96 protein-coding genes and 4 tRNA genes (2 of these 100 only partly in view) are annotated in these 112,931 nt (G+C 72.9%); 40 read left to right on the top strand and 60 right to left on the bottom strand.

Annotated elements, in window-relative coordinates:
- The 3 genes from ACZ3UD_RS09355 to ACZ3UD_RS09345 form a co-directional block, all read right to left on the bottom strand.
- Nucleotides 1–1,040: the 5' portion of a protein kinase domain-containing protein gene (locus tag ACZ3UD_RS09355; protein WP_465584300.1), read on the bottom strand. It extends 616 nt beyond the left edge of the window; only the first 1,040 of its 1,656 coding nucleotides appear in the window; it begins with the start codon at nt 1,038–1,040; the stop codon falls past the left edge of the window.
- Nucleotides 1,037–1,549 carry a hypothetical protein gene (locus tag ACZ3UD_RS09350; protein ID WP_465584298.1) on the bottom strand — a complete coding sequence of 171 codons (513 nt, stop codon included), beginning with the start codon at nt 1,547–1,549 and terminating at the stop codon, nt 1,037–1,039. Before ACZ3UD_RS09350 ends, ACZ3UD_RS09355 begins: the two co-directional genes overlap by 4 nt.
- Nucleotides 1,550–1,843: 294 nt before the next feature.
- Nucleotides 1,844–4,021, bottom strand: a complete 2,178-nt coding sequence (locus ACZ3UD_RS09345; RefSeq protein ID WP_465584295.1) for an N-6 DNA methylase — start codon at nt 4,019–4,021, stop codon at nt 1,844–1,846.
- Nucleotides 4,022–4,227: 206 nt separating this feature from the next.
- Between ACZ3UD_RS09345 and ACZ3UD_RS09340 the strand changes: the two genes are divergently transcribed.
- Complete coding sequence (locus ACZ3UD_RS09340; protein ID WP_465584292.1) at nt 4,228–4,878, top strand: DUF4352 domain-containing protein; 651 nt, start codon at nt 4,228–4,230, stop codon at nt 4,876–4,878.
- 113 nt (nt 4,879–4,991) lie between these two features.
- Here ACZ3UD_RS09340 and mfd read toward each other — a convergent pair whose 3' ends face one another.
- The 4 genes from mfd to ACZ3UD_RS09320 all read right to left on the bottom strand — a co-directional run bounded on the left by mfd (nt 4,992) and on the right by ACZ3UD_RS09320 (nt 14,786).
- Nucleotides 4,992–8,621: a transcription-repair coupling factor gene (mfd, locus tag ACZ3UD_RS09335; RefSeq protein ID WP_465584289.1), complete on the bottom strand. Its 3,630-nt coding sequence runs from the start codon at nt 8,619–8,621 to the stop codon at nt 4,992–4,994.
- A 732-nt stretch (nt 8,622–9,353) separates the two neighbouring features.
- Nucleotides 9,354–10,733, bottom strand: coding sequence for a hypothetical protein (locus ACZ3UD_RS09330; RefSeq protein ID WP_465584286.1), 1,380 nt, complete (start codon nt 10,731–10,733; stop codon nt 9,354–9,356).
- Between the two features lie 266 nt (nt 10,734–10,999).
- Nucleotides 11,000–13,717 carry an SUKH-4 family immunity protein gene (locus tag ACZ3UD_RS09325; protein ID WP_465584283.1) on the bottom strand — a complete coding sequence of 906 codons (2,718 nt, stop codon included), beginning with the start codon at nt 13,715–13,717 and terminating at the stop codon, nt 11,000–11,002.
- Nucleotides 13,718–13,784: 67 nt separating this feature from the next.
- On the bottom strand, nt 13,785–14,786 hold the full coding sequence (locus ACZ3UD_RS09320) for an HNH endonuclease (protein WP_465584281.1): 1,002 nt from the start codon (nt 14,784–14,786) through the stop codon (nt 13,785–13,787).
- A gap of 738 nt (nt 14,787–15,524) precedes the next feature.
- On the opposite strand from ACZ3UD_RS09320, the gene ACZ3UD_RS09315 reads away from it, so the two are divergent.
- Nucleotides 15,525–15,986 carry a YwqJ-related putative deaminase gene (locus ACZ3UD_RS09315; protein WP_465584278.1) on the top strand — a complete coding sequence of 154 codons (462 nt, stop codon included), beginning with the start codon at nt 15,525–15,527 and terminating at the stop codon, nt 15,984–15,986.
- A 97-nt stretch (nt 15,987–16,083) separates the two neighbouring features.
- Entirely contained in the window at nt 16,084–16,599 is a 516-nt protein-coding gene (locus ACZ3UD_RS09310) for an SUKH-3 domain-containing protein (RefSeq protein WP_465584362.1), read from the top strand.
- A gap of 53 nt (nt 16,600–16,652) precedes the next feature.
- On the opposite strand, the gene ACZ3UD_RS09305 is transcribed toward ACZ3UD_RS09310, so the two are convergent.
- Nucleotides 16,653–17,921, bottom strand: coding sequence for a sensor histidine kinase (locus ACZ3UD_RS09305; RefSeq protein WP_465584275.1), 1,269 nt, complete (start codon nt 17,919–17,921; stop codon nt 16,653–16,655).
- Between the two features lie 260 nt (nt 17,922–18,181).
- Between ACZ3UD_RS09305 and ppc the strand changes: the two genes are divergently transcribed.
- Nucleotides 18,182–20,977, top strand: coding sequence for a phosphoenolpyruvate carboxylase (gene ppc / locus ACZ3UD_RS09300; RefSeq protein WP_465584272.1), 2,796 nt, complete (start codon nt 18,182–18,184; stop codon nt 20,975–20,977).
- A gap of 73 nt (nt 20,978–21,050) precedes the next feature.
- On the opposite strand, the gene ACZ3UD_RS09295 is transcribed toward ppc, so the two are convergent.
- From ACZ3UD_RS09295 to ACZ3UD_RS09270, 6 genes are all read right to left on the bottom strand, one after another.
- A complete protein-coding gene (locus ACZ3UD_RS09295; RefSeq protein WP_465584269.1) occupies nt 21,051–21,374 on the bottom strand; it encodes a hypothetical protein in 324 nt (107 codons plus the stop codon).
- A gap of 139 nt (nt 21,375–21,513) precedes the next feature.
- Complete coding sequence (pth, locus tag ACZ3UD_RS09290; protein ID WP_393027172.1) at nt 21,514–22,092, bottom strand: aminoacyl-tRNA hydrolase; 579 nt, start codon at nt 22,090–22,092, stop codon at nt 21,514–21,516.
- Between the two features lie 112 nt (nt 22,093–22,204).
- The gene (locus tag ACZ3UD_RS09285) at nt 22,205–22,795 is read right to left on the bottom strand and encodes a 50S ribosomal protein L25/general stress protein Ctc (RefSeq protein ID WP_465584267.1); all 591 of its coding nucleotides are present in this window, start codon (nt 22,793–22,795) and stop codon (nt 22,205–22,207) included.
- Between the two features lie 328 nt (nt 22,796–23,123).
- Nucleotides 23,124–24,101, bottom strand: coding sequence for a ribose-phosphate diphosphokinase (locus tag ACZ3UD_RS09280; RefSeq protein WP_465584264.1), 978 nt, complete (start codon nt 24,099–24,101; stop codon nt 23,124–23,126).
- 202 nt (nt 24,102–24,303) lie between these two features.
- Nucleotides 24,304–25,758 carry a bifunctional UDP-N-acetylglucosamine diphosphorylase/glucosamine-1-phosphate N-acetyltransferase GlmU gene (gene glmU / locus ACZ3UD_RS09275; protein ID WP_465584261.1) on the bottom strand — a complete coding sequence of 485 codons (1,455 nt, stop codon included), beginning with the start codon at nt 25,756–25,758 and terminating at the stop codon, nt 24,304–24,306.
- Nucleotides 25,759–25,899: 141 nt separating this feature from the next.
- Nucleotides 25,900–25,972: transfer RNA gene (locus ACZ3UD_RS09270), tRNA-Gln, on the bottom strand.
- A 758-nt stretch (nt 25,973–26,730) separates the two neighbouring features.
- On the opposite strand from ACZ3UD_RS09270, the gene ACZ3UD_RS09265 reads away from it, so the two are divergent.
- Nucleotides 26,731–27,747, top strand: coding sequence for an acyl-CoA desaturase (locus ACZ3UD_RS09265; protein ID WP_465584258.1), 1,017 nt, complete (start codon nt 26,731–26,733; stop codon nt 27,745–27,747).
- Between the two features lie 215 nt (nt 27,748–27,962).
- Complete coding sequence (locus ACZ3UD_RS09260; RefSeq protein ID WP_350629600.1) at nt 27,963–28,565, top strand: TetR/AcrR family transcriptional regulator; 603 nt, start codon at nt 27,963–27,965, stop codon at nt 28,563–28,565.
- A 62-nt stretch (nt 28,566–28,627) separates the two neighbouring features.
- Here the strand turns inward: ACZ3UD_RS09260 and ACZ3UD_RS09255 are convergent, their stop codons facing one another.
- The gene (locus ACZ3UD_RS09255; protein ID WP_465584255.1) at nt 28,628–29,425 is read right to left on the bottom strand and encodes a methyltransferase domain-containing protein; all 798 of its coding nucleotides are present in this window, start codon (nt 29,423–29,425) and stop codon (nt 28,628–28,630) included.
- Nucleotides 29,426–29,536: 111 nt separating this feature from the next.
- Between ACZ3UD_RS09255 and ACZ3UD_RS09250 the strand changes: the two genes are divergently transcribed.
- Nucleotides 29,537–30,034, top strand: a complete 498-nt coding sequence (locus ACZ3UD_RS09250) for a MarR family winged helix-turn-helix transcriptional regulator (RefSeq protein WP_380411794.1) — start codon at nt 29,537–29,539, stop codon at nt 30,032–30,034.
- Nucleotides 30,035–30,051: 17 nt separating this feature from the next.
- Here ACZ3UD_RS09250 and ACZ3UD_RS09245 read toward each other — a convergent pair whose 3' ends face one another.
- The 5 genes from ACZ3UD_RS09245 to ACZ3UD_RS09225 form a co-directional block, all read right to left on the bottom strand.
- Nucleotides 30,052–30,960 carry a LuxR C-terminal-related transcriptional regulator gene (locus tag ACZ3UD_RS09245; RefSeq protein WP_465584252.1) on the bottom strand — a complete coding sequence of 303 codons (909 nt, stop codon included), beginning with the start codon at nt 30,958–30,960 and terminating at the stop codon, nt 30,052–30,054.
- 276 nt (nt 30,961–31,236) lie between these two features.
- On the bottom strand, nt 31,237–32,199 hold the full coding sequence (gene galE, locus ACZ3UD_RS09240) for a UDP-glucose 4-epimerase GalE (protein WP_465584249.1): 963 nt from the start codon (nt 32,197–32,199) through the stop codon (nt 31,237–31,239).
- Nucleotides 32,200–32,390: 191 nt separating this feature from the next.
- Complete coding sequence (locus ACZ3UD_RS09235; RefSeq protein ID WP_465584246.1) at nt 32,391–33,059, bottom strand: helix-turn-helix transcriptional regulator; 669 nt, start codon at nt 33,057–33,059, stop codon at nt 32,391–32,393.
- A 218-nt stretch (nt 33,060–33,277) separates the two neighbouring features.
- Nucleotides 33,278–33,353 (bottom strand) — tRNA-Thr (locus ACZ3UD_RS09230).
- A gap of 121 nt (nt 33,354–33,474) precedes the next feature.
- Entirely contained in the window at nt 33,475–33,894 is a 420-nt protein-coding gene (locus ACZ3UD_RS09225) for a winged helix-turn-helix transcriptional regulator (RefSeq protein ID WP_465584244.1), read from the bottom strand.
- A gap of 170 nt (nt 33,895–34,064) precedes the next feature.
- On the opposite strand from ACZ3UD_RS09225, the gene ACZ3UD_RS09220 reads away from it, so the two are divergent.
- Complete coding sequence (locus tag ACZ3UD_RS09220) at nt 34,065–34,661, top strand: flavodoxin family protein (protein WP_465584241.1); 597 nt, start codon at nt 34,065–34,067, stop codon at nt 34,659–34,661.
- A 19-nt stretch (nt 34,662–34,680) separates the two neighbouring features.
- Here the strand turns inward: ACZ3UD_RS09220 and ACZ3UD_RS09215 are convergent, their stop codons facing one another.
- Nucleotides 34,681–35,958, bottom strand: a complete 1,278-nt coding sequence (locus ACZ3UD_RS09215) for an MFS transporter (protein WP_465584238.1) — start codon at nt 35,956–35,958, stop codon at nt 34,681–34,683.
- A 519-nt stretch (nt 35,959–36,477) separates the two neighbouring features.
- Between ACZ3UD_RS09215 and ACZ3UD_RS09210 the strand changes: the two genes are divergently transcribed.
- The 3 genes from ACZ3UD_RS09210 to ACZ3UD_RS09200 are packed head-to-tail and all read left to right on the top strand — an operon-like array spanning nt 36,478 to nt 37,061.
- Nucleotides 36,478–36,726, top strand: a complete 249-nt coding sequence (locus ACZ3UD_RS09210; RefSeq protein ID WP_465584235.1) for a hypothetical protein — start codon at nt 36,478–36,480, stop codon at nt 36,724–36,726.
- Nucleotides 36,723–36,854 (top strand): hypothetical protein, encoded by a 132-nt coding sequence (locus ACZ3UD_RS09205; protein ID WP_465584232.1) that lies wholly within the window; start codon nt 36,723–36,725, stop codon nt 36,852–36,854. The genes ACZ3UD_RS09210 and ACZ3UD_RS09205 overlap by 4 nt, the downstream gene beginning before the upstream one ends.
- 51 nt (nt 36,855–36,905) lie before the next feature.
- Nucleotides 36,906–37,061 carry a hypothetical protein gene (locus ACZ3UD_RS09200; RefSeq protein ID WP_465584230.1) on the top strand — a complete coding sequence of 52 codons (156 nt, stop codon included), beginning with the start codon at nt 36,906–36,908 and terminating at the stop codon, nt 37,059–37,061.
- 108 nt (nt 37,062–37,169) lie between these two features.
- On the opposite strand, the gene ACZ3UD_RS09195 is transcribed toward ACZ3UD_RS09200, so the two are convergent.
- The 3 genes from ACZ3UD_RS09195 to ACZ3UD_RS09185 all read right to left on the bottom strand — a co-directional run bounded on the left by ACZ3UD_RS09195 (nt 37,170) and on the right by ACZ3UD_RS09185 (nt 40,951).
- The gene (locus ACZ3UD_RS09195; protein WP_465584227.1) at nt 37,170–38,564 is read right to left on the bottom strand and encodes a S8 family serine peptidase; all 1,395 of its coding nucleotides are present in this window, start codon (nt 38,562–38,564) and stop codon (nt 37,170–37,172) included.
- Nucleotides 38,565–38,663: 99 nt separating this feature from the next.
- Entirely contained in the window at nt 38,664–40,289 is a 1,626-nt protein-coding gene (locus tag ACZ3UD_RS09190) for a WXG100 family type VII secretion target (RefSeq protein WP_465584224.1), read from the bottom strand.
- A 95-nt stretch (nt 40,290–40,384) separates the two neighbouring features.
- Nucleotides 40,385–40,951 (bottom strand): hypothetical protein, encoded by a 567-nt coding sequence (locus ACZ3UD_RS09185; protein WP_465584221.1) that lies wholly within the window; start codon nt 40,949–40,951, stop codon nt 40,385–40,387.
- 316 nt (nt 40,952–41,267) lie between these two features.
- On the opposite strand from ACZ3UD_RS09185, the gene ACZ3UD_RS09180 reads away from it, so the two are divergent.
- The gene (locus tag ACZ3UD_RS09180) at nt 41,268–43,154 is read left to right on the top strand and encodes an FUSC family protein (RefSeq protein WP_465584219.1); all 1,887 of its coding nucleotides are present in this window, start codon (nt 41,268–41,270) and stop codon (nt 43,152–43,154) included.
- A gap of 1 nt (nt 43,155) precedes the next feature.
- On the opposite strand, the gene ACZ3UD_RS09175 is transcribed toward ACZ3UD_RS09180, so the two are convergent.
- From ACZ3UD_RS09175 to rsmI, 7 genes are all read right to left on the bottom strand, one after another.
- Nucleotides 43,156–44,970: an ABC-F family ATP-binding cassette domain-containing protein gene (locus ACZ3UD_RS09175; protein ID WP_465584216.1), complete on the bottom strand. Its 1,815-nt coding sequence runs from the start codon at nt 44,968–44,970 to the stop codon at nt 43,156–43,158.
- 144 nt (nt 44,971–45,114) lie between these two features.
- Nucleotides 45,115–46,035, bottom strand: coding sequence for a 4-(cytidine 5'-diphospho)-2-C-methyl-D-erythritol kinase (locus ACZ3UD_RS09170; protein ID WP_465584213.1), 921 nt, complete (start codon nt 46,033–46,035; stop codon nt 45,115–45,117).
- Complete coding sequence (rsmA, locus tag ACZ3UD_RS09165) at nt 46,032–46,931, bottom strand: 16S rRNA (adenine(1518)-N(6)/adenine(1519)-N(6))-dimethyltransferase RsmA (protein WP_465584210.1); 900 nt, start codon at nt 46,929–46,931, stop codon at nt 46,032–46,034. The genes ACZ3UD_RS09170 and rsmA overlap by 4 nt, the downstream gene beginning before the upstream one ends.
- 171 nt (nt 46,932–47,102) lie before the next feature.
- The gene (locus tag ACZ3UD_RS09160) at nt 47,103–47,981 is read right to left on the bottom strand and encodes a TatD family hydrolase (RefSeq protein WP_465584207.1); all 879 of its coding nucleotides are present in this window, start codon (nt 47,979–47,981) and stop codon (nt 47,103–47,105) included.
- Nucleotides 47,981–49,600, bottom strand: coding sequence for a methionine--tRNA ligase (metG, locus tag ACZ3UD_RS09155; protein ID WP_465584204.1), 1,620 nt, complete (start codon nt 49,598–49,600; stop codon nt 47,981–47,983). The genes ACZ3UD_RS09160 and metG overlap by 1 nt, the downstream gene beginning before the upstream one ends.
- A gap of 178 nt (nt 49,601–49,778) precedes the next feature.
- The gene (locus ACZ3UD_RS09150; RefSeq protein ID WP_465584202.1) at nt 49,779–50,204 is read right to left on the bottom strand and encodes a hypothetical protein; all 426 of its coding nucleotides are present in this window, start codon (nt 50,202–50,204) and stop codon (nt 49,779–49,781) included.
- A 235-nt stretch (nt 50,205–50,439) separates the two neighbouring features.
- Nucleotides 50,440–51,309: a 16S rRNA (cytidine(1402)-2'-O)-methyltransferase gene (gene rsmI / locus ACZ3UD_RS09145; protein WP_465584199.1), complete on the bottom strand. Its 870-nt coding sequence runs from the start codon at nt 51,307–51,309 to the stop codon at nt 50,440–50,442.
- Nucleotides 51,310–51,414: 105 nt separating this feature from the next.
- Here rsmI and ACZ3UD_RS09140 point away from each other — a divergent pair, with 105 nt between their 5' ends.
- Together ACZ3UD_RS09140 and ACZ3UD_RS09135 are read left to right on the top strand one after the other, a co-directional pair.
- Nucleotides 51,415–53,187, top strand: a complete 1,773-nt coding sequence (locus ACZ3UD_RS09140; protein WP_465584196.1) for a dolichyl-phosphate-mannose--protein mannosyltransferase — start codon at nt 51,415–51,417, stop codon at nt 53,185–53,187.
- Between the two features lie 205 nt (nt 53,188–53,392).
- Nucleotides 53,393–55,162: a penicillin-binding transpeptidase domain-containing protein gene (locus tag ACZ3UD_RS09135; RefSeq protein WP_465584194.1), complete on the top strand. Its 1,770-nt coding sequence runs from the start codon at nt 53,393–53,395 to the stop codon at nt 55,160–55,162.
- Nucleotides 55,163–55,224: 62 nt separating this feature from the next.
- On the opposite strand, the gene ACZ3UD_RS09130 is transcribed toward ACZ3UD_RS09135, so the two are convergent.
- The 4 genes from ACZ3UD_RS09130 to ACZ3UD_RS09115 form a co-directional block, all read right to left on the bottom strand.
- The gene (locus ACZ3UD_RS09130) at nt 55,225–56,649 is read right to left on the bottom strand and encodes a glycosyltransferase family 87 protein (protein WP_465584192.1); all 1,425 of its coding nucleotides are present in this window, start codon (nt 56,647–56,649) and stop codon (nt 55,225–55,227) included.
- Nucleotides 56,650–56,777: 128 nt separating this feature from the next.
- A complete protein-coding gene (locus ACZ3UD_RS09125) occupies nt 56,778–58,334 on the bottom strand; it encodes an amino acid permease (RefSeq protein WP_465584359.1) in 1,557 nt (518 codons plus the stop codon).
- Between the two features lie 177 nt (nt 58,335–58,511).
- Complete coding sequence (locus ACZ3UD_RS09120) at nt 58,512–60,020, bottom strand: penicillin-binding transpeptidase domain-containing protein (protein WP_465584190.1); 1,509 nt, start codon at nt 60,018–60,020, stop codon at nt 58,512–58,514.
- Nucleotides 60,020–61,351 carry an FtsW/RodA/SpoVE family cell cycle protein gene (locus ACZ3UD_RS09115; protein WP_465584188.1) on the bottom strand — a complete coding sequence of 444 codons (1,332 nt, stop codon included), beginning with the start codon at nt 61,349–61,351 and terminating at the stop codon, nt 60,020–60,022. The genes ACZ3UD_RS09120 and ACZ3UD_RS09115 overlap by 1 nt, the downstream gene beginning before the upstream one ends.
- A 308-nt stretch (nt 61,352–61,659) precedes the next feature.
- Here ACZ3UD_RS09115 and ACZ3UD_RS09110 point away from each other — a divergent pair, with 308 nt between their 5' ends.
- From ACZ3UD_RS09110 to ACZ3UD_RS09100, 3 genes are all read left to right on the top strand, one after another.
- Nucleotides 61,660–62,982 carry a VWA domain-containing protein gene (locus ACZ3UD_RS09110; protein ID WP_465584185.1) on the top strand — a complete coding sequence of 441 codons (1,323 nt, stop codon included), beginning with the start codon at nt 61,660–61,662 and terminating at the stop codon, nt 62,980–62,982.
- Between the two features lie 2 nt (nt 62,983–62,984).
- The gene (locus ACZ3UD_RS09105; protein ID WP_465584182.1) at nt 62,985–63,848 is read left to right on the top strand and encodes a peptidase; all 864 of its coding nucleotides are present in this window, start codon (nt 62,985–62,987) and stop codon (nt 63,846–63,848) included.
- Between the two features lie 77 nt (nt 63,849–63,925).
- Nucleotides 63,926–64,366, top strand: a complete 441-nt coding sequence (locus tag ACZ3UD_RS09100) for a universal stress protein (RefSeq protein WP_465584178.1) — start codon at nt 63,926–63,928, stop codon at nt 64,364–64,366.
- A 9-nt stretch (nt 64,367–64,375) separates the two neighbouring features.
- On the opposite strand, the gene ACZ3UD_RS09095 is transcribed toward ACZ3UD_RS09100, so the two are convergent.
- The 10 genes from ACZ3UD_RS09095 to ACZ3UD_RS09050 form a co-directional block, all read right to left on the bottom strand.
- The gene (locus tag ACZ3UD_RS09095; RefSeq protein WP_465584175.1) at nt 64,376–65,995 is read right to left on the bottom strand and encodes a DUF2079 domain-containing protein; all 1,620 of its coding nucleotides are present in this window, start codon (nt 65,993–65,995) and stop codon (nt 64,376–64,378) included.
- 15 nt (nt 65,996–66,010) lie between these two features.
- Nucleotides 66,011–67,243: a glycosyltransferase 87 family protein gene (locus tag ACZ3UD_RS09090; RefSeq protein ID WP_465584173.1), complete on the bottom strand. Its 1,233-nt coding sequence runs from the start codon at nt 67,241–67,243 to the stop codon at nt 66,011–66,013.
- Nucleotides 67,244–67,599: 356 nt separating this feature from the next.
- Nucleotides 67,600–67,673: transfer RNA gene (locus tag ACZ3UD_RS09085), tRNA-Ala, on the bottom strand.
- Between the two features lie 70 nt (nt 67,674–67,743).
- Nucleotides 67,744–68,757 carry a divisome protein SepX/GlpR gene (gene sepX / locus ACZ3UD_RS09080; RefSeq protein ID WP_465584170.1) on the bottom strand — a complete coding sequence of 338 codons (1,014 nt, stop codon included), beginning with the start codon at nt 68,755–68,757 and terminating at the stop codon, nt 67,744–67,746.
- Nucleotides 68,758–68,907: 150 nt separating this feature from the next.
- On the bottom strand, nt 68,908–69,534 hold the full coding sequence (locus ACZ3UD_RS09075) for a GNAT family N-acetyltransferase (RefSeq protein WP_465584356.1): 627 nt from the start codon (nt 69,532–69,534) through the stop codon (nt 68,908–68,910).
- Nucleotides 69,531–70,049 (bottom strand): MogA/MoaB family molybdenum cofactor biosynthesis protein, encoded by a 519-nt coding sequence (locus ACZ3UD_RS09070; protein WP_465584168.1) that lies wholly within the window; start codon nt 70,047–70,049, stop codon nt 69,531–69,533. The genes ACZ3UD_RS09075 and ACZ3UD_RS09070 overlap by 4 nt, the downstream gene beginning before the upstream one ends.
- Entirely contained in the window at nt 70,046–70,486 is a 441-nt protein-coding gene (gene moaC / locus ACZ3UD_RS09065; protein ID WP_387615223.1) for a cyclic pyranopterin monophosphate synthase MoaC, read from the bottom strand. The genes ACZ3UD_RS09070 and moaC overlap by 4 nt, the downstream gene beginning before the upstream one ends.
- A 280-nt stretch (nt 70,487–70,766) precedes the next feature.
- Entirely contained in the window at nt 70,767–72,104 is a 1,338-nt protein-coding gene (glp, locus tag ACZ3UD_RS09060; protein WP_465584165.1) for a molybdotransferase-like divisome protein Glp, read from the bottom strand.
- A gap of 26 nt (nt 72,105–72,130) precedes the next feature.
- The gene (gene galU / locus ACZ3UD_RS09055) at nt 72,131–73,051 is read right to left on the bottom strand and encodes a UTP--glucose-1-phosphate uridylyltransferase GalU (RefSeq protein WP_380611870.1); all 921 of its coding nucleotides are present in this window, start codon (nt 73,049–73,051) and stop codon (nt 72,131–72,133) included.
- Between the two features lie 51 nt (nt 73,052–73,102).
- Nucleotides 73,103–74,011 (bottom strand): GGDEF domain-containing protein, encoded by a 909-nt coding sequence (locus ACZ3UD_RS09050; protein ID WP_465584162.1) that lies wholly within the window; start codon nt 74,009–74,011, stop codon nt 73,103–73,105.
- Nucleotides 74,012–74,073: 62 nt separating this feature from the next.
- Between ACZ3UD_RS09050 and ACZ3UD_RS09045 the strand changes: the two genes are divergently transcribed.
- Entirely contained in the window at nt 74,074–74,649 is a 576-nt protein-coding gene (locus ACZ3UD_RS09045) for a 5-formyltetrahydrofolate cyclo-ligase (protein WP_465584158.1), read from the top strand.
- A gap of 78 nt (nt 74,650–74,727) precedes the next feature.
- Here the strand turns inward: ACZ3UD_RS09045 and ACZ3UD_RS09040 are convergent, their stop codons facing one another.
- The gene (locus ACZ3UD_RS09040) at nt 74,728–77,454 is read right to left on the bottom strand and encodes a penicillin acylase family protein (RefSeq protein WP_465584155.1); all 2,727 of its coding nucleotides are present in this window, start codon (nt 77,452–77,454) and stop codon (nt 74,728–74,730) included.
- Nucleotides 77,455–77,825: 371 nt separating this feature from the next.
- Between ACZ3UD_RS09040 and ACZ3UD_RS09035 the strand changes: the two genes are divergently transcribed.
- The 4 genes from ACZ3UD_RS09035 (at nt 77,826) to mscL (ending at nt 82,497) form a co-directional block, all read left to right on the top strand.
- Nucleotides 77,826–79,310, top strand: a complete 1,485-nt coding sequence (locus ACZ3UD_RS09035) for a potassium/proton antiporter (protein ID WP_465584152.1) — start codon at nt 77,826–77,828, stop codon at nt 79,308–79,310.
- Nucleotides 79,311–79,703: 393 nt separating this feature from the next.
- The gene (locus tag ACZ3UD_RS09030) at nt 79,704–81,008 is read left to right on the top strand and encodes an MFS transporter (RefSeq protein ID WP_465584353.1); all 1,305 of its coding nucleotides are present in this window, start codon (nt 79,704–79,706) and stop codon (nt 81,006–81,008) included.
- Nucleotides 81,009–81,134: 126 nt separating this feature from the next.
- Entirely contained in the window at nt 81,135–81,461 is a 327-nt protein-coding gene (locus ACZ3UD_RS09025; protein ID WP_465584150.1) for an FmdB family zinc ribbon protein, read from the top strand.
- Between the two features lie 619 nt (nt 81,462–82,080).
- Entirely contained in the window at nt 82,081–82,497 is a 417-nt protein-coding gene (gene mscL / locus ACZ3UD_RS09020) for a large conductance mechanosensitive channel protein MscL (protein WP_465584147.1), read from the top strand.
- Here mscL and ACZ3UD_RS09015 read toward each other — a convergent pair.
- Both ACZ3UD_RS09015 and ACZ3UD_RS09010 read right to left on the bottom strand, forming a co-directional pair.
- Entirely contained in the window at nt 82,494–82,775 is a 282-nt protein-coding gene (locus tag ACZ3UD_RS09015; protein ID WP_465584144.1) for a hypothetical protein, read from the bottom strand. The genes mscL and ACZ3UD_RS09015 overlap by 4 nt on opposite strands.
- A gap of 170 nt (nt 82,776–82,945) precedes the next feature.
- The gene (locus ACZ3UD_RS09010) at nt 82,946–83,917 is read right to left on the bottom strand and encodes a sigma-70 family RNA polymerase sigma factor (protein WP_380611861.1); all 972 of its coding nucleotides are present in this window, start codon (nt 83,915–83,917) and stop codon (nt 82,946–82,948) included.
- A gap of 401 nt (nt 83,918–84,318) precedes the next feature.
- On the opposite strand from ACZ3UD_RS09010, the gene ACZ3UD_RS09005 reads away from it, so the two are divergent.
- A complete protein-coding gene (locus tag ACZ3UD_RS09005; RefSeq protein ID WP_465584140.1) occupies nt 84,319–85,131 on the top strand; it encodes a phosphatase PAP2 family protein in 813 nt (270 codons plus the stop codon).
- A 74-nt stretch (nt 85,132–85,205) separates the two neighbouring features.
- On the opposite strand, the gene ACZ3UD_RS09000 is transcribed toward ACZ3UD_RS09005, so the two are convergent.
- A tRNA-Arg gene (locus ACZ3UD_RS09000) sits at nt 85,206–85,278 on the bottom strand.
- Nucleotides 85,279–85,456: 178 nt separating this feature from the next.
- On the opposite strand from ACZ3UD_RS09000, the gene ACZ3UD_RS08995 reads away from it, so the two are divergent.
- The gene (locus ACZ3UD_RS08995) at nt 85,457–87,007 is read left to right on the top strand and encodes a glycosyltransferase family 39 protein (RefSeq protein ID WP_465584138.1); all 1,551 of its coding nucleotides are present in this window, start codon (nt 85,457–85,459) and stop codon (nt 87,005–87,007) included.
- A gap of 113 nt (nt 87,008–87,120) precedes the next feature.
- On the opposite strand, the gene ACZ3UD_RS08990 is transcribed toward ACZ3UD_RS08995, so the two are convergent.
- On the bottom strand, nt 87,121–89,595 hold the full coding sequence (locus ACZ3UD_RS08990; RefSeq protein WP_465584135.1) for a hypothetical protein: 2,475 nt from the start codon (nt 89,593–89,595) through the stop codon (nt 87,121–87,123).
- Between the two features lie 298 nt (nt 89,596–89,893).
- Between ACZ3UD_RS08990 and ACZ3UD_RS08985 the strand changes: the two genes are divergently transcribed.
- From ACZ3UD_RS08985 to ACZ3UD_RS08975, 3 genes are all read left to right on the top strand, one after another.
- Entirely contained in the window at nt 89,894–90,634 is a 741-nt protein-coding gene (locus tag ACZ3UD_RS08985) for a GOLPH3/VPS74 family protein (RefSeq protein ID WP_465584132.1), read from the top strand.
- Nucleotides 90,635–91,176: 542 nt separating this feature from the next.
- Nucleotides 91,177–92,040, top strand: a complete 864-nt coding sequence (locus ACZ3UD_RS08980) for a helix-turn-helix domain-containing protein (protein WP_380611856.1) — start codon at nt 91,177–91,179, stop codon at nt 92,038–92,040.
- Entirely contained in the window at nt 92,037–92,246 is a 210-nt protein-coding gene (locus ACZ3UD_RS08975) for a DUF397 domain-containing protein (RefSeq protein ID WP_380611855.1), read from the top strand. The genes ACZ3UD_RS08980 and ACZ3UD_RS08975 overlap by 4 nt, the downstream gene beginning before the upstream one ends.
- Before the next feature lie 95 nt (nt 92,247–92,341).
- On the opposite strand, the gene ACZ3UD_RS08970 is transcribed toward ACZ3UD_RS08975, so the two are convergent.
- Both ACZ3UD_RS08970 and ACZ3UD_RS08965 read right to left on the bottom strand, forming a co-directional pair.
- Entirely contained in the window at nt 92,342–93,457 is a 1,116-nt protein-coding gene (locus ACZ3UD_RS08970; protein WP_465584128.1) for an ADP-ribosylglycohydrolase family protein, read from the bottom strand.
- A gap of 198 nt (nt 93,458–93,655) precedes the next feature.
- A complete protein-coding gene (locus ACZ3UD_RS08965; protein ID WP_465584350.1) occupies nt 93,656–96,229 on the bottom strand; it encodes a bifunctional FO biosynthesis protein CofGH in 2,574 nt (857 codons plus the stop codon).
- 230 nt (nt 96,230–96,459) lie between these two features.
- Here ACZ3UD_RS08965 and ACZ3UD_RS08960 point away from each other — a divergent pair, with 230 nt between their 5' ends.
- Genes ACZ3UD_RS08960 through ACZ3UD_RS08950 form a run of 3 tightly spaced genes read left to right on the top strand, consistent with a single transcriptional unit; the run spans nt 96,460 to nt 99,625 of the window.
- Nucleotides 96,460–97,707, top strand: a complete 1,248-nt coding sequence (locus ACZ3UD_RS08960; protein WP_465584126.1) for a LolA family protein — start codon at nt 96,460–96,462, stop codon at nt 97,705–97,707.
- A 3-nt stretch (nt 97,708–97,710) separates the two neighbouring features.
- On the top strand, nt 97,711–98,766 hold the full coding sequence (locus ACZ3UD_RS08955; RefSeq protein ID WP_465584123.1) for an ABC transporter ATP-binding protein: 1,056 nt from the start codon (nt 97,711–97,713) through the stop codon (nt 98,764–98,766).
- Entirely contained in the window at nt 98,753–99,625 is an 873-nt protein-coding gene (locus ACZ3UD_RS08950; RefSeq protein ID WP_465584120.1) for an ABC transporter permease, read from the top strand. The genes ACZ3UD_RS08955 and ACZ3UD_RS08950 overlap by 14 nt, the downstream gene beginning before the upstream one ends.
- Before the next feature lie 57 nt (nt 99,626–99,682).
- Here the strand turns inward: ACZ3UD_RS08950 and rarD are convergent, their stop codons facing one another.
- On the bottom strand, nt 99,683–100,660 hold the full coding sequence (rarD, locus tag ACZ3UD_RS08945; protein WP_465584116.1) for an EamA family transporter RarD: 978 nt from the start codon (nt 100,658–100,660) through the stop codon (nt 99,683–99,685).
- 140 nt (nt 100,661–100,800) lie between these two features.
- Between rarD and ACZ3UD_RS08940 the strand changes: the two genes are divergently transcribed.
- Nucleotides 100,801–100,956, top strand: a complete 156-nt coding sequence (locus ACZ3UD_RS08940; RefSeq protein ID WP_465584113.1) for a hypothetical protein — start codon at nt 100,801–100,803, stop codon at nt 100,954–100,956.
- On the opposite strand, the gene ACZ3UD_RS08935 is transcribed toward ACZ3UD_RS08940, so the two are convergent.
- Nucleotides 100,957–101,727, bottom strand: coding sequence for a TetR/AcrR family transcriptional regulator (locus ACZ3UD_RS08935; RefSeq protein WP_465584110.1), 771 nt, complete (start codon nt 101,725–101,727; stop codon nt 100,957–100,959).
- Between the two features lie 57 nt (nt 101,728–101,784).
- Between ACZ3UD_RS08935 and ACZ3UD_RS08930 the strand changes: the two genes are divergently transcribed.
- Nucleotides 101,785–101,979 carry a DUF6011 domain-containing protein gene (locus ACZ3UD_RS08930; protein ID WP_465584107.1) on the top strand — a complete coding sequence of 65 codons (195 nt, stop codon included), beginning with the start codon at nt 101,785–101,787 and terminating at the stop codon, nt 101,977–101,979.
- A gap of 2 nt (nt 101,980–101,981) precedes the next feature.
- Here the strand turns inward: ACZ3UD_RS08930 and ACZ3UD_RS08925 are convergent, their stop codons facing one another.
- Complete coding sequence (locus ACZ3UD_RS08925; protein WP_465584105.1) at nt 101,982–103,925, bottom strand: tetratricopeptide repeat protein; 1,944 nt, start codon at nt 103,923–103,925, stop codon at nt 101,982–101,984.
- A 128-nt stretch (nt 103,926–104,053) separates the two neighbouring features.
- Nucleotides 104,054–105,259 carry a serine hydrolase domain-containing protein gene (locus ACZ3UD_RS08920; protein WP_465584103.1) on the bottom strand — a complete coding sequence of 402 codons (1,206 nt, stop codon included), beginning with the start codon at nt 105,257–105,259 and terminating at the stop codon, nt 104,054–104,056.
- Between the two features lie 189 nt (nt 105,260–105,448).
- Here ACZ3UD_RS08920 and ACZ3UD_RS08915 point away from each other — a divergent pair, with 189 nt between their 5' ends.
- Nucleotides 105,449–106,363 carry a phosphotransferase gene (locus ACZ3UD_RS08915; RefSeq protein ID WP_465584100.1) on the top strand — a complete coding sequence of 305 codons (915 nt, stop codon included), beginning with the start codon at nt 105,449–105,451 and terminating at the stop codon, nt 106,361–106,363.
- A 90-nt stretch (nt 106,364–106,453) separates the two neighbouring features.
- On the top strand, nt 106,454–106,849 hold the full coding sequence (gcvH, locus tag ACZ3UD_RS08910; protein ID WP_465584097.1) for a glycine cleavage system protein GcvH: 396 nt from the start codon (nt 106,454–106,456) through the stop codon (nt 106,847–106,849).
- A gap of 64 nt (nt 106,850–106,913) precedes the next feature.
- Here gcvH and ACZ3UD_RS08905 read toward each other — a convergent pair whose 3' ends face one another.
- Nucleotides 106,914–107,195 (bottom strand): hypothetical protein, encoded by a 282-nt coding sequence (locus ACZ3UD_RS08905; protein ID WP_465584094.1) that lies wholly within the window; start codon nt 107,193–107,195, stop codon nt 106,914–106,916.
- A gap of 173 nt (nt 107,196–107,368) precedes the next feature.
- Between ACZ3UD_RS08905 and ACZ3UD_RS08900 the strand changes: the two genes are divergently transcribed.
- A complete protein-coding gene (locus tag ACZ3UD_RS08900; protein ID WP_465584091.1) occupies nt 107,369–108,040 on the top strand; it encodes a DsbA family oxidoreductase in 672 nt (223 codons plus the stop codon).
- Between the two features lie 55 nt (nt 108,041–108,095).
- Here ACZ3UD_RS08900 and ACZ3UD_RS08895 read toward each other — a convergent pair whose 3' ends face one another.
- Complete coding sequence (locus ACZ3UD_RS08895; protein ID WP_465584088.1) at nt 108,096–108,551, bottom strand: hypothetical protein; 456 nt, start codon at nt 108,549–108,551, stop codon at nt 108,096–108,098.
- 65 nt (nt 108,552–108,616) lie between these two features.
- Here ACZ3UD_RS08895 and ACZ3UD_RS08890 point away from each other — a divergent pair, with 65 nt between their 5' ends.
- The 3 genes from ACZ3UD_RS08890 to ACZ3UD_RS08880 all read left to right on the top strand — a co-directional run bounded on the left by ACZ3UD_RS08890 (nt 108,617) and on the right by ACZ3UD_RS08880 (nt 110,106).
- Nucleotides 108,617–109,216 carry a DUF5753 domain-containing protein gene (locus ACZ3UD_RS08890; protein ID WP_465584085.1) on the top strand — a complete coding sequence of 200 codons (600 nt, stop codon included), beginning with the start codon at nt 108,617–108,619 and terminating at the stop codon, nt 109,214–109,216.
- Between the two features lie 12 nt (nt 109,217–109,228).
- Nucleotides 109,229–109,429 carry a DUF397 domain-containing protein gene (locus ACZ3UD_RS08885; protein WP_465584083.1) on the top strand — a complete coding sequence of 67 codons (201 nt, stop codon included), beginning with the start codon at nt 109,229–109,231 and terminating at the stop codon, nt 109,427–109,429.
- A 191-nt stretch (nt 109,430–109,620) separates the two neighbouring features.
- Entirely contained in the window at nt 109,621–110,106 is a 486-nt protein-coding gene (locus tag ACZ3UD_RS08880; protein WP_465584080.1) for a hypothetical protein, read from the top strand.
- On the opposite strand, the gene ACZ3UD_RS08875 is transcribed toward ACZ3UD_RS08880, so the two are convergent.
- Nucleotides 110,103–110,462 carry a transposase gene (locus ACZ3UD_RS08875; RefSeq protein ID WP_465584077.1) on the bottom strand — a complete coding sequence of 120 codons (360 nt, stop codon included), beginning with the start codon at nt 110,460–110,462 and terminating at the stop codon, nt 110,103–110,105. The genes ACZ3UD_RS08880 and ACZ3UD_RS08875 overlap by 4 nt on opposite strands.
- 266 nt (nt 110,463–110,728) lie before the next feature.
- Here ACZ3UD_RS08875 and ACZ3UD_RS08870 point away from each other — a divergent pair, with 266 nt between their 5' ends.
- Nucleotides 110,729–111,196, top strand: coding sequence for a MarR family transcriptional regulator (locus ACZ3UD_RS08870; RefSeq protein ID WP_465584074.1), 468 nt, complete (start codon nt 110,729–110,731; stop codon nt 111,194–111,196).
- Between the two features lie 64 nt (nt 111,197–111,260).
- On the opposite strand, the gene ACZ3UD_RS08865 is transcribed toward ACZ3UD_RS08870, so the two are convergent.
- Nucleotides 111,261–112,703: an AfsR/SARP family transcriptional regulator gene (locus ACZ3UD_RS08865; protein ID WP_465584071.1), complete on the bottom strand. Its 1,443-nt coding sequence runs from the start codon at nt 112,701–112,703 to the stop codon at nt 111,261–111,263.
- Nucleotides 112,704–112,833: 130 nt separating this feature from the next.
- Here ACZ3UD_RS08865 and ACZ3UD_RS08860 point away from each other — a divergent pair, with 130 nt between their 5' ends.
- Nucleotides 112,834–112,931, top strand: the start of a protein-coding gene (locus tag ACZ3UD_RS08860) for an AfsR/SARP family transcriptional regulator (protein ID WP_465584068.1). 2,824 nt of this gene lie beyond the right edge of the window; 98 of the gene's 2,922 nt are visible here — the first part of the coding sequence; it begins with the start codon at nt 112,834–112,836; the stop codon falls past the right edge of the window.

Raw genomic sequence — 112,931 nt, 5'->3', positions numbered from 1 at the left:
GCGGGAGGTACGAGGAACGGCCTCGGCTCCGAGCGGACCACCGGGGCGGCGGCGGCCGCCACGGCCGACGGCTGCGGCTGCGGCTGGTGCGGGTAGCGGAAGGGGCGCGCGGGGTCTGGCAGCGGCGTGAGACGCGGCTGCGGCGCGCTCTCGGCCGGAGGCAGCAGTGGGAGCAGCTGCGCGTACACCGTCTGGGCGTCGGCGGGGCGGTCGGCGGGCAGCTTGGCGAGGAGGTCGAGGACCAGCTGTTCCAGCGGCTGCGGCACCTCTGGGCGCAACTCGCGCAGCGGGACGGGCGGTTCGTCGACGTGTCGGCGCAGGACGCCGAGGGCGGTGGGCGCCCGGAAGGGCTCCTCGCCGGAGAGCATCTCGTGCAGCAGACAGCCCAGGGAGTAGAGGTCGCTGCGCGGGTCGGTGGTGGCGGCGAGGGCCTGCTCGGGGGCCATGTAGGCGGGGCTGCCGATGGGCACGCCGGTGAGGGTGAGGCGGGTGGTCTCGGTGTCGAGGGCAGTGGCGATGCCGAGGTCGAGCAGGACGGTGCGGCCGTCCGCGCGGACCATGACGTTGCTCGGCTTGAGGTCGCGGTGGACCACCGGGATGGCGTGGACGGCCGCCAGCGCCCCGCAGAGCTGGGCGGCGACGGCCACCGCGCGCTCGACCGGGAAGGGCGCGTCCTCCGCGATGAGGTCGGCGAGGCTGACACCGGGGATGCGCTGCATGACGAGGTAGAGCTCGCCTTCGTCCTCGCCCGCGTCGAAGACGGTGACCAGGCCGGGGTGGTCGAGCGCGGCCGTCACTCGGCACTCGCGCAGGAAGCGGCGACTCAACTCGTCGCCGTGGCGGCGGCGTTCGGTGCTCGTGGCGCCGGTGCCGAACCCGCTGCCGGAGCCGCCGGGCAGCAGGTGTTCGGGGCGGAGCAGTTTGACGGCGACCGGGCGGTGCAGCCGTTCGTCCTGCCCGGCCCAGACCTGGCCCATGCCGCCGTGGCCGATCTTCTCGGTGAGTCGGTACCGTCCGGCGATCAGCCTGGCGCCGGTCACGAGCCGCCCTCGCTGGCCTGACGTCGCAGCAGTTCGCCGAGTTCACGCAGGTCGTGGGCCGTTTCGACGGCTGGGGCGGGGGCCGCGGCCGGGACGCCGTACCCGGGCACGGTGGCCGCGTACGGCGGGACGGCCCGCGGTGCGTACGGCGAGCCGGCCGGCGGCCCGTACGACGGAGCGGTCGGCGGAGCGGTCGGCGAGGCCAGGGACTTGGACGCGAGGCGGCTGGCCTCCCAGACCGCGCGGCTGTCCATCGCCAGGAAGTGCGCGGTCGGCGTCAACCACAGCACGCCGAGGGTGATCTCGCCGGTGAGGTCCGCGGTCGGGTCCTTGAGGCTGCCCGCGATCCCGGCGGAGACGAAGAGCGTCAGCAGCAGCGCGCAGAACACCACCGCGCCGACGATGTCGTACGCCCGCCTGCGCCGGACCGCCAGCAGCAGCGCCGGGACCGCACCGAGCAGGCCGAAGGACAGCAGCGGGGCGAGCGCGCACAGCACCCGGAGGGTCACCCCGAACCGGCCCGGGACCGGGGCCCGCCCGGCAGCCGGGGCGGACCCCGGAGCTGGCCCCGGAGCTGACCCCGGAACCGCGCCCTGAACCGGCCCCGGGCCGTACGGCGGGCCGCCGGGCGTCGGTCCGTACGGCCCGGGTTGCTGCCCTGACATGTGTGCTCCTGAGCTGGAGGGAACCGGCGCCGACCGCGACGCGGACGGCCCAGCACACCGTACCGCCCGGCCCGGCGGCCCCGGAGTCCTTCGATCCGGTCGATGCCGAGCCGACGCCTGGCCGGTACTGAACCGACGTCAGTTCTCCGGCGGTGCCAGGACACCCGTCGCCAGCGCGTCCGTCGCGGCCCGGGCCAGGGTGTGGCCGAGGGCGGCGGCCTGGGTGAGGGCGGTGTCGAAGGCGGCGAGGCGGGCGAAGGCGACGCCGAGGCGCCGTTGGGCGGGGAGCGGGAGGCGGGGCAGTTCGACGCGGCGGATGTCGAGGCGGGCGGTGGTGGTGGCGTGGCTGGCGGCGCGCCGGGTGCCGGCGGTGGAGCGGAACTGACCGGCCAGGAACTCCGGGTCGAGCGCGGCGGGGTCGGGCCGCAGCAGGTGGAGTTGGCGGCCGAGGGCGGCGCCGACCAGCGGGCCCTCGGCGGGGACGACGAGGGCGGCGCCGCCACCGAGCGCGGGGACCAGGACGTCGCCCGGGCGGGTGCGGACGTCCCCGGTGGTGCCGGTGGCGCCGGCGACGTCCGTGGCGGCGAGGACGGCGCTGGGCGGGGCGCCGGCGGCGAGGTCCTGGTCGGTGATCACGGGGGTGCCGCCCGGGGCGGCGCCCGCCGGACGGGTGGCGGCGCCGGTGCCGGAGGAGTGCACCTCCAGCGCGCCGCTGCGGACCAGCTCGCCCACGGTGACCACGCCGGCCGGGGCCGCGCCGGCGGCTGGTTCCGCACCGGGCCGCGGGAGCAGCCCGACCGGGTCGGCCAGGCCGGCCAGCAGCTCGGTCAACCGGGCACCGAGGTGCGAGAGTTCGGCCGCCCCGCCGAGTCGGGCGGCGGGCGGGACGTGTCGGGCCGGGGAGAGATCGGTCTCGTCGTCCAGCAGGTCGATGGCGGCCATGGCCCGGTGGACCCCGGGGCGGTCGGCGGGGACCGGCAGGCCCTCACGGGCGGCGAGGTCGAACCCGCGCCAGGAGTCCAGGACGACCCGGCGCAGTTCGGGCCAGTCCACCTTGTCCCGACCGCCCTCCGCAACCGCCGGGCCCGCGGTCCGGGCCGGACTGGCCGGACTGGCCGGCGCCGCCCCGGCGTCGACCAGCAGGACCTGCCGGAAGTCGTCGCCCGGCTTGGGGGCGCGGAGCACCCAGAGGTGCAGCGGGACGCCGTACGGCGGGGCGGCCCCGGCGGGCAGGGCGATGACGGCGCGCAGTGCGCCGGTGCGGAGCAGCTCGGCCCGGATGCGGCGGCCGGCCCGGCGGGCGGCGACGGTCGGCGGGAGGAGCAGGGCGGCGAGGCCGCCGGGGCGGGTGTGGGCGAGGCAGTGCAGCACCCAGGCGAGTTCGGACTCGCCGCGCGGCGGGACCAGGCCGCCGAGCCAGCGGGTGTCGAACTGCAACTCGTCGTGGCCCCAGTCGCGCTCGTTGTACGGGGGCTGGCAGAGCACCGCGTCGAAGGTGTCCCCGGGGTAGCCGTCGGCGCGCAGGGCGTCGCCGGTGCGCAGGTCGAGCGGGAGCGGGCCGGGTTCGTCGGCGGGGGTGTGCAGGGCGAGCCGGAGCCGGGTGAGGGCGGCCACGACCGGGTCGGCGTCCTGGCCGTAGCGGCCGGTGGTCGGCGGGTGGGCGAGCAGGACGGCGCCGAGGCCGACGGCCGGGTCCAGCACGGTGGCGGGGACGCCGGCGACGGCGGCGAGCAGCTCGGCGGCCTCCGGCGGAGTCGGGCTGAGCTGACGGGTGTTGGCCTCGGCGTGGCGGGTGAGCAGTTGCTCGTACGCGCCCGCCGGACCGGCCTCGGCCGCGAGGGCGGCGAGCAGCCGGGCGAGGTCCAGCTGGGTGCTCCCGAGCAGGTTGGGCAGGCGCAGGTCGCGCGGGCCGTCCGGACCGAAGGCGTGAACGGCGGTGTCGGCGACGGCGCGGGGCAGCCCGGTGGCGAGCCGGGTGTCGGGCTGGTCGGCGAGTTCGGTCCAGCGCCCGGGGGCGCGGTGCAGCAACAGGAGCACGGCGCCGGCGTCGACCAGCGGGGCGGCGGGGTGGCCGGCCGGGTCGCGCAGGGTGTCGATCAGCTGCCAGACCCGTTCCAGCAGCGGGAGTTCGGCGATCTTGCCCTGGGCGCGCAACCAGGACTCGACCTCGTCGAGTGCGAAGGTCGGGCTGGTGTCGGTGCCGCCGACCGGACGGGGGAAGTCGGGGTGGCGGCGGCGCCAGTTGCTGACCGCGGCGCGGCCGACGCCGGCCAGCCGGGCGATCTCGACGGCGGTCACTTCGGGGCGGTCCGGCACGGGAGGCTCCTTCGATCGGGGTGACCGCGCGACGCGGCGCGCTGTGACCGCACAGCATAGCGACACCACCCTCCGACTCCGTTCACGTGTGAACAGAGCTCTTTCATGAAAGGCCATTGACATGGTTCACGGCCGATGGTGTGATTTCCCCGTCGCCCCGAGCAGGAGCGACAGCCACCAGCACATCGACCACCGGGAGAACAGCCATGTCCGCCACCGCCCGCCGCACCACCAGCGCCCGCCGCATCACCAGCGCCCGCCGCACCGCCACCCTGCTGCTCGGCGCCGCGCTGGTCTCCCTCACCGCGACCGCCTGCAACTCCACCGGCGGCGCCTCCGTCTCGACCGAGGCGAAGCAGACCGCGGCCGCCTCCGCCGCCCCCGGCTCCGCCCAGCCCGCCGCGGGCGCGGCCGGCAAGTCCGCCGACACCCCCAAGGCCCCCGCCAAGGTCGCCGACACCATCGCGCTCAAGAGCACCGACACCGGGAACACCGCCGACGTCACCGCGGTGAAGGTGGTCGACCCGGCCGAGAGCGCCAACGAGTACCTCAAGCCCGCCGACGGCAAGCGCTACGTCGCGGTGCAGTTCCAGATCAAGGCCACCGGCGCCCAGGCCTACTCCGAGGCCCCGTTCAGCAGCGCCAAGGTCGTGGACACCCAGGGCCAGGCCTACGGCGCGAGCCTCGCGGAGACCAAGGCCGGCCCGGCCTTCCAGACCCCCACCACCATCGCCCCCGGTGACACCGGCAAGGGCTTCGTCACCTTCGAGGTCCCGAACGACGCCAAGCTCGACAAGGTCCAGTTCGCCCTGGACAACGGCTTCGCCGGCCAGGTCGGCCAGTGGAAGATCGGCTGACGCCTCCGTTCACAGCGCGCACCACCGCGCGCCGGACAGGACCGGCCCCGGACAGACGGAACGGCGGCCCCGGGCAGAGCCCGAGACCGCCGTGAACCACCGACCGGCCGGTGCTACTTCTTCGCCCCCGCCAGGTCGTCGAACATGGCCGACAGGAACTCCGTGCACCAGCCCAGCAGTTCCCGCCCGACCAGCGGCTTGCCGCCGATCCGGCCGGTGCTCGGCCGGGGCACCAGCAGCTGCTGGGCCGCCGCCTTGACCTGGCTGCGCGGGTAGAGCCGGTTCAGCCGCAACTGCTGGGACTCCCGCAGCTCCACCGGCCCGAAGCGGATGTTCGAGCCCTGCAGGGTGATGTCCGAGATCCCGCACCGCCGGGCGTACAGCCGCAGCGCCGCGACCAGCAGCAGGTTCTCCACCGGCTCGGGCAGCTTGCCGTAGCGGTCCACGAGTTCGTCCCGGACCTGCTGGATGTCCGCCTCCGAGTTGACCGCCGCGATCGAGCGGTAGGCCTGCAGCCGCAGCCGCTCGCCGGGCGCGTAGTCGTGCGGCACGTGGGCGTCGACCGGCAGCTCGATCTTCACCTCCAGCGGCTCCTCCTCCGGCTCGCCGCCGTTCGCCAGCGACTCGCGGAACTCGGCCACCGCCTCGCCGACCATCCGCATGTAGAGGTCGAAGCCGACCCCCGCGATGTGCCCGGACTGCTCGCCGCCGAGCAGATTGCCCGCGCCGCGGATCTCCAGGTCCTTCATCGCGACGTACATGCCGGCGCCCATCTCGGTGTGCTGGGCGATGGTGGCCAGCCGCTCGTGCGCGGTCTCGGTGAGCGGCTTCTCCGGCGGGTACAGCATGTACGCGTAGCCGCGCTCGCGACCGCGCCCGACCCGGCCGCGCAGCTGGTGCAGCTGCGAGAGGCCGAAGGTGTCGCCGCGCTCGACGATCAGGGTGTTGGCGTTGGAGATGTCGATGCCGGACTCCACGATCGTGGTCGACACCAGGACGTCGAACTCCTTCTCCCAGAAGTCGACGACGACCTTCTCCAGGTGGGTCTCCCCCATCTGCCCGTGCGCGGTGGCGATCCGCGCCTCGGGCACCAGGTCCTTCAGCCGGGCGGCGGCCTTGTCGATCGACTCCACCCGGTTGTGGATGTAGAACACCTGGCCCTCGCGCAGGAGTTCACGCCGGATCGCGGCCGAGATCTGCTTCTCGTCATACGGCCCGACGAAGGTCAGCACCGGGTGCCGCTCCTCCGGCGGGGTGGTGATGGTGGACATCTCGCGGATGCCGGTGACCGCCATCTCCAGGGTGCGCGGGATCGGGGTCGCGGACATGGTGAGCACGTCCACGTTGGCGCGCAGCTTCTTCAGCTGCTCCTTGTGCTCGACGCCGAAGCGCTGCTCCTCGTCGACGATGACCAGGCCGAGGTCCTTGAACCTGGTCTCGGAGGAGAACAGCCGGTGGGTGCCGATGACGACGTCCACCGAGCCCTCGAACAGCCCTTCCAGGACCGCCTTGGCCTCGCTGTCGGTCTGGAAGCGGGAGAGCGCCTTCACGCTGACCGGGAAGTTGGCGTACCGCTCGGCGAAGGTGGAGAAGTGCTGCTGCACCAGCAGGGTGGTCGGCACCAGCACCGCCACCTGCTTGCCGTCCTGCACCGCCTTGAACGCGGCCCGCACCGCGATCTCGGTCTTGCCGTAGCCGACGTCACCGCAGATCAGCCGGTCCATCGGGACGGACTTCTCCATGTCCGACTTGACCTCGGCGATGGTGGTCAGCTGGTCCGGCGTCTCCGCGTACGGGAAGGCGTCCTCCAGCTCGCGCTGCCACGGGGTGTCCGACCCGAAGGCGTGCCCGGGCGCGGCCATCCGCGCCGAGTACAGCTTGATCAGGTCGGCGGCGATCTCCTTGACCGCCTTCTTGGCCCGCTGCTTGGTCTTCGCCCAGTCCGCGCCGCCGAGCCGGTGCAGCGTCGGGGCCTCGCCGCCGACGTACTTGGTGACCTGGTCCAGCTGGTCGGTCGGCACGAACAGCCGGTCGCCGGGGTGGCCGCGCTTGGCGGGGGCGTACTCCAGCACCAGGTACTCGCGGGTGGCGCCCTGGACGGTGCGCTGCACCATCTCGACGTACCGGCCGACGCCGTGCGCCTCGTGGACGACGTAGTCGCCGGCCACCAGGGCCAGCGGGTCGATCGCGTTGCGGCGCCGGGACGGCATCCGGCGCATGTCCTTGGTGGAGGACTTCTGGCCGGACAGGTCGGTCTCGGTGACGACGGTGAGCTTCAGGTTCTCGTCCACGAAGCCGTGCTCGATCGAGCCGCAGGAGACGTGGACGACGTCCCGGGTGGGCGCCTCGGCGAGGTCGGCGACCAGCCGGGCCGGGATGCCCTCGCTGCCCAGCACCTCCGCGAGCCGGGCGGCGGGCCCGTGGCCCTCCGTCACCATGACGACCCGCCAGTCAGCGGCCAGCCGCTCCTTGGCGTCGGCGATCGCCCGGGCGGTGTCGCCCCGGTAGGCCTCGACGGCGTGCATGCCGAGGGTCAGCGTGTTGGCATCGAACTCCAAGATGCCGTCGACGGAGGACTCGCTGGTCGCGAACGGGCTGACGGACCACCAGGGCAGCCCGATCTCGTCGGCGTGCTCGCGCACCTCGGCGAGCGAGCGCAGCGAGGCGGCGGAGACGTCGATGGCCTCCAGGTCGATCGGCCGGTCCCCGCCTGCCGCCGCCGCGACCCAGGAGGCGTGCAGGAACTCCTGGCTGGTCGCCACCAGGTCGCCGGCCCGGGTGCGGACCCGCTCCGGGTCGCAGACCACCGTGACCGAGCCGAGCGGCAGCACGTCGAGCAGCAGCTCCATGTCGTCCACCAGCACCGGCGCCAGCGACTCCATGCCCTCGACCGCGATGCCCTCGGCGATCTTGTCCAGGATCTCGGCCAGCCCGGGGTGTGCGGCGGACAGTTCGGCGGCCCGCGCCCGCACCTCGTCGGTCAGCAGCAGCTCGCGGCAGGGCGGCGCCCACAGGCCGTGCTCGGCGATCTCCAGCGAGCGCTGGTCGGCGACCTTGAAATAGCGGATCTCCTCGACCTCGTCGCCCCAGAACTCCACCCGCAGCGGGTGCTCCTCGGTCGGCGGGAAGACGTCCAGGATGCCGCCGCGGACGGCGAACTCGCCGCGCTTCTCGACCAGTTCGACCCGCGCGTAGGCGGCCGCGGCGAGCCGGCGGGCCACCTCCTCCAGGTCGTGCGACTCACCGCGCCGGACGGCCACCGGCTCCAGCTCGGCCAGCCCCTTGACCTGCGGCTGCAGCACCGAGCGGACCGGGGCGACGATCACCTGCACCGGCCCGGCCGCCGGGTCGTCCGCCCGCGGGTGCACGATCCGTCGCAGCACGGCCAACCGGCGGCCGACGGTGTCCGAACGGGGTGACAGCCGCTCGTGCGGCAGGGTCTCCCAGGCCGGGTACTCGGCGACGGCGTCGGCGGGCAGCAGCGAGCGCAGCGAGGCGGCGAGGTCCTCGGCCTCCCGGCCGGTCGCGGTGACGGCGAGCACCGGGCGGCCCCGGTCGCCGGCGGCCTGCCCGGCCAGCGCGCGGGCCAGCGCGGCGATGGCGAACGGCCGGGCGGCGGGCGGTCCGACCAGGTCCAGGTGGCGGCGGCCGCCGGCCGCGGCTCCGGTGGCGGTGGCCGCGTCGATCGCCTCGGCGAGCGCCGCGTCGCGCGCCACGACATCGAGCAGTCCGGTCAGGCTCATCTGGGGTCTCTTCTTCGTCCCGTGGCTGGTGCTGCCTCCGAGCGGCGAAGGCCCGCCGGGGCAACGCGAACGGCCCGGCGCGCCGAGCGGCCGGGGGTCTCCAGCCTACGCCGCGGCACGGACGGGCACGCGGTGTACGACCCCGGCGGGGCCGGGCGGGGACGAACCGGCGGCCGCGACCCCGCAGCTGTCAGGGACACGACCGCAGACGAACCACTGGACGGAACACCGGGCGGCCGGTGGACGAACCAGCCGGGCGCCGACCGACATCCGGCTCCGCCATCCGCCACGAACTGGACATACTCCGGTCACTGTCCGTCCATGGAGATCGCGCACCATGGTGAACGTGCCCGCCGCACCCAACCGTGGGGGATGGCTGTGGCGGCACTGTCGCACCCCCGATGGGGGTCGGAGGTGCGAGGCCGGGCGGCCCTGGGTGGGGGCGCCCGCCCAAGCGCCGGGAACCGTGGCGCCCTTTCCTGGAGGGCGCCACGGGTCTCGGCAGCGGCGCTTCGTCCACCCGTTCACCGCTCGGTCCGCCCGCAGGTCTGCCCGGACCTCCACGCCCGCCCGGCCGGCGAAGGCCGGGCCGCCGCGGCGGGAGCCCGCTCGAAGGGCGGCTACCGGCGCCGGCTGATCGACCGCGACGCGTAGGCCCTGACCGCCCGCGAGGAGGCGGTCAGGACCCAGGGCGCCCAGCTCACCCGGCTGACTCACGGGTGGGGTTGCGGGTCAGCGACGGCGGTAGGCCACCGTGTTGGGGGCCTCGTAGCCGCTGCCGTCGTCCACGATGATGATCTTCGGGACGATCCGGGTCTCGTCCTCGGACTCCCCGGCGCCCTCGCCGCCCTGCGCGCCGTCCCGGTCGGCCACCGCCTCGGGCGACGCTGCCGGCTTCGGCGGCGCCGCGGCCGGGGCGACCGGGCCGGTCACCACCGGCCCGGCGGCATCGGCCCTGGCCCCCTCCGCCGTGGCCACGTCGGCCCTGGCACCGGCGGCGGGCCCGCCGACCACCGGCTGCCGCAGCACCGCCGTCGACTTCTCCGGGGCCTGCGCCGGCGCCGGCACGGGAGCGGGGGCGGGCGCCGGAGCATTCGCCGAGGCCTTCCGCAGGTCCGGCAGCGGGACCTCCCCGGTGTCCGCCTCCGAGTCCACCGCCACCGCATGCGCCACCGCGTCCGCCGGGGCGTCCGCCGGGGCGCCGTCCTCGACGGCCTCCTCCACGGGCTCGATCTGCCCGACCGCCGCGCCCGTGAGCGAGGCCAGCGTCGCCTTGATGTGGTCCAGGTGCTGCTGGACGGTCTCCAGCCGGGTGTCGAACTCCCGCTGCTCGCGCTCGCTCGCCGCGTTGATCTTCTCGGCCTCCCGGCGGGCCTGCTCGATCAGCTGGTCGGCCTTGGCCTGGGCGTCGGTCTCCAGCTGCTTGATCTGGTTGAGCACGGTCTCCCGGTGCTGCTCGGCCTCTTTGACCCGGCGCTCGGCGGTCTCGGAGACCTCGGCTTCCTCGGCGTCGGCCTTGGCCTGGGCCTCGGCGAAGGTCTCGTCGGCCTTGCGGCGTTTGGCGGCCAGCTCGGCCTCAGCGTGCTCGCCGGTCTCGGCGGCGGCCACCCGGACCTTGGCGGCGTAGGCGGTGGCACCGTCCCGGGCGGAGCGGCTCTCCCGGTCGGCCTCGGCCCGGATGCTCTCGGCCTCGGCGCGGGTGCGCTCCTCGGTGCGGCGGGCGGCCGCGTCGGCCTCCGCGCGGATGGCGGCGGAGTACTCCTTGGCCGCCTTGTCGAGCGCCTGCCCGGCCTCGTAGACCTCGTCGCGCAGGTCCTCGGCGAAGCGCTCGGCCTTCTCCTTCACGGCGCGGGCCTCGTTCTGCGCCATCTCGGCCAGTCCCGCGGCCTGCTCGCTGAGCACCTGGTAGTCCGGCTCCGGGGCCTCGTCGGCGGCGCGGCGGATGTCCGCCAGCCGGGCCTCCATCTGCCGGATCCCGGCACCCAGGACGCTCAGCCGCTCCCACGCCTCGTCGCGCTGGGCGGTCAGGGCGGCGAGCGCCCGGTCGACCTGCTCGGGCGCGTAACCGCGCCGGGCCTGGGTGAAGCCGTACTGGGGGACGGCGTCGCTCATGGGCTCTTCCCCTCGTTTCGCGGGCTGCGGAGCCCATGATCGGACGGAACGGTCGGATCCGGAACCGGTTCGGAAGCCGGGGCCGGATACGGTCGTCGTGCGGACCGGAATACGTCGAGGACCGGACCAATAGCCCCAATCCTCTTGACCTATTTTGCGCGGATCCGGACGAAACCCAACGAGGCAGGGCTGCCACGGCATGCCGGAGGGGTCGTTCCGGACACCGGAACGACCCCTCCCCACCTGCGAGGATCCGCGACGGTCCGCTACAGCAGACCGTCCCAGAACTGCTCCAGCAGCACGGCCCACCAAGTGTCGGCGTTCTGCAGGGCCGCCGGGTCGATCGCGGCGAGCTGCGCCTGGAAGTCGGTCGTCCAGCGACCGGCCTGCTCGGGCGTCAGCCCGTACCGCAGCCGCCACATCCGGCCCAGCAGGGCCAGCGCGCGGACGAACTCCGGTACACCGCTGTTGACGAAGCGCGGCGGCTGGCCGGTTCCGTCGATGTCCACGGCGACCACGTTCGCGGTGCCGTACTGGACGCACAGCTGACGGCCGTAGTCGTTGCCGAGCACCAGGTAGCCACCGAAGTCCGGGGCCACCGGCAGGCCGCGCTCGGCGGCCAGCTCGGCGAGGGTCGGGATCGGCCGGCCCTCCTGCGCCTGGGCCCAGAAGAACGGCCCGAAGTCGCGCGGCAGCCCGGCCCACATCAGGCTCTGCGACACCGGCTCCGGCACGCCCTGGCGGGAGACCGCGCGCTGCTCGTAGCGGAACAGGTTCTGCCCGAAGGCCTGGCCGACCTCCTGGGCGAGCTGCTGCGGCGGCACCGGGGGCAGCGGCTGGACCGTCCCCGGCGCGGGCAGCGGCACCCGGAACGGCCGGACCCGCTGGGCGCCGGAGGCCAGCTGGTGCAGCTCGTCCAGGTGGTCGAGCAGCTCGGCCATCCCGGCCTGCCGGGAGGCGTGGTCGCGGCCGTACGGGGCGGTGTGGGTGAGCCGCACGTTCGGCCAGGAGGCGGCGATCATGCGGTTGCAGTAGCCGCCGGGCAGATCACACGACTCCAGCTCGGTGTAGAGCTCCAGCACCTGCTCCGGGGGCACGTTCAGCCTGCGCAGGTCCTGCAGGATCTTCCACTCCGGGTGCGGGGTGCCGGGCTCGCTGCGGTGCAGCAGCTTCTGCTCCGAGCCGTCCGGGCCGCGGTAGCTGAGCGCGGCGAAGTAGCCCGGGCCGACCGCGGGGACCCCGGGCGGTACGGGCGCGCCCTGCGGCGGGCCGGTGACCGGGGTCGGCGGGACGACCCCGGGCGCGGCGCCCGCGTTCGGGTAGCCGTACCCGGCCGCGCCCGCGGCCGGGGCGGCCGGACCGCCGGGCGGCGGCGGGACGGCGGGGCCGCCGGACGGCGGGGTGCCCGGGTCCGCCGGGCCGCCGAGCAGCGCCGGGTCGATCGCGCTGGCCAGCTGGGTCGCCTCGTACGCGATCCCGGCCGCGGGCGCGGCCGGCGCGCCCTGCGGGGCCGGGGCCGGTGCCGGGGCGACACCGCCGCGCAGGCCCGCCGGGGGCGGGGGCGGCGGGGTGGAACCGGCCGCCCGGCCGCCGGCACCGCCGACGGGCGCGCCGGAGCCCGGGGTGTGCCGCAGCTCGGCGGGCGGGGGCGGCGGCGGGGCGGAACCCTGGCCGCGGCCCAGCCCGCCCGAACCGGAGGACCCGGACGGACCGCCGGCCGGCCCGCCGCGCAGCGCGGCCGGCGGGGGCGGCGGCGGGGCCGAGCCCGGGGCACGGCCGAGCCCGCCCGGCGCCGCCGCACCCGCGGGCGGGGCGGTGGGCGTGCCGGGGCCGCCGGGCAGGCCGGCCAGCCCGCCGGGCGAGGCCAGCATGGTCGGCGCCTGCTCGACCGGGGCGCCGCCCGCGGGCGGGGCGGCCGGGGCACCGGGTAGGCCCATCAGGCCGGGCATCGCGTCCGGCGGCGCGAGCAGCGTCGGCGCCGGCTCGGCCGCCGCGGCGGGCACCGGGGCCGGCGGGGCGGCGGGCGGCGCTGCCGGGGGCTGGGCGGCGGACGGCGGGACCGGAGGCATGCCGTAGCCGCTGTTGCCCGGGGGCATGAGCATGGTCGCGGCCTCGGCCCCGGCCGGGGCGGGCGTGTCGGGCAGGTCGGAGCCGGAGGTGCGCAGGCCCTCGGGCATCAGGACGGTCGCCGCCTCGGCGCCGAGCGGAGCGTTCGGCACCACCGGCGCGACCGGCGCGACCTGCGCGACCGGCTCGGCCTGCGGCGGCACGGGCGCGACGGCCGGGGGCTGCGGCACGAAGGCCGGCTCGTCGCCGGGCGGCGGGGCGAGCATGGTCGGCGCGTCCCCGGCGGGCCGGTCGGAGACCGGCGGCTCGGTCAGCACGGCGGGCGCGGGCGGCACCGGCGAGGGTGCGGGCGGCACCGGCACCGGTGGCTCCCCGGCGGAGACCGGAGCAGCAGCCGGTGCGACGGCCGGAGCCGGGACCGGAGCCGGGACCGGAGCGGCAACCGGGGCCGGAGCCGGAGCGGCGGCAGCAGCCGGAGCGGCCGCGCCGCCCAGCTTCTCCGCCTCCGCCGCGATCGCCGCGGCCCCCGCCTCCTGCAGCCACTGCGGCGGGCTGAGCAGGAAGGAGGTGGCCTCCACCGGCCCCGGTGCGGGCTTCGCCGCCCCTGCCGGGTTGGCCGCGACCGGCCGCCCGTAGATCTCCTCGTACTGCCGGACCACCTCGTTGACCGGCAGCGCCGGCCACAGCGTGCTGGCGCCCGAGTCCCGGGCGATCACCAGCCGCGCCTCACCCGAGCCGGCCTGGTCCGCACCGGCCGCGCCGCCGTCCGGACCGGCGGCCGCGTCCGCGGGCGCGACCGCCCAGCAGACGAAGCCCAGGTCGAACTCCCGGACCCGCACCTCGCGCTGCTGCGAGCGCGGCACGCCGCCGTTGATCCACTCCTCGGCGAGCTCCTGCGCCTGCGCGTACGTCACCACGCCCGGTTCACCCCTGTCCGCATCCTCTTCGTCCCCCGTTCCACCTGCACCCCGGCGCCCACGCGCGTCAGCCCACCGGGACGGCGCGGGCGAACCCGCCGTCCACCATCAGCTCCGCGACCGTCTCCAGCTCCGGCGGGCTGCCGGCCAGCCGCAGCAGGAAGGCGTCGAAGTCGTCCCCGCAGGGCAGCAGCAGCCGGGCGCAGCGGTCCTCGGGGGCCTCCGAGGCGCCGGTGTCGCGGGCGTCGTCGTACAGGTGGAACCAGACCGAGCCGATCCGGTCGCCGCGCACCTTGAGCGCGACGATGCCGCCCTGCACGTAGGCGATGCCCAGGTAGTCCTTGGTGAGGTGGTCGCGCAGGCACTTGTTGGCGTACACGACGTCCTCGACGCCGTACTCCTCGCTGAGGGTCAGGAACGGCTGGTCGAGCAGCATGCCGAGCTCGGTGTCCAGCGCCACGCCGACCGGGCCGCGGCCGCCGCCCAGCTTGAGGAAGGTGCGGTAGGCGCCGGGCAGCCGGTAGCCGAGGCGCTCCTCGGCGCGCTGCACCAGGTCCTCGGGGACGCCGATCGGGTCGCCGCCGTCCTTGGCCAGCGAGAAGTGGACGGGCCGGCGCTCCTGCAGCGGGCGGGTGCCGCGGCGGGAGTGGTCGGCGGGCGAGGTGGCCAGGCCGCCGTGGTGCCGCAGCAGGGCCTTGACCTCGACCGGGACGAGCTCCATCCGCCGCCAGCCGGGGGCGGCCCGGCCGACCGCGTGGTGCCAGGTCCAGCCGGGCGGGGTGGCCACCGCGGTCTCCAGGTCGGCCCAGAGCGGGTGACCCTGGGTGAACAGCGCGGCGTTGGCCGAGACGTAGTCGGTCAGCCGCAGTTCGTCCACGCCGAAGCCCTCCGGCGGGTCGGCGACCTCGGCCGCCGCGGCGGCGTACGGACCGAAGTCCGGGTAGCCGGACTCGTCCACCCGGACCCCGGCCGGGTGCCGCTCCGCGCGGACCGGATCCGGGAACTGCACCACCTGACCTGCGTACGCCGCGTTCGGTGCGGCGGTGACGCCGGGCCGACCTGTCGTCATCTGGGAGCCCCCACTGGCTGCTGCAAATTCTCGGTGCGCTTGCTGGGCACCAGCCTATTGGGTCACCCCGCCGGCCGAGCCCCCGCACCCGGCGCCCGTCCCAAGACCTCCGCCACCCGCGTCTGCCGGGTCCACGTGAGGTGTGGCGGCCGTAGGCGGACCGGGACGGGGTGGTGCACCCGGCGTCGATCCCGGCGGCCCGCGGGAGGCCGGCCTGCGGGGCGTCCGTCCGGGAGTTGAGGCCGAACCGCTCGTGTCGGCACTTCTCCCGCGCGCCGCTCGCTCTCCGATCATCCGTACGGCATCGGCGAGTTCACCGCCGCCGGTGAACACCACCGGCCCCGCCCGTGCCGCCGGGCGCCCCGGGACCGCTCCGCGACGTCCACCGCCGGACGGCCGTCGGCCACCCGCAACGGTTCCCTCATCGGCGGGAGTTGACCGAACGGCGGTCGGGGCGCGCCCCCTTCGGCCCGCTGCCGGAACCGTAGCGGCCCCGGCTGCGGCCCGGGGACGGTTTCGGTAAATCAACGGACAAGTCGTGACGGCGGTGTGCGGATCCGGTCGAGGCCGGGTCAGGATGCCAACGGGCGTCCGGGCCGGTCCGCCAACGGCCGTACGGGCGTTCGACCGTGCCCGCACCCCGGTTGTGCGCTTGTCGGTGTCAAGTGACAGGCTTGCTCCGGCACCAACAGGAACCAACAGGGACCGGACCGCCGGGAACGAGGAGGAGGACACCGCATGACCACCGGTGAGCCGGCGGGCCCGCCCGTGCTGCGCCACCACCGCGACAGCCTGCTGCCCGCCGTCGCCGCCGCGCTGTCGCTCAAGGGCGGCGAGGTGCACACCCTGGCGGGCGACAAGGCCGAGCGGCGCCCGGTCCTGCACCCGCTGGTCGGCGAGTTCCTGGACACCCTGCCGGTCGAGGCCCGCGAGCGGTTCACCGGCCGCTGCCCGGAGGCCGTCCTGCTCTCCCAGTACCTGACCGCGGTCGACGGCAGGCGCTCCAAGCGCGCGGCCCGCAAGCCGATGAGCCTGCACGAGGCCCGCAAGGCGCTCAAGGGCGCCCGGATGACGACCGTCCGGATCCGCGAGGAGGGCGACCCGGCACACGGCACGCACGCCCCGCCGTGCCGCTCCTGCGCGCCGATGCTGGAGCACTTCACGGTGCAGAGCGTCGCCATCGGACCACCCGCGCGCTGACCGGTCGCGCGCCGGCCGCCGCCCTTCGTACGTCCCCCGTCCCCGAGCCCCGGAGTCCGCTCTGAATCCGCCCAGCCCGCCCCCGCCCCCGGCCCCCCTGTCCGCGGCCGGCACCCTCGGGCGGACCCGCCCGCGCTTCCCCGCCGACGTCGCCGCCGAGCTCAAGGCGGCCGGCTGGCACCCCGGCCGCTGGCAGATCCGGCAGGCCGAGGAGTGGGCCGACACCCTGACGGGGTACGGCGGGTCCGGCGGCGTCCAGCACGCGGTGTTCCCTGCGGCGGTCGAGGCCTGGGCCGAGTTCGGCGCCCTCGCCTTCGACCTGTCAGGCCCGGGCCGCCAGCTGGCCCGCACCCCGTTCCTGATCGACCCGCTGTGCGGACTGCACCAGCCGCGCACCCTGTTCGACCTCGGCCGGGCGCTGGGCACCCGGCTCGCCCCGCTCGGCGAGGAGGCGTACGGGCAGGCGCTGCTGGCCGTCGACGAGGAGGGCCGGGTCTACAGCCTGGACCACACCGGCGAGTGGTTCCTCGGCCACGGCATCGACCAGGCGATCAGCGCCCTGGTCCTGGGCACCGCCCCGGAACGGCTGCGCACCGCGGAGGGGTACTCCTAGCCCGAGCGGTGCGCCCCACCCCGAGCGGTCCGTGTCGGTCCCGGCGGTCCGCCCTAGCGCAGCCGGTCCGTCCGGACCGCCAGCCGGGACGGCAGCACCGCCTCGACCCGGAACCCGCCGTCCGCCTCCGGCCCGGCCGAGAAGGTGCCGCCCAGCGCGACCACCCGCTCCCGCATCCCGACCAGCCCGTTGCCGCCGCTGGGCAGCTGCGCCGCACCCCGCTCACCGCCGGGGCAGGCGTTCACCACGCTCACCCGCACCCCGTTCGGCGCGTACGCGAGCAGCACGGACACCTGCGCCCCGCCCGCGTGCTTGTGCGCGTTGGTCAGCCCCTCCTGGACGACCCGGTACGCGGTCCGCTCGGCCTCGCCGGTGAACTCCTGCCGGCTGCCGCTGACCGTCAGGGTCACCGTCATCCCGGCCGCCCGGGACTGGTCGACCAGCCGGGGCAGCCCGGCCAGCGAGTCCGGCTCCGGCTGCCGCTCGTCGTCCATCCGCAGGACGCCGAGGATCTCGCGCAGCTCGTTCAGCGCCTGCCGGCCCACCTCGCCCATCAACTTGGCGCTCTGCGCGGCCTTCTCCGGGTCCTTGACGACGATCCGCTCCAGCGCCCCGGCGTGCACCACCATCAGCGACACCCGGTGCGCCACCACGTCGTGCATCTCCCGGGCGATCCGGGTGCGCTCCTCCAGCCGGGCCCGGCGGGCGCGTTCCTGCGCCTGCTCGGCGAGCAGGTCCAGTTCGGTCTCCAGGCCGTGCGCGCGGTCCTTGAGCGACTCGATCAGCCGCCGCCGCGCCCCCATGTACAGTCCGGTGACCACCGGGGGGACGGTCAGCCCGACCGCCACCAGCACCGCTATCAGCACCTGGACCCAGAGCGCCGGCTGCTCCACCGCCGAGTCGCCCGGCGTCAGCATCGACACCATCATCACCGCGACCGCCTCGGCGAAGGCCAGCACCGACAGCGCCACCACCCGCCAGCGCCGCGAGGGCCATTCCCAGGTCTCCGCCAGCGTGTAGAGGGACACCACCAGCAGCAGCACCCCGAGCATCCCGGGCATCAGCACCAGGGTCACCAGCACCGGTACGGCCGGCCACCGCCGGCGCAGCACCAGCGAGCCGCCCGCCAGCGTGCCGAGCACCGCGACCGCGACCGTGCCCGCGCCCGACAAGTCCACCCGGGCGCCCAGGAAGGCGATCGTGCTGGCCGAGCACTCCAGCGCGGCCAGCAGCGCCAGCGCGATGTCCAGGAAGGCGCTGCGCGGCCGCTTCCACCACCAGAACGACCGGACCGGCGCGCGCTCCCCAGGCGACTTGCTCATGCGTGACAGCCTAAGCCGCAACCCCTTCCCTTCCCCACCGGGATGATCCGGCACACCTCGCGGACCGCTCAAGTGGTCCAGACCACAGGGGCTTCTCGGCGGGCCTGTCCGCCATCCGGCCACCTCTCGGACAGCGACCGCCCCGACACCTATGCTGGTCGCGTCGGACAGCGCGGTCCGCACGCGTCACACCCGCCACACTGCGCGTGGACCTGTGACGATGAGCCGTTGCCGAACCCCACCACCACAGGGAGCCAGCCGTGACCGCTCCGGTCCCCACCCCGGCGGACAGTCCCACCGCCATCGCCGACAATGCCGCCCTGCGCGCGGACATCCGGCGCCTCGGCGACCTGCTCGGCGAGACGCTGGTCCGCCAGGAGGGCCCCCAGCTGCTGGGCCTGGTCGAACAGGTCCGACTGCTCAGCCGCACCGACGGCGAGGCCACCGCCGAACTCCTCTCCGACATCGACCTGGACACCGCCGCCAAGCTGGTCCGCGCGTTCTCCACCTACTTCCACCTCGCCAACGTCACCGAGCAGGTGCACCGCGGCCGCGAGTTCGCCACCCGCCGCGCCCGCGAGGGCTCGCTGCTCGCCCAGACCGCCGACCAGCTCTCCGAGGCCGACCCCAAGCATCTTGAGGACACCCTGGCCCACCTCGCGGTCCGCCCGGTCTTCACCGCCCACCCCACCGAGGCCGCCCGCCGCAGCGTACTCAACAAGCTGCGCCGGATCGGCGAACTCCTCGACCGCATCCACCGCGAGGAGCTCGCCTCCGGCCTGGCCGCCGCCGACCCGGCCCGCACCAGCAGCGCCAAGCGCTCCGCCGACCGCCGCCTCGCCGAGGTCATCGACCTGCTCTGGCAGACCGACGAGCTGCGCATCGCCCGCCCCGAACCGACCGACGAGGCCCGCAACGCCGTCTACTACCTGGACGAGCTCTACCGCGAGGCCGTCCCCGAGGTGCTGGAGGAGCTGCACGAGGAACTCGCCCGGGTCGGCCTGAGCCTGCCCGAGGGCGTGCGCCCGCTCACCTTCGGCACCTGGATCGGCGGCGACCGCGACGGCAACCCCAACGTCACCCCCCAGGTCACCTGGGACGTCCTCAACCTCCAGCACGAGTACGGGATCAAGGACGCCCTCGCCGCCATCGACGAGCTGCGCAACACCCTCTCCACCTCCGAGCGGCTGGCCGGCGCCTCGATCGAACTGCTCGCCTCGCTCAACACCGACCTGCACCGGCTCCCCGAACTCAGCCCCCGCTACAAGCGGATGAACGCCGAGGAGCCCTACCGCCTCAAGGCCACCTGCATCCGGCTCAAGCTGGAGAACACCCGCGAGCGCCTGGCCGGCGGCACCCCGCACGTCGAGGGCCGCGACTACCTCGGCACCCGCGAGCTGATCGCCGACCTGCGGCTGATCCAGGACTCGCTGCGCGCCCACCGCGGCGAGCTGATCGCCGACGGCCGGCTGGCCCGCGCCATCAACACCATCGAGGCCTTCGGCCTCCAGCTCGCCACCATGGACGTGCGCGAGCACGCCGAGGCCCACCACCACGCCCTCGGCCAGCTCTTCGACCGCCTCGGCGAGGAAGCCTGGCGCTACGCCGACATGCCCCGCGAGTACCGGCAGCGGCTGCTCGCCAAGGAACTGCGCTCGCGCCGCCCGCTCGCCCCCACCCCGGCCCCGCTGGACGACGCCGGCACCAAGACCCTCGGCGTCTTCAACACCATCCGCGAGGGCTTCGAGCGCTTCGGTGACGAGATCGTCGAGAGCTACATCATCTCGATGTGCCAGGGCGCCGACGACGTCTTCGCCGCCACCGTGCTGGCCCGCGAGGCCGGTCTGATCGACCTGCACGCCGGCATCGCCAAGATCGGCATCGTGCCGCTGCTGGAGACCACCGACGAACTCCAGCAGGCCGACCGCATCCTGGACGAGATGCTCTCCGACCCCTCCTACCGGCTGCTCGTCTCACTGCGCGGCGACGTCCAGGAGGTCATGCTCGGCTACTCCGACTCCTCCAAGTTCGGAGGCATCACCACCTCCCAGTGGGAGATCCACCGCGCCCAGCGCCGACTGCGCGACGTCGCCCACCGCTACGGCATCCGGCTGCGCCTCTTCCACGGCCGCGGCGGCACCGTCGGCCGCGGCGGCGGCCCCTCGCACGAGGCGATCCTCGCCCAGCCGTGGGGCACGCTGGAGGGCGAGATCAAGGTCACCGAGCAGGGCGAGGTCATCTCCGACAAGTACCTGCTCCCCTCCCTCGCCCGGGAGAACCTGGAGCTGACCCTCTCCGCCACCCTCGCCGCCTCCGCGCTGCACACCTCCCCGCGCCAGGCCCCCGAGGAACTGGCCCGCTGGGACGCCGCGATGGACCAGGTCTCCGAGGCCGCCCACACCGCCTACCGCGCCCTGGTCGAGCAGGACGACCTGCCGAAGTACTTCTTCGCCGCCACCCCGGTCGACCAGCTCGCCTCGCTGCACCTGGGCTCCCGCCCGTCCCGCCGCCCCGACTCCGGCGCCGGCCTGGACGGCCTGCGGGCCATCCCGTGGGTCTTCGGCTGGACCCAGTCCCGCCAGATCGTCCCCGGCTGGTACGGCGTCGGCTCCGGCCTCGCCGCCGCCCGCGAGGCCGGCCTCGGCGACGTGCTGGACGAGATGTACGGCCAGTGGCACTTCTTCCGCAACTTCCTGTCCAACGTCGCCATGACGCTGGCCAAGACCGACCTGCGGATCGCCCGCCACTACGTCGAGCAGCTGGTGCCCACCGAGCTGCACCACGTCTTCGACCAGATCGTCGCCGAGCACGAGCTCACCCTGCGCGAGGTGCTCCGGCTCACCGGCGAGAGCGAACTGCTGGAGCACAACCCGGTGCTGAAGCAGACCTTCACCGTCCGCGACGCCTACCTCGACCCGATCTCCTACCTCCAGGTCGCGCTGCTGCGCCGCCAGCGCGAGGAGGTCTCGGCCGGCCGCCACGAGAACCCGCTGCGCGCCCGCGCGCTGCTGCTCACCGTCAACGGCATCGCCGCCGGCCTGCGCAACACCGGCTGACGGCCGGGCGAACGCACCGAAGGGGCCGCTGTCCATCCCCCCGGATGGGCAACGGCCCCTTCGCGTCACGTTCCTACTCGCCCGGCTCGCCCGCGCGCCGCCGCTTCAGCCACAGCGCCGCACCGCCGGCCACGACCACCAGGCCGCCGCCGACCGCCAGCAGCCCGGCGTCCGGCCCGACCGAATCGCCGAGCACCGGGGCGAGCTGCGCCGCCGCGGGCTCCGGCGAGACCACCGCATCCGGCTCTGCCACCGGATCGGCGTGCGCCACCGCACCGCTCGACAACAACACCCCGGCCGCCCCCAGCGCACCGGCGGCACCGACCCGCCGTCCGAGCTGCTTCAGCCGGACCACCCGGAGCCGCCGAAGTCGGCGGACCGGACGCAATCTCCGCATCGAGAACTCCCCAGGACCCGTTCGCGTACCAGGCCGACGCTATCCGATCCCGCACAGGGTTCTCACACGGATTCAGGTTTGGCGCGGCAAGCGTTGTACGACTGTTGCGTACCCCGCACAGCACGTCCATGACGGCGTGTCAGGAGTTGTACGTGCCCTGCGCCCGCTCCAGCCCCTCGGACAGCAGCGCCTCCACCGCGTCCGCCGAGCGGTCCACGAACCACTCCAGCTCCTTGCGCTCGGTCGAGGAGAAGTCCTTCAGCACGAAGTCCGCGACCTCCATCCGGCCCGGCGGACGGCCGATCCCGCAACGCACCCGGTGGTAGTCCGGGCCCAGTGACTTGGTGATCGACTTCAGCCCGTTGTGGCCGTTGTCCCCGCCGCCCAGCTTCAGCCGCAGCGCCGCGTAGTCGATGTCCAGCTCGTCGTGGACGGCGATCAGCGCCGAGGCCGGCACCTTGTAGAAGTCCCGCAGCGCCGTCACCGGCCCGCCGGACAGGTTCATGAAGGACATCGGCTTGGCCAGCACCACCCGCCTGCCCGCCAGCCGCCCCTCGGCCACCTGTGCCCGGCTCTTGTGCGCCTTGAACTTGGCGCCCATCCGCTGCGCCAGCAGGTCCACCACCATGAAGCCGATGTTGTGGCGGTTCCGGGCGTACTGCTCCCCCGGGTTGCCCAGCCCCACCACCAGCCAGGGGCCGTCGTACTCCTCAGCCATTCCCACTCTCCTCGTCGCCCTCGCACTCGACGTCATCATCCCGGACACACCGCTGCCCCGGCCGCTCCAGCGGGAGCGACCGGGGCAGCGGTCTCAGCGACTAGCGCGAGGCTCAGGCCTCGGCGCCCTCGGCGGCCTCCTCGGCCTCCTCCTCGGCCGGGGCGGCCTGGGCGGCGATGACCTGCAGCACGACGGCGTCGGCCTCGACGGCCAGCGAGACGTTGGCCGGCAGGACGATGTCCTTGGCGTGGATGGAGGCACCGGCCTCCAGGCCCTCGACCGAGACGGTGACGGCCTCGGGCAGGTGGGTGGCCTCGGCCTCGATCGGCAGGGCCTGCAGGACGTGCTCCAGCAGGTTGCCGCCCGGGGCCAGCTCGCCCTCGGTGTGGACCGGCACCTCGACGGTGACCTTCTCGCCACGCTTGACCAGCAGCAGGTCGACGTGCTCGATGGTGCGCTTGATGGCCTCGCGCTGGACGGCCTTCGGCAGCACGTACTCGTCCTTGCCGTCGATCGGCACGACCAGCAGGGCGTTCGGGGTCTTGAGGGCCATCATCAGGTCGTGGCCGGGCAGGTTCAGGTGAACCGGGGCGTGGCCGTGGCCGTAGACGACACCGGGGACGAAGCCGGCGCGGCGGGCGCGGCGGGCGGCACCCTTGCCGAACTCGGAACGGGTCTCAGCGGCAAGACGGATCTCGGACACGACTGCACTCCTCGTGAAGACTGGCGCGGGGGTGCAGGCAACGCGAAAAACCGCCGGGACCACACCCTCAGTACGTTCGGGGGTCACTCGGCGGCAACGGCCTCTGCCGGCGGACGGAATCCGCTACCGGCAGCGCGTCGATCACGGTGTCGGCACCCGTCCAGCGGGCACACGGCATCCCTCGCCGAGCAGTTTCACGAGTCTAACCGCACCGGTGCCCTCCCGTGAAATCGGCGGCGGCCCCGGCCCGCCGGGGACCGGGGCCGCCGCACGGGGCCTTCGTCAGTGCACGCCCGTCAACGCGGGCGCGCAGTCGTCAGCGCACGCGTCAGTGCACGCCCTCGAAGAGGCTCGTGACCGAGCCCTCCTCGAACACCTCGCGGATCGCGGCCGCGATCGACGGGGCGATGGACAGCGTGGTGATCTTGTCCAGCTGGAGCTGCGCCGGGGTGGGCAGCGTGTTGGTGAACACGAACTCGCTCACCCGCGAGTTCTTCAGCCGGTCCGCGGCCGGGCCGGAGAGCACGCCGTGGGTGGCGGCCACCAGGACGTCCGCGGCGCCGTTCTCGAACAGCGCGTCGGCGGCGGCGCAGATGGTGCCGGCGGTGTCGATCATGTCGTCCACCAGGACGCAGACCCGGCCCTTGACGTCACCGACGACGTCGGCCGACAGGATGGTGTTGGCCTGGGTGATGTCGCGGCGCTTGTGGATGATCGCCAGCGGCGCGTCCAGGCGGTCGCACCACTGGTCGGCCACCTTCACCCGGCCGGCGTCCGGCGAGACGACGGTCAGCTTGGAGCGGTCCACCTTCTCGCCGATGTAGTCGGCCAGCAGCGGCAGCGCGAACAGGTGGTCCACCGGGCCGTCGAAGAAGCCCTGGATCTGCGCGGTGTGCAGGTCCACCGCCATCAGGCGGTCGGCACCGGCCTGGCGCAGCAGATCGGCGACCAGGCGGGCCGAGATCGGCTCGCGGCCCAGGTGCTTCTTGTCCTGGCGGGCGTACCCGTAGAACGGCAGGATCGCGGTGATGCTCTTGGCGGAAGCCCGCTTCAGCGCATCGATCATGATCAGCTGTTCCATGATCCACTGGTTGATGGGAGCCGTGTGACTCTGCATCACGAAGCAGTCCGCGCCTCGCGCCGACTCCAGGAAGCGGACGTAGATCTCGCCGTTGGCGAAGTCGAGGGCCTTGGTCGGGACCAGCTCGGTCCCCAGCGCCTCGGCAACCTCCTTCGCCAGCTCCGGGTGGGCACGGCCGGAGAAGAGCTTCAGCTTCTTCTCACCCGACGTCGTGATCCCGCTCACTGCACCGTCTCCTCGCGTTGCGGACGCTGAACCCCTTCCCCGCGGAGGGCAGGCGCAGCCCGCACTCACGGAGGATCGGGGAATTGTCGGTACGCCTGGACACGGGCGGTAAGCCCAGTGGCGCACGTATGTCCTCAAGGTTACGCGCCCGCGTAGAAACCGTCCGCCCCGGGACCGCCCCGCGGGCGCACCGCCCGCCCCGTCAGGCCTCGGCGGCCCCGTCCGTCGCGGTCTTCGCGGCCTGCGCGGACGCGGTCCCGGGGCGCTTGCGCTCGACCCAGCCCTCGATGTTGCGCTGCTGCGCCCGGCCCACGCCCAGCGCGCCGGGCGGGACGTCGCTGGTGATCACCGAGCCGGCCGCGGTGTAAGCGCCGTCACCGACGGTGACCGGGGCGATGAACATGTTGTCCGAGCCGGTGCGGCAGTGCGCGCCGACGACCGTGCGGTGCTTGTTGATCCCGTCGTAGTTCACGGTGACCGAGGCCGCGCCGATGTTGGTGCCCTCCCCGATGGTGGCGTCGCCGATGTAGGAGAGGTGCGGCACCTTGGCGCCCTCGCCCAGCTCGGAGTTCTTCACCTCGACGTAGGTGCCGACCTTCGCCTTGCGGGCCAGCTTCGCACCCGGCCGCAGGTAGGCGTACGGGCCGACGGCGGCCAGCTCGCCGACCTCCGCGCGGTCGGCCGTGGTGTTGCTCACACGGGCGCCGGCGCCGATCAGGGTGTCCTTCAGGGTGGAGTTCGGGCCGACCTCGCAGCCCTCGCCCAGGTGGGTGCCGCCCTGCAGCTGGGTGTTCGGCAGCACCACGGCGTCCGGCTCGTACGAGACCTGCACGTCGAACCAGGTGGTCGCCGGGTCCACCACGGTGACGCCCGCGCGCATCGCCTGCTCCAGCAGGCGGTCGTTCAGCAGCCGGCGGGCCTGCGCCAGCTGGACCCGGTCGTTGATGCCCAGGATGTCCCGGTGGTCCTCGGCGACCACGGCGCCGACCCGGTGCCCGGCCTTGCGCAGGATCTCCAGGGTGTCGGTCAGGTACTCCTCGCCCTGCGAGTTGTCCGTGGTGAGCTCCGCCAGCGCCTCGACCAGCAGCTTGGCGTCGAAGGCGAAGACGCCCGAGTTGATCTCGGTGATCGCGCGCTGGGTGTCGCTGGCGTCCCGCTCCTCGACGATCGCGGCGACGGTGCCGTCCTCGTCGCGCAGGATGCGGCCGTAGCCGAAGGGCTCGGGGACGACGGCGGTCAGTACGGTGACCCCGTTCTGCTGCGCGGTGTGCGCGTCCGCCAGTCGGCTCAGGGTCCGCCCGGTCAGCAGCGGCGAGTCCCCGGCGGTGACGATCACGGTGCCGTCCAGCACCACACCGTCCGCGGTCAGCGCCTCCAGCGCCGTGCGCACCGCGTGCCCGGTCCCCTTCTGCTCCTCCTGCACCACCGGCCGCACCGCCGGGTAGTGCGCCGCCAGGTGCTCCTCCACCTGCTCGCGCTGGTGGCCGACCACCACCACGAGCTGCGCCGGCGTCAGTTCCGCGGCCGCCGACACCGCGTGACCCACCAGCGAGCGCCCGCACACCTCGTGCAGCACCTTGGGCAGCTTGTTCGACTTCATCCGGGTCCCGCCACCGGCGGCGAGCACGACAACGGCGGCAAGCGAATTGGCACCCATGCGGGGAGGCTCCTCAGTAGGTTCACAGAGAGGGCAGAGCAGGCCAGAACGCGGATCCGCACATATGCCCTGGCGCTACGAGGATAGCTTCGGAAGAAAACCCGCCCACTGGCCAGATCGGGCCACCGGACACGTACACGGCTCCGCCGGATGGACTCGAACCATCACTGCAAGGCTCCAAAGGCCTGCGGGCTGCCAATTACCCCACGGCGGATAGCTGGTCAGACCCTACCCGAGTCAGCCCCGCCCTGGGTATCAGCTATGCCCATCCACCACCCCTCGATTCGGCGGTGCAGGTCCGCGCTCCCCGACACGCTGATCGAGAGGCAGCCGCGGTAGCCACTCCCGATGTTCTTCCGCGCTGTCTTCGGATCGTGCCGCTTGAGCGTCGCTCGTCGCAGAAACTCCGCCGTCACCCCCGCGATCCGGGCCCAGTGCCGTTCAGCCTCATCCGCCGACTCGTGGATCGACACCCGCAGGCGCCATCGATCCTGCCCGACGCCCGACTCGGAAGAGCTCCCGATCGCTGAGGCCACCGATCTCGGCACGGGCCGCCGCCTTGTCGCCCGGCGTTCCTCTTCACGCTGGCGGCGACCCGGCCCCCAGCGGGTCTCGGCGGCCTTCCGAGACTGTTCCCGGCGAGTGATCGGTCTCGGCGGATCCCGAACCCGGATGGAGATCGAGCTCCTCGACACCCCCGGCTCGGCCTGGATCCCGTCGTAGGCGGGCCCCTCGCGGCGGAGACGACGGGCGGCTTCGCGCCGTTCGATCTTCGGTCGCATGCGACGGGTACGTGTGCGGCTCGTCCCGTCACGGGCTGGTTCCAGGGTTCATCCATCCAGTCGGGTGAATTCACTCAAGCGCCGCGCGGCAGCGTGTTCCCCTGGACATGAAGCACAACCTACGATGCCGTAGGTTACGCCAACGTAGGCTCCGCTCTGTCCCGTTCCGGGACGCCGCGAAGGGACGCCCATGACCATCCAGGCCGGCCAGGCGCATGCGGGGGGCGCCGCGCTCCCCGATCCCTCGCCCGATTCCTCGCCCGATTCCTCCCCCGATCCCTCCGCCGACGCCGCGACCCGGCTGTCCGCCACCCGTGGCGGGGAGAAGCAGGGCTTCGCCGAGCGCCTCGCGCTCGCCCTGTTCATCCTCGTGCCGTTCACCGCGCTGGTCGCCGCCGTGCCGGTGGCCTGGGGGTGGGGGCTGGGGTGGACGGACGTGGCGGTCGCCGTCGCCATGTACTTCCTCACCTGTCACGGCATCACCGTCGGCTACCACCGTTACTTCACCCACAACGCCTTCAAGGCCAACCGCCCGATGCGCCTGGTGCTGGCGATCGCCGGCAGCCTGGCCGTCGAGGGCCCGCTGGTGCGCTGGGTGGCCGACCACCGCAAGCACCACCGTTTCAGCGACAAGGACGGCGACCCGCACTCGCCCTGGCGCTACGGGGAGAGCGTCCCGGCGCTCGTCAAGGGCCTCTGGTGGGCGCACATGGGCTGGATGTTCGACGAGGAGCAGACCCCTCAGCTCAAGTACGCCCCGGACCTGGTCCGCGACCCGGCCATAAGGCGGATCTCCCGGCTGTTCTGGCTCTGGACCACGATCTCGCTGCTGCTGCCCGCACTGGTCGGCGGCCTGGTGAGCCTGTCCTGGGAGGGCGCGCTGTCCGCCTTCTTCTGGGGCTCGCTGGTCCGCGTGGCGCTGCTGCACCACGTCACCTGGTCGATCAACTCGATCTGCCACGCGGTCGGCCGGCGCCCGTTCCGCTCCCGGGACCGCTCCGGCAACGTCTGGTGGCTCGCGGTTCTCTCCTGCGGCGAGTCCTGGCACAACCTGCACCACGCGGACCCGACCGCGGCCCGGCACGGGGTGCTCCGCGGACAGATCGACTCCTCGGCCCGACTGATCCGCTGGTTCGAGCTGGCCGGCTGGGTCCGGGACGTCCGCTGGCCGGACGCGCAGCGGATCGCCGCCCGCCGCGCCGCATGAGGCGGCGCTTCCAGCATGATGTAGGGGTGAACGGGAGCAGCGCAGACAGCACAGGCGGTCACCACAGCACGCGGACGGACGCGGCGCCCGGAACGGCGCCGGTCCGTCCGCGGGCTGCTGCACCGGCGGGCGCGCCCGCCAACGGGGGCACGGAACGGGGTACGGACGGGGGCGCGGCCGCCTCGGCCCCGCGCCGCCGGGGCGGCCGGGTCCGGATGACCGGCAAGCAGCGCCGGGAGCAGCTGCTGGAGATCGGCCGGACGGTCTTCGCGGAGCGCGGCTACGACGGCACCTCGGTGGAGGAGATCGCCGAGCGCGCCGGGGTCTCCAAGCCCGTGGTGTACGAGCACTTCGGCGGCAAGGAGGGGCTGTACGCGGTGGTCGTGGACCGCGAGATGCAGCTGCTGCTGGACATGGTGACGGGGGCGCTCACCGGCGGGCACTCGCGCGAGCTGCTGGAGCAGGCCGCGTTCGCGCTGATGGACTACATCGACACCTCGACGGACGGCTTCCGGATCCTGGTCCGGGACTCGCCGGTGGCCCAGTCGACCGGCACCTTCGCCTCGCTGATCAGCGACATCGCGACCCAGGTCGAGGACATCCTGGGCCTGGAGTTCAAGTCCCGCGGCTTCGACGCCCGGCTGGCCCCGATGTACTCGCAGATGCTGGTCGGGATGGTCGCGCTGACCGGCCAGTGGTGGCTGGAGGTCCGCAAGCCGGACAAGGCGACGGTGGCGGCGCACCTGGTGAACCTGGCCTGGCACGGGCTGGAGGGCCTGGAGCGGCACCCGAAGCTGGTCGGCGACCGCAGGGGCTGAGCCCGTACCGGGCCCGGTCGCTACCGCCTCACCCGGACTGTTCCACCCGGGCTGTCACCCCACTACCGCTTCACCCCCACCGCGAAGATCCGCCGGAACGGGAACACCGTCCCGTACGGCCCGGCCGGGTAGGCCTCGCGCAGCAGCCGCCCGTACTCGGCAAGGAAGGCGGCCCGGTCGGCCGGGTCGGCGAGCCTGGTGAGGACGGGCCGCAGGGCGCTGCCCTTGACCCACTCCAGCACCGGGTCCGGCCCCGGCAGCAGGGTGCGGTAGGTGGTCTCCCAGACGTCGGGGAGGCAGTCGGCGCCGGCCAGGGCGTCGAGGTAGCGCTCGGGCGGGTGGACGCCGGAGCGGACGGCGTCGGCGCCGAGGGCGTCGCGCCAGCGGGGGCTGCGGCGCAGGTCGGCGAGCAGGGTGTGGCTGGGGGCGTCGAAGTTGCCGGGGACCTGGAAGGCGACCGCTGCGCCCGGGCGCAGCGCGGCGGCCCAGCGCGGGATCAGGTCGAGGTGGCCGTCGATCCACTGCAGGGTCGCGTTGGAGACGATCAGGTCGGGCCGGGCCGGGGCGGGGTCGTACGCGCGGGCGTCGGCGAGCAGGTAGTCGGCGGTGGGTTCGCCCTCGGTGCGGGCGGTGGCGAGCATCGGGGCGGAGTTGTCGATACCGGTGATCCGGGCCTGCGGCCAGCGTTCGCGCAGGACGGCGGTGGAGTTGCCCGGGCCGCAGCCGATGTCGAGGATCACGGCGTCGTGCGGATCCGGATCCGGGAGGGCGGGGACGCGGGCGATCAGTTCACGCAGCGGGCGGGTGCGTTCGTCGGCGAAGCGCAGGTACTGCGCCGGGTCCCAGACGGGGGTGGTCATGGCTCACCTCGCAGGTATCTCGACATCAAGATATCTCGATGTAGCCTCGCTGGCACATTTCTCGATGTCAAGAGACTTCACATCGACACATCCACCGATACACTGATCGTCATGGAGGACGAGGTCGACAGGCTGGTCGCAGCATGGCGCCGAGAGCGCCCCGACCTCGACGTGGAGCCGCTTGAGGTGCTCAGCCGGGTCAGCCGGCTCGCCCGGCACCTGGACCGTGCCCGCCGCACCGCCTTCGCCGAGCACGGCCTGGAGCCCTGGGAGTTCGACGTCCTGACCGCCCTGCGGCGGGCCGGCTCCCCCTACCAGCTCTCCCCCGGCCAACTGCTCACCCAGACCCTGGTCACCTCCGGCACCATGACCAACCGGATCGACCGGCTCACCGGCAAGGGCCTGGTCAAGCGCCTGCCCGACCCGGACGACCGGCGCGGTGTCCTGGTCCGGCTGACCGACGACGGCCGGGACCGCGCCGACCAGGCGCTGGCCGGGCTGCTCGCGCACGAGCGCGAACTCCTCGCGCAGCTCAGCTCCGGACAGCAGGGCGAACTCGCCGCACTGCTACGGCTGCTGGTCGCGCCGTTCGACAACATCCCCGGCTGAGCCCTGTCCGCCGCCGTTCAGGGGGCGGAGGCGATGGACGGCGGCACCGCCGGCTCGGAGGGGCTGACCCCGGCCCGGCGGGCGACCGCGACGGCGGCCAGGGTGGAGTGCACCCCGAGCTTGCCGAGCACGTTCTGCATGTGGGTACGGACGGTGTGCGGCGACAGGTAGAGCCGCTCGGCGACGGCCTGCCGGCCCAGGCCCGCCACCATGCAGCGCAGGATCTGCTTCTCCCGCGGGGTGAGGGTGTCCACCAGCCGCTCGCTCTCGGTGCGGTCCCGCCGGGCGGTGGTGAGCTCGCGGATCACCCCGGTGAGCAGCGCGGGCGGCAGATGCGTCTCATCCCGCAGCACGCCCCGGACCACGGCCAGCAGCCGGGCCAGCGAACTCTCCTTCGCCACCCAGCCGGTGGCACCCGCGTGCAGCGCCCGGGCGGCGCGGTGCGGGTCGTCGGCGGTGGCCAGGACGACGGCGCGCAGCCCGGGGTGGGCACGGCGCAGCCGGCCGAGCAGGGTGATGCCGTCGGGGGGCGGGGAGACGGCCCTGAGCTGGTCGGCACGCGACTGCTCGGGGCGCAACTGCTCCGGGCGCAGCTGGTCCGCCGGACGGGCGACGGTCGTCGGCGCCGCGGACCGGCGGGGCGGCGGGGCGATCGGGACGGTCGGGGCCTGGCGGCGCCGGGCCTCCTCGGCCGGTTCGCCCCCCGACCTGGCCCGGGCGCCCGCGGCCTCGGCCCCCAGGTCGGCGTCGATCAGCACCACGTCGTAGGCCCGCCCCTCGGCGGCGGCGCGCTCCAACGCCCGCTCGGCGGCGGCCGCGCTGCCCGCCGCGCCCACCTCCACGTCGGGCTCGGCGGCAAGGGCCGCGGCCAGTGCCTCGGCGAAGATCCGGTGGTCGTCGACCACCAGGACCCGGATACGCCCCATCGTCACTACCCCCTGCTCAGAGCGCCCGAGCCCGGGAGCGGGGACCGGTCCGGCGGCCGTGCTCCGAACCCGTCGCTCCGCCCGCCCACCGGTTGGCCGGTGAGGCCGAATCGGCGCCGGCCCCCACCGGTACCGCACTCAGCGTACGGGCCGGGAAACCCTCCCGTGGTGGATTGGTGAACTTTCGTCAGGAGCTGTGTGAGTGGCCGGACTTGTTCGGCCCGGACGGCCCCGGGCGCCTTCCGCGCCCCCGGGACCGTCCCGACTCGCCCGTGGTCAGCCGGCGTTCTTCTCCAGGGTGAACTTCCAGGCGTCGGCCACGATGTCGTCCAGGTTCGGGCGCCGGGGCGTCCAGCCCAGCGCCTGGTGGGCGCGCTCGGCGGAGGCCACCAGCACCGCCGGGTCGCCGGCCCGGCGACCGGCCACCTGCACCGGGATCTCCCGGCCGGTGACGCGCTTGACCGACTCGATCACCTCGTGCACCGAGAAGCCGCTGCCGTTGCCCAGGTTGCAGATCAGGTGCTCGCCCGGCTTGGCGGCGTCCAGCGCCAGCAGGTGCGCCTCGGCCAGGTCCGCGACGTGGATGTAGTCGCGGATGCAGGTGCCGTCCGGGGTCGGGTAGTCGTCGCCGTACACCGCGATGTGCGGGCGCCGGCCCAGCGCGGCCTGGAAGACCAGCGGGATCAGGTGCGACTCGGGGTCGTGGCGCTCACCGTAGGCGCCGTACGCGCCGGCCACGTTGAAGTAGCGCAGCGAGACGGCGGCCAGGCCGTGCGCGACGGCCTCGCTGGTGATCAGGTGGTCCACCGCGAGCTTGGTGGCGCCGTAGGTGTTGGTCGGCGCGGTGCGGGCGGTCTCGGCGATCGGCACCGCCTCCGGCTCGCCGTAGGTGGCGGCGGTGGAGGAGAACACCAGCTTGCGCACGCCCGCCGCGCGCATCGCGCTGATCAGCTCCAGCGAGCCGGCCACGTTGTTGCGCCAGTACTTCTCCGGGTCCACGACCGACTCGCCGACCTGCGACGAGGCGGCGAAGTGCAGCACGCCGTCGAAGGAGCCGTCCAGCACCGTGCCGGCCTCCTGGATCCGCCCCTCGACGAACTCGGCACCGGCCGGGACGCCCTCGCGGAAGCCGGTCGACAGGTCGTCCAGGACGGTCACCTGGTGCCCCGCCTCCAGCAGGTGGGCGGCCACCACGCTGCCGACGTAGCCGGCGCCACCCGTGACCAGGTACTTACTCATGATGAGACCTCCAGCGGGCGATGGGTCCGCCCGGTCGGCGGCCATCGACGGAATGCGTACGACTGCCGTCAATTGTCCCTGCCCGGCGGGGTGCTCCCGACCACCGGGGCGCTCGCTCCCGGGCTTTCTCACCCAGTCCTCAGCCGCTCTCCACAGCCACCGTCCTCAGCCGCCGTCCTCAGCCGCCATCCTCAGCCGCCGGACATCCGCTCCAGCAGGCCGGTGCGCGCGGCCACCGCGGCCGCCTCCAGCCGGGTGCGCGCGCCCAGCTTCATCAGCACCCGCTGGACGTGGGTACGGGCGGTGCTCGCGGCGATCCGCATCCCGGCGGCGATCGCCGCGGTGTCCTCGCCGTCCGCGATCCGGGCCAGCACCTGCACCTCACGGCGGGTCAGCAGTCGCAGCAGCCGGACCGCCTCGTCGTCCGGTTCGGCCACCGGGCGCAGCAGTTGGTCGAAGGCCCCGCGCAGGACGTCCACCGCCACCGCGGCCTCGCCCGCCCGGGCCCGCCCGATCGCCCGCTCGACCACCTCGATCCGCTCGTCGCTGGGCACATACCCGGCCGCGCCGGCCGCGAACGCCCCTGCCACGCCCCGCAGTTCACCGACCGGTCCGAGCACGATCACGGCCACCTCGGGGCGCTCCCGGTGGATCCGGCGCAGTCCGTCGAAGGCGCCCGGCTCTCCTGGCGCGGCCACGCCCAGCAGGCACACCTCCGGCCGCCGTCCGGCCACCAGGTCGGCGGCGACGCCGGCCGGCGCGCCGACCGCGAGCACCCGGTGGCCGCGCAACTGGAGCGCGGTGGCCAGCGCCTCGGCCAGCAGCCGATGGTCGTCGACCACCACGAGTCGAACACCCATGACGCCCTCCCGGTCGGGGTCCGGCTCGCGCCCGCACCCCTCGGGCGGGCGGCCGATGACGCACCATCACAGCGCATTCCGCACCCGACCCGCTAGGCCACCGCGTGTCGGCGGCTCGGCCGGGCCCGGGCCTCGCTGGCGCCGGGCTGGATCAACGGGCTGGATCAATGGGCTCGGGGAACGCGAAAGACCCCCGCCGCGAGGCGAGGGTCTTTCAGTGGAGCCCCCATGCGGAATCGAACCGCAGACCTTCTCCTTACCATGGAGACGCTCTACCGACTGAGCTATAGGGGCTTGCCGGGTTTGTTTTCCCGGGCCGGTCGAACAAGGAAGACATTACACGGCCGTCGACCCGAAAGGGAAATCGACCCCACCCGGGCCCACCTCGGGCTCCGCCCGGCCCGCCTCCGGCCCCTCAGTCCTCGGAGTGCGCCGCATCGAACTCCTCACGGGCCGCGAGCATCCGCCGGGCGCGCCGCTCCGTCCAGCGGCCGAGCGGGGAGACCAGCTCCGCCAGCTCCCGACCGAGCGGCAGCAGGTCGTAGACCACCCGCGGCGGCGTCTCCGGGAAAACCGTCCGGAGCACCAGGCCGTCGCGCTCCAGGGTGCGCAGCGACTGGGTGAGCATCTTGCGGCTGACCCCGCCGATCCCGCGCTGGAGTTCGGAGAAGCGCTGCGGCCCGCAGGCGGCGAGGCTCATCAGGATCAGCAGCGACCACTTGTCGGCCAGCTCGGCGAACATCTCGCGACTGGGGCAGAGCTGGGCGAAGACGTTGAGCTCCAGCGCCTGCCCGTGTGGCTGACTCTGCTCCCGGGCCGTTTCCTCCGTCGTCATACCGACCAGGGTAGCCCGGCGGTCTCCGATCCACCCCTGGTAACCGATAGAGACTTGGTTTATATTGGAGACCGTTCGACGGGCCGGGCGTCCGCAAGCTTCGCCCTGCCCTGGCCCGTCCCCGCCACTTCCCCACCGGCCCACCGCCGTCCCGTACAGGAGCGCCCCGCATGACCGCCATCCGCCCGACCGTCGCGATCGCCTACCACTCCGGCTACGGCCACACCGCCGTGATAGCCGAGGCCGTCGCCCGCGGTGCCGCCACCGCAGGTGCCGAGGTCGTCTCGATCGCCGTCGACACCATCACCGACGAGCAGTGGGCCCAGCTGGACGCCGCCGACGCGATCGTCTTCGGCTCCCCCACCTACATGGGCACCGCCTCCGGCGCCTTCCACGTCTTCGCCGAGGCCACCAGCAAGCGCTGGTTCACCGACGCCTGGAAGGACAAGGTCGCGGCCGGCTTCACCAACTCCGCCTCCAAGAGCGGCGACAAGGCCAGCACCCTCGGCTTCTTCCAGACCCTCGCCGCCCAGCACGGCATGAACTGGGTCAACCTCGGCCTCAAGCCCGGCTGGAACGCCACCACCGCCAGCGAGAACGACCTCAACCGCCTCGGCTTCTTCAGCGGCGCCGCCGCCTCCTCGCCCTCCGACGCCGGCGTCGAGGCCGTCCACAAGGCCGACATCGCGACCGCCGAACACCTCGGCGAGCGCGTCGCCCGGCACACCGCGATCGTGCTGGCCGGCCGGGCCGCCCTGGCCGGCTGACCCCTCCCCGCGCCTGCGCCTACGCCGCCGGGTCCGTCCCCAGGACGGGCGCCCGGCGGCGTCCGCCGTCCACCGCCGCCAACTCCGCTCCCGTGGTCTCCGGCAACAGCCGCAGGCACCCCAGGGCCAGCAGGCCCAGTCCCGCCACGTACCAACCCACCGGCTGCGCCGTCCCGTACGCCGCGGTCAGCCTGGTCGCCGCCAGCGGCGTCGTCGCACCGCCGATCACCCCGCCCAGGTTGTACGTCAGCGCGGCCCCGGTGTACCGCACCCGGGTCGGGAACAGCTCCGGCAGGAACGCCGCCACCGGCCCGAACATGCAGCCCAGCACCACCATCGCCCCCGCCAGCCCGACGAACATCAGCGGCCGCCGCACCGTCTCCAACAGCGGGAACACCACCAGCGACCAGCCCGCGGCGAGCCCCGTCGCCCACTGCAACGTCCGCCGCCGCCCCCACCGGTCACTGCGCGAGGCACTCAGCCACACCATCACGGCCATCCCCGCCGCCCCGACCAGCAGCATCGACAGCACCAGCGTGCTCGCCACCCCGAGGCCGGACGTCGCGTACGCCAGCGCGTACGTCGTGGTCAGGTAGAACAGCGCGTACCCCACGGTGATCGCCCCGCCGCCCGCCAGCACCGGACGCCAGTGCTCGCGCAACACCTCCACCACCGGCGGCCGCTCCCTGCGCTCGTCCGTCCGGAACAGCGGGGACTCCTCGATCCGCAACCGCACGAACAGCCCCACCGCCACCAGCAACGTCGAGGCCAGGAACGGCACCCGCCAGCCCCACTGCCGGAACGACCCCTCGCCCATGCCGAGTTGGAGCGCCAGGAACACCCCGTTGGCCAGCACGAACCCACCCGTCGGCCCCAACTGCAGGAACCCCCCGTACCGCCCCCGCCGCCCGGCCGGCGCGTTCTCCGCGATCAGCAGCGCCGCCCCGCCCCACTCCCCGCCCAACCCGACGCCCTGACACACCCGCAACACCACCAGCAGCACCGGCGACCACCACCCCCACACCGCGAACCCCGGCAACACCCCCACCGCCGCCGTCGCCAACCCCATCAACAGCAGCGACACCACCAGCGTGGTCTTCCGCCCCACCCGGTCCCCGAAGTGCCCGAACACCACCGCCCCCAACGGCCGGGCCAGGAACGCCACCGCATACACCGAGAACGCCGCCAACAGCGCCCCCACCCTGCCCAGTGCGGGAAAGAACACCGGCCCGAACACCAACGCGGCCGCCGTCCCGTACAGAAAGAAGTCGTAGAACTCGATCGCCGTTCCGATCAACGCCGCAGCCGCCGCCCGCCGCAACTGCCCTACCCGCCAAGCACCCTCCGCATCCATACCACCAACCCTCACCACCCCCCAGACACCCCACCAGCCGCCACCCGGGTGACCCCAGCGCACGCCCACAGCCCTCACGCCGGGGCACGTCGGTGGCCTCCACCCCGGTCTTGGGGTGGAGGCCACCGGGTGATCGTGGGACTCAGCGGCGACGGCCGCGAGGCGGCTCCGGCTGTGCGGGCGGTTCCCAGCCTTCGCGAGCCTTCTCGCGGAGCGCTTCAACGCTCGTTGCGGTAGCTCGCGAGCCAGGCACAACCCTCCCGGACCAACCGCCCTCAGTGTCTGCGGACAGTACGTCCAGGGCCTGCGACGGAAGCAGTCCTCGAGCCTTGGCCTCTCGGAGCTTGCCGAACCAGTATGTACTGCCATTCATCGCAATGGCACCAACGGAAAGCCGCCCCTCGCCGGAGCGATGGGCCGGGGTCGGGGTCGGGTTGGCGCGTGGTGGCATGACGCCGTCGCGTGAACCACATCCGACGCCACCCGATGAAGCCCACGGATCCCCGCGTCCGGCACTACACCGAGGCCCAGATCAAGACCCTCATCACCGAAGTCCACGAGCACGGAAGGAAGTTCGGCCTCGCCTGGCCCTTCGCGACCACCGACACGACCCTCGACGGACGCGTCCTCGTCCGCTTCAACACCGCTCCGATCACGACCCTGTTCAACCTCCTCCTCGACGCCGAGCGAGGTGACCCGTGCGAGCCGTGACCGAGCGCACCACCGTCCACTACCTCACCGCCGAGTCCGCCCCCGACGCGGCTCTCCAACTCCGGCTCGCCGTCGACTTCGGCACCCACGCCCCCCGGCGACCACCTCGCCTTCCCCCTCACCCGTAGCCAGGCGGAAGAGCTCCTCTTCTTCCTCTCCGCCCACTTCGGGGCCCACCGGTGAGACTCGATACCGCCAACTTCCTGATCGGCACCGCGTTCGCGATCCTCATCGCCCTCGCCACCGTCGCCCTCGGCGTCCTCACGGCCCTCAGGACGCCACCCCGCGAAGACCAGACCGCCGACCACGCGGCCACGAACCCGCCCGAGGCCTAACCGTCGGCCCACGCCGCACGCTGAACCGCTTCGCCTCAGCCGAAGAGGTTCAGGCACTGCCCGACGGCCAGGGGCACACCTGCGGCAGGGCAGCCAACCGACTTCCGGCTACCGCGCGTAGGGGTTGTCGTCCGGCGACACCCGAGGCTCGTGCGCCGGCGGAGGAGGCGGAAGCACCAACCCCGGCTGCTGCTGTGGCACCGGCGACACACGAGCCTCAGGCTGCACAGCCGGCTTCCGCCGCCGTACTACGGCGAACACCACCCCGGCCACCAGCACCAACCCGGCCACCACGGCGCCCACGATCGGCAGCGCGCTGCCACCCGACCCGGACGACGCATCAGCCTTCGGCTGCGAACTCGGCGCACCCACCGCCACCTCGGTCGGGCTCACGACGGGAGTCGGCGCCGACGACGTAGGGGCCGCCGAACTCGCAGACGCGGACGGGCTCGGCGACGGGGAAGGATCCGCCGCCGGAACCGGAGACACATCCGCCGGGCCAGGATCCCCCGGATCCGTCAAAGCAACCCGGGGCCGCACGGCGCCGTAACCGCTAACGTTGTTGCGCACGGAACCGTCATGCGGCTTGCCCGCCGTATTGATGAGAACCCGCAATACCTGATTCGCAGTCCAGTCCTTGTGCACTGACCAAACCAGTGCTGCCGAGGCAGACACCAGTGCGGCAGCATCAGACGTGCCATGGCTCTTGCAGTACTCGGTATCAGCCGTACAAGCAGCGACGATATCCATTCCAGGCGCTACAAGGACCACCTGTGGACCTTGCTCGGATTCTGCGGTCACTACAACATCGTGATCAACAGCTCCAACGCCAACCACATTGGGCAGGCCGCCCGGGTAAGAGACCGGGTTCCCGGACTGCGCTTCATTCCCGACGCTGGCCACAACCAGGGCTCCCTTGGTCCGCGCCCCCGCAAGGATGCCGTTCAGCTTTCTCACATCCTCCGATGAGAAGAGCGCCGCATCCATACCCTGTGAGATATTGATGACCTTTGCTCCCTGGTCAACCGCATAGTTGACCGCCTGTCCGATCTGGTCGAGAAAGTCAGACGGGAGAGCCGCCGATACGGAACCGTTATTGATCTTGAGTGGAAGAATCTTGGCCCCCGGTGCCAGGCCATAAGCACCTGTCCCTCCGACACTCTTACCAGTTCCGGCAATCAGGCTCGCCATCTCTGTACCGTGCCCGTCGGCGTAGGACCCCACGCCCCCGGAGCCACCGCTGAAGTCCTTGCCCGGCAGAAATTGCCCCGCCAGATCAGGATGGTCCAGCTTGAATCCACCGTCGATGATCGCAACCGTGATCCCCTGGCCCTTGGAGACCTTCCACATCTCCGACGCATGCATGGCGTCCAGATGCCATTGCTTCTCACGAATCGATCCATCCGCGGCCGCCGGCCCTGCAATCGGGCCGACTACGACTCCCGCCGCCAGAAGCGCCGCAGCAGCAGCCCGCCAACGCACTCGTGCGTTCGTCCGCCCCATCACAACTCCTCGTCGATCTCTCGCTGGCCGGGAAAACCTGCCCCGAACAGGTCTGCCCGGCCGCCGGGCGAGCCCAGTGGCCGGGCAGTCGTTGCCGCCCTACTCAACCACGTCCGGATTGCTGTGCGGCGTACCGCTGGTCCAGGTCTCCTCGTCCTCGTGCAAGTAGTCGGCACGCTTGCGGCGGTCGCGCTCGTTCCGCCCACCGTGGCCCCCCGTACCCGGGGCCATCATGCCGTTCTGCCCGGACCGGCCGCCGCCTTCGGCCGCTTCCGCTGCGGCCGCACGGTTGCGCAGACCCGTACCGCCCGGTGTGAACTCCCCACCGACGGCCGGGCCCTTGCGGCCGCCGACCGTACCGCCGGGGGTCGAGGTGAGGCCCCGGCCGCGCGAGCCGCCACCCCCGCCGACGACACCGTGGCCGCCGCCCATTCCGGGGTGCATGCCCATTCCTCCACCCATGGGCGATCCGGCCCGGCCACCGCCGACCGGTCCGGCCTCACGGCCGAAGACCGTTCCGCTGGGCAGGCCCGGGGTGCCGGACTTGCCGGGAACCTGGCCACCGCCGAAGGGGACCGTGCGGGCGGGAATCGAGCCGCCACCCTTGCCCGGGATGTAACCGCCACCAGTGCCCTTGGCCGGGATCGAGCCACCGCCGGTCCCGATCGGGAAGCCGGTGATCGGCCCACCACCCGGCAGGCCCGGCGTACCGCCAGGGCCGCCACCGGGACCGCCCGGGTAGATGGGAGTGCCACCCGGGCCGTCCGGCAGCAGGGGACCAGTGCCGGGGCCAGTCGGCCCGGTCTGACCAGGCAGGGTCGGCAGGCTGTCGAGGCCAGTGCCCGGGCGGTTGACCGGGTCCGACGGGTAGGACGGCGGGTTCGAGGAGCCCGGGTCCTGCGGCGCGGGCGGCAGTTGTCCGCCGCCGTGCGGCGGAGTGGAGCCGGTGTGGCCCGGGTTGGCCGGGTCCTGCCAGCTCGTTCCCGGGTCTCGGGGCCTCACCGAACCGCCACCGTAGTTGCCTACGGACGAACTGCGGCTTTCGCTAACGCTGCCGCCACCTGCGCGAGGAGCGCGCGGGGAACCACCGTAGTTGCCGCCGCTTCCCCCGTCTCGGGCGATCGCTGTGGAGTCGTTCTGGTTCGACGGTGCGGGCGTCCCCGGCAACACCACGTCGCCGAGCCCGTTCAGCGTCGTCGTAGCCGCCGCATACGCCTGCCCCAGCTTCTCCATCTGGTGGATGGCTTCCTGGTGCGCCTGGTAAACCCGCTGCGACGCGGCCTGGAACTCGGCTCCGGAGACCCAGCCTTCGGGTCCGGGCCTACGCTTCTTCATGATCGCGTCGAGGTTCGCGGGGGTCGGACCCTCCGGCGTGAGGTTGGCCGACGTGTAGGCCTCCTTGTCGGGCGCACCCTGGCGCCCGTACCTACTGACCGCATCTACGTCAGTCGTCGGCACCTCCGGCACGGCAGCCTTTGCAGTGCTGAGTGCTTCACCGGCCTGGTGCATGGCGTCGCCCGCGCCCGAGGAGTAGGCGCCCAGCTTCTCGGCGGACTGTTGCAGGTTCCCGGCCCACGTCTTGAAGTTCTCCGCAGCCTGACCTTCCCAAGTGACCTGGCTGAGGTGGGACTTAAGCGCAGCGCTCAGCTCGTTCAGCACACGGCCGGCCGCCTGCAGCTTGGTGCCGCGACTCAGGACCAAGTCGGGCTTGGTGTCGTCGACCATGCCCTTGAGTACGGCGTGGTCCATGCGTTCGAATTGTGATTCGTCTGCCATTACTTACTCCCCCGTTCCCCGTGGTTCCTCTCCACCGACCGCCATCACAGGTCGTTCTTGCCCGCGGGTCCGTTCGTCCCCGCCACACCCGCGCTCTTCGCGACCGAGTTCTGAGCAGCAGTCGCGTTGTCCTCGTTGGTCCTGTAGTTGCCCGCCGTGCCCGTCACCGCCTTCTTCATCGCATCGATCTGCGACACGAAATCCTTGTGCAGCTTGACGAGCTGGGTGTGGACCTTTTCATAGGTGCTGGACAGGGTCACCGCTTCCAGGAACTGACCGGCGGAACCCCCACTGACGAAGCTCCCCTGGGTCAGATTCTGCGCCTCAAGCTTGTACGGCGCCGCCTCTGAGCCCTCCATCGCCTGGAGCAGGGCATCAACCTTCTTCGCGAACGCCGTGAGCGTGTCGATCTCGACCTGGACGTTCTGCCCGCCGAAGGCGGTCACCAGGTCTTGAGCGCTCGAATACGTCTGCGACTCGCTGATGGTGGGGCCGTACATCTTCGGATTGGCGGGCAATACGTAGGTATCGCCTGCCGCCGACGGGCTGGCGCCCGCAGGGTTCGTCCCTCCGGGACTCGTAGCCGTGCCTGGCGTATCCGGATCTGCCACAGCAGTCCACCTCTCCCCCGTACGGCCGGGCACCCCGGGCAACCCCGTGCGCTCCGCCGCAACACACCGTCAACTTCTCGGCCTTGCCGTCCTGGTCGGTTCAACCGCCCACCCCGTGGGCGGTTTCCGCCTCCGTTATCGTAGCCACCACCTCTGTCGGCCCGGCAGGGCCCTTGGCCGCCCGTGCACGATCGGTACGAACTTGACACGTACAGCCGGCCACCGGGCCCCTGGGTAGACTGACCCGGTAACGCCCATCTGCCGCGCAATGTCGCACAGCAGCGACCCGTAGGCCGCAGAACGGACGTGACCCCGTATGCCTCCGAGCAAGCCGACGCCCTGGTGGGCCCGCGCCGTGCGACCGGCCCGGCCGCCGCTGCCGTGGGCGCTGATGGCCCGGGCCGCCGTCGGCATGGCGGTACCGCTGACGGTCGGCCTCCTGGCCCACCGCCTGGACCTCGGCGTGTTCGCCGGGCTGGGCGCGATGCACGCGACGATGAACGACCGTGCGGAGCCGGCGAACCAGCGCGCCACCCGCATCGCCACCGCCGTGCTCGCCTCCGCTCTCGGCATGCTGATCGGCACGGCCTTGCAGCACGCCCACGTGAGCGCCACCGTCCTCGGCGGCGCGCTGACGCTCACCGCCTTCGCCTCCGGGGCGTTGAGCGCGACCGGCCCGCGGGGTTCGGCGGCCGGGATGCTGTTGCTGGTGTCGGCCGCCTTGGGCAGTGGGATGCCGCTGCCGCATCCGTGGTGGGCGGCGGCGACGATGATGCTGGCGGGCGCGGCCCTGGTGGTCCTGCTGGGTCTACCGGTGAGGGCCGATCACCGGTCCGGCTCCGATCCCCGTAACCGCGCGCTCGCCGCCGTCTACGAGGCGCTCGGCCGCACCCTCGCCGATCTGGGCACTCCGCAGGGCGCCGCCTCGCGCCAGGTGCTGACCGCTCGCCTCAACCAACTACAGGATCTGCTCCCGAACTCGAGTCGGAAACAGGTCGGCCGCGAAGCCCTGCACCGCATGTACGAGGCCGCCCTCGCCGCCACCGAGGCCGCGACCGGCCTGCTGTGGGCCTGGCGTCCGGTCCCGGCGGAGGTCGCCGAGGTCCCGAACCACCTGGCGCGGGCCGTACGGCGGGGCGGCGGCGAGGTCGCGGTGCCGGACTGGGGGCCGGACACCCCGGCGCGGCAGGCGCTGGACGTGGCGCTGCGCGCCGCGGCCGACACCGTCGCCGGCCGCACGACGCGGATCGGCACCGCCCCCGCGTCGCCGCCCGACCCGTGGCGGCTGCGCGCTCGGCTGTTGTCCCGTCCCTCCGTCCGGTACGGGCTGCGCGTCGCGCTGTGCATCGCCGTCGGCGCGGCGGTGACCGCCAACTACCCGCTCAGCAAGAGCTACTGGGTGCCGATGACGATCGCCTTCGTGCTGAAGCCGGACCTGGGTTCGGTGTTCCTGCGCGCGGTGAGCCGTGCGATCGGCACGGTGCTGGGCGTGGTGGTCACGGCGGCGCTGCTGTCGCTGACCACCGAGAAGTGGGCACTGACCGCGATGGCCGCGCTGTGCGTCGCGCTGCTGCCGTACGCCACCGCCGCGCACTACGGGCTGAACACGGTGGTGATGACCCCGATGGCGCTGGTCCTGCTGCAACTCGGCGGCCGGAGCGGCGTGGCGGAGTTCTGGCCGCGGGTGCTGGACACCGTGCTCGCCAGCGCGGTCGTGCTGCTCTTCGGCTACCTGTTGTGGCCCGAGCGCCCGCGCCACCGCATCGAGCCCCGGCTGGTGGCCGCGACCACGGCCCTGCGCGCCTACCTCGACGCCACCACCCAGGACAGCCGGTCCCAGGTCTGGCTGCGCCGCACCGCCTACCGTTCGCTGGCGGACGCCCGTCAGGAGGTGCGGCAGGGCCTGGCCGAACCGCCGCCCACGGGCCGGCTGGCCGAGCAGTGGCTGCCGGCCACCGCCGCGTTGGAGCGGCTGGGCGGCGCGGTGGCGGCCTTCGCCGCGCAGATCCGGTACGGCGGCCGGGTGCCCGATCCCGCGGAGACCGAGCGGGTCCGCCGGGCGTTGGACGAACTGACCGCCGCCGCCCGGGAGCACCGCCCGCCGACGCGGCCGGCGGTGCGTCCGACGGCGCCGCACGACCCCGCGCTCAGCGCGCTGGGCCGTGCGGCGGACGAGCTCGAAATCCTGCTCAAGAAGCAGTAGTTCAGACCTGCTCGGCCAGCTCCAGCCAGCTCATCTCCAGCTCCTCCTTCTCCTCCCGGACGGCGCGCAGCTGCCCGTCCAGCTCCGCGACCTTGGAGAAGTCGGCGGCGTGCTCGGCGAGTTGGGCGTGCAGCTTGGACTCCTTCTCGTCCAGCTTGGCGATCTGCCGCTCCAGCTTCTGCATCTCCTTCTTCGCCGCCCGCAGGTCCCCGCCGGACAGCCCGGCAGCGGCGGCGGCCTCAACGGCCGGAGCAGCGGGAGCGGCAGCCGCCGCAAGAGCCGCCATCCGGGCCCGCCGCTCCAGGTACTCGTCGACGCCCCCCGGCAGCATCCGCATCTTCTTGTCGCCGAGCAGCGAGTACACGACGTCCGTGGTGCGCTCGATGAAGAAGCGGTCGTGACTGATGACGATCATCGAGCCGGGCCAGCCGTCGAGCAGGTCCTCCAGCTGGTTGAGCGTCTCGATGTCCAGGTCGTTGGTCGGCTCGTCCAGGAACAGCACGTTGGGCTCGTCCATCAGCAGCCGCAGCAGCTGCAGCCGCCGCCGCTCGCCGCCGGAGAGGTCGCCGACCGGCGTCCACTGCTTGTCCTTGCCGAAGCCGAACTGCTCGCACAGCTGCCCGGCGCTCATCTCCCGGCCCTTGCCGAGGTCGACCCGGGAGCGGATCTGCTCGACGGCCTGCAGCACCCGGGTCTCCGGCTCCAGTTCGGCGACCTCCTGGGAGAGGTAGGCCAGTCGCACGGTCTTGCCGACCTTGACCACCCCGGAGGTCGGCTGCACGTCGCCCTCGGAGGCGTACGCGTCTCGCATGGCGCGCAGCAGCGAGGTCTTGCCGGCGCCGTTGACGCCGAGCAGGCCGATCCGGTCGCCGGGGCCGAGCTGCCAGGTGAGGTTCTCCAGCAGCAGCTTGGGGCCGGCCGTCACGGTGACGTTCTCCAGGTCGAAGACCGTCTTCCCGAGCCGCGCGTTGGCGAACTTCATCAGCTCGCTCTTGTCCCGCGGCTCCGGCACGTCCGCGATCAGGGCGTTGGCCGCCTCGATCCGGTAGCGCGGCTTGGAGGTGCGGGCGGGTGCGCCGCGGCGCAGCCAGGCGAGCTCCTTGCGGGCCAGGTTCTGGCGCTTCTGCTCCTCGACGGCCTCGATCCGGGAGCGCTCGGCGCGGGCGAAGACGTAGTCGGAGTAGCCGCCCTCGTACTCGTGCACGTCGCCGTGCTGGACGTCCCACATCCGGGTGCAGACCTGGTCGAGGAACCAGCGGTCGTGGGTGACGCAGACCAGCGCGGAGCGGCGCTTCTGCAGGTGCTGGGCGAGCCAGTTGATGCCCTCGACGTCGAGGTGGTTGGTGGGCTCGTCCAGGATGATCAGCTCGGGCGAGCCGAGCAGCAGCTTGGCGAGGGCGATCCGGCGGCGCTCGCCGCCGGAGAGCGGGCCGATGACGGTGTCCAGGCCGTCGGCGAAGCCGGGCAGGTCGAGGCCGCCGAAGAGGCCCTCGATGATGTCGCGGATGCGGGCGTCGCCGAGCCACTCGTGGTCGGCGCGGTCGGCGATGACCTCGTGCCGGATGGTGGCCTTCGGGTCGAGCGAGTCGTGCTGGGTGAGGACGGCCGGTTCGAGGCCGCCGTTCCAGGTGATCCGGCCGCCGTCGGGCTCCTCCAGCTTGGCGAGCATCCGGATCAGGGTGGTCTTGCCATCGCCGTTGCGGCCGACGACGCCGATCCGGTCGCCCTCGCTCACGCCCAGGCTCACCGCGTCCAGCAGGGTGCGGGTGCCGTAGACCTTCGTGACGGACTCGATGGTGGCGAGGTTGACGGCCACGTGTGCTGCGCTCCTGGGTTCGGCGGTCGCGGGGCGGCCCGCCGTCAGCGGCGGGGGCGCTCCTCTCGGGGACTCCCCGATCACCCCAGCCTAACGGGCTGGCCGACACCCCACGGACGGGCCGAGGCCGCGGCGACCACGGCGTTACGGCGCCACCGAGGCCCCCGGCACCGGCCCGTACGTGGCGTGCGCGGTCCGGCAGGTGCCGGAGGCCCGCAGCGCCTCGGCGACGGCGGTGGCCGCGTCCGCGTCCTTGGCCAGGAAGGCGCAGGTCGGCCCGGAGCCGGAGACCAGGGCGCCGAGCGCGCCGGCCTCGGTGCCGGCCCGCAGGGTGGCGGCCAGCGCGGGGCGCAGCGAGAGCGCGGCGGGCTGGAGGTCGTTGGCGAGCGCGGCGGCCAGGGCGACGGCGTCGCCTTCGGCGAGGGCGGTGAGCAGGGCCGGGTCGGCGTCGGGGGTGGGGACGTCGGTGTCGCTGGAGCCGGTGCCGGCCTCCTCGCGCAGCCGGTCGCACTCGCGGAAGACGGCGGGGGTGGACAGGCCGCCCTCGGCGACCGCGAAGACCCAGTGGAAGGTGCCGGAGACGGCGAGCGGTTCCAGGAGCTCGCCCCGGCCGCGGCCCAGCGCGACACCGCCGACCAGGGCGAAGGGCACGTCGGAGCCCAGTTCGGCGGCCAGTTCCAGCAGCGTCTCGACGGGGGTGTCCAGCTTCCACAGCGCGTCGCAGGCGACCAGCGCGGCGGCGCAGTCGGCGCTCCCGCCGGCCATGCCGCCGGCGACCGGGATGGCCTTGGCGATGTGCAGGTGCACTCCGGGGTCGGCGATCCCGTGGTGGGCGGCGAGCAGCCGGGCGGCGCGGGCGGCGAGGTTGCTGTCGTCCAGCGGGACGGCCTCGGCGTCCGGCCCGGAGCAGGACAGCGTGACGCCCTCGGAGGACTCGGTGGCGGTGACCTCGTCGCCGAGCGCGACCGCGAAGAAGACGTTGGCCAGGTCGTGGAAGCCGTCGGCGCGCAGTCCGCCGACCCCGAGCTGGACGTTGACCTTGGCCGGCACCCGTACGGTGATCACACGCTGTCCTCAGCAGACTCGGCAGACTCGGCAGGCTTGTGCTCGGCGATCGCGGCGAACTGTTCCACCGTCAGCATCTCGCCGCGCAGCTTGTGGTCGATCCCGGCGGCCGCGAGCGCCTGCTCGGCCCCGGCGGCGGAGCCGGCCCAGCCGGCCAGCGCGGCGCGCAGGGTCTTGCGCCGCTGGGCGAACGCGGCGTCGACCACCGCGAACACCTCCTCGCGGCTGGCGCTGGTCTTGGGCGGCTCGCGGCGGATCAGCGAGACGAGGCCGGAGTCGACGTTGGGGGCGGGCCAGAACACGTTGCGCCCGATGGCGCCGGCCCGCTTCACGTCGGCGTACCAGTTGGCCTTGACCGACGGGACGCCGTACACCTTGTTGCCGGGCTTGGCGGCGAGCCGGTCGGCGACCTCGCTCTGCACCATCACCAGGGTCCGCTCGATGCTGGGGAAGGTCGCCAGCATGTGCAGCAGGACGGGCACGGCCACGTTGTACGGCAGGTTGGCGACCAGCGCGGTGGGCGCCGGCCCGGGCAGCTCGGTGACCTCCATGGCGTCGCTGAACACCAGGTCGAAGGAGTCCACCCGACCGGGCATCCGGGCGGCGACGGTGTCCGGCAGGTGCTGCGCGAGCACCGGGTCGATCTCGACCGCCGTGACGTGCCGCGCGACCTCCAGCAGCGCCAGCGTCAGCGATCCGAGCCCCGGCCCGACCTCCACCACCGCGTCCTGCTCCGTCACGTCAGCGGCCCGGACGATCCGCCGCACGGTGTTGCCGTCGATGACGAAGTTCTGCCCGCGCTGCTTGGTCGGCTTCACGCCGAACGCGGCCGCCAGCTCCCGGATGTCGGCGGCGCCCAGCAGGTGGCTGTCAGGGGTGGGGTCGGTGGTGCTCACGCGCCAAGGATACGGGCGCGGGAGGGGCTCAGAGTTCGAGGACCTCGGCGAGGCCGATCTCCACGGGGTACGGCACCGAGGTCCGGAGCACCCCTTCGTGCTGGGCGACGGGCAGGCAGACGCCCTTCTCCTCGAACCGTTTCCTCGGACCCAGAGTTCCGTTCGCTCGGCTCAGTACCCGAAGGCCCGCGCGGTGTTCTCCGCGATCGCCGCCGACAGCTCGTCCTCGTGCAGCCCCAGGGTGGCGGCCATCGACCGCACCGTGACCGGGATGAGGTACGGAGCGTTCGGCCGCCCCCGGTACGGGTGCGGGGTGAGGAAGGGGGCGTCGGTCTCGACCAGGATCCGGTCCAGCGGGGTGGCGAGCAGGGCGTCGCGCAGCGGCTGGTTGGCCTTGAAGGTGACGGGGCCGGCGAAGGAGAGGTACCAGCCGTGCTCGGCGCAGACCTTGGCCATCTCGGCGTCGCCGGAGTAGCAGTGGAAGATCGTCCGTTCGGGGGCGCCCTCGGCCAGCAGGACGGCGATGACGTCCTCGTGGGCGTCCCGGTCGTGGATGACCAGGGCCTTGCCGTGCCGCTTGGCCATCTCGATGTGGCGGCGGAACGACTCCTTCTGGATCTCCACGCCCTCCGGCCCGGTGCGGAAGTAGTCCAGCCCGGTCTCGCCCACGGCGAGCACCTGCGGCAGCGCCGCGAGGGCGTCTATCTCGGCGAGCGCCTCGTCCAGCGCCGCCTGGCCGCCCGCGGGGCGCTGCTGCCCGGACCAGCCGTCCGGGTCGCCGAGGAAGATCCGCGGCGCCTCGTTGGGGTGCAGGGCGACGGCCGCGTGCACCTGCCCGTACTGGGCCGCCAGCTCGGCGGCCCAGCGCGAGCCGGGCACGTCGCAGCCCACCTGGACCACCGTGGTGACCCCGACCGAGGCGGCCCGGGCCAGTCCCTCGGCCGGGGTGCCGGCCTGCATGTCGAGGTGGGTGTGCGAGTCGGCCACCGCCACGGCCAGGGGTTCCGGCAGCGGCGGCGGGGTCGACCGGTCGTCGTCCTTGGCGGCCATCAGGAGGCCGGCTTCTCTTCCAGGCGCGGGAACAGGATCTCGCCCTTGGTGACGGTGGCACCGGCGGGCAGCCGGCCCCAGTCACCGGCGGTGGCGACGGTCTGCGCGGCGAGCGCGCCGAGGCCCTCGGCGGCGCCCAGCGAGTCCCACAGCTTCTCGGCGGTGGACGGCATCACCGGGTTGAGCAGGACGGCGGTGCCGCGCAGCGCCTCGGCGGCGGTGTAGAGGATGGTGGCCAGGCGGGCCTGCCCCTCCTCCGACTCGTCCTTGGCGACCTTCCAGGGCTCCTGCTCGGTGAGGTAGCCGTTGACCTGCTTGACGAACTCGAAGATCGCCGCGAGGCCGCCGGCGAAGTCCAGCTCCTCGCCGATCTTCTGGTCGGCCGTCTCGACGGCCGTGCGGAGCCCGTCCGCGATCGCCTGCTCGGCGTCACCGTGCGCGGCCGAGGCCGGCAGCGCCCCGCCGAAGTACTTGCCGACCATCGCGGCGACCCGGGAGGCCAGGTTGCCGAAGTCGTTGGCCAGCTCGGAGGTGTACCGGGCGGTGAAGTCCTCCCAGGAGAACGAGCCGTCGGTGCCGAACGGGATCGCCCGCAGGAAGTAGTAGCGGTACGCGTCCACGCCGAAGTGCGACGTGAGGTCGGTGGGCGCGATGCCGGTCAGGTTGGACTTGGACATCTTCTCGCCGCCGACCATCAGCCAGCCGTTGGCGACGACCCGCTTGGGCAGCGGCAGCCCGGCGGCCATCAGCATGGCGGGCCAGATGACCGCGTGGAAGCGGAGGATGTCCTTGCCGACCAGGTGGACGGAGGCGGGCCACAGCTCGGCGAAGCGCTCCGGGTCGCTGCCGTAACCGGCCGCGGTGATGTAGTTCTGCAGCGCGTCCACCCACACGTAGAGGACGTGCTTCTCGTCCCAGGGCAGCGGCACGCCCCAGTTGAAGGTGGAGCGGGAGATGGAGAGGTCCTGCAGGCCCTGCTCGACGAAGCGCAGCACCTCGTTGCGGGCGGACTCGGGAGCGATGAAGCCGGGGTTCTCGGCGTAGAACTCCAGCAGCTTCTCGCCGTACGCGGAGAGGCGGAAGAAGTAGTTCTCCTCCTCCAGCCACTCGACCGGCTTCTTGTGGATCGGGCAGAGCTTCTCGCCCTCGGTGGCACCGTCCAGCAGCTCGTTGGGGAGCTTGTACTCCTCGCAGCCGACGCAGTACGGGCCGGAGTAGCCGCCCTTGTAGATCTCGCCCTTGTCGTGCAGGTCCTGGACGAACTCCTGCACCCGGGCGGTGTGCCGCTCCTGGGTGGTGCGGATGAAGTCGTCGTTGGCGATCTCCAGGTGCTCCCAGAGCGGCTTCCAGGCCTCCTCGACCAGCTTGTCGCACCACTCCTGCGGGCTGACGCCGTTGGCCTCGGCGGTCCGCATGATCTTCTGACCGTGCTCGTCGGTACCGGTCAGGTACCACACCTTCTCGCCGCGCTGGCGGTGCCAGCGGGTGAGGACGTCGCCCGCCACCGTGGTGTACGCGTGGCCCAGGTGGGGTCGGTCGTTGACGTAGTAGATCGGGGTGGAGACGTAGTACGCCGGGGCGCTCGTCCCGGTGGTGCTGTGTTCTGCAGTGGCCGCCATGGTCGGAAAGCTTAGTCGGGCCCGAACGCCCGCCTCGACCGCATTACCCGCGCACCCGCCCGACCACCCCGCGCACCCGACCGGACCGCCCGACCACCCCGCGCACCCGGAGGGGCCGCCCGCCGCACTGCTCGCGGCGGGCGGCCCCGGTCGCGCTCCCCGTGCCCGCGGTCAGGCCCTAGCCCAGCAGCCGCGACCAGAACCGGGCCCAGCGTCCGCGCGGCTTCTCGGGCCCGGACACCGGGGGCGCCCCGGCCGGCTCGGCGTGCGCCGGGTAGCCGGGAGCGTGCTGCCAGGGCTGGTCTGCGACGGCCACCCGGCCCTCGCGCATGATCCGGACGGTGTGTCCACCGCATCCCGGGCAGGTCGGCTTGAGCAGCGGGGACGGTACCCGGACACCGTTGGCGTGGTACTCGAACACGGTGTGGCCGTCCTTGGCGACGTGGTGCTCGATGTCGTACGCCTGCTCCCAGCCGTACCCGCAGCGCAGGCAGACGAAGGAGTAGGCCTCCCGTACGGTCTCGACGGGAGTGTGCGGCCGCCCGGCCAGGCCGGGTGCGCTCAGTGCGTTGCCGCCAAGGGGGCTACCGACGATCTCGCTCATAGCCAACTCCCAGCGCCCGCCGGGCGCTCGCCCGGCTGGGTCTTTCCATTCCAGGAAATGCCCGGACCGCCCCGGCCGACGCCCTTCTTGTGAAGACTTGGATGCGGGTTGGGAAGTCCTATACGAAGGGCCTCCCGAAGCCTGCGAACCACGACCGAAACTTCAGCTCAGCGGGCGTTTACCGGGGCCTTCCCTCCAAGGTACGACTCCCCGCCCGCCACGCAACCCCCGGAATTCACCCCTTTTTCAGTGCCTCTTCCGAGGCCTCCTTCTTCGCCGCGACCACCGCGTCGAAGACGTCCCGCTTGGGCACGGAGAGTTCGACCGCGACCGCCGCGATGGCCTCCTTGCGCCGCTCCCCGGCCTCCTCCCGGACGGCCACCAGCCGGGCCAGCTCGGCCGGGGTCAGCTCCTGCGGCGCGGCCGGCGGGGCGCCCGCGACCACGACCGTGATCTCGCCCTTGACGCCCTCGGCCGCCCAGGCCGCCAGCTCGCCGATCGGCCCGCGCCTGACCTCCTCGTAGGTCTTGGTGAGCTCGCGGCACACGGCGGCCGGCCGCTCGGGCCCGAACGCCTCGGCCATCGCGGCCAGCGCCTCGGCGATCCGGTGCGGCGCCTCGAAGAAGACCATGGTGCGCGGCTCGGCGGCGACCGAGGCCAGCTGCCGGGCCCGGTCGCCGGTCTTGCGCGGCAGGAAGCCCTCGAAGGTGAAGCGGTCGACCGGCAGGCCGGACAGCGCGAGCGCGGTGAGCACGGCGGACGGCCCGGGCACCGCGGTGACCTTCACGTCGGCCTCGACGGCCGCCGCGACCAGCCGGTAGCCGGGGTCGGAGACGGAGGGCATCCCGGCGTCGGTGACCAGCAGCACCCGGGCGCCGTCGAGCAGCGCCTCGACCAGCTCGGGGGTGCGGGCGACCTCGTTGCCCTCGAAGTAGGAGACGACCCGCCCGGCCGGGGTCACCCCGAGCGCCTGGGTGAGCCGGCGCAGCCGCCGGGTGTCCTCGGCCGCGATGACGTCGGCCGTGGCCAGCTCGGTGAGCAGTCGGGGCGGGGCGTCCGAGACGTCGCCGATGGGGGTGCCTGCGAGAACGAGTACTCCTGTCACGGGTCCCATCCTTCCAGCTCCGGGCGGCCGGGGCGTTTGGTGACGATTCGGGCAGCTTCCGAGGGACCGGTCACCCGTACGAGGAGCGCCCCTACGATGTGGCGGATGAACGGCGACACGGCGGCGCAGACGCCCACTGGTACGGACCACTCCGCGCAGGGCGGTGTCGGCCTGCTGTCCCCGCCCCAGTCACCCCTGAGCTGGCGGGAGCGCCTGGCCCGCCACGGCTACCGCACCCGCCCGACCGCGACGCTCACCGAGCGCCTGGTCCCGCCGATGCCGGACGGCCCCGGGGTGACCGGCCGCGACGTGCCGCAGTCGCCGCTGCTGCTGCGGCTGGGGATCTCGCTGCCGCAGGGCCTCTGGTACTTCCTGTGCCGCTGGTCCGGCTGGCTGGGCCCGATCGCCGTGGCGGTGTTCGCCGGGCTGCTGCGGTTCACCAACCTCGGCCAGCCGCACGCGATCATCTTCGATGAGACGTACTACGCCAAGGACGCCTACGCGCTCTGGCACGGCGGCTACGAGATCAGCTGGCCGGAGGACGCCAACACGACGATCATGACGCCGGGCGCGGCCGTCCCGTACCGCCCGACGCCCTCGTACGTGGTGCACCCGCCGGTCGGCAAGTGGATCATCGGTGCGGGCGAGCAGCTGTTCGGCATGAACCCCTTCGGCTGGCGGTTCGCGGTGGCCCTGCTCGGCACCCTGTCGGTGCTGATGCTGGCCCGGATCGCCCGCCGGATGTTCCGCTCGACCCTGCTGGGCTGCGTGGCCGGCCTGCTGCTCTCGGTGGACGGCCTGCACCTGGTGCTCAGCCGGGCGGCGCTGCTCGACCTGGTGGTGATGTTCTGGATCGTCGCCGCCTTCGGCTTCCTGCTGCTGGACCGCGACCGCACCCGGGCCCGGCTGGCGGCCCGCCTCGGCGGGGTGGCGAACCCGCAGCTGGCCCAGCGGCTCAACCTGGGCTGGCGCCCGTACCGGATCGCGGCCGGCGTCTGCGTCGGCCTGACCTGCGCCACCAAGTGGAGCGGCCTGTACGTGGCGGCGGCCTTCGGCGTGATGACCGTGCTGTGGGACGTCGGCGCCCGCCGGCTGGCCGGCGCCCCGCGCCCGTACCTGGCGGTGCTCGCCCGGGACGTGGTGCCGGCCTTCGTGTCGATCGTCGTGGTCTCGCTGGCCGTCTACATCGCCTCCTGGTGGGGCTGGTTCGCCAGCAGCACCGCGCCCGGCCAGGGCGGCTGGGGCCGGGACTGGGCGGTCGGCCGCTCCACCGACTATCCGTGGATACCCGAGGGCCTGCGCGCCCTGTGGCACTACCACTCGACGGTCTACGAGTTCCACACCCACCTGAGCGACCCGCACACCTACCAGTCCAACCCGTGGTCCTGGCTGGTGCTGGGCCGCCCGGTCTCCTTCTACTACGAGTCCCCGAAGTTCGGCCAGAACGGCTGCACCGCCGCCGACTGCGCCCGCGAGGTGCTGGGCATCGGCACCCCGCTGCTGTGGTGGACGGCCGTGGTGGCGCTGGTCTACTGCCTGTGGCGCTGGGCGTTCCGGCGGGACTGGCGGGCCGGCGCGCTGCTGTGCGGCCTGGCGGCCGGCTACCTGCCGTGGTTCCTCTACCAGCAGCGGACGATCTTCCTCTTCTACGCGGTGGTCTTCGTCCCGTTCCTGGTGCTCGCGGTGACGATGCTGGTCGGCGCCCTGATCGGGCCGGCCGGCTCCTCCCGGGACCGCCGGATCATCGGCTCGACGACGGCCGGCCTGCTGGTGCTGCTGATCGTCTGGAACTTCCTCTACTTCTTCCCGCTGTTCACCGGGCAGACCATCCCGTTGGACGACTGGCGTGCACGGATGTGGTTCAACAGCTGGATCTGAGCCCGCGGCCTGATCCGGGACGGCCGGACGCGTCCACACGACACCCCCGAATCGTCCGTACGCGGTGCACGACACGTACCAGATCCGTCACAAGTCCCGGGCGTTTCGTCGGCGTACCGATCCGCCCTGCCTAGGGTGGGGAGGTACCGCGTTTCCGGCCCCGGCCGGTTGCGCCCGGCCGCGAGACCCCTGGGGGAACTGCACCATGCGCAGTGGCGCGAAGATCGGCATCATCACCGGCGTGTCCATCGTCGTCCTCGCGGGCGGCGGCTACGGCGCGTACAGCCTGATGGGCGGCTCGGACTCCGGGTCCTCCGATGCCAAGAAGCCCCGTACGGTGGTGGCCGACCCCCCCTCGGCCGATCAGGCGGCAAGCGGTGCGAAGGACTTCCTGGCCGCCTGGGCGTCCGGCGACATCGCCAAGGCGGCCTCGCTGACGGACGACCCGGCCGCGGCCACCACGGCGCTGACGGCCTTCAAGGACCAGGTGAAGCCGAGCGCGCTGACCCTGACCCCGGCCGGTCCGGCCACTGCGCAGGCCTTCGCCTCGGCCACCGGCACCCCCACCCCGGCCAAGCCCACCGGCGCGGCCTCGGCGACCCCGTCCGCGACCGGCACCCCCGGCGCCACCGACTCGCCGTCCGCCACCGCCACCCCCGGGCCCACCGGCGTGCTGATGGGCTTCAAGGCCCGCGCCGAGTTCGAGGGCACCAGCCGGGTGTGGGACTACAACGGCTTCCTCGGCGTCGTGAAGATGAGCGACAACACCCCGGCCGTGCACTGGGCGCCCTCGGTGATCCACCCGCACCTGTCCGGCAACGAGACGATCGCCACCCAGCAGGTCTTCTCCCCGCCGTCCACCGTGGTGGACCGCAACGGCAAGCCGCTGCAGGGCGCCTCGCTCACCCCGGCGCTGATGAGCACCCTGCAGGACAACGCCCGCAAGCTGCTGCCGCCGGACCCGAACAAGGACCAGGACGCGGGCAGCGCGGTGGTGATCACCGACCCGTCCGGCAAGACCGCCGCCGACAAGCTGTTCACCATCGTCGAGCCGAAGCCCGGCAAGCCGTTCAAGGTGACCATCGACAACACCATCCAGGCCGCCGCCGAGAAGGCGATGACCGACCTGGGCGGCAAGAACGGCTCCATCGTCGCGATCGAACCGAGCACCGGCCAGGTGCTGGCCTTCGCCAACGCCCCGGCCACCGGCCAGAACCGGGCCTTCGCCGGCCTGCTCGCGCCCGGCTCGACGATGAAGATCGTCACCTCGACGGCCCTACTGGAGGCCGGGGTCAACCCGGACACCGTGGTCGCCTGCCCGGAGAAGAGCAGCAACCCGGTGGCGATCCCGAACGACTTCCCGGGCGCCTTCCCGAACAACACCCTCCAGCAGGACTTCATGGTGTCCTGCAACACGGCCTTCATCAACCAGGGCCTGACCAGCCTCAAGCCCGAGACGCTCTCCAGCACGGCCAAGGACGTGTACGGCATCGGCCTGGAGTGGAAGACCGGACTGCCGAACGCCGACGGCAAGATCCCGCCGACCCCGGGCAGCAAGGACGAGCAGGCCATGAACTACATCGGCCAGGGCAAGGTCCAGATGAACCCGCTGGCGATCGCCTCGATCACGGCGACCGTCCAGAGCGGCGCGTTCAAGCAGCCCATCCTGGTCGCCGGCCTGCCGCAGCAGCAGGCGGCCCGCCAGATCTCGCCGGACGTCGCCGCCAAGCTGCGCGCGATGATGAACGCCACCGCCGTCGGCGGCACGGCCAAGGACGTGATGGCCGGGATCACCGACAACGCGGGCGCCAAGACCGGCTCCGCCGAGGTCCAGGGCGCCTCCACCACCAACAGCTGGTTCACCGCCTTCCGCGGCAACCTCGCGGTCGCCGCCGAGGTCCAGGGCGGCGGCCACGGCGTCGACGCGGCCGGCCCGGCGGTCGCCTCGCTGCTCAAGGCGGCGGGCAGCCACTGATCCCACCAGCGTTCGCAGGCCCCCGTCCGCGGCCGGACGGGGGCCTGCGGTCTGTCCGACGCTCAGCGTCGCGGCAGCGCGGGCTCCGGCGGATCCGGCAGCGGGCGGGGCGGGACCGAGCGGCGGCTGCTCCAGCGCCGGGCCGCCAGCCGGGGCCAGATCACCAGGACGGCCGGCAGCGCCAGGTACCCGAACCGCCCGGCCGGGGCGAGCGCGAAGGCGATCGCGAGCCCTGCGGCCAGCAGGTCGGCGGCGGCGATCGCGGAGACCGGCGGCCGGGCCAGCAGCCAGATCGCCACCCCGACCAGGGCGACCGTCATCAGCGCCAGCGAGATGGAGTGCCCGGTCGGCCCGAAGCCGGCCAGCACCTTGCCGGGCAGCGGGCTGCCGGCCGGGGTGCGGATCGCGGTCATCCCGAGCGGGAAGCGCACCACCTGGTCGCGCAGCTGGTCCGGCTGGGCCAGGACGGACGGCAGGATCACCGCCGCGCTCACCCCGGCCCCGATCAGCGCGGTGCGGGCGGCGGGCCGGCGCCCGTACAACCGCCAGAGCAGCAGCACGGCCACCGGCAGGGCCGGCCAGGCGGTCCATTTGAGGCTGCAGGCGAGGGCCAGCACCAGCCCGGCGCCGACCGTGCGGTCGCGCTCGGCGAGGGCCATGGCCAGGCAGCAGACCCCGATCAGCGGCAGGTCGACCCCGCCGACGGCCAGGGCGAGCGCTATCAGCGGCGAGGCGGTGAGGACGGCCAGCGGCAGCAGCGGCACGCGCGGGTCGCCGCCGGAGGGTCGGGAGGGCCGCAGCAGCCGCCAGACCGCCAGCAGGCAGACGACGAAGGTGAGGGCGAACCAGATCCGGGCGTCCCCGGCGACCCGGGCGAAGGCAGTGGAGTTGCCGAGCAGCTGGCGCGGCAGCCCGAACAGGGCCATCGCCGGCAGGTACGGGTTGTAGTCGGTGACGATCACCGGGTGCGGCAGGTACGCGTCGCCGGTGGTGAGCAGGAGGTGGGCCGAGCGTTCGACCACCATGACCTCGGACTGGTGGCGGCCGGTCAGGGCGAGCAGTCCGAGCGGTGCGAACACGGCGCCGGCGAGGGCGATCGCGGCGGCCGTCCGGGGGGCGTAGCGGCGCGGCAGCGTGAGGCAGAGCAGCCCGGCCAGGAGGTAGGCGGGGGCCGCGACGAGGCCCCACAGCCGCTGGTTGGGCAGGTCGGAGACGAGCGGGAAGGCGGCGGCCCAGCCGGCCGAGATCAGACAGCCGAGCAGCTGGACGGAGCGCAGCGAGGCGAGCCGGGCGGGATTCCACCGATCGAGCGTGGGCGGAAAGGTGCTCTCGCCACGCTGTCGGGGGAACGGCCGGGCGGAGAAGCCTCTGGGGGGCCGTCCGGGTCTGGACGGCCCTTCGGCGCTGACGGTCTGGGCCGGCGTTCTGGCGCGGCCGGTGAAGCGGCCGCGCGGGCGGGAGAAGCCGGGCGTGCGGGTGCTCACCATGGTGGAAGGTTATGGGTGCCAGCCGGGCCCTGTCGCCATGGCGTCCGGCACTGGTCGGGGCGCTACGCGCGTAGGGCCGCCGGGTGTCGTACCGAGCGGCGGCCCTTCACGATTGGATAACGGCTCGGTCAGCCGGTCGGGCTGTCGGCCGGAAGGGGCTGCCGCTCGGTCCGCTCCAGCTTGGAGTGCTTGATGCTGTAGCCGAAGTAGACCGCCACGGCGACGGCGAGGGCGATCGCGCCGGCCCGGAAGGTGTCGGCGTGCAGGCCGGTGATCAGGTAGACGCAGAAGCCGACGCTGAGCAGCGGGACGACCGGGTAGCCGGGCACCTTGAAGCCGCGCGGCAGGTCGGGCTGGGTGCGGCGCAGGACGATCACGCCGATGGAGACCACCGAGAAGGCGATGAGGGTCCCGAGGCTGGTGATGTCGGCCAGGACGTCCAGCGGGACGAAGGCCGCCAGCGCGCCCACGCCGACGCCGACCGCGAGGGTGTTCCAGACCGGGGTGCCGGTGCGCGGGGAGAGCTCGGCGAAGCGCTTGGGCAGCATGCCGTCGCGGCCCATCGAGTACAGGATGCGGGTCTGGCCGTAGATCACCACGAGGGTGACGCTGAAGATCGAGATGATCGCGCCGACCGCGAAGATCATCGCGGGCCAGCCCTGGCCGGTGATGTCCTGCATGATCTGGGCGAGCCCGGCCTCTTGGCCGTCGAACTTGGTCCACGGCTGGGCACCGATGCCGGCGAGGGCGACCAGGATGTAGATCAGGGTCACCACGACCAGCGAGATGATGATCGCCAGCGGCATGGTGCGGCGCGGGTTCTTGACCTCCTCACCGGCGGTGGACACCGCGTCCAGGCCGATGAAGGAGAAGAAGATGCTGGACGCGGCGACCTGCACGCCGCCGATGCCGAGCGGCATGAACGGGGTCAGGTTGCCGGAGTGGAAGCCGGTCAGCGCGACGCCGACGAACAGCACCAGGATGAGGATCTTGATTCCGACCATGGCCGCGTTGACCTTCGCGGACTCGCTGACGCCGCGGACCAGCAGGAAGCAGACCATCGCGACCAGCAGCAGCGCCGGCAGGTTGAACCAGTGCCCGCCGCCGGGGGCGCCGGAGAGCTGCTCGGGGATCTTGAACCCGAAGGCCAGGTCGAGGAACTTGTTCAGATACTCGGCCCAGCTCACCGCGATCGCGGAGGCGGAGACGCCGTATTCCATCAGCAGGCAGATGCCGACGCCGAAGGCGACGCCCTCGCCGAGGGTGGCGTAGGCGTAGGAGTACGAGGAGCCGGAGACCGGGATCGCGGAGGCCATCTCGGCGTAGCAGAGCGCGGTGAGTCCGGCGGTGACCGCGGCGATCACGAAGGACAGGATGACGGCCGGCCCGGCCGCCGGGACCGCGCTGCTGAGCACGAAGAAGATGCCGGTGCCGATGGTGGCGCCGATGCCGATCGCGGACAGCTGCCAGAGTCCGATGGAGCGGCGCAGGTGGATGCCGGAGCGTCCGCCCTCCTCGGGTGCGCCGGCCGGAAGGCCGTGGCCCTCGCTCTCCGCGATCAGGGTCGAGACGGGCTTGCGTCGCAGCAGACGCGCACCAAGGGTGTTGCTGGCCAAAACTGCGGTCCTTCTAGGCGGGGGAGGGTGTCCTAGTGGCCGGTCACCCGGGGCACCAAGGGGTGCCATCAGGGACCAACCGAACAAACATGGGACAGTACCCCCCGAATGCACCAGTGTCGCAAACGAACAGTCTTGATCGGCGCATTGTACGAACCGGCGCACCACAGATAACAAACCGGACACTTCGCACACGGCGGACTCACCGGGCATCGGATAGAAGGCCAGGTCAACGGCCATATCGGGTCAGCGGCCGAGCACCGCCCGCATCACCGACCGGGCGATCGGCGCGGCCAGCGCGCCACCGGTGACGTCCGTGGCGTCACTGTCCGCGACGACCACGGCCACCGCGACCGGCGGCACCGCGTCCGAGCCGGCCGGCCTGGCCCAGGAGATGAACCAGGCGTAGGGCGTCCCGCTGTTGTCCACGCCGTGCTGGGCGGTGCCGGTCTTGCCGCCGACCACCGCCCCGGCGATCCGGGCGTTGCCGCCGGTGCCGTTCTCGACCACGTCGGTCATCAGCCGCTGCACCTGCCCGGCCACCGCCGGAGTCAGCGCCCGCTTGTACACCTCCGGCTTCATCAGCTGCACCACGGTGCCGTCGCTCCTGGTCAGCTTCTCCACAAGCTGTGGACGCATCACCGTCCCGCTGTTGGCGACCCCGGCCGCGACCATCGCCATCACCAACGGGGTGGCCGCAGTGTCGAACTGCCCGATCGACGAGAGCGCCAGCTGCGACTGGTCCATCGCGGTGTCGAAGTTGGAGCGGGCCGGGCGGACCGGCAGGTCCAGCTTCGGGTCGTTGAAGCCGAAGCCCTCGGCCGTGGCCGTCATCGTCTCCAACCCGGTCCGCACCCCGAGGTAGCCCAGCACGCTGTTGCAGCTGGCTGTCATCGCGGCGTCCAGCGACAGGCCGGGCCGGTCGCAGACCGCGCTGTCGTTGACCAGCGGCGTGGTCGTCCCGGGCAGCACGTACGGGAACGGCGCCCCGGTCGGCGCGTCCGGGTCGGTGACCACCCCGCTCGCGAGCGCGGCCGCGGCGGTGACCACCTTGAAGGTCGAGCCCGGCGGGTAGGTCTGGCGCAGCGCCCGGTTGAGCATCGGCTGGTCGGTGTCGGCCTGCAGCCGGTTCCAGGCGATCTGGTCGGCGTTGGTGGAGCCGGCGAAGTCGCCCGGGTCGTAGGAGGGGGTGCTGGCCAGCGCCAGGATCCGCCCGGTGGCCGGCTCGATCGCGGCCACCGCGCCCTTCTGCCCGCCGAGCCCGCGCATCGCGGCCTGCTGGGCGGCCCGGTCGATCGTGGTGTACACGTCCCCGCCGGGGTTCTGCCGACGGGCGATCGCGTCCCAGAGCGACCAGCCGGTCAGCCGGCCGTCGGTGCCGGTCAGCAGGGCGTCCTCGGTGCCCTCCAGCTGGGTGTTGCCGTACGCCTGGGAGGCGAAGCCGGTGACGGCGGCGTAGGTCGGCCCGTCGGTGTAGGTGCGCTTGTACGCGTACCGGCCGCCGGTGGCCGCGGAGCCGGTGACGGTCTCGGCGCCGACCAGGATGTTCCCGCGCGGCCGGGCGTAGCGCTCGATGGTGAGCCGCTGGTTGGCACCGTTGTGGTCGAGGTCCTCGGCCTCGAACACCTGCACCCGGGTGGCCTGCACGCACAGCGCCGCGACCAGCAGCAGGCAGAAGGTGGCCGCCCGGCGCCCGGTGACCGAGATCCCGGGCAGCCCCTGCGGGCCGTTCCCCCTGAGTCGGATCCGCGCCATCAGTCCACCTCGGGCGCCGGCCGCCGGGCGTCGTCACTCATGCGCACCAGCAGCGCGACGATGATCCAGTTGGTCACCACCGAGGAGCCCCCCTGAGCGATGAACGGCATGGTCATCCCGGTCAGCGGGATCAGCGCCAGCACCCCGCCCGCCACCACGAACACCTGCAGCCCGACGATCGCCGCCAGCCCGATCGCCAGCAGCCGCCCGAACGGGTCGCGCAGCGCGATGCCGGTCCGGAAGCCGCGCGAGATCAGCACCGCGTACAGCAGGAACACCGCGATCAGCCCGGTCAGACCGAGTTCCTCGCCGATGGTGGCGAGGATGAAGTCCGACTTGGCGGCGAAGCCGATCAGCACCGAGTGCCCCTTGCCCAGCCCGGCGCCCAGTTCGCCGCCCCAGGCGAAGGCGAACAGCGACTGGGCGATCTGGTTGGCGCCCTTGCCCGCCGCGATCGAGCCCAGCGGGTCCAGCCAGTCCACCACCCTGCTGTGCACGTGCGGCGAGAGCCAGCCCACCGTCACCGCGCCGACCGCCGCCAGGCCCAGCCCGATCGCGATCCAGCCGGTGCGCGCGGTGGCCACGTAGAGCATCACCACGAACAGGCCGAAGAAGAGCAGCGAGGTGCCGAGATCGGTCTCCAGCACCAGTACGCCGACGAAGGCCACCCAGATCATCAGCACCGGCCCGAGCACCCGCCCGCGCGGCAGCTGCCAGCGCCAGACCCGGCGGCCGGTGAGCGCCAGCGCGTCCCGGTGCACCGCCAGGTAGGCGGCGAAGAAGACGGCCAGCAGGATCTTGGCGAACTCCCCCGGCTGGAAGGAGAGCGGCCCGATCACGATCCAGATCCGCGAGCCGTACACCGGCGGGAAGAAGATCGGCAGCACCATCAGGACCAGCGCCACCAGCGCCCCGAGGTAGGCGTAGCGCTGCAGCCGCCGGTGGTCGCGCACCACCAGCACCACGCCGATGAACAGCGCCACCCCCAGGCCCGACCAGAGCAGCTGGGTGGAGGCGGCGGCCCGGCCCGGGGTGACCCGGTCGAGGCGGTAGATCACCACCAGCCCGATCCCGTTGAGCAGCACGGCGATCGGCAGCAGCAGCGGGTCCGCGTACCGGGCCCGCCACCGGACGACGGCGTGCGCCGCCAGCGCCAGCACGCCCAGGGCGGCGCCGTACTGGGCCGCGTCGGCCGGCACCGTGCCGTCCAGGTTGACGCCGACCTCGATGTAGCCGAACACGGCGGCCAGGACGGCGGTCAGCACCAGCACCAGCTCGGTGGTGCGCCCGGTCGGCACCGACCGGGCGGGCCCGGCGGTGGATCTCGTCACGGCGGAGGGTGTCGCCACGGACCGTCCTGAGGGGAGGCGGGGAGTCGAAGAAGCCGACCGGGTCCGGGTGCCGGTGCGGCGGCGCCCGTGGCCTGATTCGTCACCCTAACGAGCGCTATCCGTAGGTATTGGTTATTCGTTGCGGTGTGTCCGCTGTTGTCGCAAGGCGACCCGTCCCGGATGAGACCGGCGTGAGCGCGGCGCTCGGTAATCCGCTCTCCACGCGCCGAAGTTCACGCCCGGGCGGACAGGTGCACCGTCCGGTCCCGTTTGGCCTTGACGAACTGATGATCCCTAGGATCTGGCGCGTGACTACCGGACGACGACCGAAGACCAGGCTCGGCAGCCTGCTGGCCGCCCTGGCGATAACGGGCGCCTCGCTGCTCCTCGGCCTGCCCGCCCATGCCGACGAACCATCAGCCGGCGCCTCATCCGCGCCCAAGGAGAACCCCAAGGTCGACCTGATCCTGGATGTCAGCGGTTCCATGAACATCGCCGACATCCAGGGCAAGAGTCGCATCTCGGTGGCCCAGAACTCGCTCAACGAGGTGATCGACGCCCTGCCCGCGGAGGCCGAGTTCGGCATCCGCACCCTTGGTGCCAACTACCCCGGCAACGACAAGACCGTCGGCTGCCAGGACACCAAGCAGCTCTTCCCGGTCGGCAAGACCAACAAGGTCGAGGCCAAGACCGCGGTCGCCACCCTGCGCCCCACCGGCTGGACCCCGATCGGCCTGGCCCTGCGCGGCGCGGCCCAGGACCTCGGCAAGGGCGACGCCACCCGCCGGATCGTCCTGATCACCGACGGCGAGGACGACTGCGCCCCGCCGGACCCGTGCGACGTGGCCCGCGAACTCGCCGCCCAGGGCATCCACCTGGTGGTCGACACCCTCGGCCTGGCGCACGACGACAAGACCCGCCAGCAGCTGCTCTGCATCGCCAACGCGACCGGCGGCACCTACACCGACGTCCGCACCCCGCAGCAGCTCACCGACAAGGTGAAGCAGCTGATCGACCGCAACGACGACACCTACACCGTCAACCCGGTCCAGACCACCGGCACCGACAAGTGCGAGAGCGCCCCGGTGCTCGCCCCCGGCGTCTACAGCGACCGCGAGAAGTTCTCCGAGCACCGCGTCTACAAGGTCCCGGTCAAGGCCGGCCAGGAGCTGCGCGCCTCGGTCAGCGTGGGACTCGACCGCGCGGTGAACCGCGACTACGGCGTCCTGCTCCAGGCCACCAGCGCCACCGGCCAGGAACTCGTCCGCGGCACCGACGCCGGCAGTACCCGCACCGACGTGATCTCCACCGGTCTGCGCTGGTCCACCAACGACTCCAAGGGCTACGTCACCGCGAGTCCGACCTCCTCGGCCAAGGACAAGCCCGACACCACCGTCTGCCTGGTCGTCAGCAACTCGCTGGCCCCGCAGGCCGGCGTGCACACCGACCCCGGCATGCCGCTGGAGCTGACCGTCGACCTGGCCTCCTCCTCGCCCGCCCCCGAGGGCGCCGCGATGGGCCTCGGCCGCGGCTGGATCCTGCTGCTCACCCTCACCCTGGCCGGCCTGGCCTTCGGCCTGGTCTTCGGCTGGATCGCACGCTGGCGCATCGCCGTCTGGCGGGAGAACTGACCATGCGTACGACGATCCGCGGCGCCCTCGCCGCCCTCGCCCTGCTGCCTGCCCTCGCGCTGGGCACCCAGACCGCCTCCGCCGCGCCCTCGCCCACGGCGAGCGCCGGCGACACCCCGGCCCCGGTCACCAAGGCCGGCACCTCCTTCCTGACCGCGGTCAACCTCTCCCCAGGCCAGGACGCCAACGTCGCCGCCTCCACCGGCGACTACCTGTACTGGGCGTTCGGCGCCTCCGAGGGCCAGACCCCGACGGTCAGCCTGACCGTCAACCTGGCCCCCTCGACCGACCGGCACGGCCCGCAGACCTGGACCGTCGAGGTCTTCGACGGGCTGCGCCGCCGCCAGGCCTGCACCGCCGGCACCCAGAACGCCACCGGCGACCAGAGCGCCGGCTCCCTGGCGCTCGACTGCACCCTGCGCGAGGTCCGCACCTGGGCCGAGCCGTGGTCCGGCGACCCGCTGCCCGGCACCTACTACGTCCGGCTCTCGGTCACCGACGCCCCGCAGCCCGACCTCGGCCTGCCCGCCAGCGCCCAGCTGCACGTCAGCGCCAAGGGCAACGCCGACAACGCCCAGCCGGAGGGCGGCGAGCTCAAGGCCCCGCTGGTCCCGCCGGTCGGCGGCGGCGCGAGCACGGCCAAGGCGGCGGCCCCGGTGGCCCAGAAGGAGCACTGGTACACCGGCTGGTTCTCCGGCTGGAACAGCCGCTGGTACTGGACCATCGGCGGCGGCTTCCTGGCCGCCCTCGCCGGTGTCCTCGGCTACAAGCTGACCCGGCACCCGCGCGGCCGGCGCCCCGGCCACTACGGCGCCGTCCCGCCCCAGGGCTCGTACCAGCACGGCTCCTACGCCGACCGCCCGTAACGCCGCAGCCCCGGGTACGGGAGGGCCGGCCGGACACCGTTCCGGCCGGCCCTCGGCAGGTCTGCGACGATGGGGGCATGCAGCCCCACGGCCGGATCGTGGTCGGTGTGGACGGCTCCGCACCCGCCCGCGCGGCCGTCCGCTGGGCGGCCCGCCTGGCCGGCCTCACCGGCGGCCCGCTGGAGGCGGTGGCCGTCTGGGACTTCCCCTGCCTTTACGGCGAGCACGGCCTCGTCCCGCCCGTCCTGGACGGCTTCGGCGCGGAGCGGCGGGCGGCCGCCATCCTCGCCGAGACGGCCGGCCTCGCCGCGGCGGCCGCCGACCTCGCCGTCCCACTGCTCCGCCGCCTCAAGGCCGGGCCGCCCGGCCCCGCCCTGGTCGCCGCCGCGACCGGCGCCGACCTGCTCGTCCTCGGCAACCGCGGCCACTCCACCCCGCCGGACGCCCCGCTCGGCACCGTCGCCCAGTACTGCCTGCACCACGCGCCCTGCCCGGTCGCCATCGTCCGGGCGCCCTGAGCGCGGCCGTCAGCCCTTGAACAGGTTGTGCCCCACGTCGGACGGCACCTCGTCTTGGACCGGCTTGCTGCCCGGCCCGGGCACGTGCTCACCGGGCACCGGCTCACTGCCCTCCCGGTGCAGCAGCACCACCCCGTCCTCGGCCCAGAGCTGCCGGTAGCCGTGTGCCAGCAGCAGCTGGATCCGGTCGGCCTGCTCCTTGTCGGTCTTGAACGGGAAGGACCGCTTGTCGGAGCGCGTGAGCACGTACTCGCGCCCGCGCGGCGTCCCGTCCACCAGCACCACGTCCGTCCGCGCGGTCAGCCGCGGCGCGATCTGGTTGTCCGCCTCCACCGAGGCCCCGTCCGGAATCAGCGCGGCCGCCCGGACCAGCGCGGCCTCGCTCGCCTTGGGCGCCCAGGAGGACGGCACCGCCAGCTGCAGCAGCCCGATCGGCACGGCCGCCACCAGCGCCACCCCGGCCGCGCCCAGGCCCAGCAGCCGGGCCCGTCGGCGGGTCCGCCTGGGCCGCTCGGCGGCGCTCAGCCGGCCCAGCACCTCGATCGCGGCGGTCAGCAGGATCGGCCAGAGCATCGAGTCGTAGTGCCGCGCGATCGACCAGTGGTTGGGGTTGCTGGAGAGGATCCGCTCGGCCAGCAGCGGCAGGGCGCACAGCGCGGTGGCCGAGCGCAGCGGCAGCAGAAACATCGTGCCGAACAGCCAGAGCAGCAGCAGCGGCTTGAGCGGCTGGTCGAAGGCGGTCTGCACCAGCAGGAACGGGTTGTGCAGCAGGTGCTTCACGGCGTCGCCGCCGTCGCTGCCGAGCGTCGTGTAGTTCCAGTAGTAGCCCGGCTCCCCACCCATCGCCGGGATCAGCCACTTGATCGCCATCGCCGAGGCGACCGGCCCGCCCAGCAGCAGCCCGATCCCGGTGAATCGCCCGGCGCGGTCCCCGGTACGGCGGGTGCGCAGCAGCAGCACCAGGCCGTACGCGCCGACCATCAGGCCGAGGTCCTCCTTGGTGCAGCACAGCAGCACCGCGGCGAGCACCACCGTGGCGTACCGGCGGGCCAGGCCACGCTCCAGCATCAGCAGGGTCAGCGGGACGGCGAACGCCACCTCGTGGAAGCCGACCCGGGCGGCGACCAGCAGCGGCCAGCCGAGCGCGTAGACCAGCCCGGCCAGGTCGGCGGCCCGGCGGGCGGTACGCGGCTCGGCGGCGATGAAGCAGTGCGCGGCGATCCGTCGGATCAGCGGGACCCCGAGCGCGAACAGCAGCGCCTGCCCGATGATCAGCGAGCGCGGGTCGTCCCAGATCCAGTACAGCGGCGCGAGCAGCGCCAGCACCGGGGAGAAGTGGTCGCCCAGCAGCGAGAACCCGGGCGGGAACTCGTGGTGGTAGCTCTTCAGCGTCGAGACCGGCAGCCCGAAATGGGCGTAGCCGCGCACGCCCTGGTCGAAGATGCCGAGGTCGAAGCCGCCGAGCGAGACGGAGGCCCAGCCCTGCAGGCCGACGGCGCACGTCACCGCGAAGCCCAGCACGCCGAGCAGCACGGTACGGCGGGCCGGCGAGCCCAGGACGGCTGCCGCCCGGCGGGCTGCCGGTACGTCGGCCCCGGGCGGGGACGGGGTTGTGGTCTGGGTGGTCACGTCGACTCTGATCCGTCAGGTCCGGTTGGTCAGGGCGGGGTCACGGTCGGGGTCGTGCTCAGGGTCGTGGCCGGGGTCATGGTCGGGGTCATGGTCGAGCTTGGTGCCCAGCAGCGCCCAGGCGCCGGCCGAGGCGTCGACGGCCTGGCGCCGGGCGCGGTACAGCCGCAGGCCGACGACGGCCAGCACGGCGATGCCGAGCGGCGGGTAGATCGAGCCGGGCAGCTGCCAGTACCAGGCGACGCCGCGGCCCCAGCGGTGTGGCACCGTCCACATCACGTGGGAGAGGAACACCACCAGCGTCACGGCGAGCAGCGCCTGCCGCGCCCTGGTCCTGGCCTCCACCACCAGCAGGGCGATCAGCGGGACGCACCAGACCCAGTGGTGGGTCCAGCTGATCGGCGAGACCAGCAGCGCCGTGAAGGCGGCGCAGACGGCGCCCCAGGCGTCGGCCCGGCGCAGCACCCGGGCGGAACGCCCGGCGAGCACCGCCACCCCGAGCCCGAGCGCGCCGACCAGCGCGGAGGCGATCAGCCCGACCAGGCCGGGGTCGTTGACGTCGAGGAGCCGGCAGACGGCCCCGCGCAGCGACTGGTTGTCCACCAGCACGGTGACGCCGACCCGGCTCGGGTCCCAGAGGTAGGTGCTCCAGAACCCGTACGAGGCGTCCGGCAGCGCGAGCCAGCCGATCAGGCCGGCGCCCAGGAAGGTGGCGATCGAGACCAGGCCGGCCCGGACCCGGCCGGTCAGGAACAGGTAGACGGCGAACAGGCCCGGGGTGATCTTGATGGCGGTGGCCAGGCCGATGCCCACGCCCTTGAACCGGCTGCGGTCCGGGCGGGTCAGGTCCCACAGCACCAGGCAGAGGATGCCGAGGTTGACCTGGCCGTACTGGAAGGTGGTGTACACCGGCTCCAGCCAGACGCCGAGACCGGTCGCGAGGATCACGGCGGCCGGGCGGGTGCGCTCGGGCCAGCCGGCCAGCCGGAGGGAGAGGTGGACGGCCGCGGCGAGCAGCGCGTAGTTGAGGAGCATCACCAGGACGCGCAGGGTGCTCACGTCGAACCAGGTGCTCGGGACGAACAGCATCGCGGCGAACGGCGGGTAGGTGGCCGGGAGATCCCAGCCGGGCAGCCGCATCGCGTAGAGGTCCTGGCCGTTCACCACGGCCTGGCCCTCGGCCCGGTAGACCAGCATGTCGACCATGGTCGCCCCGTGCAGGTGCCGCACCAGGACGAAGGCCGTCAACGACACCGCCGCCGCGCAGGCCGCCGCGACGGTCCAGGAATTCGGTCTTCCGGTTGCCGGGCCGCCTTCGGGCTCCTCCGGCTCCGCTTGTCGCGTCCACCGTTTCAGACCGAACTCGCGCACCGCGATGGCACCCCGTTGAGATAGACCAGATCGTTCCCTCGTCAGCGTCTGGGCCCACCCACCATAACCGACCCTTCTGAGACCCAAACGGCGTCAGAATCCGCCCCGCGAGAGGGTTGTGACCTCCACCACAGCGGTCGCCCCGGTCGGCCCCGGAGCCACAAAACGCGAAATCCCGCCGGGAGTTGACTCCCGGCGGGATTTGCCGGACCGACCGGAGTCGATCCGTTGGGTGGAGCTGAGGGGATTCGAACCCCTGACCCCCTCGATGCGAACGAGGTGCGCTACCGGACTGCGCCACAGCCCCAACGAGAAGAAACTCTAGCACCTTCCGGAAGGGGCCTGTGACCACCCCCCTGGTCGGAGGGTGGCCACGGTCATTCGTTGGCGGCGCGGGGGCGGACCTCCGGAGCGGGGGCCTCGGCGTACTGGTCGAACAGCGGGGTGCTGCGGGACTCGGTCGGGCGCCCGGCGGTCCAGGTGCCGGGGGCCGACAGGTCGAGGCCGCGGGAGACCCGGGGGGCGACCGGCGCGGTGACGTAGGTCGGCAGCGGAACGGGCACCGGCTCCCAGGAGTCCGGGCCGGCCGCACCGCGCTCGCGCATGCCGTCGACCCACTCCTCGTGCTCGGTCGCCTCGGCCACCGCGGAGGCGGACACCGAGACGGTGGCCTCCTCGGGGTCGGCGGCCAGCCGCAGGTGCGGACGGCGGCCGGGCCGGTGCTCGACGGGCGCCGCCGGGGCCGGCTCCGCGTCGACGGCGGCCTCGACGGTGGCCTGCTCGGCCGCCGGGGCCTCGGCCCGCTGCCGCTCGCGCCGGCGCAGCCGCTCGGCCGCCTGGGCGGCCCGGGCGCGGTCCAGCTTCACCTCGTACCGCTGGCGCTCCAGCTTGCGCAGGTGGCCGATGTAGAGGGTGAGGAGGGCCGCCGGGATCGCCGGGACCCAGAGGAAGGCCAGTCCGGCCACCGCCGCGACCACGGCGCCGAACGCGAAGGCGAGGAAGAGGGCGGTGACCATCCGGCGCCGGCGGGCCAGCAGCCGCGCCCGCCGCTCGGCCCCGGCCGGCCCCGCGGGGGCCGGGCGTTCGACCGGGCGCTCGACACAGGGCTCGGCTGGGGGCTCGGGCTCCCGCCCGGCGGGGTCGTCGGAGGCGGCCTCGTCCCGTTCGGGAGGGCCGTCGTTGCTGTGCTCGTCGTCACGCGGTTCGTCGCCCAGGGCCCGGGCTGCCCGCCGCTCCAGCGCCGAACGCCCGGCCAGCAGGCGGATGGCGGTGCTGAAGCGTTCCGTCGGGCGCGCCTCGTTGAGTTCGTCCTGCCTGCGGAGCCACATCGGCACCAGATAGGCGGCCCAGGCCCCTACGATGACGGCGTAGATAAGGCCGCTACTGCTCACGATTCACACCGTACGGGCGCCGGGGAAGGCCTGGCAGCAATTTGACGCGGCGTGTCGTGTGATCAAGCTGATTCTCCGACTATTTTGCCGGTATTTGTGGCGGTCCGCCGCCACGCCGATGCCATATCGATATTTCTTTCGAACATATATTCAATTACCTGCCTCGCGTCCGGAACTGATCGCCCGCCACCGCTCCAGCATCCCTTCCGGGACCTCGTCGGCGGTCAGGGCGTAGACCAAGTGGTCCCGCCAGTCGCCGTCGATGTGGAGATAGCGCGGGCGGATTCCCTCCGAGCGGAAGCCGAGCTTTTCCACCACCCGTCGGCTCGGGCTGTTCTCCGGGCGGATGCAGACCTCCATCCGGTGCAGTCCGAGCGTGCGGAAGCAGTAGTTCACCGAAAGCGCCACGGCGGTCGGCATGATGCCCCGGCCGGCCACCGCCTCGTCGATCCAGTACCCGACATTGGCCGAGCACATCGAGCCCCAGGTGATCCCGCCGACGGTCAACTGCCCGACCAGCTGGCCCTTGTAGAGCACCACGAAGGGCAGCATCCGGCCGGCCGAGGCCTCGTGCCGCAGGAAGCGGACCATCTGCCGGTACGTCGGGCGGGGGCCCGCCACCTGGCCCGCCGGGCCGGGCGGCACGGTGGCCTCCCAGCGCCGCAGCCAGTCGCGGTTGCGGCGGCTCACCTCCTGCCACTCGCGCTGGTCACGCGCCCGGATCGGACGCAGCGTGACCTCCCCCTCGTGGAGCTCTACCGGCCAGCCGGCGTTCAGTGCGCTCTCCCGGAAGCCGGTGCCTCGGGCCGGGGGTGGTCCCCGCCGCCGAGCTGGTCGACTGCGTGGGCGAGCAGCGGCTCCAGGACGGCCAGGCCGTCCTTGACGCCGCCGGTCGAGCCCGGCAGGTTGACGATCAGGGTACGTCCGGCGAGCCCGGCAAGGCCGCGGGAGAGTGCCGCGGTCGGCACCTTGTCGCGGCCGTACGCGCGGACGGCCTCGGCGATCCCGGGGATCTGCCGGTCGATCACCCGGGCGGTCATCTCGGGGGTGAGGTCCATCGGTGAGATGCCGGTGCCGCCGGTGGTCAGCACCACGTCGTAGCCGGCGGCGACGGCCTCGCGCAGGACGGTCTCCACCGGCTCGCCGTCCGGGACGACCCGGGGGCCGTCCACGGTGAAGCCCATGGCGGTCAGGCCGGCCACCAGCAGCGGGCCACCCTTGTCCTCGTAGACCCCGGCCGAGGCGCGGTTGGAGACGGTGACGGCCAAAGCCTTCCCGGCCGACTCACTCATGCCGACACCTCCGGCGCGAACCAGTCGCCGCTCTTGCCGCCGGTCTTGCTGAGCACCCGGACGGACTCGATGCTGGCGCCCTTGTCCACCGCCTTGACCATGTCGATCACGGTCAGCGCGGCCACCGTCACCGAGGTCAGCGCCTCCATCTCGACGCCGGTGCGGTCGGCGGTCTTCACGGTGGCGGTGATCTCGACCGCGTCGTCCGCGACGGCGAGGTCGACCTTGACCCCGGAGACCGCGATCGGGTGGCAGAGCGGGATCAGGTCGGGGGTCTTCTTGGCGCCCATGATCCCGGCGATCCGGGCCACCGCGAGGGCGTCGCCCTTGGGCACGCCCTCGCCGCGCAGCAGCTCGACCACCTTCGGGGAGACCCTGACCCGCCCGGCCGCCACGGCGGTGCGCGCGGTGGTGGCCTTCTCGGAGACGTCGACCATCCGGGCCGCGCCCTGCTCGTCGACGTGGGTGAGGCGGTCGCCGGGGCTCGGTGTCGTCACGGGTAACTCCAGGGGCGCGCAGGTCGAATACCGCGCTACCGTACCCCTCCCCCGCCCGCGGAGTTACAGCCACTCGCCCGCTCGCCTCCGGGGCGGTGATTCGCCCGCTCGCCTCCGGGGCGCTCCGACCCGGTGCCGACGGTCGGCGCTCCGGCGCTCGTACCTCGCTGGTCGCTTCTCCCTCTCGGCACCGGCGCGCCCCTTCCGCTCGGGGGCGGTCTCAGGAGTCCAGCAACACCACGTCGACCTCGCTGCCGGCCGGCAGTTCGGTGACGTCCTCGGGGACGGTGATCAGGCAGTTCGCCCGGGCGAGCGCGCCGACCAGGTGCGAGTCGGCGCCGCCCACCGGCTCGACGGTGCCGTCCGCCGCCGAGTGGCGGCCGCGCAGGAACTGCCGGCGGCCGGCCGGGGAGCGCAGCGCGGACGGGCAGAGCGCGCGCACCACCGGGCGGTGGATGTCGGCGGCGCCGAGCATGGTGCGGATGACCGGGCGGACGAAGAGCTCGAAGGAGATGTAGGCGCTCACCGGGTTGCCGGGCAGGGCGAGCAGCGGCACCCCGGCCGCGCCGCCGATCCGGCCGAAGCCCTGCGGCTTGCCGGGCTGCATCCGCAGCTTCCGGAAGTCGACCCCGCCGTAGGACTCGAAGACCTCCTTGACCACGTCGTACGCGCCGACGCTGACCCCGCCGCTGGTGACGATCAGGTCGGCCCGGCCGAGCTGGTCCTCCAGGACGGCGCGCAGCCGGTCGGAGTCGTCCGGGACGGCGCCGACCCGGTAGGCGATGGCGCCGGCCTCCTGGGCGGCCGCGGTGAGGGTGAAGCTGTTGGAGTCGGCGATCTGCCCGGGCCCGACCGGCTCGCCGGGCTGGACCAGCTCGCTGCCGGTGGAGAGCACCACCACCCGGGGGCGCGGGCGGACCTTCACGGTGGCCCGGCCGATCGCGGCGAGCAGGCCGAGCTGGGTGGGGCCGAGCCGGGTGCCGGCCTCCAGGACGGTGGCGCCGGCCGCGACGTCGCTGCCGCGGCGGCGGATGTGCGCGCCCTCGGCGACCGGGCGCAGCACCCGGACCTCCTCGTCGGCGACCGGCGCGGTCATCGCGGCGGCGGCGACCCCGGTGCCGGTGCCGCCGTCGGTCCACTCGACCGGGGCGACGGCCCGGGCGCCGGGCGGCACGGGGGCGCCGGTCATGATCCGGGCGGCCTGGCCGGGGCCGACCGTGGGCAGTTCGCCCGTGCCGGCGGCGATGTCGCCGACCACCTGGAGCACCGACGGGTAGGTGTCGGTGGCGCCCTCGGTGTCGGCGGTGCGGACCGCGTAGCCGTCCATCGAGCTGTTGTCGAAGGGCGGCAGGTCGCCGTCGGCGACCACGTCCTCGTCGAGCCGGCAGCCCTGGGCGTCGAGCAGCTGGAGCTCGATCGCGGGCAGCGGGCCGACCGCGGCGAGCACGTCGGCGAGGTGCTCGTCCACCGTCCAGAAGCGAGGAGCCGCCGGTGCCCGGTCCGCGGACCCGTCGCAGCAGGCTGCGGGGGTGGTGCTGTGCTCCGTGGACCCGGTCATCGGCGGCTCGCTCTCTAATCGTGGTGTCAGTCCTGCAGCTCGGAGCCGACGAACTCCCGGAGCCAGGAGCGGAACTCCGGGCCCAGGTCCTCGCGCTCGGCGGCCAGACGGACGATAGCGCGCAGGTAGTCGGCGCGGTCGCCGGTGTCGTAGCGGCGGCCCTTGAAGAGCACGCCGTGCACCTGGCCGCCGTCCGCGGCATCGCGGGTGGTCAGCTCGCGAAGGGCGTCGGTGAGCTGGATCTCGCCGCCGCGGCCGGGCGGGGTCTCGCGCAGCACGTCGAAGACCAGCGGGTCGAGGACGTAGCGGCCGATGACGGCGTAGTTGGACGGGGCCTCGCCGGGCTCGGGCTTCTCGATCAGGTCGGTCACCTGGAAGACGTCCTCGCCGAAGCCGTTGGCCTTGACGGCGGCGCAGCCGTACAGGTGGATCTGGGAGGGGTCGACCTCCATGAGGGCGACGACCGAGCCGCCGAGCTCCTGCTGGACCTCGATCATGCGGGCGAGCAGCGGGTCGCGCGGGTCGATCAGGTCGTCGCCGAGCAGGACGGCGAAGGGCTGGCCGGCGACGTGCTGCTCGGCGACCGAGACGGCGTGGCCGAGGCCCTTGGGGTCGCCCTGGCGGACGTAGTGCATGTTGGCCAGCTCGACGGACTCGCGGACCCGGCGCAGGCGGTCCTCGTCACCCTTGCGGACGAGGAGCTCCTCCAGCTCGTAGGCGCGGTCGAAGTGGTCCTCCAGCGCGCGCTTGTTGCGGCCGGTGACCATCAGTATGTCGGACAGGCCGGCCGCGGAGGCCTCCTCCACGACGTACTGGATCGCCGGCTTGTCGACGACGGGCAGCATCTCCTTCGGGGTGGCCTTGGTCGCCGGGAGGAAGCGGGTGCCCAGTCCGGCTGCGGGTACCACGGCCTTGGTTACCGGAATGCGGGAGGTGGTCGTCGTCATGCGTTTACCTTACTCAGGCACGTTTTCGCCCGGCCGAGCGCCGTCGGACGGCTAGGACAGCGCGTCGCGGGGCACGGCCACGGTGGCAGGCGTATGGGAAGCGACCGGCTGGGAGAGGGGGTCCCCTCCGGTACAGGCGGACAGACTACCCGCCTTTCCCGAACGGTCACCCTCGGCAGTCGCCGCCCCTTCCGTAGCGGAAGCGGCCTGCTCACGGCGCCCGGTGGGGCGCTGCCCGGGCCGCGGGGCGGCCCGCCAGCAGTCGCCGCCGGCCGCCCGGGCCTCGGCCAGCGCCGCGTCGGCGGCCCGCAGCAGGAGGGCTGCGTGGGTGCCGTCCTCGGGCAGCACGGCGATGCCGGCGGCGGCGGTGAGGCCGTTGCCGTGGGCCGGCCGGGGCGCGCGGGTGCCGGAGGACCAGTCGAGCAACAGGTGGCGGCGGACCGACCAGACCAGACGCTCGGCGACCTGTGCGGCGCCCTCGGCGCCGGTGTCCGGCAGCACCACCAGGAACTCCTGGCCGCTGTAGCGGCCGAGGGTGTCGGCGCGGCGGATCTCCATCGCGAGCCGCTGGGCGAGGTCCCGCAGTATCGCGTTGCCGCGGGCGCGGCCGTGCTCGGCGATGACCGCGTCGAAACCGGTGATCTCCAGCAGCAGCACGGCCAGCGGGCGCGGGCCCTCGGCCTGGTCGGTGTGCTCGGCGCGGCGGGCCCGTTCGATTTCCCGGTCCAGGGTGAGCTGCAGGTGGCGGTAGTTCCACACGCCGGTGAGCGGGTCGCAGGAGGCGGTGCGCGCCAGCTCGGCGCAGCGCTCCTCCAGTTCGGCGACCCGCGCCCGCAGCCGTTCCCGCTCCAGGGCGGCCTCGGCCCGCTCCCGGCGCGCGCGCAGCCCGAGCGCGGTGGCGCCGGCCAGCGCGGGGGCGCTCAGCGCGGCCAGGGCCTGAACGAGCAGCGGGGTGGACAATCGGGGCGCCCTTTCGCGTGTCAGGCTCTGCGCGTCGATGGTCTGGAGACGCGGAGGATCCGGTGCACAACGAGAAGAGCGACCTGAGGACACGGCTGTTGACGCGGCGGCGCGCACTTTCGGCCGAGGGGCGCGCGGAGACGGCGCACGCGCTGGCCGGACACGCCTGGGAGCTGGCCGCGCCCGGCACCACGGTGGCCGCGTACGTCTCGGTGGGCGCGGAACCCGGGACCAGGCCGCTGCTGGACGCGCTGCGCGAGAGCGGCGTGCGGGTGCTGCTGCCGGTGCTTCTCGCCGACAACGACCTGGACTGGGCCGAGTACGAGGGGCCCGGGGCGCTCGCCCCGGCCGGGCGCGGGCTGCTGGAGCCGGTCGGGCCGCGGCTGGGGCCGGAGGCCGTCACGGGGGCCTCGCTGGTGCTGCTGCCGGGCCTGGCGGTGGACCGCGACGGGCTGCGGCTGGGCCGGGGCGGCGGCAGCTACGACCGGGTGCTGGCCCGGCTGGAGCGGGCCGGGGCGCGGCCGGTGCTGGCGGTGCTGCTGTACGAGCACGAGCTGCTGGAGCGGGTCCCGGCCGAGCCGCACGACCGGCCGGTGGACCTGGCGGTCACGCCGTCGGGGGTGCGGACCTTCGGGTGAGCCGCGGGCGGCCCCTGGGACGCGGGCGGCCCCGCTCCCTCCGGAAGGGAACGGGGCCGCCCGCGCGTCGGACCGGAGTCAGCCGGTGGTGAGCACCAGCTTGTGCTTGGTCGCCTTCTCCACCGCGTCCGGGGTGAAGGCCCAGGTCAGCAGCTTGCCCTTGAGCCAGAGGTCGGTCTGGTCGTTGTAGTTCGCGTGGAAGGCGTGGCCGGATTCGCCGCCGACGTTGATCCAGCGCGAGGAGTCCAGGTCGTTCAGGTCGACCACCATGCGCATCGACGGGATCCAGTCCACCTGGTAGCCGGCCGCCGCGTTCCAGCCCGCCGCGTCCACCGCCGCCGAGCCGCCGGAGAGGCGGTAGGGGCCGCGGTTGAGCAGCTTGTGGACGGCGCCGGAGGCGATCGAGGAGTTGTCGGTGCCCATGGTCTGCTCGCGCAGCTCCAGCTTGTGCAGGCGGCCCCAGCTCCAGGTGGAGATGTCCTTGCCGAGCAGCGAGGTCAGGTCCTGCCGGGCGTTCTTCATCGCCTCCTTGAGCAGGTTGTCCAGGCCCTTCTGCTCCTTGTGCTGGGAGTCGATGTACGTCCACCACGAGCTGTCCGGCTTGTCCAGCTGGGCGCGGACCACCTCGGTCCAGCGGTCGCCGCCGTCCGGCTGGGCCTTGCCCGGGTCGCGGGTGCCGCACTGGGTGACGATCTTGCTGGAGCTGTCCGGCTTGGTCGGGTCGTCCTGCTGGCGCACCAGCAGGCAGTTGTCCTTGGCCCGGATGTCGGCCGGGAACTTCTGGCCGAAGGCGAGGCTGAGCAGGTTGCGCCAGACGCCGTTGTAGTAGGCGGCGGCGGCCGAGTCGGCGTCCTGGTGGAAGTTCCAGTCCTTCAGCAGGTCCTGGGCCTCGCGCACGTACGGGTCGTCGATCTGCTGCTTGAGCAGCAGCGGGACCAGCGTCTTGGCCATGATGCTGGTGTTGTCCAGCTGCAGGGTCTGCATGTCGTCCGGCGAGATCTTGCCGTTGTTCTTGAGCAGGCCCTCGATCTGGTCGGTGATCTCCTTGGCCCGGGTGCCGTACTCCCAGTCCTTGGTCAGGTTGTACTTGTAGCTGTAGCTCTGGTCCGCCACGGCCTGGTTGGCGGTGACGATGTAGCCCGCGGACGGGTTGAGGCTCCAGGGCAGCGCGGTGAAGGGGACCGGGTCCGGCTTCCACTGGTAGGAGGGGTCCCAGCCGGGGGCGGGCATGGAGCCGTCGCCCTTGCCGCGGACCGGGATGACGCCCGGGGCCTGGTAGCCGATGTTCTTGGCGTCGGCGTAGATCAGGTTCTGCGCGGGGACGGCGAAGTCCCTGGCGGCGTTCCGGAAGTCGTCCCAGTTCTTCGCCTTGTCCAGCTCGAAGACGGCGTCCATGGTCTTGCCGGGGCTGAGCGCCGTCCACTGGAGGGCGACGCCGTAGCCGCCGGTGCCGCGGTCGGGGGCGGAGGTGCCGTTGGGGGCGTACTTGCCGACGTTCTGCTGTTCGGTGCTCTGGTCGGAGATGAGCGGGGCGCCGGTCTGGGTGGTGCGGACGGTGATGGTGCGGTCCTCGCCGCCGGCGACCTTGATGGTCTCCTTGCGGAGGTCGAACTTCACGTCCTTGCCGTCCACCTGGTAGGTCTCCGGGCCGGTGACCTTCTCCAGGTAGAGGTCGGTGACGTCGGCGCCGAGGTTGGTGAAGCCCCAGGCGATGTCCTTGTTGTGGCCGATCACCACGCCGGGCATGCCGGCGAAGGTGAAGCCGGAGACGTCGAACTGGCAGGCCGGCGAGGCCGTCCGGCAGTGCAGGCCCATCTGGTACCAGACCGAGGGCAGGCCGGGGCCGAGGTGCGGGTCGTTGGCCAGCAGCGGCTTGCCGGTGGTGGTGTGCGAGCCGGCGACCACCCAGGAGTTGGAGCCGATGCCCTGGCCGGGGCGGCCGAGCAGCTGCGGCATCGTGTCGATCCGGTCGGTGAGGCCCTGCATCAGCACCTTGGTGGTGGCCGCGCCCTGGGCGGTGGCGGCGCCGGGGGCCGCGCCGGACTGCGCGGAGCCGTCGGCGGGCTTGTAGGTCTCGCCGCTCACGGTGCCGGTCTTCACGATGGTGCCGTTGCGGGAGTACGGGTACTCCGGGTACAGCTCGGCGATCTTGTCCGGGCCGAAGTCCTGGGCCAGCAGCGAGCGGTCGATCTCCTCCTGGAGGTTCCCGGAGAGGTTCCAGGCCATCGCCTTGAGCCAGGCCACCGAGTCGACCGGGGTCCACTGCTCGGGCTTGTAGCCGCTGTTGACGGCACCGAGCAGGGCGTACTCCAGCGAGGCCTTCTCGCCGCCGGGGTGCTCGGCCAGCCAGGCGTTCACGCCGTCCGCGTAGGCCTGCAGGTACTTCTTGGTCTCGGGCGACAGCTTGGTGTCGAACTCCTTCTGCGCCACCTGCCGCCAGCCCATGGTGCGGATGAAGGTGTCGGTGTCGACCTGGCTGTCGCCGAACATCTCGGACAGCCGGCCGGCCGTGATGTGGCGGCGGACGTCCATCTCCCAGAAGCGGTCCTGCGCCTGGACGTAGCCCTGGGCGCGGAACAGGTCCTCGGGGGTGTCCGCGTACAGCTGCGGGATGCCGTTGGCGTCGCGCTTGACGTCGACCGGCGCGCTCAGGCCCGCCACCTTGACGCTGCCGTCCACCTCCGGGAAGGACGCGCGGACCGCGGTGACCCCGCGGTAGCCGCCGTAGCCGACGCCGGCCACCAGCAGCACGACCAGCACGATCACGATCAGACGGGCGCGCCGGAACTTCTTCGAGCGGGGCATCTGGGTCCTTGCGGTCCTGACTTCGGGGCGGGCGGGCGTGTCCAGGGCCTGGGGCCGTGACAGGGCACCACATTAGGCCGAGTCCGCGGACCGGCGTGCACGGGGGACACTCCGGGCGGGATCTCGGGAGGTCAAGGAGCGGCCCGGAACGGGCCCGCGGGCAGCGATGCAGGCAGCCAAACTAAAGATATGGCAAAATGTTAGACTGAGTAACGATCCGCAAGAGGAGCATTGACGCCTTCTTAACGGGTCTCCGCGCGCGCCGCCCACGGCGCCCGCGCATGCTCGGAGCCACCCAGCGGCTCCGACCCCAGCACGACCCAGCACCACCTGACACCCCGCCCGCCCATGCCTGCCCGAGGTGCCACTGCGTGAACGTCGCCCACCTGAACCAACTCCTGCTCGAAGCCTCCGTGATCCTCCTGGTCGCGGTGGTCGCCGTGCGGTTCTCGACCCGATCAGGGCTGCCCAGTCTGCTGATCTACCTCGGGATCGGCATCGCACTGGGCCAGAACGGAATCGGCGTCACCTTCAACAACGCCGAGCTGACCCAGGTGCTCGGCTACGCGGCGCTCGTGATGATCCTGGCCGAGGGCGGCCTCAAGACCAGCTGGCGCGAGGTCAAACCGGCGATGCCGGCGGCCACCGTGCTGGCCACGGTCGGCGTCGGGATCAGCGTCTTCGTCACCGCGGCCGGCGCGCACTGGCTGGTCGGCCTGGACTGGCGGACCTCGCTGCTGCTGGGCGCGATCGTCTCCTCCACCGACGCCGCCGCCGTCTTCTCGGTGCTGCGGATGGTCCCGCTGCCGCACCGGCTCACCGGCCTGCTGGAGGCCGAGTCCGGCTTCAACGACGCGCCCGTGGTCATCCTGGTCGTCGCCTTCGCCTCCGTCGGCGAGCCGGACTCCTGGTACGTCCTGCTCGGCACGATCGTCGCCGAGCTGGCGATCGGCGCGGCGGTCGGTCTGGCCGTCGGCAAGCTGGGCGCGTTCGCGGTCAAGCGTGTCGCGCTGCCCTCCTCGGGCCTGTACCCGATCGCCGTGGTGGCGCTGACCGTGCTCGCCTACGCCGGCGGTGCGCTGCTGCAAGGCTCCGGCTTCCTCGCCGTCTACATCAGCGCGGTGATCCTCGGGAACTCCAAGCTGCCGCACGGACCGGCCGTGCGCGGCTTCGCCGACGGGCTGGCGTGGATCGGGCAGATCGGCATGTTCGTGCTGCTCGGACTGCTCGCCTCGCCCGAGAGCATGGGCGACGCGGTGGTGCCGGCGCTGGTGATCGGCGGGGTGCTGGTCTTCCTGGCCCGGCCGCTGTCGGTGGTGCTCACGATGACCCCGTTCAAGGTGCCCGGCCGAGAGCAGGCTCTGCTGAGCTGGGCCGGACTGCGCGGGGCGGTGCCCATCGTGCTGGCCACCATCCCGGTGGTCTCCGGCGCGCACAAGGCCGGGGACGTGTTCAACATCGTCTTCATCCTGGTCGTCGTCTTCACCCTGCTCCAGGGTCCGACGCTGCCCTGGATGGCCAAGCGGCTGCGGATCGGCGAGGGCGCGATGGGCCAGGACCTCGACATCGAGTCCGCGCCGCTGGAGAAACTGCACGGACACCTGCTGTCGGTCACGCTCTCGCCGGCCTCGCGGATATCCGGCGTGGAGGTCGGCGAGCTGCGGCTGCCCAAGGGGGCGGCGGTCACCCTGGTCGTGCGCGAGGGCAGTTCCTTCGTGCCGGACAAGGCGACGGTGCTGCGCGGCGGGGACGAGCTGCTGGTGGTCACCACGGACGAGGTCGGCGAGGCCGCGGAGCGGCGGCTGCGGGCCGTGGACAAGGGCGGCAAGCTGGCGGACTGGCTGAACGGGCGCTGACCCCGCGTTGCCAGGGGTGGCCTGGCGGGACAAGGCCGGCGAATGGGGTGGCCTGGCGGAATCTACGCGCGTAACTGTATGCTGGTGCGACCACGCCGTTTAACTACCGCTAGACCACCCCCAGCATCTGCCTGACGCAGAGTTGGCGCGACCGCTCGGCGGCCGCGGTCAGGCCCCGGCCCACCAGGCCCGGCCGACCCGGTATCTACCCCGGTCGACGCGCGAGAGGACGACTCTCGGCGCCGTCGGGGCCACCCCATGCCCTGCCGCGCTACCAGGCAGCAGGAAGGACCGACCGTGACGGCCCGCCGAACGGTCGACATCGCCGCGGACAGCGCTCCGGACACCGCGGACAACACTCCGGACACCGCTCCGGACACCGCGACCGGCACCGTGGACACCGCCGCCGAGGCGCCCGCCCGGGTCGGGTACGGAGAGCTGCTGCGCACGCCCGGCGCCTGGACGTTCCTGTCCCCCGCCCTGGTCGCGCGACTGCCCTACGCGATGCTCAGCATGGGCATCCTGCTGCTCGTCACCCAGACCCACGGCTCGTACGGCACCGCCGGTACGGTCACCGCCGTCGCCGCCGTCGCCCAGGCCCTGATCGGGCCGCAGACCGGGCGACTGGCCGACCGCTACGGCCAGGCCGCGGTACTGGTCCCGACGGTGCTGGTGCACGCGGCCTCGGTCGGCGTGCTGATCGCGCTGGCGCTCGGCCACGCGCCGGCCTGGAGCCTGTACCTGGCCGCCGTCCCCGCCGGGGCGAGCGTGCCGCAGATCGGCGCGATGGTCCGGGCCCGCTGGGTGTCCGAGTTCACCGCGGAGGGCGCCTCCCCGACCGCCGCGGCCAAGGTGAGCACCGCGTTCGCCTTCGAGTCCGTGACGGACGAGTTCACCTTCGTGATCGGCCCGATCCTGGCCGCCAACATCGCCGCCTTCGCCAGCCCGGCGACCGCGCTGATCGCCGAGGCCTCGCTGACCCTGGTCGGCGGCCTCGCCTTCGCCGCCCAGCGGCGCACCGCCCCCGCCCGGATCGCTCCGCAGCCCGGTGTGCGGCGCGCCTCCGCGCTCGCCTCGCCCGGCGTCCGGCTGCTGGCCGGGACCTTCCTCGGGGTCGGCGCGGTGTTCGGCGGCATGCAGGTGTCGGTGAACGCCTTCGCCGACTCCGTCGGGCAGCACGACGCCGGCGGCACGGTGTACGGGATCTTCGCGGGCGGCTCGATGCTGGCCGGTGTGCTGTACGGCGTGGTCGCCTGGCGGCGGCCGGTCCAGCAGCGGATGGCCATGAGCTACACGCTGCTGGTGCTGGGCTGCTCGGTGCTGTGGGCGATGCCCAACCTGGTCGCCCTGACGGTTGCCGGGCTGGTCTGCGGTCTGGCCATCGCGCCGACCCTGATCAGCGGCTACACCCTGGTCGAGACGCTGGTCGCGGACGGCGCCAAGACGGAGGCCTTCACCTGGCTGACCGGCGCGATCGGGCTGGGGCTGGCGGTCGGCTCGATGGCCGCCGGCAAGCTGATCGACGGACACGGGCCCTCGGTCGGGTTCCTGGTGCCGGTCGTCGGCGCCGGTCTGGGGCTGCTCGCGCTGGTGTCGATGCGGCACCTGCTGGTGGCGCGCGGCGGGACGGGCCGCGTGGTGGCCGGGTCCGCCGAGCGTGGCGGCGCGCCGCAGCTGGTCGGTGCGGCCAAGGGCTGAACGGGGGGTCGGCGGCGACCGGGTACCGGCTCATCTCACACCGGAGTCGCTGGACTGATCCAGCGGAATGCCGCATCATTGACCATCGTTAGCACTCATCAGGCGAGAGTGCCAGGAGGAAGACAAGTGCCCACGTACCAGTACCAGTGCACCGAGTGCGGCAACGGCCTGGAGGCGGTGCAGAAGTTCACCGACGAGGCGCTGACCACGTGCCCCGACTGCCAGGGACGGCTCCGCAAGGTCTTCTCGGCCGTGGGCGTCGTGTTCAAGGGCTCGGGCTTCTACCGGACCGACAGCCGATCGTCCTCCAGCAGTTCGGTGGGCGCCGGTTCGTCCTCCGGCTCCCCGACGTCGTCGTCCGCGACGTCCTCGACGGGTTCGAGCTCGTCGTCCTCGTCCAGCTCGTCCAGCTCGTCCAGCTCCTCCAGCAGCCCGGCTCCGGTCGCGAGCTGACCTCGGCGCCCGGTTCGCGGCGTTCGACACTGGGCGCTCGGCGCCGGATCGGCGTCCGGCGAGTGCTCGGAAGCTTCGCGAAAGGCCCGTCGGCCCCGCTTCACGCGGGGCGGCGGGCCTTTCCGCTTGCCCTGTTCGCCGTCCGGCGCGGGTTTTCGTCAGCTTGCGGAGGTCGGTCTCACTCGCGCGAGTGTACGAAGTTGTCCACAGGGGCGGGTTTATCCACAGGCTTGGGGATAGGGCTTTCCGGTAGCGCCCGGGGCGCGCATCGTGTGGGTCACCAGAGACCGACCGATCGAGTCCGGAGGTCACGTCGATGACGACCATGAGCCTGTCCGTCCCACTGCCCGCGCCTACCGTGCCGCCCCGGCGGGAGGTGCCGAGCTTCCCCCCGATCCGGCGCGGCTGCGGCGGGTGGCACCGCTGGCGCCGGGCCGTCCGGCGGCGGGCCGGGGTGCCCGCGCTGGTGCTGCTCGCGGTGGCGGCGGCGCTGGCGCTCGGGCCCACACGGGCCGGGCTACCGCCGCCCTCAGGGGGCGCGGTGGGCCGTACGGGTTGTCAATCCGGGCCTGCGGGGGATCACCCGTAACCCCGGAACGACTTCGTCGTTCGAGGCGGCATGAAAGGCTTCAAGGAATTCCTGCTGCGTGGAAATGTCGTCGAACTCGCCGTCGCCGTGGTCATCGGCGCGGCTTTCACCAACATCGTCAATGCCTTCGTCAAAGGCGTGATCAATCCGATCGTCGGTGTGTTCGGGACGAAGGACCTGGGGTCCTACAGTTCCTGCCTCAAGGGGCCCTGCGAGGTGAGCGCCACCGGTGGGGTCACGTCCGGAATCCTCATCCTGTGGGGGTCGGTGCTCAGCGCCGCCCTGCAGTTCCTGATCACTGCGGCCGTCGTCTACTTCGTCCTGATCGTGCCGATGAACAGGATGGCGGCCAAGCGCAAGTCCGTCGTCGAGGTGGCGGCGGAGGCCGAGGCCAAGGAGGTCCAACTGCTGACCGAGATCCGCGACGCGCTGGTCACGGCGCGCTAGTCCCCGTGGTGCGGCGGACGCTGGCTCAGATACCAGTCCAGCCCGCGCCCACCGCTCTCCCCCGGCCCGGGGCGCTCGCCCCAGCCCGCGTCGGTGTCGTCCCGGGACTGCTGGTCCAACGGGTCCCGGAAGACCAGCCGGGCCTTGGCCACGGCCGCCCGCCGGGTCGCCGGCGGCTGGTCCGCCGACGGCTGCTCGTCCTGTTCCTGCCGGACCTGCCCCTGCCTGTTCTGTCCCTGCCTGCTCTGTTCCTGCCGGCTCTGTTCCTGCTCGCTCACTCTGTCCACTCCCCTGATCACCCGGGCCGTCCTGTCCCTCCAGCCTAAGAGCCCCGTGGCACGCCGCGGGCCCTGGGCGGAGCGCTCCGCACCAGGGCCCGGGGGCAGACGGGCTCGGTCATTCCCGGCCGAGACGGGCTCGGCCGTGGGCTCGTTCGTCAGGCGGCTCCTCAGGCGGCCTCGAAGCCCGCGTGGTCGGCGATCTTCTTCAGTTCGGCGAGCGCGTGCTTCTCGATCTGGCGGATCCGCTCGCGGGTGAGGCCGTGCTGCTTGCCCACCTCGGTCAGGGTGCGCTCGCGGCCGTCCTCCATGCCGTAACGGGAGCGGATGATCGAGGCCGTGCGGTCGTCCAACCGCCCGATCAGGCCGTCCAGCTCCTCGCGGCGGAGCATGACCATCACGGCGTCCTCGGGGGACGTCGCCCCGGTGTCCTCGACCAGGTCGCCGAACTGGGTCTCGCCTTCGTCGTCGACCGACATGTTGAGGCTGACCGGGTCGCGCGCCCAGTCCAGCACGTCCTTGATCCGAGCCTCGGTGGTGTCCAGCTCGGCCGCGATCTCGGCCGGCTCTGGCTCGCGGCCCAGTTCCTTGGACTTCTCGCGCTGCACCCGCCGGATCCGGCCGAGCTCCTCGACCAGGTGCACGGGCAGCCGGATGGTGCGGGACTGGTCGGCGATGGAGCGGGTGATCGCCTGCCGGATCCACCAGGTGGCATAGGTGGAGAACTTGAAACCCTTGGCGTAGTCGAACTTCTCGACGGCGCGCACCAAGCCCGCGTTGCCCTCCTGGATGAGGTCCAGCAGCGGGAGGCCACTGCGCGGGTAGCGGCGGGCGACCGCGACCACCAGGCGGAGGTTGGAGCGGATGAACACGTCCTTGGCGCGCTCCGCGTCCTCGGCTATCGCCTCCAGCTCCTCGCGCGTGACACCGTCCGGAAGTCCGTCCTCGTCCAGCAGGTGCTGGGCGTACACGCCGGCCTCGATCCGCAGCGAGAGCTCGACCTCCTCGGCGGCATCGAGCAGGGGCGTCCTGGCGATCTCGTCGAGGTACATGCCGACCAGGTCGCGGTCGGCCTCAAGGTTGGTCGGGCGGGCCGCGCGACTCCGGTCGGCCCTGTCGCGAACGACGGCACGGGTGGCCATGCTTGCTCCCTTTGACTGGTGTTGCCGAGGTCTGCCTGCCTGCCCGTGAGGGCAAGAAGTGCGGGCCCCTTGGGGCCTCACACGTAACGATCCAACGAACAGAATCCGGACAACATTCCCAAGTCACTCAGATTCTTCCCGGCGATGCAGTATCCTGCCGGTTTTCACCCCGGTTCTGGACGCTCGGTGACCGGCCGAACACCCAATGCGCCCGCTTGCGATCGCTTCGCGCGATCAACCGGGACGCCTCTTCACCGGCTCTCCATGCGACCGCCGCCTACCGTTGAACCGGCGAACGGCCGCGCACGTTCCCCGGCGCACGCAGGTCCTCCTCACAAAAGATGCCAAATCGCTATCGCTCCAGCTCCCGATCGGCACAGCACGCTGGGAAGGTGTCAGGCATGCACCTGACCAACAGCTCGACCTCCGTCACCGTGCGTTATCACGGCCTCCTTCGGGACGCCGCGCTCGCGCTGGGTTGCGCCGCGCTGTTCGGCCTCCTGGCGGCGCTGGTAACGGGCCACTGGCACCCTCTGCACGAGTTCGACCAGCACTGGATCAGCGAACTCCACATCTACGCACAGGAACACCGGATCTGGACCGCCGCCGTGCAGACCCTCTCCGACATCGGCGGCCCCGTCACGATGCGTGCACTTCTCGGCGTTGCCGCCGCCTGGCTCCTGTTGATCGGCGCCCGGGTGCTGGCCGGCTGGGTGGCCGCCCAGACCCTGGTCGGCTGGGGCGCCCAGTGGGCGCTGAAGCTGGCCTTCGACCGCCCGCGCCCCGTCTTCAACGACCCGGTCTCGCACGCCGGCGGCCCGGCCTTCCCCTCCGGGCACGCGATGGCCTCGGCGATCACCTGCGCCGTCCTGGTCGGCCTGGTCTGGTACCGGGTCCACCGCCGCGGCCGGACCGCCGCCTGCGCGGTGGCCGCCGGGACGGTGCTCACCATCGGCTGGACCCGGGTCGCCCTCGGCGTGCACTGGCCCAGCGACGTACTGGCGGGCTGGCTGGCGGCCGGCGTCGTACTGGGCGTCGTGACCGCCGCGATCGAGCTCTGGCGCCCGGGCGCGCTGGCGCGGGACGTACGACGGGTCAACTGGCGCACCAGGCCCCGGGTTCAGCGGGTCATCGTGCCCTACGTCCGAGCGTCGCACGCCGAGGACGCGGAGCTGGACGATCCCGTCGACCGCCCGGACGAGCCCGTCCGCTGACGCCCCCGGGAACAACGCCGCAGGCCCCCCGTCCGAGGTCGGACGGGGGGCCTGCGGGCTGTGGTGCCGTGGTGTGCCCCAGACAGGAATCGAACCTGCGACACCGGCTTTAGGAGAGCCGTGCTCTATCCCCTGAGCTACTGAGGCGGGGCCGGTCTGTGACCAGGCCGTTCACAGCGTACCGGATCGGGGGTCGGCTGGGGGGTCGTGGCCGGGGATGGTGGTCAGGGGGCGGGTGCCGACGGGGCGTCAGGGCAGGTCAAGTAGCCTGCGGAGAAGTGTTCGGATCGCCCCGGCGTGCCGCCCGAAGGAGACGAAGGCCCTGATGACACCAGCTGTACGCCCGGCCGTCCGCTTGCCGGGGCAGGTGTGGTTCTGGCCGGCGGTGGTGATGCTGGGCGTCGGCTCGTACCGGCTGGGCACGCCCGAGCTGTGGCGGGACGAGATGGCGACCTGGACCGTGGCCACCCGCTCGCTGGGCGACCTGCTGCGGCTGCTCCAGCACATAGACGCCAGCAACGGCGCGTACTACCTGCTGATGCACGGCTGGACGGCGGTGTTCGGCGACTCGGCGGTGGCCCTGCGAATACCCTCCGTGCTGGCGATGGCGGCGGCGGCCGCCTTCGTGGCGCTGACCGCCGAGCGGCTGTTCGGCGACCGGGTCGCGGCGATCGGCGCGGGGCTGCTGTTCACGGTGCCGCCCCAGGTGTCCCACTACGCCCAGGAGGCGCGCGCCTACGCGCTGGCGACCTGCTCGATCGCGGCCGCCACCTACTTCCTGCTGCGGGCGCTGGAGCGGCCGGGACTGCGGCGCTGGGCGCCGTACTCCGTGGCGATGGCGCTGGCCGGGGCCTGGCACCTGGTCTCGTTCAGTACGGTCGCCGGGCAGACCGCGCTGGTGCTGCTGCACCTGTGGCGCACCCGAACGGGGGCGGAACGGCGGATCCGGTGGCAGTACCCGGTCGCCGTGGCCGCGGCGGTGCTCCCGGTGCTGCCGGTGGCGCTGCTCGGCAGCCGGCAGTCCGACCGGCAGCTCGGCTGGATCAAGACGCCGTCCTTCTCCGACCTGACCGACTTCGGCGGGCACCTCTTCGGCTCGGACCAGGTGGCCCGGGCCTTCGTCCTGCTGGCGCTGCCCGCGCTGTTGCTGCCCGGCCTGCGACTGCGGGCCTGGCAGTCGCTGCTGCTGGCGGAGCTGCCGGTGGTGGGCGTCTGGTTGGTGTCGCGGGGCACCACCTCGTACTTCCTCGACCGGTACCTGCTCTTCACGGTGCCCGCCTGGGCGGTACTGGCCGGGGGCGGGGTCGCGGCGGTGTACCGCGCGGTGGCGGCCCGGGCCGGGCGGCGGTGGGCGCCGGGACGGACCGCCCAGCCGCGGGCGGCCGTGGCGACGGCCAGGCTGCTGGCGGTGGGCCTGCTCGCCATCCCGGCCGTGGCGGCGCTGCCCGAGCAGCCCGCGGTGCGGTACGCGGACGCGCACACCCGCTCCAAGGAGCCGTTCCGGGCGGCGGCCGAGGAGATCACCGCCGGGTACCGTCCCGGGGACGGGCTGGCGGCCCCGATGGGCGACCAGTCCTGGGCGATGGTCTGGCCGGGCGTCAGCTACCACCTGCCCCCGAACGTCCAGCCGTTCCCGGTGTTCGTCGCGCGCAGCGCCGAGGACGCCGAGGCGCTGGCCCCCGAGCCCTGCCTGCGGCCGGAGGCCTGTCTGGGGGACGTACCGCGGGTCTGGCTGCTGGTCCTCGGGGACACCCCGGACCCGCTGGCGGCCCTGGCGGAGGAGCAGGCACAGCCGCTCAGGCAGCGGTACGGCGCGCCGGACAAGGTGGTACCGCTCGGCGGTCTCACCCTAGCGCTGCTCGACCCCGCGACCTGAGACATCCGGACCTGGGGCGCCCGGACCTGGGGCCGCGGAGAAGCCGGACCGACGGAGAAGGGGGAGCCGGATCGTTCCGGCTCCCCCTTCGGCCGTTCAACCGTTCGACGCGCTCACAGCATGCGCAGCAGTCGGGACTGGATGGACGGCGGGTTCAGGTCGGACTGGAGGGCCACCGGGACCTCCACCTTGCTGTCGCCCGAGCCCACCCGCAGGGTGCCGACCTCCTTGCCGGCCTTCTCGTTGTGGCGGAGCTTGGCCGGGTCCAGGGTGATCGTGCCGCTGATGCCGGGGAAGCCCGCCACCACGAGGTCCTTGGTCGCGACGACCGGGACCTTGCCGCCGAGCCCGTCGTCCACCGAGCCGACGACGTCGCCCTTCTTCACCACGGTCTGGCCGGTCAGCCCGTTCTGCGCGGCCTGGATCTGCTTGCCGCTGACCTTCAGCACGGTCGGCAGGATGCCGTCGCCCTCCTTGGACGAGGTGGCCTGCTGGCCCAGGGTGACACCGAGGATCAGCCGCTTCACGCCGCCGATCTCCTTGTACGCGGCCCACATCAGGCAGCCGCCGGCCGGGGTGCTGGAACCGGTCTTGACGCCGATGACGCCGGTCTTCGGGTTGATCAGGTTGTTGGTGTTGAGGATCTTCACGCCGTTGAGGGTGGTGTCCGGGGTGGAGACGATCTGCCGGAAGATCTCGTCCTGCATGACCTGCTCGGCCAGCTTCAGCTGGTCCTTGGCGGTGGACTTGGTGTCCGCGTTGAAGCCCGCCGGGTCGGCGTAGGTCGTGTTGGTCATGCCGAACTTGGCCGCCGTGTCGTTCATCAGCTTGACGAACGCCTCCTCGGAGCCGGAGTGGTAGCGGGCGAGCAGCCGGGCCACGTTGTTGGCGGACGGCAGCATCAGCAGTTCCAGCGCCTGGTACTCGGTGAGCACCTGACCCGCGGTGAGCGTCACCCGGGACTCGTCGGCGTTGCCGGACTCCTGCGCGGCCTGCGGGTCGACGGTGATCTTCGGGCCGCTCTCCCCCTTCTTCAGCGGGTACTTCTGCAGGATCAGATAGGCGTTCATCACCTTGGTGACACTGGCGATCGAGGCCGGGGTCTCCTGGCCCGAACTGCCGAGGCTGCCCACGCCGACCACCTCGGCCGCGGACTGACCCTTGGCCGGCCAGGCGAGGTCGAGCGCGTCGCCGGAGAAGGTGAAGCTACCCGCAGCCGACATCTTCACCTTCGCGTCCGGCAGCGGGCGCAGCAGCTGGGCCACCACGACCGCACCGAGCACCACGGCCAGGAACACCGTCCAGATGGTGATCCGCTTGAGCGCGCGGCGCAGCGGCGAGACCGGACGGGAGTTGAGGGAGGCCAGGACCTCCATCGCCTCGGCCGTGTTCTCGGGCCGGGGCAGCGGCTGCGGGGCGGGCAGCGGCTCGGGCCCGGGCAGCGGCGGGACGGGCGGCACCGGCCGCGGGTCGGGCTCGGGCAGCGGGGTGGGCGCCGGGGCCGGACCGGGCTCGGGCTTCGGGGGCGGCTCGGGCAGCGGTTCGGGCCCCGGGGTCGGCTCGGGTTCGGGGACGGGCTTGGGCGTCGGGTGCGGCTCGGGCCCCGGCTCGGGGACGGGCGCCGGCTCGGGCAGCGGGGTGGGCTCCGGGGGCTCGGGCACGGTGCCGGCGGCCGGGGCGGCCGGGGCGGCCGGGGCGGCGGGGGCGCCCAGCGGCCTGGGCTTCTCCAGCTTCTCGGCCTTGCCGGTCGGAACCGGGGGCGTGGTGAGCAGCATGGTCCTGGTCGGGTCGTACGGCTCGTCGGACTCGTCGGACCCGGCGGTCTCGGCGGCCTCGTCTGCCGCTGCCTCGGCAGCCTTGGACTCGGCGGGCTCGGACTCGGCGGGCTCCTCGGATTCAGCGGGCTGCCCGGACGCCGCGGACTCCTTCGGTTCGGCGGCCTCGGGTGTGTCGGCCCGCTCCGCCGGCTTCGCCTTCTCCGGCGTGTCGGCCGCGGAACCGGTCTTCGCGAGGGGCTGCTCCGACGCCTTCTCAGTCTCGTCGGCCTTCACGGAAGCACTCTCGGAAGCCTCCCCGGCACCCTTCGCAGCCACCGCGCCAGCCGTCCGCATGGTGAGACGCGGGTCGGCGCCGGATGGCCGTTCGGCGGCCTCCTCCGCCGCGTCAGCCGTCGAGGCCGACTCCTCCCTCTCCGCCCCACCATCTGAACTGTCGTCGCCCGCGGCCTTCAGCAGTTCCTCGGGCAGCCGCAGCGCGGTGGTCTTGTTGTCCACCGGCAGGCGCAGCATCGTCGTCCGGCTGTCCACATCCCGGACGCGGATCTGTACGGTCGACCCGCCCTCGGCCCCCGCCGACGGCTTCTCGGCGGACGCGCCGGAGGAGGGCTCGGCGGACGCCGCGGCCGAGGACTCGGCCGGCGTCCCGGCGGTGGTCTCCGCGGATGCCTTGGCAGTGGTTCCGGCTGACGCCGGGTCGACCGACCCGCCGTCGGCACCCTCAGCGGTGCCGGCCGCCGTACCGGTCCGTTCGCGTTCGCCGCCCCGCTCCCGCTCGTCGTCCCTCAGCACCCTGTCGGGGGACTCGCCCACGTATCCCAGCCTCCTCAACGCCCGGCGGGGCACCGGCAGACCCGATTTCGGGAAGCCGACGCCCCGCCCCGTGTACCTGTACAGTCTCCGCCACATGCGGTCGATCCGGCCGCGCACACCCCGCCCGACCGGCGCTTATTGCCGCCGCACGGCCGCATCGCGGCCTGTTCAACGGTCAGACGCCGGGGTCGCGGCCGCCGGTTCCGCGCCTTCACCGCAAGGTCACGATTCGGAGGCGTACTCGACAAGCCCGTGTGAGAGGCGTCACCCTGTCTCTCATCCACGCGGGGAGGCTTGGATGGGCAAGAGCCGCAGAACTGTTCCCGAGGAACTCTTGCTGCTCGCTTTGGACCCGACCACGGGTACCACGGCGCAGCCGCAGACCCTCGACCTCGGACTCGCCGGGGCGCAGCTCGTCGAGCTGTCCCTGGCCGGACGGATCGTACCGGAGGGAGACCGGATCGCCGTCGTGCTCGCACGGCCGACCGGCGACCCGACCCTTGACCACGCACTGGAGCTGCTGCGCCGACGCGGCAGCCCGGTCCGCGCGGCGCACTGGATCGGCGGGCCCCGCCTGGGGCTTCGGCAGACGTACCTGGCGCACCTGGAGCGCTGCGGCATGGTCACCGCCGTGCCCGGCCAGATGTGCGGGGTGCTGCCGACGACCCGGTACCAGGCGGTCGACGACTGCACCAACGCCGCGATCAAGCAGCGGCTGGACACCGCGATCCGCACCGGTGTACCGCCGGACCCGCGGACGGCCGCGCTCGCGGCCCTCGCCCACTCGGTGGGGCTGGGCAAGCACCTGTACCCGGGTAACGAGGGCCGGTCCTCGCGGTCTCGGCTGCGCGACCTGATCCGGTACGACCCGCTCGGCGGGATGGTCGCGCACGCCGTGATGGACGTGCAGAACGGCCTGCCGGCACAGCAGAACCGTTCCTCCCAGGCTTCCGGGACCGGCACCGGCCGCTCCGGTGCCCGCGCGGCGGGCCGGACCTCCGGCGGGCGGGTCTCCGCCCCTCGGGTCGGGGTCCGCTGATCCAGGCGGCCAGCTGATCCCAGCGGTCCGCTGATCCGGGCGGGCCGCTGATCCTGGTCGGCCGCTGACCACAACGACCCCCGGCGCGCCGAGTCCGACTCGCCGACGACACGTCCGACGGCGCACACCGTCCCGTCCGCGCCGCCCGAGGGCGGCGGGCACCCGTGCGCGCCATCCCGCACCATTGGCACCACCAGTACTACCGGCACCGCCAGAAGCACCGGCACCGCCAGAAACACGGAGGGGCGGTCGCCCCGCGACGCAAGTCGCCCGGCGACCGCCCCTCTGCCGTTCCCGGAGGCCCGTCGGGGTCTTCCGGAACCACCGGTCCGAGTCGTCGAGCCGCATTACCACCTGGGGGCTTGCGCTGTCTCACAGAAGCGCTTTTCCGATGATCCGTTCTACTGCGCTGCTGTGATTCCCCGGCGCCGACCTGGCCCAAGGTGTCATGCTGCTCCAAGTCAGGGGGGTTGGTCCCAATGTCCGAAGTGTTCCGAGGGCTGCCGTTCCAACGATCACCAGAGGTCCGGCCGGAGGTCGACGTGTCCGCGAACATCAATCCCACCGTGCGCCGCCGACGCCTCGGCTCGGAGCTGCGAAAACTCCGCGAGGGCCTCGGAATGACGGCGGAGGAGGTGGCCGGCCGGCTGATGGTCTCCCAGTCGAAGATCAGCCGGCTGGAGAACGGCCGTCGCAGCATCAGCCAGCGCGACGTGCGCGACCTCTGCGACGTCTACAACGTGTCCGACGAACAGATGCGCAGCAGCCTGATGGAGATGGCCAAGGAGTCCCGCCAGCGGGGCTGGTGGCACGACTTCAACGACATGCCGACCCCGTACAGCGTCTACATCGGCCTGGAGGCCGAGGCCTCCTCGATCCGCGCCTACGAGTCCTCCTTCATCCCGGGGCTGCTCCAGACCGAGCAGTACGCCCAGGCCGTGGTCGAGGGCACCCAGCCGGACACCGACGCGATCGCGGTGCAGCGCCGGGTGCAGGTGCGGATGAAGCGCCAGGAGCGCGTCCACGGCGAGAACCAGCTCGGCAGCCTGTGGACCGTCATAGACGAGGCGGCGCTGCGCCGCGAGGTCGGCAGCCGGGAGATCATGGCCCGGCAGCTGCAGCAGATGCTGGAGCTCAGCCTCCGACCGAACATCACCATCCAGGTGATCCCGTTCTCGCACGGCGCCCATCCCGGCATGACCGGGACATTCTCCCTGCTGGAGTTCCCGGAGTCAGCCGATTCCACGGTTGTCTACTTCGAAGGTGTGACGAGCGATCTCTACCTGGAGAAGGAGGCCGACGTGCGCCGCTATACCGGTCTGTACGACTACCTGAGAGCGGCCGCACTCGGTGTCGCGGAGAGCCGGTCGCTGATAGCCGACATCGAAAAGGGATACCACGAATGAGCACCCCCTCCGAGTACGGAACCCCCTGGCGCAAGAGCAGTCACAGCGGTGGCCAGGGCGCCTGTGTGGAGATCGCCGGACCTGCCGCCGGGGCGGTGGCGGTCCGGGACTCCAAGGACCCGCTCGGCCCGCAGCTGCTCTTCTCCACCGAGGCCTGGAACGCGTTCGCGTCGGCCGCGGCGGCGGGAGCCTTCGGCGAGGCCTGACCGGGATCCGTGCTCGGACGAGTTGCCCGTAGCGCTGTCCGTCGCCCCGAGCGGCGGCCGAAGCTACGGGCAACTGCCGTTTCCACGGCGTTCGTTCAGTGCACCACCGGGTACCGGACCGACCAGTTGACGCCCTCCGGGGTCTGCCGGTCGTGCAGTTCGGTGCCGTGCATCAGCTCCAGCGCGAAGTCGTCGGCGAGTTCGAGGATCGCGCCGCGTCCCTCCAGCCCCGCCAGCAGGCCCGGCGGCAGCGCGGTGTCGCCGTGCAGCACCCCGAGCAGGTTGCCGCAGATCGCGCCGGTGGAGTCGCTGTCCCCGGAGTGGTTGACCGCCAACAACAGGCCCGAGCGCACGTCGTGGGCGACCAGGGCGCAGTAGACCGCGATCGCCAGCGCCTCCTCGGCGACCCAGCCCTCCCCCAGCGCCTCGACCCGTTCGGCGGACGGCTCGCCGGCCCGGACGGCGTCCAGCGCGGCCCGCAGCGCGGCCGTGGTCTCCTCGTGCGCCTGCCGCTCGGAGAGCAGCGCCAGCGCGAGGTGGACGCCCTCCTCCAGGGTGCCGCCACGGGCCACCGACTGGACGATCACCGCGAACGCGCCCGCCGCCAGGTAGCCGGTCGGGTGGCCGTGGGTGAGCACCGAGCACTCCACCGCGAGCTGGAAGACCAGGCCCGGCTCCCAGGTGGTGAGCAGCCCGAACGGCGCCGCCCGCACCACCGTGCCGCAGCCCTTGGAGTGCGGGTTCTTGGGCCGCTCCAGGGTGCCGAGCCGCTGGCCGTCCGGCCCGGTCAGGCCGGTGAGGCAGCCCTGGCCGGGGGCGCGCTGGGCGTACAGCCACTCCTCGCGGCCGAGCCAGCCGAGGTCGGGGCGGCGCTCGTCCGGGCCCCAGTCGCGCTGGGTGGCGGCCCAGCGCAGGTAGGCCAGGTGCAGGTCGGTGGGCGGGTGCCAGCTGCCGGTGTCGCGCCGGATGTGGGCCCGGATCAGGCCGTCCACGGTGAACAGGCTGAGCTGGGTGTCGTCGGTGACGGCGCCGGTGCGCCCGTAGGCGGGGACGTAGCCGGTGACGCCCCGCGGGCCGTGCTGGGCCCGGATCTTCTCCAGCGACTCGAACTCGACGCCGGCGCCGAGCGCGTCACCGATGGCACCGCCGAGCAGGCAGCCCCGCACCCGGCTGCGGAAGTCCTGCTGCTGGGCTCGTGACCACAGGGGCATCACGACGGGGCGCCTTTCGTCGGGGTCGGGGGGCGGGTCCGCGCGACGCACGGCCGCCGCGCGCGCCCTGGCACTGTATTCGAAGGCGCGAGCGAAACGACGGCGTCCCTCGCACTTCGGTTCCCCGCCCCGGCCGCCGTCCCCGCCCCGGCCGCCGCCCCCGCGACGGCCGGGGTCCCGCGGTCGGCCTGGGCCGGCCTACTCCAGCACCGGCAGCAGCTCCGGCAGGTGCCCGTCCGAGGCCAGCGCCGCCGCGCGCCGCTCGGCCGGCACCTCGCCGTAGAGGGTGGTGCGCTGGCGGTGGGGGCGGCCCGCGGCCTCGGCGATCGCCTGGAGGCCGCGCACCGACTTGTAGCTGCCGTACGCCGAACCGGCCATCCGCGAGATGGTCTCCTCCATCAGCGTGCCGCCCAGGTCGTTGGCGCCCGAGCGGAGCATCTCGGCTGCGCCTTCGGCGCCCAGCTTCACCCAGCTGGTCTGGATGTTGGGGATGTGCGGGTGCAGCAGCAGCCGGGCCATGGCGACCACGGCGCGGTTGTCCCGGGCGGTCGGGCCGGGGCGGGCGATGCCGGCCAGGTAGACCGGGGCGTTGGTGTGGATGAACGGGAGGGTGACGAACTCGGTGAAACCACCGGTGCGCTGCTGGATGCCGGCGAGCAGCCGCAGGTGGCCGAGCCAGTGCTTCGGCGTGTCCACGTGCCCGTACATCATCGTGGACGAGGAGCGGATGCCCAGCTCGTGCGCGGTGGTGACCACCTCGACCCAGGTCGCGGCCGGCAGCTTGCCCTTGGTGAGCACCCAGCGGACCTCGTCGTCCAGGATCTCGGCGGCGGTGCCCGGGATGGTGTCCAGGCCCGACTCCTTGGCCCGCTGCAGCCAGTCGCGGATCGAAAGCCCGGTCCGGGTCGCGCCGTTGACCACCTCCATCGGGGAGAACGCGTGCACGTGGATCCCGGGCACCCGTTCCTTCACCGCGCGGGCGATGTCGAAGTAGGCGGTGCCGGGCAGGTCCGGGTGGATGCCGCCCTGCATGCACACCTCGGTGGCGCCCACCTCCCAGGCCTGCGCGGCGCGTTCGGCGACCTGCTCCAGGGAGAGGGTGTAGGCGTCGGCGTCGGTGCGGCGCTGGGCGAAGGCGCAGAAGCGGCAGCCGGTGTAGCAGACGTTGGTGAAGTTGATGTTCCGGGTGACGCAGTAGGTGACCTCGTCCCCTACCGCGTCCCGGCGGACGTCGTCGGCGATCCGGCACAGGGCGTCCAGGGCCGGGCCGTCCGCGTGGAACAGGGCCAGCGCGTGGTCGTCGGTGAGCTTGGCCGGGTCGTCGGCGGCCACCGCAAGGGCCTCGCGCAGGTCGCCCGCGAGGCGCTCGGGCGCGCCCTTCGCGAGCACCTGCTCGCGCAGCACCTCCCAGTCGCCGTACACGTCCTCGAAGTCGGCCCGGCGGTCTCCGGTGCGGCCCTCGGTGTCGACGGCGGTGTGCAGGTCGGTCCGCCCGTACGCCTCCGGGAGGTCCTCGGGCTCCTGCCAGGGGCGGCCCTCGACCACCGAGTCCGGGTTCGCCAGGCCGGTGGCCGGGTCGGCCAGGGCGCGCACGTGCGGCAGCACCCGCGGGTCCAGCCAGGGTTCGCCGCGCAGCACGTACTCGGGGTAGACGGCGAGGCGTTCGCGCAGTTCGAAGCCGGCCGCGGCAGAGCGCTCGGCGAGGCGGTCGATCTGCGGCCAGGGGCGCTCGGGGTTGACGTGGTCCGGGGTCAGCGGGGAGACGCCGCCCCAGTCGTCGATGCCGGCCGCGATCAGCCGCTCGTACTCACCGTCCACCAGGTTCGGCGGCGCCTGAAGGCACGCCGTCGGGCCGAGCAGGTGGCGGGCCACCGCCACCGTGGCCACCAGCTCGTCCAGTTCGGCGTCCGGCATGCCGCGCATCGCGGTGTCCGGCTTGGCGCGGAAGTTCTGCAGGATCAGTTCCTGGACGCCGTGGTAGGCCCGGGAGACCTTGCGCAGCGCGAACAGCGACTCGGCGCGCTCCTGGTACGTCTCGCCGATGCCGATCAGCAGGCCGCTGGTGAACGGGACGGAGCTGCGGCCGGCGTCCTCCAGCACCCGCAGCCGGACGGCCGGTTCCTTGTCCGGGGAGCCGAAGTGCGGGCCGCCGGGCTCGCTCCACAGCCGGGTGGCGGTGGTCTCCAGCATCATCCCCATCGAGGCGGAGACCGGCTTCAGCCGCTGGAAGTCCGTCCAGCTCAGCACCCCGGGGTTGAGGTGCGGCAGCAGGCCGGTCTCCTCCAGGATGCGGATGGACATCGCCCGCACGTAGGCGATGGTGTCGTCGTAGCCGTGCGCGTCCAGCCACTCGCGGGCCTCGGGCCAGCGGTCCTCGGGCTTGTCGCCGAGCGTGATCAGGGCTTCCTTGCAGCCGAGTTCGGCCCCGCGCCGGGCCACCTCCAGCACCTCGTCCGGGGACATGAACGCCCCCAGGCTTCGCCCGGGAGGTGCCCCCACCGTGCCCCGAGCGGCCCTGCGCAGCTTGCCGGGGACGGTGGCGAAGGTGCAGTAGTGGCACTTGTCGCGGCACAGCCGGGTGAGCGGGATGAAGACGCTCTTGGAGTAGGTGATGACGCCGGGACGGCCGGCCGCCTCCAGTCCGGCGTCGCGCACCCGGGCGGCACCGGCGCACAGGTCGCGCAGGTCCTCGCCTCTGGCCTGGAGCAGCACGGCCGCCTCGGTCACGTCGAGGGTCACGCCGTCCCGGGCGCGACGCAGGGCGCGACGCATCGCGTTCTCGGTCGGGGGGGTGCTTGCGTCCACGGCGGTTCCATCCATGGCGCGACCCTACGCCAGGTGTCGTACGTTCGGATGAGCCAACCCTGAGGCCTTCTCAGGGTCGATGTACCTACCAGGTTCACCCCGATCTGGCCCTGCAGGGCGATGACGTCGTGGCGGCGCCCGCCTCTAATGGAAGGACAGTGCCAATCGCAGGGGTTCGCAGAGGAGTTGAGGACGCCATGACCAATGAGACGACCGCGGGGGACCAGCAGGACGACGGGGTGCCGTTCCGTTCACGGCGGCGCACCCTGGTACGGGCCGGGGTCCCGCTGGCGGTGGCCGCGGTGATCGCCACCGGGGTCGGGCTGGTGCCCGCGCTGGCCGCCGACTCCCCGCCCGACCTGCCGGCCGTCTCGGCGGAGGCGCTGGTGGCCAAGGCGCTCGGCTCCGACGCCCAGACCCTGTCCGGGACGGTGTCGGTCTCGACCGACCTCGGGCTGCCCGGCCAGCTGCTGAGCGGGGCCGGCGGTCTCGCCGCGGCGGCCGGGCACGGCGGCGAGCAGGGCAACGGCTCCTCGGCGGACCCGCAGGCCAAGCTCCTCGACCTGCTCGGCGGGGACCAGACCCTGCGGGTCGCGGTGGACGGGCCGGACCGCCAGCGGGTGGACCTGATGGAGAACATGGCGGGCTACACCCTGGTCCGCAACGGCGACCAGAGCTGGGCCTGGGACAGCTCGACCAACAGCGCGGTGCACCTGACCGGGCGTCCGGCGGGCGAGCACCGGGCCGAGGCGCCGCTGACCGGGGTGCCGACCACCCCGCAGGAGGCCGCCAAGCGGTTCCTGACCGAGAGCGCCGGCACCACTTCCGTCACCGCGGCCGGGACGGCCACCGTGGCCGGGCAGAAGGCGTACCAGCTGAGCGTCAAGCCGACCCAGTCCGGCTCGACCGTCGCCGAGGTGCGGATCTCGGTGGCCGCCGACAACGGCGTACCGCTCGCGGTGGTGGTGAAGTCCACCGACGGCTCCACCGTGCTGGACGTCCACTTCACCGAGGTGTCCTTCGCCAAGCCGGCCGCCAAGACCTTCGACTTCACGGTGCCCAAGGGCGCCAAGGTGACGGAGCGGAAGGCGGACGACGCGGCCAAGGGCCACGAGGCCAAGGCCGGGGCCGGGGCCGGGGCCGGGGCCGCCAAGGACCACGGTGGCGTGAACGTGATCGGCGAGGGCTGGACGGCCGTGGTCTCCACCCGGCTGCCCGCCGGCGTCGGGGCGCCCGCCGGGGAGGCCAAGGGCGACGGCAAGCAGGGCAAGCACCACGGCCAGCCGGTGAACCCGCAGGCGCTGGTGAAGTCGCTGGGCAAGCCGGTCGGCGGCGGCACGCTGATCAGCACCAAGGTCGTCAACGTCCTGCTCACCGACGACGGCCGGGTCTTCGCCGGCGCCGTGACCCTGCCGGTCCTGCAGCACGCCGCCGGGGTGAACTGACGGATGTCCAAGGCTCCCGTAACGGGGGACGTTACGGAGTCGGCCGGGGGCCCGGGCGCCGCGTCGCGCCCGGCCCCCGCTCCTTCCGCTCCTGCCGCTCCTTCCTCCTCCCCGACCGACGACGTGATCAGAACCCGCGGCCTGACCAAGCGCTTCCGGGGCGGCCAGCTCGCCGTGGACGGCCTGGACCTGACCGTGCCACGCGGCTCGGTGTTCGGCTTCCTCGGCCCCAACGGCTCCGGCAAGACCACCACCATCCGGATGCTGATGGGCCTGATCGCCCCCACCTCCGGCGTGGCCACCGTGCTCGGCGAGTCGATGCCGCAGTCCGTCGCCACCGTGCTGCCCCGGGTGGGCGCGCTGATCGAGGGCCCGGCGCTGTACGGCTTCCTCTCCGGCCGGGACAACCTGGTCCGTTTCGACTCCGCCGACCCGACCGCCGACCCGCGCACCCGTCGGCAGCGGGTGGACGCCGCGCTGGAGCGGGTCGGCCTGAGTGCCGCGGCCGGCAAGAAGGCCCGCGCCTACTCCCTGGGCATGAAGCAGCGCCTGGGCCTTGCCTCCGCGCTGCTGCAGCCGCGCGAGCTGCTGGTGCTGGACGAGCCGACCAACGGCCTGGACCCGCAGGGCATGCGGGAGATCCGGGCGCTGGTGCGGGAGGTCGCGGCGGAGGGCACCACGGTGTTCCTCTCCTCGCACCTGCTGGATGAGATCGAGCAGGTCTGCACCCACGCGGCGGTGATGTCCCGGGGCCGGCTGGTGGTGCAGGGCACCGTCACCGAGCTGGCCGCCCGGGCCCAGGGCCGGCTGGTGGTCCGCACCCCCGACGTGGCGCAGGCCGCCGAGGTGCTGGCCGCCCACCAGGTGGGTTCGCTGGTGCCCGGCGAGGGCCGGGTGGACGGCGAGCTGGGCGCCCAGGGCGGCGACGAGGTGCTGCCCAAACTGTGCGCGGCGCTGGTCGAGGCCGGGGTGCGGGTACACGGATTCGGGCTGGAGCGGGGCACGTTGGAGGACGCCTTCGTGGCGCTGACCGGGGAGGGCTTCGATGTCGCAGGCTGAGGCGCTGCCGATGGCCGGGCGTCGGCCGCAGACCGCGGCCGGGTTCCTGGCGCTGTTCCGCAACGAGCTGCACCTGACCTTCCGCCGGCTGCGCACCAAGGTGCTGCTGGGCATCCTGGCGGTGCTGCCGATCCTGATCGGCGTGGTGGTCAAGCTCAACACCGACAGCCCGCACGAGGGCGGCGGCGGGCCGAGCTTCATCGCGCAGACGACCCAGAACGGGCTGTTCCTGGTGTTCACCGCGCTGGCGGTGGCGCTGCCGGTCTTCCTCCCGATGACGGTCGGGGTGGTGGCCGGGGACTCGGTCGCCGGCGAGGCGGCCACCGGGACGCTGCGCTACCTGCTGGTCGCCCCGGCCGGGCGGACCAGGCTGCTGGCCGCCAAGTTCACCGCCGGGCTGGTGTTCTGCCTGGCCGCGACGGCGGCGGTCGCGCTGTCGGCGCTGGCCACCGGGGCCGCGCTGTTCCCGCTCGGCGAGGTCACGCTGATCTCCGGGGACACCATCGGCTTCTCCGACGCGCTGCTGCGGGCGGTGCTGGTGGCCGGGGTGGTCGCGCTCTCGCTGGCCGGGCTGGTGGCGATCGGGCTGTTCGTCTCGACCCTCACCGGCAGCGGCATCGCCGCAATGGCCGCGACCGTCGGCCTGGTGATCACCGTGCAGATCCTGGACGCCTTCCCGCAGCTGGACGCGATCCGGCCGTTCCTGTTCACCCACTACTGGATGAACTTCTCCGACCTGCTGCGCGAACCGATGTACTGGGACGGCGTGTGGAAGGACCTCGGTCTGCAGGCCGCCTACGTCGCCGTGTTCGGCTCGGCGGCCTGGTCGCGGTTCACCAGCCGCGACATCAGCGCGTGAGCGGCATCAGCGCGTGAGCAGCGTCACTGCCTGAGCAGGATCAGCGCGTGAGCGGCATCAGCGCGTGACGGTTTCCTGGAGGGACTCCGCCGGGGCGGGCAGCGGAACGGCCGCGGCCCGCCCCGCGCGGTCGGCCCGCACCTGGCGCAGCGCGTCCCAGGTGAGCAGCGCGAGCGCGGCCCAGACCAGGGCGAAGCCGGCCCAGCGCGCGGGCGGCATCGACTCGTGGAAGACGGCGACGCCGATCAGGAACTGGAACACCGGCGCCAGGTACTGCAGCAGCCCGAGCACGGTCAGCGGCACCCGCACGGCCGCCGCGCCGAAGAACAGCAGCGGGATCGCGGTGATCACGCCGCTGAGCATCAGCAGCGCCGAGTGCCCCCAGCCGTACGAGCCGGGCACGGTGTGCCCGAAGGTGCCGTGCCCGCTGACCTCCAGGTAGATCAGGTAGCCGAGGGCAAAGGGGGACATGAAGGCGCTCTCCGCCGCCAGGCTCTCCAGCCCGCTCAGCCCGACCTGCTTCTTCAGCAGGCCGTAGGTGGCGAAGGAGAGCGCCAGGACCAGCGCGATCCAGGGCAGCTGCCCGTAGGCGACGGTCAGGACCGCGACGGCGGCGGCGCCGATGCCGACGGCCGTCCACTGGGCGCCGCGCAGCCGCTCCTTGAGCACCAGGACGCCGAAGCCGATGGTGACCAGGGGGTTGATGAAGTAGCCGAGGCTGGTCTCCACCACGTGGCCGTTGTTGACGGCCCAGATGTAGACGCCCCAGTTGACGGAGATCACCGTGGCCGCACCGGCCAGCATGGCGAGTCGGCGGGGCTGGCGCAGCAGCGGACGTATCCAGCTCCAGTGCCGCTGGGCGACCAGCATCAGCACCACGGCGACCAGGGACCAGACCATCCGGTTGGCCAGGATGTCGTCGGCGGCGCCGGGCTCCAGCAGCGGCCAGAACAGCGGGAAGAGCCCCCAGATGCCGTAGGCCGCCATGCCGTACCAGAGGCCTCGGCCGCTGTCCTGCTGGGTTGTCTGTGGCATGGCCGAGTGCCCTCCCGCGCGCGCGATGTATCGAGGTGACGGTAGCGGGCGGGAGGGCGAGCTGTCATCTCCGTTTTCGGATTTTGGTCATGACATTGCTTGAATGCTGGACGGGTCCGGCCTTTTCGCAGGTCAGGTGGTTGCCTCAGCCACCCAGCGCGGCGCGGACGGTCTCGGCCAGCGGGACGGTCGAGGTCGCCGAGCACGTCTCGACGCTCGCGCACTGGGCGGAGTCCCGGATGTGCGCCGTCGCCGGTGCCCGCGAGGAGTACGACGGGCGGCCTACCGCTCCTTGATCAGCACTGCTTCTTGATCAGCGCCGCCAGCCCGTCCAGCACCCGGCCCAGCCCGAAGGCGTACGCGTGCTCCGGGCTGTACGCGCCGCCGTGCGCCTGGCCGGCGGCGGCGCCGACGCGGGCGGCGACCGGGTAGCGCTCGGCGTCGAAGACCCGGGCGAGCAGCTCGGCGTTGGCCTCCCACCACTGGGAGTCGGTCAGTGCGCTGTCCTGCTGGGCGGCGCGCTCGTCGGCGGCCATCCGGGCGCAGGTCTGGACGAAGCCGAGCAGGTGGGTCAGCGCGGCGTCCAGCTCGACGTCCGGCAGGCCGGTGCCCTCGAAGGCGCGCAGCTCGTACTCGTACTTGGCCATCAGGCCGGGGCCGAGCGGCGGGCGGCTGGTGGAGACGGCGGCGACCCAGGGGTGGGCGCCGAACAGCGCCCGGTTGTCGTCGGCGACGGCGGTGACCCTGGCCCGCCAGCCCGCGTCGGCCGGGGCGCTGCGGGGCATCGTGGCGTAGACGGTATCCAGCATCAGGTCGAGCAGCTCGGCCTTGCCGGGGACGTAGGTGTAGAGCGCCATCGGGGACAGCCCGAGCTCCTGGGCGACCCTGCGCATGGTGACGGCGTCCACGCCCTCGGCATCGGCCACGGCGATGGCGGCGGCGGCGATCTCGCCGGTCGAGCGGGCCTGCTTCGGGCCGCGCCGGCCGGGCTTCTCCTCGGCGGTCAGCCCCCAGAGCAGGGCGAGGGTGCGCGCCGGGTCTCCTGCGCTGGTGCGGTCCGTGGCCATGGGACGGATCCTTTCACGGCGGCGGCCTCGGCAGCCGTGGGCGGCTACCGTCGCCCCATGACCAGCCCTGAGCCACTCCCCGGCACGGACACCACCCAGACCCTCCGGCCCCGGGTCACCTGCCGCCGCTGCCACCGGCCGCTGCACGACCCGGAATCGCGGATGCTGCGGCTGGGGCCGGAGTGCCGCGACCCGGCGGAGCGGGTCGCGCGGTTCGAGGTGGACCAGGAGCCGTTGCCGGGGGTGGGGTAGGGCTAACCGCGGCCGAAGAGACGGCGGATCAGGCCGGGGCGGGGCCCGGGCCGCTGCGGTGCGCCCGGCTCCACCGGCGCCTCCGCCCCGGCGTTCTCGGCGTTCTCGGCGTTCTCGGCGTTCTCGGCGCCGTCGGCGTCCCGGCCGTCCTCCTCCGCCAGCAGGTGCCGGGCGAGGTCGCGGTCGGCCGGGTCCGTCCACGGCGCGGCGAGCACCAGGGCGGCGAACGAGCGCTGGATCGTCACCACCCGGCTGCGGCGCGCCCGGGCGCCGTACTCCAGCCGCCGGTGCAGCAGCCCGGCGATGTCGGCCCGGCTGCCCGGGTGCGTCCAGCCGATCGCGACCAGGGCGAAGCCGGCCGCCTCGACCACCCAGTCCTCGGGCCCGAGCAGCAGGTCGCGCAGCACCCGGCGGCGCTCCGAGCCCTCCCACGGCTGGTCGGTGCGGTGGTGGGCGATGCCGAGGCAGGCGAAGGCCTGGACGGCGCGCACCCACAGTTCGGGCTGGTGGGCGAGCAGGGCGCGGCCGAGGTCGTCCTCGCGGGGCAGCGGCGGGTGGACCAGGACGCCGAGCAGCTCCTCCAGCGGAAGTCCGGCCAGCCGGACGGCGTGGTCGTAGGCGGCGGGGATGGTCGGCCAGACGATCTCGGCGGTGGCGCGGACGAGTTCGGCACTCGAAGCGGCGGGCGGGGCGACGGCCGGGCGCGGGTCGGTGCCGTCCCAGGACCAGATCCGGGTGGTGGGCTCGGTCAGCGGCAGCCGGGGGTCGGGCTCGCCGACGGACTGGTAGGAGACGGTGGATCGCGGCAGGGCGAGGTGCACGGCCAGCAGTGAGCTGGGCGGCTCGACGGCGGAGGCGGTGCAGTCGATCTCGGTGTCGCGGCCGGTGCCGTCGGCGCCGAGCACCCGGTGCAGCACGTTGACGGTCGCCTCGGTGGCGCCGGAGACCATGCCGAGCCAGGGCTCGCGGTGGCTGAGCCGCTCCAACAGGTCCTGGGCGTACTCGTGGTCGGGGTGGGCGCGGTGGTGGTCGGCCAGGCCGAGCAGGTGCACAGGGTCCCGGTCGAGGGCGTGGCGCAGCCCGTACCGGGCCGGGGCGGCCTTGGGGTGGTCGGGCGCGGTGGCGAGCACCCGGTTCAGCCAGGGCAGGCCGTCGGCCGGGCGGCCGAGGGCGCCGTACAGCTCGGCCACGTCGACGGCGAGGTAGCTGCTGGAGTTGTCCTTCTCCGGCGCCTCCCGGCCCAGTTCGGCCTCCCAGACGGCGAGCGCCGCCTCGGGCCGCCCGTCGGAGCGCAGGGCGTTGCCGAGCATCACGGAGGACAGGTAGCCGGGGGCCGACCGGTGGGCCCGTTCGGCGAGTTCGACGGCCCGGGCGGTGGCGCCGAGGCGGCGGGTCAGGCCGGAGGCCATCGCCAGCAGCAGCGCGTGCTCGCCGTTGCGGGCCAGTACGGCTCGGACGAACTCCTCGAAGGGCCGTACGGCGTCGGCGAGTTCGGCGGGCAGCGGGTCGGGCAGGGCGCCGGCGGCGCGGGCCACCGCCTGGGCGACGGCGTCCGGGTCGACCAGGGCGGGCAGGTCCTCGCGGGCGAGCCAGGCGGTGTGCGCCCAGGGGCGGGCCGGCTCGTACTGGATCGCCGAGGCGAGCAGGCCGACCGCAGTGTCCCAGTCCCCGGCGGCGGCCTCCACGTGGGCGCGGCAGGCGACGGTGCCGAGGTAGACCTCGCCGTCCAGCGGGAACAGCTCGCGCGCCGCCGCCGGGCCGCCCGCCGCCGCGCACAACTCGGCCAGCGCCTCGTGCAGTTCGGGCAGTTGGGGGTCGGAGAGGATGGCGTCGGCGAGGTGGTCGGCGGCGTGGGTGAGGTCTCCGGAGTCGATCGCCAGCCGGGCGACGGCCACCTCGCCCTCGGCCACCAGCCGCTCGTCGCCCTCGTCGTCGGTATGCGCCATCGCCCTGTCCCCCGGTCGCGCCGTGATCGCTCGTTCCCCGTGCGCGGACGAGGCTATCCGGTGCGCCCGACCGCCGGATGATCACCCTGGGGTGAACGGAGCGCCAACTCCTCGATCGGATACGACCCTTACGAGTGGTTTAGACCTCGGAAACGTTCAGCTCCCGGATGCCGCCCAGCACGATGACTCCGGTGCTTCGAGGGCGAAGCACCGTTCACCGACGACCCGTTGAGGACATGATGAAGCTTTCCCGCGTGCAACAACCGGGGCTTCGGTGAGACCATCCGCAGCATCAACGGCGACCTGGAGTGCAACGGCAAGAACCCGGACGAGCGCGACGACCGGATCAACCTGTTCAAGAAGTTCACCGGCGTCCTCGGCACGAACGTGGGCGGCGGCAACATCTCCTGCTGACCCACCGGCGCGCAGTGGAGCGGGAAGTCGGCCGGGCCGACTTCCCGCTCCACGCGTTTCCGGGCCGGGTGGGCCGGTGTCAGTGGCGGGGCGGACGGGTTCAGGACGGCCATCAGCAGGCGGTTGGACAGCGGGGTCGGGGCGCCGAAGTCCAGGCCGAGGTTGGAGACGGAGTAGACGGCGCGGATGGACAGGTCCCGGGTGGCGAACACGCCGTTGGCGTAGCCGTCGTCGTGACCGGTCTTGCCCCAGAGCACCGTGCCGTTCGGCAGCGGGGTGGACATCAGCCCGGCGCCGAAGCAGGCGAGCTTGTTGCAGGACGTGCCGCCGACGAACGGGACGGGCTTGCCCTCGTTGTCCTTGGGCAGGGTGAACAGCTCGTTCTGCTGCGCGGCGGGCAGCAGCCGGCCCTGGAACAGGGCCGTGATGAAGCGGTCCAGGTCGGCCGGGGTGGAGATCATGGTGGACGGGTCGCCGCCCTGCTCGCTGACGTCGACCGCCTGGCCGCTGTCGTCGGTCATGTAGCCGTGCAGGTAGGGGCGGGGCATCTCGGGGTCGTCCTCGGGCACCGAGGTCTGGTCGAGGTGCAGGGGGTCCAGGATGCGGTTGGTGACCTCGCCCTTGAAGGAGTCACCGGTGGTCTGCTCGATGAGCTTGGCCGCGATGCGGAAGCCGAGGGAGTTGTACTCCTGCTTGGTGCCGGGGGCGAAGTGCGGACCGGGCGCCGGGCGCCCGTCGTCGGGGCGCAGGGTCTGCTGGATGATCTGGTCGAAGGTGCGGCAGTCGTACCGGTCGGCGATCGTCTCGTCGGCGCTCGCGGGGGACTTGCCCTCGTCCACGTTCGGCAGGCCGCTGGTGTGGCCGACGAGGGCGGAGCAGGCCAGTGTGAGGGCGGCGGTGCGGCGGGCGAGGGGCTTCATGTGGCACTCCGTTGGACGAGCCGCTTGAACGGCTTCCTGGCGACGTGTTCGATCTAGCTCGGCCGGCGCCCCGACCGGTACCGGGACGGACCCTGAACCGCCCCTGATCAGCCCTGCCGCCACCTGGGGGTGATCATCCATCAGCGATCAGCGGACGAACTCGCGGCCGCCCGGCTACCGTTGCTCCGCATGACCCGTACCGAGCCCGAGATCACCGCGGAGCTGGTCCGGCAGCTGCTGCGCGACCAGCACCCCGACCTGGCCGACCGACCCGTGCGGCTCGGCGCGCGCGGCTGGGACAACCAGCTGTGGCGGCTGGGCGAGGACCTCGCCGTCCGGCTGCCCTGGGCCACGCGGGACGCGGACGCGCTGCTGCGCAAGGAGCACGCCTGGCTGCCCGGCCTCGCGCCGCGCCTTCCGCTGCCCGTCCCGGTGCCGCAGCGCCTCGGCGAGCCCTCCGAGCGGTTCCCGCGCCCGTGGCTCGTCACCACCTGGGTGCCGGGTGCGCCCGCCGACCACGAGCCCGCCACCCGCGCCGAGGCGGCGGCCGACGCGCTCGCCGCCTTCCTGACCGCCCTCCACCAGCCCGCCCCCGCCGGAGCTCCCGTCGGCCGTGGCCTCGGCGGGCCACCGGCCGACTACGCCGAGGGGTTCGCTCGGCAGCTCGCCGAGGCCGTCGACCTGGGGCTGATCCCTGACCCGGACGCCGTCCGCGCCGTCTGGGCCGACGCCGTGGCCGCGCCGCCGTGGCCGGGACCGGCGGTGTGGCTGCACGCCGACCTGCATCCGGCCAACGTCCTCACCGCCGACGGCACCATCTGCGGCGTGATCGACTTCGGAGACCTCTGCGCGGGCGATCCGGCCTGCGACCTCGCCGCCGCGTGGGTCCTGCTGCCGGACGACGCCCGCGACCGCTTCCACGCGGCCTACCGGCCGGCCGCGGACGCCGCGACCCTGCGCCGCGCCTGCGGCTGGGCACTGCTGAAAGCCCTCGCGTGCATCCGGATCGGGGAGGCCGGCCTGCGCGGACTCCCCGGTGGCAAGGCCACCTGGGGGCCGCCCGCCCACGCCGCCCTGCGGCGCCTGACTCACTCGTTCGAGTGAATATCGCAGCGGGTGACAAAGATCTGTAGCAGGCTCCTCCTCGCGACTGACGCACCGTCAGACGCGACGGCGAACCCCACGGAGATTCCCATGGCCAACTACCCGAAGGACTTCCGGTACTCCAAGGACCACGAGTGGGTGCATCCCCAGGCGGGAGGCAAGGCGCGGGTCGGCATCACCGAATTCGCCCAGAAGCAGCTCGGCGACATCGTCTTCGTCGAACTACCCAAGGTGGGAGACAAGTTCGAGGCCGGCAGGCCGTTCGGTTCGGTGGAGTCGGTCAAGGCGGTGAGCGAGCTCTACGCTCCGGTGTCCGGGACGGTCTCCGCGATCAACGAGGGCCTGAACGACGAACCCGAGCTGGTCAACACCGACGCTCACAGCGACGGCTGGATCATCGAACTCAAGCTGACCACGACCAGTGAGCTGGAGGCCCTGCTCTCGGCCGACGAGTACGAGGCCTACCTCACCGAGGAGTCGGCGTAACCGCCGCCCGGCCCTCCTCGCGCGGCACCCACCGCGAGGAGGGCCGGGCGCGCACGGATGCCCATCAGGGCACGTCGGTGCGGCGCAGGTCGTAGAGGTACGACTTGCCGGCCTTCCAGCTGCGCCAGGGGCCGAGGGGCGGGAACGCCTCCTCCCCGGCCCGCCCGAGCAGCGGCCAGCCGTTGCCGACCCCGTCTGCGCCGACGGTGCACCAGCCCCGCTCGGGCAGCCAGCGGCACCAGACGTCCAGGTCCACCCGCTTGAACGACGGCCTGCCGTTGAACTCGCCGTCCTGGCGGTAGCGGTAGACCAGGCCGTCCAGACGGCGCACGAACTCGAAGGACACGGCGAATCCCCCAGCCGGACATCGGAGACGGACCCTTTCGCCGGACCATCCTCCCGGCCGCGCCGCGCCGGCGCACCTGAATATTTCAGGACGAGAAATATTCAGGCGGACGGCCGCGTTCCGGTAGGTGTTCGCGCGGGAGGCCCGCGCAAGGTTGGAAGGAGGACAGCGCCGTGCGCGTCGAGGTCTGGAGCGACATCAACTGCCCGTGGTGCTACATCGGCAAGGCGCGGTTCGAGAAGGCCCTGGAGCACTTCCCGCACCGCGAGGAGGTGGAGGTCGTCCACCGCTCCTTCGAGCTGGACCCGCACGCACCGCGCGAGGCCCGTCCGGTCATCCCGCTGCTCGCCGCCAAGTACGGGATGGGCATGGAGCAGGCCGAGGCGGCGGAGGCCCGGATCGCCGAGAACGCGCGCGGCGAGGGGCTGCCGTACCTGGACGGCGGGCGCGACGCGGCGAACTCCTTCGACATGCACCGCCTGCTGCACTTCGCCAAGGAGCACGGCCGGCAGGGGCAGTTGCTGGACGCGCTGTACCGGGCCAACTTCGCCGAGGAGCGCTCCGCGTTCGAGGACGGGCGGCTGGTCGAGCTGGCCGTCGAGGCGGGCTTGGACGGCGAGGCGGCCGCCACCATGCTGGCCGACCCGGAGGCGTACGCGGAGGCGGTGCGCGAGGACGAGGCGACGGCGAGCGCGATGGGAGCGACGGGGGTGCCGTTCTTCGTCCTGGACCGGCGGCTCGGCGTCTCGGGCGCCCAGCCTGCGGAAACGTTCTTGCGGGCGCTGGAACAGGCCTGGGAGAGCCGGGTGGCGGTGCCGCTGACGCCCCTCAAGCCCGGAAACTGAAGGGTTTGGGGCAGGAAGTCGGACGGGCCGACTTCCTGCTCCGGGGCCGGTCGGCTCACTCGGCGCGCCAGCGGTGGGCGTAGGTGATGTGCAGGCCCCCCCCGGGACGCCCTTGGCCGCGCGGCCTGAGCCCCAGCCCTCGTGGGTGAGGGTGACGGCAGTAGTAGTGCGCGTCGGGCCGCCAGCCGATGCGCCGGCCGGGAGCCTCGCGGCTGAGCCCGTGGAGCAGGGGGCCCTTCCAGCGGAAAGCGGTGGGGCTGCCGGTGACCACCAGCGTGTGGGCGGCACCGGCGAAGCGGAGGTGATCGCGCCAGCCCGCGAAGTTGTGGCGCTCGTGGTCGACGGCCTCCTCGGACGGGAAGTCGGTGGCCGGGAGGTCGACGCTGTGCGGTATCCCGGCGCCCAGGCGGGCGCGGACCTCCTTCCAGCGGGACGGCGGGACGCCGAGGCTGTGGTGGACGAGCAGGAGGTCCGGGCGCGCAGGGAGAGTTCGGCGGACGGGTCCGGGCATTCGAACTGCTGCACGCGCTCGGCGCCAGCAACGGCAAGGGCTGGTGGACCAAGTACAAGGGCGAGGTGCCAGACCTCTCGCTCGATCTGGCAGAACTCGAAGACCGGACTGCCTGTCTCGACAACTTCGAGACTCTCTACATTCCCGGGCTGCTCCAGTTGCCCGAATACGCCGAGGCCATCTACAAGGACGCCTACCTCAACGGGCGTTGGGACCTAGCGACAGCAGTCCAGTTCCGCATGGATCGCCAGCGCATCCTGGAGAGCGAAAGCCAACGACAATTCCGATTCGTCATCCACGAGGCAGCCCTGCGAATGCTCTTCCCCGGGGTGGAGGTCATGAGGGCTCAGTTGATCCACCTCCTGAGGATGGCCGAACTCCCCAATGTCACCATCCAGATTCTCCCCTTCGCGGCGACCAGAAAGCCTCCTCAATCAGGCCCCTTCGTCCTGTGCGACCCCGGCTGCGCCGACCTCTCGACCATCCTTCTGGATGCACCTGGACGCGCTGAGCACCATGGCGACCCTGAGAGCATTGCGGCGTACGGATGGAAGTTCCAGCAGTTGAGCGAGATCGCGCTGCCCGCCGTCGACGCGACGTCGCCAAACAGCTCGCGAAACTCGTGGGGACTTCTTCAATTTCTCCTCTACCCGCTACAAGCATGAGAGGCGCCTCAGATGCCCGAACTCGCCTGGCAGAAGTCATCGTTCAGCGGCGGGGATGCCGGCAATTCCTGCATTGAGCTGGCCCCTGGAGGCAAAGAGGTCCGCCACCTCCGAGAGTCCGACGATCCCTCCGTCATCATCACCACGTCGACCTCGAAGCTCCGCGCCTTCATCCTCGGCGCCAAGGCGGGCGAGTTCGACCACCTCGTCTGACCCACCTCCCTCTCCCCGCCCGCTCGCCGCATCGGCGAGCGGGCGGGGTCGTTCTCAGGGGCCGCCCGGAAGTCCGCCGCTCGCCCCCCAACGGGACGTTAATCGTTTGTCTACCGCCGCGGCCCATGCTCATCTCCAGACGACGCCCGACGATCTCGGGCGCGAACGCACGAGAGAGGCAACACGGGGACATGAAGGCGACGAAGACCCTCCGGCACATCGCGATGGCTGCCGCCACCGCCGCGCTCGCGCTGGCCGGGACCATGGCCGCGACCGGTACCGCCGAGGCAGCGATCGAACGGGCCGACGACCACGTCTCGATCTGGGACGACGAGCCGCTCTACCCGGGCTGGCACATCGAGTCCGGCTCCAACCAGATGATCATGCAGACGGACGGCAACTTCGTCGTCTACAAGGGTGGCTTCGCCGTCAAGGCCAGCAACACCGTCGGCTGCGGCTACAAGGCCGTCATGCAGTCCGACGGCAACCTCGTGGTCTACTCCGCCAACGGGGGCGTTTGCTGGGCCACCGACACCGCCGGCCACCCGCACGCCAGGCTGACCGTCACCTCCGGCGGCACCTCCGGCATCTACTGGGGCGGCGGCCTCATCCCCCGTTCCACCCCCATCGATCCCGGAAGCCCCAACGCGGTCTACTTCTCCTCCGACCCCTACTAGGCCGCCGCGCGAGCGGCCGAGCACGTGGTCGTTCGGCTCGGCCGCCAGCCCGTCGGGACTCGTCCGGCCCGTGTCGGGAGCCCCCTTTTCCGGGCGCCGACGGCGTGCTGGTGGGCCCGGCAGACGGTTGAGTCCACTGATACCTCCCACTCGATGTGCCCGGCGGCATCCGCTTTGACCTGGAGTTTCCTCAGAACGTTCGCCCGAGTCCCGTCGATCTGCCATCGCCGGAAGAGCGTGTACACGGTCTCCCACGGCCCATATCTCTCGGGTACGTCCCGCCAGGGCGAACCCGTCCGGGCCCGCCACCAGATCCCGTCGACGACCTGCCGCCGATCCCGCGGCTTGCGTCCCATCCGCGGAAGTGGCCGCAACACCGCTTCCAGCCACTCCCACTGTGTACCCGTCAGATCGCCACGAGACATTCGGAGATCGTTTCACAACCTTGATCACCCTCTCGAACGTGCCTCAGCTCGGAACCTGGGACTGGACTCCTTGTTTTCGAGCTGACGACCTCCGGAAGATCACCTGCTTGCCCTCAAGCGCACTTGAGGTCGTACGTTCTCTGCATGACCTGCACAGCGTGCAGGCTTCGCACCGAAACGCCAGGAGGGGACACCCCATGACGACCCAGCAGATCTCCGACGCCGAGCTCGCCGGACAGCCCGCCGCGTACTGGACCGGTGTCGCCTACGAGGCGCTCATCGGGTACACCCGGGCCCGGCAGGCCGAAAAGGGCTACACCCAGCCCCAGTTCTGGCTGCTGCGCAACCTGTCGGCGAACGACATCTCCCCCGACGGCGCGGGGATGACCCTGCCCGAGCTGCGGGAGGCCATGACCTCCTACATCCGCCCCGAGGATGATCTCGCGGCAGAAGCCGAGGTGCTCCTGGAGCGCGGCTGGCTGACCCGGGACGCCGACCACCGGCTGTGGCTCACCGAGGAGGGCGAACAGGCCCGCGTCGACCTCGCGCGCAACGCCCCCGCAATCCGCGCCGCCCTCCATGAGGGCATCGACGACACGGACTACGTCACCACGCTGAAAGTGCTCCAGCAGCTGATCCGCAACGCCGGCGGGACGGTTGCCTGACAGGCCGCAGGCCCTCCAACCCTCCCCCATACGACAAGCACTGTGACCACATCTCAAACACGCCCTACCGTCCCCGAGGCGTCCCCCGGCCGGCGAGCCACTGGACCAGCTCGGCCACCGTCCACTGCGGCCGAGCTGCCAGCCGACCCGCCGCCGTCCGCAGCAGCACCGGCAAGTAGCCGCAGACCTCGGCCAGTTCGACCGCCGCCCCCGGCTCCCGCCTCATTCGCTCCGCGCCCACGATCCGCGCCAGCAGCTCGTGGGCGTCGTGCAGCTCCAGCGGTCCCACCGCCAGCCGTACGGCGTCGCCGGGCAGCACCCCCGGCTCCGCATCGGCGACGACGGCCGCACAACCCGCCGTTCCGGGCAGCAGCGACCGCGGGTCGTCGACCCCGTCCAACACCACCAGCACCCGCCGCCCGGTCAGCGCCGCCCGGTACCTCGCCGACAACTCCCCCACGGAAGCGGAGCGCGAATGCCGCTCCCCCAGCGCCCGCAGGAACCCGGCCAGCACCACGCCGGCCTCCCCGCCCGCCGCGTACAACTGCCCGTCCGGGAAAGCGTCCTGCACCGCGTGTGCCACATGCACCGCCAATGCGGAGGCCCCGCTCCCTGACGGCCCCGACAGCCCCACCACCGGCGAAGCGCCGTCGGCCGCTCGCAGCGCCCGATCCGCCTCCCGCACCAGCCCGGCCCTGCCGACCAGGTCCGGAATGTCCGGCGGCAGCTGACACGGCCGAGGCAGCCGCCGCAGCGACACCCGGGCCTCCCCACGCCGGATCCGATCGGCCAACTCCACCACTGCGGCCGCCGGTTCGAGCCCCAGCTCGCGGTCCAGCCGCTCCCGCAGCGCCTCGTACGCCGCCAGCGCCTCCGCCGTACGGCCGCAGCGGTGCAGCGCCAGCAGCTGCAGCCGGTGCACCTCCTCGTCCTGCGGGTGGGACGCCGCCAGCCCGGCCAGCGGCTCCACCGCCTCGGCGTGCCGTCCGAGCGCGAGGTCCAGGTCGAGCAGCGCCTTCACCGCCGCGAGCCGCCCGGCCGCCAGCCGCTCCCGGGCGCGCTCGGCGAACGCCCCCGGCACGCCGTCCAACGCCTGCGGGCCCTCCCAGGCCCCGAGCGCGGCCACCAGCAACTCCCGGGCCCGCGACGGCTCCTGGTGACGCAGCGCGACGGCCTCGGCCACCGCCGCCTCGTAGCGGAACAGGTCCACCGAAGCGGGAGCCACCGCCAGCCGGTAGCCGCCCGCCGCCGCCACCAGCAGCTCGGACGCGCCGAGCGCCCGCCGCAGCCGGTGCACATGGGTGCCGATCTGCCCGACCGGGTCCTTCGGCCAGCGGGTGTCATCCTCGCCCCACAGGCCCTCGACCAGCCGGTCCGTCGGCACCAGTTGCCCAGGAGCGAGCAGCAGCGCGGCCAGCACGGCCCGCTGCTGCGGACGGCCCAGTTCGATCTCACGGCCGTCGCACCTGGCGCTCAGCGGCCCCAGCACGCGGAATTCGAGCCGCACAGCCCACCCCTCGAAGCTCGGAATCCGGTGCACAATCTGTGACAGAAGCATAGGCCGCCGGGGTATGGGGGCGCCGCTGTCCGGACGGAAGTGGCGGGATACCGGTGCAGGACGACTTTCGGGACGGGACATGGGTGACATGGGGGGAGCCGGGCTGCGGTTCGGACTGCTGGGCCCGCTGCGGGCCTGGTACGGGGAACAGGAACTGGAGTTGGGCCGGCCGCAGCA

The organism is Kitasatospora sp. NPDC023118 (genome assembly GCF_055560875.1).
Note: the sequence above shows the minus strand (reverse complement) of the source record. Positions and strands in the feature narration are given on the sequence as shown.

What these genes read in the sequence shown, in the direction of transcription:
- ACZ3UD_RS08895 (WP_465584088.1), bottom strand. Translation starts at nt 108,551, where the DNA reads ATGCCCGGACCCGTCCGCCGAACTCTCCCTGCGCGCCCGGACCTCCTG.
- glp (WP_465584165.1), bottom strand. Translation starts at nt 72,104, where the DNA reads ATGACCGGGTCCACGGAGCACAGCACCACCCCCGCAGCCTGCTGCGAC.
- ACZ3UD_RS09125 (WP_465584359.1), bottom strand. Translation starts at nt 58,334, where the DNA reads ATGGCACCCCTTGGTGCCCCGGGTGACCGGCCACTAGGACACCCTCCC.
- ACZ3UD_RS09150 (WP_465584202.1), bottom strand. Translation starts at nt 50,204, where the DNA reads ATGAGCGAGATCGTCGGTAGCCCCCTTGGCGGCAACGCACTGAGCGCA.
- metG (WP_465584204.1), bottom strand. Translation starts at nt 49,600, where the DNA reads ATGGCGGCCACTGCAGAACACAGCACCACCGGGACGAGCGCCCCGGCG.
- ACZ3UD_RS09005 (WP_465584140.1), top strand. Translation starts at nt 84,319, where the DNA reads ATGCACCTGACCAACAGCTCGACCTCCGTCACCGTGCGTTATCACGGC.
- ACZ3UD_RS08955 (WP_465584123.1), top strand. Translation starts at nt 97,711, where the DNA reads ATGTCCAAGGCTCCCGTAACGGGGGACGTTACGGAGTCGGCCGGGGGC.
- ACZ3UD_RS09190 (WP_465584224.1), bottom strand. Translation starts at nt 40,289, where the DNA reads ATGGTCGACGACACCAAGCCCGACTTGGTCCTGAGTCGCGGCACCAAG.
- ACZ3UD_RS08915 (WP_465584100.1), top strand. Translation starts at nt 105,449, where the DNA reads ATGACCCGTACCGAGCCCGAGATCACCGCGGAGCTGGTCCGGCAGCTG.
- ACZ3UD_RS09260 (WP_350629600.1), top strand. Translation starts at nt 27,963, where the DNA reads ATGACCGGCAAGCAGCGCCGGGAGCAGCTGCTGGAGATCGGCCGGACG.
- ACZ3UD_RS08970 (WP_465584128.1), bottom strand. Translation starts at nt 93,457, where the DNA reads ATGCCCCTGTGGTCACGAGCCCAGCAGCAGGACTTCCGCAGCCGGGTG.
- ACZ3UD_RS08880 (WP_465584080.1), top strand. Translation starts at nt 109,621, where the DNA reads ATGAAGGCGACGAAGACCCTCCGGCACATCGCGATGGCTGCCGCCACC.
- ACZ3UD_RS09160 (WP_465584207.1), bottom strand. Translation starts at nt 47,981, where the DNA reads ATGGCCGCCAAGGACGACGACCGGTCGACCCCGCCGCCGCTGCCGGAA.
- pth (WP_393027172.1), bottom strand. Translation starts at nt 22,092, where the DNA reads ATGGCTGAGGAGTACGACGGCCCCTGGCTGGTGGTGGGGCTGGGCAAC.
- ACZ3UD_RS08960 (WP_465584126.1), top strand. Translation starts at nt 96,460, where the DNA reads ATGACCAATGAGACGACCGCGGGGGACCAGCAGGACGACGGGGTGCCG.
- ACZ3UD_RS09040 (WP_465584155.1), bottom strand. Translation starts at nt 77,454, where the DNA reads ATGCCCCGCTCGAAGAAGTTCCGGCGCGCCCGTCTGATCGTGATCGTG.
- ACZ3UD_RS08985 (WP_465584132.1), top strand. Translation starts at nt 89,894, where the DNA reads ATGGGCAAGAGCCGCAGAACTGTTCCCGAGGAACTCTTGCTGCTCGCT.
- ACZ3UD_RS09315 (WP_465584278.1), top strand. Translation starts at nt 15,525, where the DNA reads ATGACCACCGGTGAGCCGGCGGGCCCGCCCGTGCTGCGCCACCACCGC.
- ACZ3UD_RS09340 (WP_465584292.1), top strand. Translation starts at nt 4,228, where the DNA reads ATGTCCGCCACCGCCCGCCGCACCACCAGCGCCCGCCGCATCACCAGC.
- ACZ3UD_RS08870 (WP_465584074.1), top strand. Translation starts at nt 110,729, where the DNA reads ATGACGACCCAGCAGATCTCCGACGCCGAGCTCGCCGGACAGCCCGCC.
- ACZ3UD_RS08920 (WP_465584103.1), bottom strand. Translation starts at nt 105,259, where the DNA reads ATGAAGCCCCTCGCCCGCCGCACCGCCGCCCTCACACTGGCCTGCTCC.
- gcvH (WP_465584097.1), top strand. Translation starts at nt 106,454, where the DNA reads ATGGCCAACTACCCGAAGGACTTCCGGTACTCCAAGGACCACGAGTGG.
- ACZ3UD_RS09255 (WP_465584255.1), bottom strand. Translation starts at nt 29,425, where the DNA reads ATGACCACCCCCGTCTGGGACCCGGCGCAGTACCTGCGCTTCGCCGAC.
- ACZ3UD_RS09140 (WP_465584196.1), top strand. Translation starts at nt 51,415, where the DNA reads ATGAACGGCGACACGGCGGCGCAGACGCCCACTGGTACGGACCACTCC.
- mscL (WP_465584147.1), top strand. Translation starts at nt 82,081, where the DNA reads ATGAAAGGCTTCAAGGAATTCCTGCTGCGTGGAAATGTCGTCGAACTC.
- glmU (WP_465584261.1), bottom strand. Translation starts at nt 25,758, where the DNA reads ATGGGTGCCAATTCGCTTGCCGCCGTTGTCGTGCTCGCCGCCGGTGGC.
- ACZ3UD_RS08930 (WP_465584107.1), top strand. Translation starts at nt 101,785, where the DNA reads ATGACCAGCCCTGAGCCACTCCCCGGCACGGACACCACCCAGACCCTC.
- ACZ3UD_RS08875 (WP_465584077.1), bottom strand. Translation starts at nt 110,462, where the DNA reads ATGGGACGCAAGCCGCGGGATCGGCGGCAGGTCGTCGACGGGATCTGG.
- ACZ3UD_RS09320 (WP_465584281.1), bottom strand. Translation starts at nt 14,786, where the DNA reads ATGACGACAGGTCGGCCCGGCGTCACCGCCGCACCGAACGCGGCGTAC.
- ACZ3UD_RS09100 (WP_465584178.1), top strand. Translation starts at nt 63,926, where the DNA reads ATGCAGCCCCACGGCCGGATCGTGGTCGGTGTGGACGGCTCCGCACCC.
- ACZ3UD_RS09010 (WP_380611861.1), bottom strand. Translation starts at nt 83,917, where the DNA reads ATGGCCACCCGTGCCGTCGTTCGCGACAGGGCCGACCGGAGTCGCGCG.
- galU (WP_380611870.1), bottom strand. Translation starts at nt 73,051, where the DNA reads ATGACGACGACCACCTCCCGCATTCCGGTAACCAAGGCCGTGGTACCC.
- ACZ3UD_RS09305 (WP_465584275.1), bottom strand. Translation starts at nt 17,921, where the DNA reads ATGAGCAAGTCGCCTGGGGAGCGCGCGCCGGTCCGGTCGTTCTGGTGG.
- ACZ3UD_RS08925 (WP_465584105.1), bottom strand. Translation starts at nt 103,925, where the DNA reads ATGGCGCATACCGACGACGAGGGCGACGAGCGGCTGGTGGCCGAGGGC.
- ACZ3UD_RS09070 (WP_465584168.1), bottom strand. Translation starts at nt 70,049, where the DNA reads ATGAGTGAGTCGGCCGGGAAGGCTTTGGCCGTCACCGTCTCCAACCGC.
- ACZ3UD_RS09220 (WP_465584241.1), top strand. Translation starts at nt 34,065, where the DNA reads ATGACCGCCATCCGCCCGACCGTCGCGATCGCCTACCACTCCGGCTAC.
- ACZ3UD_RS09135 (WP_465584194.1), top strand. Translation starts at nt 53,393, where the DNA reads ATGCGCAGTGGCGCGAAGATCGGCATCATCACCGGCGTGTCCATCGTC.
- ACZ3UD_RS09330 (WP_465584286.1), bottom strand. Translation starts at nt 10,733, where the DNA reads ATGAGCGACGCCGTCCCCCAGTACGGCTTCACCCAGGCCCGGCGCGGT.
- ACZ3UD_RS09265 (WP_465584258.1), top strand. Translation starts at nt 26,731, where the DNA reads ATGACCATCCAGGCCGGCCAGGCGCATGCGGGGGGCGCCGCGCTCCCC.
- ACZ3UD_RS08885 (WP_465584083.1), top strand. Translation starts at nt 109,229, where the DNA reads ATGCCCGAACTCGCCTGGCAGAAGTCATCGTTCAGCGGCGGGGATGCC.
- ACZ3UD_RS08935 (WP_465584110.1), bottom strand. Translation starts at nt 101,727, where the DNA reads ATGGCCACGGACCGCACCAGCGCAGGAGACCCGGCGCGCACCCTCGCC.
- moaC (WP_387615223.1), bottom strand. Translation starts at nt 70,486, where the DNA reads ATGGTCGACGTCTCCGAGAAGGCCACCACCGCGCGCACCGCCGTGGCG.
- galE (WP_465584249.1), bottom strand. Translation starts at nt 32,199, where the DNA reads ATGAGTAAGTACCTGGTCACGGGTGGCGCCGGCTACGTCGGCAGCGTG.
- ACZ3UD_RS09130 (WP_465584192.1), bottom strand. Translation starts at nt 56,649, where the DNA reads ATGGTGAGCACCCGCACGCCCGGCTTCTCCCGCCCGCGCGGCCGCTTC.
- ACZ3UD_RS08950 (WP_465584120.1), top strand. Translation starts at nt 98,753, where the DNA reads ATGTCGCAGGCTGAGGCGCTGCCGATGGCCGGGCGTCGGCCGCAGACC.
- ACZ3UD_RS09105 (WP_465584182.1), top strand. Translation starts at nt 62,985, where the DNA reads ATGCGTACGACGATCCGCGGCGCCCTCGCCGCCCTCGCCCTGCTGCCT.
- ACZ3UD_RS08975 (WP_380611855.1), top strand. Translation starts at nt 92,037, where the DNA reads ATGAGCACCCCCTCCGAGTACGGAACCCCCTGGCGCAAGAGCAGTCAC.
- ACZ3UD_RS09120 (WP_465584190.1), bottom strand. Translation starts at nt 60,020, where the DNA reads ATGGCGCGGATCCGACTCAGGGGGAACGGCCCGCAGGGGCTGCCCGGG.
- ACZ3UD_RS09180 (WP_465584219.1), top strand. Translation starts at nt 41,268, where the DNA reads ATGCCTCCGAGCAAGCCGACGCCCTGGTGGGCCCGCGCCGTGCGACCG.
- ACZ3UD_RS09195 (WP_465584227.1), bottom strand. Translation starts at nt 38,564, where the DNA reads ATGGGGCGGACGAACGCACGAGTGCGTTGGCGGGCTGCTGCTGCGGCG.
- ACZ3UD_RS09250 (WP_380411794.1), top strand. Translation starts at nt 29,537, where the DNA reads ATGGAGGACGAGGTCGACAGGCTGGTCGCAGCATGGCGCCGAGAGCGC.
- rarD (WP_465584116.1), bottom strand. Translation starts at nt 100,660, where the DNA reads ATGCCACAGACAACCCAGCAGGACAGCGGCCGAGGCCTCTGGTACGGC.
- ACZ3UD_RS09295 (WP_465584269.1), bottom strand. Translation starts at nt 21,374, where the DNA reads ATGCGGAGATTGCGTCCGGTCCGCCGACTTCGGCGGCTCCGGGTGGTC.
- ACZ3UD_RS09225 (WP_465584244.1), bottom strand. Translation starts at nt 33,894, where the DNA reads ATGACGACGGAGGAAACGGCCCGGGAGCAGAGTCAGCCACACGGGCAG.
- mfd (WP_465584289.1), bottom strand. Translation starts at nt 8,621, where the DNA reads ATGAGCCTGACCGGACTGCTCGATGTCGTGGCGCGCGACGCGGCGCTC.
- ACZ3UD_RS09235 (WP_465584246.1), bottom strand. Translation starts at nt 33,059, where the DNA reads ATGGGTGTTCGACTCGTGGTGGTCGACGACCATCGGCTGCTGGCCGAG.
- ACZ3UD_RS09245 (WP_465584252.1), bottom strand. Translation starts at nt 30,960, where the DNA reads ATGGGGCGTATCCGGGTCCTGGTGGTCGACGACCACCGGATCTTCGCC.
- ACZ3UD_RS08995 (WP_465584138.1), top strand. Translation starts at nt 85,457, where the DNA reads ATGACACCAGCTGTACGCCCGGCCGTCCGCTTGCCGGGGCAGGTGTGG.
- ACZ3UD_RS08965 (WP_465584350.1), bottom strand. Translation starts at nt 96,229, where the DNA reads ATGCGTCGCGCCCTGCGTCGCGCCCGGGACGGCGTGACCCTCGACGTG.